Consider the following 87121-nt stretch of genomic DNA (forward strand, 5'->3'; position numbering starts at 1 on the left):
GTCCAGGTCGGCGGCGTCGCGATGCGCGCTCGCCTGCGCCTCGACGCGTTGCTTGTCGGCCTCGATCTCCTCCTTCGCCAGAGCCGCATCGCGGAAGACGACGAGAGCACGCGCCATGCTGCCGATCTCGTCGCCACGCTCCTGATGCGCGATCGGGTTTTGCAGATTGCCGGTCGCAAGTTCGTTCATCGTGTCCGCAAGCGAGGTCAGCATGCTCGACGAGCGGCGGCTCAGGAACACGACCAGACCAAGCATGAGCAGGCCAAGCGGAACCAGGACCTTGGCCACATCGAGCATCATGCCACGGAAGGCCGCGTCGACATCGTCGACATGCAGCCCGGAACCGACGACCCAGTTCCATTTCGGCACGGAGACGACATAGGAAATCTTGAGAGAAGGCTCCTTGTCGCTGGTCCTGAGCCAGAAATAGTCGAGAAATCCGGTGCCCTTTGCCTTGGCGAGTTCGACCATCTCCTTGACGAAGAACTTTCCGGTCGCATCCTTCAACGGCATCATGTCCGTCGTCTCGATCTTCTTATTGGCATGCAGAACGCTGATGCCGTCGAAATTGACGACGAAATAGTAGTTTCCGTTGTCGAAGCGCGCTGCGGAAATGGCATCGAGCGCCATCTTCTTCGCCTCGGCTTCCTTCAGCTCACCCTTATCAGCCCGCGCCAGATAGCTGTTGACCGTCGATGCAGCCGCCTCGACGGCGTTCTTCATCTCGGCGCGCTTGAGGGCGATCATCTCGCTGCGGGCCTGGACGAGCGTGAAGCTCACCCCACCGATGGCGAGGACGGCCGCGAGAATGGCGATGAGACCGAACGAACGGCCGATGGACAAGGCAGCAAGCTTCTTCAGAAACGGCATCGAGTAAGCCTCGCGAGGTGTGATTCTTCACACTCCCCGGGCAACAACTAAGGCCTTGTTAATTCTGCCCCGTTTTCGCCTCATTTTGCTGGCGCGCGGCGATGCTAGATGGCCGGAGCGAAATCCTCGTTATCCTCGCCCCGGCGGCCATCCTCGCCACGCTCCCGGCGGCGAACCCGCGGACGGGCTCCGCAGAAGGCACGGGCGAGTCCGCGCAACGGAGCCGTGAGCCGATGGATATCCTCGGCCCGCGACATCACCCAGCTCGCAGTCTTCAGTTCGCGATCGAGACGCGCCATTGTCCGGGAGAGTTCCGGTTCGTCATCGTCGAGCCAGGCGTCCGCGACACGCGCCATCAGCAACACCGCGCCCTGCACGCGCACGCCTCCCAGCGCGTCCTCCGTCGGGATCCCCGCCGAGGCGAGCATGTAGCGCCAGGAATTGACCGCACCGCGATTGAGAGCCGCGAGTGCCAGGGGATCGCGCCGCAGCGCCGGCATCACGCGCCGCAGGCCGGCCTTGTAAGGGGCAAGAGCATCGAGGCGGCGCATGACCAGGTCGAACATCCGCTCGCGGTAGGATTCGTCTGCGAGGTCATCGGACTGGCCGGCGAGCACCGCATCGTCGACGATACGGGTCAGCCCGCCGAGAATGGCGAGCTTGGACGGAAACAGGTTGCGCAACGTCGCAAGCGAGACGCCGGCCTCAGCGGCGATATCGCCGAGCTCGATCTCGTCCCACGGCCGCGAGGCCGCAAGATTGAAAAGCGCGTCCACCACCGCCTTCCGCGAGTCGGCGGGCGGCGCGCCTGCAGCAGGCTTTTCAGCTTTGGGGGAAGCGGGTTTGCGGGCCATCGGACCTCTCCATTCGCAAAGCGATGACGGAAAGGTAGGTCTGGATCACGGCTGAGGAAAGGCCGTTCAGCCGGAAAGCTCTTCGGCGCGACGTTTGGCGGCAGCCACCGCGCGGCGCATCAGCGGCGCAAGTCCGTTATCGGCCATCAGCACTTCGAGTGCTGCCGCCGTCGTTCCGGCAGGCGAGGTCACGTTCTGGCGCAAGGTCGCCGGCGACAGCGGCGATTGATAGAGCATCTCCCCTGCTCCTTCGATGGTGCCCCGCGCCAGGCGCTCGGCCGTCTCGGCCGGAAGTCCCGCTGCGACGCCAGCTGCCGCCAGGCACTCGACGAGATGGAAGACATAGGCGGGACCGGAGCCCGAAACGGCTGTGACCGCGTCGATCAGATCTTCGGTTGCAAGCCATTCGACCTTTCCGATGCTCCCGAGCAGCGCATCCGCCATCGCCCGTTGATCAGCACTGACGCCCCTGCCGGCGGCAGCCGCAGTGACGCCGCGCTGTACGGAAGCCGGCAGGTTCGGCATCGCGCGAATGATCGCCGTGGCATTGGGCAGGCGCGCCGAGAGATCGCCGAGCGTCTTGCCGGCCAGAATGGAAATCAGCAGGGTCTGCGGCTGGATGAACGCCTGGACCGAGGGCGCTGCCGTATCGAGCATCTGCGGCTTTGTCGCGAGCACGAGAACCTCGGTCGGCGGCACCGAGCGCGGCTCAGGGTTGAGGGCTATGCCCTTCTCGGCCGCCAGCGTCGCGATCTCGTCCGAGGGTTTGGGGTCGATCAGCGTGATCCCGGTCGGATCCATGCCGATGCGCAGCCAGCCCTCGAGCATGGCGCCTCCCATCTTGCCCGCACCAATGAGGACAAGGGTTTGCGGCAGGGAACGGGACATGGAGGCCTCACGAGGAACGATATGTGACGTCATGCGCGGCCCGGAACCGGGCATCGCACGACCAGAAGCGGCAACGGATGCCCGGGTCAAGCCCGGGCATGACGAAACCAGGGTCTCAGGCTTCCCCGACTGTTTCGAGCATCGCCCCCTCGAGCCCCTCGCGCGCGCTCTTGCCGGCCCAGACCACGAAGTGGAAGGCCTGGAAATAGCGCTCGCAGGCGTCGATCGCCGATTTGATCAGGGCGGCGGCCTGCTCGTCGGTCGGCTCCGCACCACCGGAAAGCAGGAGCGCGTGGCGGTACATCACCACGTTCTCCGAGCTCCAGAGGTCGAAATGGCCGAGCCAGAGCTGCTCGTTGACGAGGCTGACAAGTTGCAACACCTCGCCGCGCCGACGCTCCGGCACCTTGAGATCGAAGGCACAGGCGATATGGAGCGCCTCCACCTCGGAGAGCCAGGTGATCGCGACATGATAATCCGACCAGCCTCCGGTGACGGAGACGGAGAGCTCATCATCGCTGTCGCGGTCGAACGTCCAGTTGTTGAGTGCGGCGAGGCGCTCGATCAGGTCGAGAGGATTGGCAGGCCGTTCGGCTTCTGCGTCCAGGTCAAGGTCCATCATGCCCAGGGTCCAACTGCCAGCTCCCCGCGGGAATGCGGGTCCAGCTCGTTCGAGAACGGGAACAYGGCGACGGGGAAGCGCGGGACGCAACAAGACTGCGGAAGCCGCTATATGGCCTCCTGACCGCCAAACGCACCCCAAGCGGATACGACCGGCGAATCACCTCTCCTTCGACGATAGCGCAGGCGCGACGACGCTCCCAACACCTGATGCAGGCTCGGCGGATTCGGGGGTTGGGCTCAATCCCTGCCGGCTGCTGTCCACAGCCGGAACACGGGCCGGCTCAGCCCTTGTCGCGCCCAGCCTCGAGGGCAGCCAGCCGTGCGGCGAGCTTGTCATTCTCTTCACGGGCCAGAACCGCCATCTCGCGCACGGCTTCGAACTCCTCGCGTGTCACGACGTCCATCTCGCGCAGGAGGCGGTCGATCTGCGTGCGGGCGACCGTCTCGACCTCACGGCGCACACCCTGGGCGGCTCCCGCGGCGTCGGTGACCAGACGAGCGAGATCGTCGAGTATGCGGTTCGAGGTCGTGGCCATCATCAATCTCCAGGGCCGAATGCCGGCGCTCCATAGCACGCCTGATATGGGCGACGAAGGCCTCGCCCGCAATCGCAGCGGCACATCGTCCACGTCCTTTGAGCCCGAGCGAGCCCGGCCTAAACATGAGGACCACGTCAGCACAGGGGATTCGCGAGCCATGGCCCTGCACTTCTCACCCGCCGAATTCGCACGCCGGCGTGATGCCCTGCTCTTGGCCATGCAAGGCGATCGGCTCGATGCGCTCTTCCTGTTCCAGCAGGAATCGATGTTCTGGCTGACCGGGTATGACACCTTCGGCTTCTGCTTCTTCCAGTGCCTGGTGGTGAAGGCCGATGGCAGCATGGCATTGCTGACCCGCTCTGCCGATTTGCGCCAGGCCGAGCACACCTCGAATCTGGCCGATATCCGCATCTGGAAGGATGGCCGCGACGCGAATCCTGCGCGTGACCTGCTCATGCTGGCACAGGATCTCGGCCTGGCCGGCAAGCGCATCGGCGTGGAGTTTGAATCCTACGGCCTTGTCGCGGCAAGCGGCCGCAAGTTGGAAGCGGCCTTCACGGATATCAGCGTTCTCGTCGATAGCTCGACGATCGTGACACGGCTGCGCGCCGTGAAATCGGCGGCAGAGATTGCCTGTGTCCGGCGCGCGGCCGCTCTCTCGGACGCCGCCGACAGGGCGGCGCTCGACCTGATCCGGGCCGGCGCCGACGAGGGCGAGATCCTGGCCGCACAGCACAATGCGATCTTCGCGGGTGGCGGCGACTATCCGGCCAACGAGTTCATCATCGGCTCCGGCCACGACGCCCTGCTTTGCCGCTACAAGTCGGGCCGCCGGACGCTCGACGCGCAGGATCAGATCACGCTCGAATTCGCGGGCGTCGACAGACACTACCATGCTGCGATCATGCGAACCGTCGTGGTCGGGGAGCCCCGCCCGCTGCATCTCAGCTATCATGAAGCCGCCAAGGCGGCGCTCCTCGCCTGCGAGGCTGAACTGAAACCGGGGCGGACTGCAGGCGATGTCTTCTCCGCCCATGCCCGGATCTTCGACGAACACGGTCTTTCCAGCCACCGACTCAATGCCTGCGGGTACTCGCTTGGCGCAAAGTTCACGCCGAGCTGGATGGACTGGCCGATGTTCTACGAGAGCAACGACTGGCCGATCGTTCCGGGCATGGTGATGTTCGCCCATATGATCCTGATGGATTCGGCGAGCGAGACCGCGATGTGCCTCGGCCGCACCTATCTCGTCGGCGATAAAGGCGCAGAAAACCTGAACTTGCCCGATCTGGACCTCGCGATCCGTTGACCCTACAAGAGTCACGCAGGGAATCCTCAGCAAACCCGTACGCAAAAAGCGGGAGGCGTCATGTTTAGTCGTTTAAGCGGCCTCGTTCTGGGGCCAGCCCTCGCGCTTGCGCTCGCAGGCTGCCAGGAAACCACCAGCACGGCCGCGCGTCCGCGCGTCGATGCGCCCGGCGTCCCGGTCTCGGTCCAGAGCATCTCCGGTGCGCCCGACCAGGTCACCACGAATTTTGCGAGCCTGCTCGGCGAGGCGGCGGCGGAACGCAAGATGGAGATCGTCGCCGGCAACGCACCCGCGCGCTTCCGGGTTCGCGGCTATTTGACCGCCCAGCCGACAGAGGACGGCCAGACTGCGCTGGCCTTCGTCTGGGACGTCTATGACGAGAGCAAGAAGCGCGCCCAGCGCGTGCAGGGCGAGAGCCTCGGCAGGCGCGGCGGCGGCGGCGATCCCTGGTCGAGCATCGACCAGACCATCGTCGCCAAGGCAGCATCGGATTCGATGGACGCGATCGCGAGTTTCCTGGTGACCGCTCCGGTGCCGGACAAACCTGCCGCGGACAGCGCCAAGGATAAGGACAAGGCGAAAACCAAGACGGCTGCTGCGACCAGCGGCAAGCGCTCCTGAGCGAGGCATCCCGCTGAACGCAGTGGGGTGAGGCGTGATTCGCGCACTGTTTTTGCAGTGCAGCGGTCGACTCATTGTCATGGCGCTGTTATGAGCGCTGCGAATTCAGCCGGTCTCACGACTCCCGCCCCCGCCAGTCCTCACGGTGCGCCACGGCATGCCCTCTTCGTTCAAAGTCGTCGCCGGAAACTCCAACCGGCCGCTCGCCGAAGCGATTTGTGCCTCCCTCGAAATCCCCCTTGCCAAGGCCCAGGTCCGGCGTTTCGCCGACATGGAGGTCTTCGTCGAGATCCAGGAAAATGTTCGCGGGCAGGACGTCTTCGTCATCCAATCGACCTCCTTCCCCACCAATGACCACCTGATGGAGCTGTTGATCATCACGGATGCCCTGCGCCGTTCCTCGGCACGGCGCATCACCGCGGTGATCCCCTATTTCGGTTATGCCCGGCAGGATCGCCGTGCCTCGGGCCGTACGCCGATCTCGGCCAAGCTCGTCGCCAATCTCATCACCCATGCCGGCGTCGACCGCGTTCTGACGCTCGATCTCCATGCCGGACAGATCCAGGGCTTCTTCGACATCCCGACCGACAACCTGTTCGGCGCGCCATTGATGGCCCGCGATATCAAGGAACGGCTCGACTACAAGAACGCCATGGTCGTTTCACCGGACGTCGGTGGCGTGGTCCGTGCCCGTGCACTGGCCAAGCGCATCGACGCTCCGCTCGCCATCGTCGACAAGCGCCGCGACCGGCCGGGCGAATCCGAGGTGATGAACATCATCGGCTCGGTCGAGGGCCGCTCCTGCATCCTGCTTGACGATATCGTCGATTCCGGCGGAACGCTCTGCAACGCCGCCGAAGCGCTGCTCGCGGAAGGCGCCAGGGAAGTCTACGCCTACATCACCCATGGCGTGCTGTCGGGCGGCGCAGTCGCACGCATCGCCAATTCCAAGCTCAAGGAGTTGGTGATCACCGATTCGATCATGCCGACCGAGGCAGTGAAGGTGGCGCGCAACATCCGCGTCATTTCCATTGCCAACCTGATGGGCGAGGCGATCGAGCGCACCGCGAGCGAATCGAGCGTCTCCAGCCTGTTCGACTGAACGGGATGGTATGATGACGGCTGCCACGACCGGCGAAGGCCGCGCACTCGTCCTGTTCTCGGGCGGGCAGGATTCGACCGTCACGCTCGCCTGGGCCCTTGCACGCTTCGGCTCGGTCGAAACCGTCGGCTTCGATTACGGCCAGCGCCACCGCGTCGAGCTGGAATGCCGGCTCGCGATTCGCGATAAGCTGCCCACCCTGTCCTCGGCCTATGCGGAGCGGCTCGGGCCGGACCACATCATCGACCTCGCTGCGCTCGGCACGATTTCCGAGACCGCGCTGACGCGAGAGAGCGAGATCGCCTTCGCCGATACCGGGTTGCCGACGACCTTCGTGCCGGGACGGAACCTGATTTTCCTGACCTTCGCCGCGGCGCTGGCCTATCGCCGGAACTGCAGGCACATCGTGCTTGGCGTCTGCGAGACCGATTATTCCGGCTATCCCGATTGCCGCGATGACACGATCAAGGCGATGCAGGTCGCCCTCAATCTCGGGCTCGACCGGCGATTGGTGCTGCACACGCCGCTGATGTGGCGCGACAAGGCGCAGACCTTCGCGCTGGCCCGCGAGCTTGGCGGCGAGACGTTGCTCGATCTGGTGGTCGAGGACAGCCATAGCTGCTATCTCGGCAACCGGACGACACGCCATTCCTGGGGCTATGGCTGCGGAACCTGCCCCGCCTGCGAGCTGCGGGCGAAGGGCTATGCTGGCTTTCTCTGTTCACCGGACGACACTGGACCATCCTATGACTCCTGATCAGCAGCGCTGGACCGAAGGGCTGGTCGCCCTCGTCCTTTTCACGCTCACCATCCCCGCCGCGAACTGGATGCTCGGCAATGTCGGCACGGTCTGCGTGCCGAACGGTCCTTGCCTCGTGCCGGTCGCGCCGGGCATCAAGGCGCCGAGCGGCGTGCTGATGATCGGCCTCGCGCTCGTGCTGCGCGACATCGTCCAGCGCCGCCTCGGTGCCAAGGTCGGACTGGGCGCGATCTTCGTCGGCGCCGCGATCTCAGGCTTTCTTGCTCCGCCGGCGATCGTCGTCGCCTCGGTCGCGGCCTTCCTTCTCTCGGAGCTCGCGGACTTCGCCGTCTACACGCCGCTGCAGCGGCGCCGCTTCGTCACGGCCGTGATCGCATCGAGCCTTGTCGGCCTCGTCATCGACAGCATCGTCTTCCTCTGGCTCGCCTTCGGCAGCCTCGACTTCCTGTCGGGCCAGATCATCGGCAAGGCCTGGATGGTACTGCTGGCGCTGCCGCTGATGCACCTGCTGCGCCGGCGTGACGAGCGGCTGGGACTGGTCGCCGCCTGAGCGGAAGCGCCCGTCCCCGGGTTGAGCTTTCCCGCTTTTTCGCCTATGAGCCTCCTCGCGCTCGACTGACAMCCTTGGAGGCACGGGCGCGAGACCAAGACGGCCGCCATCGGGCGGCCGTGTCTTTATCAAGAAAACGAGGACCATCATCATGACCGCCGTGAAGCAAATCGAGGCTTCGGCGCGCACCCAGGTCGGCAAGGGGGCCGCCCGGGCAGTTCGTCGTCAAGGCCAGACTCCTGCCGTGATCTATGGTGCGGGCGAAGCCCCGCAGGCGATCGCGCTCAACGCCAACCAGACCCGCCTGATGATCTATGGCGGCCACTTCCTGACCACGATCTTCGAGATCAATGTCGGCGGCAAGAAGACGCGCGTCATTCCGCGCGACTACCAGCTCGACCCGGTCAAGGACTTCCCGATTCACGTCGACTTCCTGCGCGTCGCAGCCGGCCAGACCATCAAGGTCATGGTTCCGGTTCACGTCGTCGATCAGGAGGCCTGCCCGGGCCTGAAGTCCGGCGGCACCCTGCAGATCGTCGAGCACAACGTCGAAATCGACGTCGCGCCTGAGAACATCCCYGAGTCCCTCGACGTCTCCGTCGCTGGCCTGGGCGTTGGCACGTCCATCCATGTCAACGACATCAAGCTGCCGGCAGGCGTCAGCCTGACCACCCGCGAGAACCTGACGCTGGTCACGATCGTGGCGCCGTCGGTGATCGAGGATGCTGCTGCCGAGGGCGCAGCCGAAGGCACCGAGGCCGCCAAGGCCTGAGGATGCCGCGCTTCGGCGCTGCCTTCGCGAGACCACTTGGACGGCCGGGTTTCCCGGCCGTCTTGCTTTAGAGGGAGGCGCAGGACCGCCAGCCCCTCCCGACTGCCGGAGTGACCTGCCATGCTGATCTTTGCCGGTCTCGGCAATCCCGGCGCGCGCTATGCCCGCAACCGGCACAATATCGGCTTCATGGCGGTCGAGACGATTGCCCGCACATACCGGGCCTCCCCCTGGCGCTCACGCTTCCAGGGCGAGGCTTGCGAGGCGACGATCGGTAACGAGAAGGTCATCCTGCTCAAGCCGCAGACCTATATGAACGAATCCGGCCGCGCGGTCGGCGAGGCGGCTCGCTTCTTCAAGATCGCCCCCGCCGACGTGATCGCTTTCCATGACGAACTCGATCTCGCTCCGGCCAAGCTGCGCGTGAAGCTCGGAGGCGGCAATGCCGGCCATAACGGGCTGCGCTCGATGACGGCCGCGATCGGCAACGACTACCGCCGCGTCCGCATGGGCATCGGCCATCCCGGCGACAAGGCCCTCGTCCATGCCTATGTGCTGAACGATTTCGGCAAGGCTGAGCAGCCCTGGGTCGAGGATCTCTGCACGGCCTGCGCCGATTACGCCACTCTGCTCGCCGCGGGCGATGATGCTGGCTTCCAGAACAAGGTGCATCTCTTCATGGACGCGCGCGGCCATGCCGCGGTGAAGCGCCTCGGCGAGAAGGCCGAGGACTAAAAGGCTCGTTCATCGGACCCGATCTCGTATCGGGTCCGATGAACGAGCCTTTCCGTGTTTGCATCGGCTTTCTGGAAAACCGCAATCCACTTTTCGGGCGATGGATCAGAGCGGCAACTGGGCGCCCTGTTTCGCGATCGTGACTCGGCTGGCAAGAAGACCGCCGCCGGGCTGGCGCGTCGCCGTGAACGCGACCTGTGCCCCCGGCGACAGCTCGGACGCTTCGGCGGGTGCGGCCATGATGATATTGGCCTCGGGCGTGATCGTTACCTTTTGCTCCCCACCGGGATAGGTCAGGACGAGATTGGCGCCATCGACGCGCGAAACCGTCTCGGCCACGGTTGCATTGGTCATGGTGCTGTCTGGCAAGACTCCCCAGGCCCTGTGCCCTTCGCCCGTCCCGCGCATCGCCTCGGGAAAGATCAGGACCTGGACGGCGAGAAGCGTGCCGTCAGCCTGCGGCCGCGCACCGACGCCGACGAAGCTGCCCTTCTTGATGTCGTTTGGGCTGGCTTTGACCACCCCGCCAACCGAGTAGCCGGGGGCCAGGGCGACCGCGACGTCCTCGCCGCTCGGCGTCTTCACTGTCAGCGCCGAGCCTTCGAGCTTCTCGACCGTGCCACGCACCCGTGTCGCCGGCGCCTGAGCCTGTACGATACTGCTGGTCAGGACGAGAGCTGCGGCGAAGAGACTGGCAGAGAGCGCGCGCATGGAAGAGCTCCGTCGAATGGACCGGCGCAGACAGATCGCCGTCTCGCGAAGTCCTGCGCTCCTGCGCAGCGCCTCGCCATGCACGTTCGCGTGAGCCGTCCCTGGCCCCTGCCATCTTGTCTTTTGCCGCCCGGACCCCAATAAGGCCCTGGACATTCCAATCATCATCTCGCGACCGCCCCTTTGCGGCGGCGACGCAACGGACCAGCCATCATGGGTTTCAAATGCGGTATCGTCGGCCTGCCGAATGTCGGCAAGTCGACCCTGTTCAACGCACTGACGCAGACGGCTGCGGCACAGGCGGCGAACTATCCCTTCTGCACGATCGAGCCGAATGTCGGCGACGTCGCGGTACCCGATGACCGGCTGGAGAAGCTGGCCGCCATTGCCGGTTCGAAGGAGATCATTCCGACGCGCCTGACCTTCGTCGATATCGCCGGGCTCGTGCGCGGTGCCTCCAAGGGCGAAGGCCTCGGCAACCAGTTCCTCGCCAATATCCGCGAATGCGACGCCATCGCCCATGTGGTGCGCTGCTTCGAGGATGGTGACATCACCCATGTCGAGGGCAAGATCTCTCCGATCGACGATATCGAGACCATCGAGACCGAGTTGATGCTCGCCGATCTCGAGAGCCTCGAGAAGCGCGTGCAGCCGCTGGAGAAGAAGGCGAAGTCGGGCGACAAGGAGGCCAAGGAACTGGCCGACCTGATGAACCGCTGCCTCGTCCTGCTTCGCGACGGCAAGCCGGCACGCCTCGTCCAGGTCGCAGCCGAGGAACGCAAGGCCTTCGAGATGCTCGGCCTGCTTTCGTCCAAGCCGGTGCTCTATGTCTGCAATGTCGAGGAAGCCAGCGCCGACAAGGGCAATGGCTTCTCCGAGAAAGTGAAGGCCCGCGCTGCCGAGGAGGGCGCAGTCGCCGTCGTCGTCTCGGCCAAGATCGAGAGCGAGATCGCCGTCCTGCCGGCCGAAGAGCAGAAGGACTATCTCGACGCGGTCGGCCTCGCCGAGCCGGGTCTCAACCGCGTCATCCGCGCCGGCTATGCGCTCCTGAACCTCGTCACCTATTTCACCGTGGGCCCGAAGGAAGCCCGCGCCTGGACGATCGAGAACGGCACCAAGGGCCCCGCCGCCGCCGGCGTGATCCATACCGATTTCGAGAAGGGCTATATCCGGGCCGAAACCATCGCCTATGACGACTACATCGCCCACAAGGGCGAGAGCGGTGCGCGCGAAGCCGGYAAGTTCCGGCTCGAAGGCAAGGAATATGTCGTCGCCGATGGCGACGTGCTGCATTTCCGCTTCGCCAACTGAGCCGGACCGCGAGCGACCTATGCGCTATTTCGAGGACTTCGTCGTCGGAGAGGTGAAGCAGAGCGGCCGGGTCGCCGTTTCGCAGGACGACATCATCGCCTATGCTTCGCGCTACGATGCGCAGGATTTCCACACCGATCCGGCGGCCGCGAGGCAGAGCTTCGTCGGCCAGCTCATCGCGTCCGGCTGGCATAGCTGCTCGCTACTGATGCGGCTGCTCGCCGAGGACTTCGTCCTGGAGGCCGCCTCGATGGGGRCCCCCGGCATCGAAGAGGTCAAATGGCTCCGGCCCGTGCTGCCGGGGGATGTCCTCAGCGCACGGCGCAGCGTGATTGAAACCAAGGAATCGCGCTCACGCCCCGAGATGGGCCTGGTGAAGTTCCGGTTCGAGCTCCTGAACCTGCGCGACGAGCCGGTCCTCGAGCAGACCAACTGGATCATGTTCGGTCGCAAGGGCTCGGGCTTTGCTCAACCCAGGGGCGACTGGCTGGCCCACCCGCCCCGCTATGTGCAGCCGGCAGCGCTGAGCCTGCTCGAAATTCCCGCTGGCGAGACGCAGCCGGCGCCCTTCTTCGAGGAGATCGAGATCGGCGAGAGCCATGAACTCGGCAGCTTCGTCTTCACACCTGAGGAAATCGTCGCCTTCGCCCGTGCCTTCGATCCGCAGCCCTTCCACATGGACGATGTTGCGGCGCGCAGCAGTTCCTTCGGGCGCCTGGCCGCCTCGGGCTGGCATACGGCCTCGGTCTGGATGGCAACGATGGTCGCTCACCGCAAACGCCAGCTCGCGGCCACGCCCGGACAGGCGCCACGCCTCGGCCCCTCCCCCGGCTTCAAGAATCTGCGCTGGTCCAGACCGGTCTTTGTCGGCGACAGGATCACCTATAGCTCGACCGTCATTCAAACCCGCGCCAGCGCCAGCCGCCCGCAATGGGGCCTGTTCTTCCATCGCAATGCCGGTGTGAACCAGCATGGAGAGGAGGTCTTCAGCTTCGAGGGCTGCGTCTTCATCGAGCGCAGGCCGGCCTGATCCGCGGCGCGATCTGAAGCGTCCCAGGCGATGTGGCCGGGGCCAAGCCCGACCATGCCGGGCCGCGCCCCCAGAACGCCTCTGGTCCTCAGCCGACCTTGCCGTAGCCAGCGAACTTCGCGGAAACGCGCGACATCTCGGCCTCGTCAAGAATGACCGGCTCCAAGCCGGAGGCGAGCAGGTCGAGATATTGCCCGGCGAGATTCTCGACCTCGGCGACGATCGTGTGCGCGCCCGCGAGTGTCTGTCCAAGCGCGATGACGCCGTGATTGGCAAGCAGCACCGCCTTGCGCCCCTCAAGCGCCTTCACCGCGTTCTCGGCAAGCTCGGGTGTGCCGAAGGTCGCGTATTCCGCGCAACGCACATCGGCCCCACCGCATAGCGCAATCATGTAATGGAAGGCCGGAATCCCGCGCCTTGCCGACGACAGCGCGGTGGCACGCGGCGAATGCGTGTGCACGATCGCCTGGGCGTCCGGGCGCGCCTTGTAGATCTCGACATGGAACGGCCATTCGGACGAAGGCTTGCGTGAGCCATTCAGGATGGTGCCGTCCTGCGAGAGATGGATCAGATCCTCCGGCCTTGTCTGCGCATACGGCAGGCCGGACGGGGTGATCAGCAATCCGCCTTCGAAGCGGGCCGAGACATTGCCGGATTTCGATGGGCAGAACCCGGCCTTGTCGATCGCCTGGGCGACCGCGACGATCTCTGCGCGAAGCGCCATTTCACTCATGTCGCAGCTCCGCGCGCCAGATCAGGAAAGAGACCAGCAAGCCCCTCGGAGCTCGCAGGGGCCACACCACGTTCGGTGATGAGGCCGGTGACAAGGCGCGCCGGGGTGACGTCGAAGGCGGGATTGGCGGCGGGGCTGCCAGGCGCCACCACTCGAAACTGGCCGACCTCGCCATCCTCGCCCAGGCCTGCGAGATGGGTGACCTCGCGTGCCGAACGCTCCTCGATCGGGATCTCGCCGAGCCCGTCCGACAGCCGCCAGTCGATCGTCGGGGACGGCAAAGCGACATAGAAAGGCACGCCGTTGTCATGCGCTGCCAGCGCCTTGAGATAGGTGCCGATCTTGTTGGCGACATCTCCGGTCGCGGTCGTCCGGTCGGTACCGACGATGACCATGTCGACCTGCCCGCGCTGCATCAGATGCCCGCCGGCATTGTCGCTGACCACGGTATGCGGCACGCCATGGGCGCCGAGTTCATAGGCCGTCAGCGCCGCGCCCTGGTTGCGCGGCCGCGTCTCGTCGACCCAGACATGGATGGGCAGGCCGGCATCATGCGCCAGATAGATCGGCGCCAGCGCCGTGCCCCAGTCAACCGTGGCAAGCCAGCCGGCATTGCAATGGGTCAGGATATTGAGGCGCTCGCCCGGAGCCTTGCCCGCCGCAAGGCCGCGGATCACGCCAAGTCCGTGCTCACCGATCGCGCGGCAGAGCGCGACATCCTCGTCGCAGATCGCAGCAGCCTCGTCATAGGCCGCTGCCATGCGCGAAGCTGGATCCAGGCCCGCCAGCCTGGCGCTCACCCGCTCCAGTGCCCAGTGCAGGTTCACCGCTGTCGGGCGGGTCGCACCAAGCAGCGCGACAGCCACCTCCAGCGCCTGGTCGGACGGGTCCGCGCGCATGGCCAGGGCGACGCCATAGGCGGCTGTAGCGCCGATCAGCGGTGCTCCGCGCACCACCATGCTGCGGATCGCCTCGGCGGCCTGCTCGGCACTCCCAAGCGCGACGGTCTCGAAACGGAAGGGCAGCTTGGTCTGGTCGATCACGCTGACGCGCCAGCCATCCTGCGCGAGCCAGATCGTCCGGTAGGCCTTGCCGCCGATCTTCATGGGCTTAGTGTCCGCTGAAGGAGACGAGCGTGCGCACGGGAACGCCGAGGCGGCGGACCCGATCCGCCCCCCCGAGATCCGGCAGATCGACGATGAAGCACGCCGCCACGACCTCCGCGCCAAGCGAGGATAGCAGGTTGACCGCCCCTTCCGCAGTGCCCCCGGTCGCGATCAGATCGTCGACGAGCAGGACRCGCTCGCCCCGTGAGACCGCGTCCTTGTGGACCTCGATCTCGCCCGTGCCGTATTCCAGGGAATAGCTGATGCTGACCGTCTCGTGCGGCAGCTTGCCCTTCTTGCGCACCGGGATGAAGCCGGCCGAGAGCTGATGGGCCACCGCCCCGCCGAGGATGAAGCCGCGCGCCTCGATGCCGGCGATCTTGGCGATCTTCAGCCCGGCGAAAGGCTGGACGAGCTCGTCGACCGCACGTCGGAAGGCCCGGGCATCGCCGAGCAGGGTGGTGATGTCCCGGAAGATGATGCCCGGCTTGGGATGATCCGGAATCGAGCGGATCGCGTTCTTCAGGTCGAGGAGGGTATCACGGTCCATGCGGAAACAGCTCGCTGTGGCGACGCGCTCTCTTAGCGCCGCGGCCGCGCGAAGGGAACCGCCAGCCCCAGCCCGGCGCCCCCTCCAATGTCAGGCAGCAGTCAGAGGACCCGGCCCGCAACCGCGTCGAGCCTAGCCACCAGGCTCGAATCTCGAAATTCGCGCGCCGTTATGATGGCGCCGTCCAGCGCGTGATGGGAGCCAGCCGGACAGGGCTCGCGATCGGCAGGGAAATCCGCGGCCAGGCGCGCAACCAGCCGGCGCGCCTTCTCGGCATTGTCCTTCAGCACTGCCACGACTGAGGTGACATCCACCGAGGACTGCTCCGGGTGCCAACAGTCGAAATCCGTCACCATCGCGACGGTCGCGTAGGTGATCTCGGCCTCACGGGCGAGCTTGGCCTCGGGCATCGCGGTCATGCCGATCAGGTCGTAGCCGAGCGCCTTATAGGTCAGCGACTCCGCATAGGTCGAGAATTGCGGGCCTTCCATGGTGACCAGAGTACCGCCGCGCACGAAGGGCAGCTCCTCGGCCGTAGCGGCATCGGCGAGCCTTGCCTGCAGCAGCGGACCGACCGGGCGCGCCATCGGGACATGYGCGACGCAGCCCTTGCCGAAGAAGGAGCTGGCGCGACGCACGGTGCGGTCGATGAACTGGTCGACCAGCACGAACAGGCCGGGATAGAGCTCGGATTTGTAGGACCCGCAGGCTGAGAGCGAGACGAGATCGGTGACCCCCGCGCGCTTCATCACGTCGATATTGGCGCGGTAATTGATCTCGGAGGGCGGCAGGACGTGACCACGACCATGGCGCGGCAGGAAGACGATCTTGGTTTGGCCGATCCGGCCGATGCGCAGGATATCCGAGGGTTCGCCCCAGGGGCTCGTGACACGCTCTTCGCGCAGATCGGTCAGGCCCGGCAGGTCGTAGATGCCCGACCCACCGATGATTCCGAGCACAGCTTCGCTCATGATCGCTTCCTTTCAGTTTGGCCGGACAGGAGCAGGCTTCTGTGACGGCCGTACAAAGGCGCTGCACAGCCGCAGCCGCGCAAGGCCAAACGAAAAAGGCCCCGTTTCCGGGGCCTTTTCCCATTCTCAGAGTTGGTCAGTGCGCGGTTGAGCCATCCGGCATGCGCGACCAGACCTTCTTCTTGGTGTAATAGAGCAGACCGCCGAAGAAGATGAGGAACAGCATGACCTGCATGCCGATGCGCTTGCGCGCCTCGAGATGCGGCTCAGCCATCCAGACCATGAAGGCCGCGACGTCCTTGCCATACTGCGCCACGGTCTCCGGAACCGGCGACTTGCCGTCCGGCCCCTTCGGATACTCGACCTGCCCGTCCTGGAGCGGCTGCGGCATCGCGATGARGTGGCCCGGCATATAGGTGTTGTAGTTTTGGCCCGGCAGCAGCGGCGGGAAGCCCTGCGGCGGTTCCTTGTACCCGGCCAGCAGCGCCGCGATATAGTCCGGCCCCTGCTCCTGATACTGGGAAAAGATGTCGATGATGAACTGCGGGAAACCGCGCTCATAGGTGCGGGCCTTGGCCAGGACCGACAGATCCGGCGGGTAGGCTCCGCCATTGGCGGCCCGCGCCGCCTGCTCGTTCGGGAACGGCGACGGGAAACGGTCCGCCGGACGGCCGGGACGATCGAACATCTCGCCCTGGTCGTTCGGGCCGTCCTTGATCTGATAGGTCGCCGCCAGCGCGGTGACCTGCCCGGGCGTGAACTCCGGGCCACCAGGCTGCGACAGCGTCCGCATCGGGATCAGGCTCATCGCGTGGCAGCTGGCGCAGACCTCCTTGACGACCTTGAAGCCGCGCTGGAGCTGGGCACGGTCGAACTTGCCGACCGGACCCGAGAATGACCACTTCTGCTGCGGCGGGATCACACGGTCGCCGGCGGCCTGGGCCGTCAGCGCGTTGGCAGTGAGGGCAAGGCCGAAGCTTAGCCCCGCCAGGGCAAGGCGAAACGGGGTGGTGCTCATCTTTCGTCAGCCCTTGGCGTTCGGTTCGGAGGCGGTGGCAGCCGCAAGGCTCGCGCCCGAGCCACCCTTGATATTGGCCAGCACGGAGTCCGCGATCGAGTTCGGCAGCTTCGCCGGCTTCTCGAAGATGCCGACCAGCACAAGCGAGATGAAGTAGCCGAAATACAGCGCGGTGAAGATCCGCGAGTAGGTCACGTAGGGCTCCTCGGCAGGCATGGCGCCGAGATAGCCGAGCACGATGCAGACCACGAGGAACGCCCAGAACAGGACCCGGGCGACCGGCCGGTAGCTCATCGACTTCACCTTGGAGGTGTCGAGCCAGGGCAGGAAGGCCAGCACCGCGATCGCCGCGAACATCGCCAGAACGCCGCCGAGCTTGTCGGGAATGGCGCGCAGGATCGCGTAGAACGGCAGGAAGTACCACTCAGGCACGATATGTGTCGGCGTCACCGCCGGGTTGGCCGGAATGTAGTTGTCGGCATGGCCCATGAAGTTCGGCTGATAGAACACGAAATAGGCGAACACGAAGATGAAGCAGACCATCCCGAAGATGTCTTTGATGGTCGCATAGGGCGTGAACGGCACGGTGTCCTTCTGGACGTTCTTCACCTCGACGCCGGTCGGGTTGTTCTGTCCGACGACGTGCAGCGCCCAGATGTGAAGGATCACGACGCCGAAGATCATGAACGGCAGCAGATAGTGCAGCGAGAAGAAGCGGTTCAGCGTCGGGTTGTCGACGGAATAGCCGCCCCACAGGAAGGTCACGATCGTCTCGCCAACCACCGGCAGCGCCGAGAACAGGTTGGTGATGACGGTGGCGCCCCAGAAGGACATCTGCCCCCAGGGCAGCACGTAGCCCATGAAGGCGGTGGCCATCATTAGCAGGAAGATGACGACGCCGAGGATCCAGAGCACCTCGCGCGGAGCCTTGTACGACCCGTAATAGAGGCCGCGGAAGATGTGGACATAGACGGCGACGAAGAACATCGAGGCGCCGTTGGAGTGCAGGTAACGCAGCAGCCAGCCGAAATTCACGTCGCGCATGATGTGCTCGACGGAGTTGAAGGCCATGGTCGCATGCGGCGTGTAGTGCATCGCCAGGATGACGCCCGTCACGATCTGCGCGACGAGCATGAACACCAGGATGCCGCCGAAGGTCCAAAGGTAGTTCAGGTTGCGCGGAACCGGGTAGGACACGGCCGAATCGTGCATGAGGCGAACGATCGGCAGACGGGCATCGAGCCAGCGTTCAAAGCCGGTCTTCGGAACGTAGGTGCTATGACCACTCATGACGAATGCCTCAAGGCTTTCTCGGTATCATTGGAAATCATGGAGAAGCGCATAGCTCAGCCGATTCGGATCTTCGTATCTGCGTTGAACGCATAGGGCGGGATCGGCAGGTTGAGCGGCGCAGGCCCCTTGCGGATGCGGCCCGACGAATCGTAGTGCGAACCGTGGCATGGGCAGAACCAGCCGTCGTAGTCGCCCTTCGGATCGCCGGGGGAATTGCCGAGCGGCACGCAGCCAAGATGGGTGCAATTGCCGTAAACGATGAGGAACTGCTCGTGGCCTTCCTTGACGCGGGCCTGGTCGGTCTGAGGATCGGGCAGCGTCGCGACATTGACCGCACGCGCCTCGTCGATCTCCTTCTTGGTGCGGTGACGCACGAAGATCAGCTTGCCGCGCCAGAACAGCTTGATGGCCTGGCCTTCCGCGATCGGGCCGAGATCGACATCCATCGGCGCACCAGCAGCAATGGTCTGCGCGTCCGGAGCCAACTGGCTCACGAGCGGAACAACAACAGCACCGAGACCGACGGCACCGGCAGCGCCGGTCGCCAGCATCAGAAAGTCGCGGCGGGTGGTTTGGGTCGTCTCGGTCGCGTGAGCCACGATCGATTCCTCTGCTCTTCGCCCAGCCTGGAACGGCTGTAAATTATCGTCTGACGCCCCTCATAGGTGCGCCCCTTCGCAGCCGCAATGCGGCGGCACGTCGCCGCCGCGCTCTTTGGCATGCACTTTGGACGAAGTCTACTGTTCCGGGCGGCGGCAATGTGCATCGCGGCCTGCCCTCAGCGGGACTCAGGCCGTGACCGTCTCCGGGTCGGCAACGGCCAGGAAACCACCCGACTGGCGCGCCCAGAGCCGGGCATAGAGGCCACCACGCGCGACGAGTTCGGCATGGCTGCCCTGATCGACGATGCGCCCCTTGTCGAGCACGATCAGCCGATCCAGCGCCGCAATGGTCGAGAGCCGGTGCGCGATCGCGATCACGGTCTTGCCCTGCATGAGCGCCGTGAGCTGCTCCTGGATCGTCGCCTCGACCTCTGAATCAAGTGCCGAGGTGGCCTCGTCCAGGATCAGAATCGGCGCGTCCTTGAGCAGCACGCGGGCGATGGCGATGCGCTGGCGCTGGCCGCCCGAGAGCTTGACGCCGCGCTCGCCGACACGCGATTCGAACCCCTTGCGCCCATCCTGGTCGCTGAGGGTCGCGACGAACTCATGCGCCGATGCCCTCCTGGCCGCCTCGATGATCTCGTCCTCGGTCGCATCGATCCGGCCATACCCGATATTATCGCCGATCGAGCGGTGCAGCAGCGAGTTATCCTGCGTCACCATGCCGATCTGTGCGCGCAGCGAGTCCTGCGTCACGCGGGCGATATCCTGCCCATCGATCAGGATGCGACCGGCCTCCAGCGGATAGAGTCGCAAGAGCAGGTTGACGAGCGTCGACTTCCCGGCGCCCGATGGGCCGACGAGGCCGATCTTCTCGCCCGGTCGGATATCGAGGTTGAGCCCCTCGAACAGACCGCCGGTGCGGCCATAATTGAAGCGCACCTGCTCGAAGCGGATCGCCCCCTCGCCGACCGACAAGGGCCTGGCATCCGGCACGTCGGTCAGGTCATGCGGCTTGGCGATCGTCTCCATGCTCTCCTGCACGGAGCCGATATTCTCGAACACGCCGCGCACCAGATGGATCAGCCAGCTCGACATCTGCACCAGCCGCAGCACGAGGCCGATCGCGGCCGCGACCGCTCCGGGCGACATGATGCCCTGGCTCCAGAGATGCAGCGAAATCCACGCCGTCGTCACGACCAGCAGGCTGTTCATGGTCTGCAGGATGACGCTGACACCGGTGATCAGCCGCGACAAATGCAGGAAGGAGGCGTTCCAGCGCGACAGCGAGTCGCGGACCGACGAGCGCTCGGCATCGGCGCGGGCGAAGAGCTTGACCGTCAGGATATTGGTATAGGAATCGACGATGCGCCCGGTCGTCGAGGAACGCCCCAGCGAGTTCGCCTCGGAGCGCTTCTTCGCGCGCGGCACGAAATAGATCAGCAGCACGACATAGGCTGCAAACCAGACGATGACCGGAAGTGCCAGCCAGAGGCTGGTCGAGCCGAAGAAGCCGATCGCCACCGATGCGAAGATCAGCGCGTACCAGAGATCGTCGATGACCTCGATCGTCGCGCCACGGATCGATTGCCCCGCCTGGATCACGCGCGCCGAAAGCCGTCCCGCGAAATCGTTCTGGAAATAGGAGAGCGCATGGCCAAGCGTATAGACATGGTTGCGCCAGCGGATCTGATTGGTGATCTGCGGCACCACGACCTGGTCCACGATCGCATGATTGGCGAAATAGATCAGCGGGCGGACCACGACGAGCAGGAAGGCCGCGCCGAGCAGCACCGTGCTGTGATCGCGCCAGATCGTCTCGGGCGACTGGGTCGCCAACAGATCCACGAACCAGCCGACCATCAGGTACATCGCCGCTTCGATACCGCTGAAACCGAGGCCGGTGAGCATGATCAGGGCCATCCAGCCCTTCACGCCCTTGATGTGGTGCCACATGAATGGCCACACGCCCTTGGGCGGCGTCTGGCCCTCGTCAAAGGGCGCGAAGACGTCGATGCGGCTTTCGAGAAAACGGAACAGGGAGGCGAACATGGCGTACCGCCCTCCATGGACCGGCATGACGACGAAATCTTGGCGACATATGGGGCAGCAGTCAGGTCGCGGCCAGAGGCTTGACGCATGTCATGACGTCACCGCATGACAGCAGCGCATGTTGCGCCTCGCCCTCTACCAGCCGGATATCCCGCAGAATTCGGGCACGATGATTCGCATGGCCGTCTGCCTCGGCATCGCGGTCGACATCATCGAACCCGCGGCCTTCGACGTCTCGGACCGCCATTTCCGGCGTTCCGGCATGGACTATCTCGAGCGCGCCGCGATCACCCGGCATGATTCGTTCAAGGCCTTCGATGCATGGCGGCTTGCGGGCGGCCACCGGCTGATCCTGGCGGAGACGGATGGGGCCACCGCCCATACCGATTTTGCCTTCGCTCCCGGCGACATCGTGCTCGTCGGACGCGAATCGGCGGGCGTCCCCGCCGAGCTCTACTCAACCGTCGACGGCAGCGTCCATGTGCCGATGCGCTCGGGTTTGCGTTCGCTCAATGTCGCAATTGCCGCAGCCGTGGTTATGGGAGAGGCCTTGCGGCAGCTGGACGCTTATCCGAGATAGGCGCGAAATTCCTCGTCACCGCGGATGAAGACCCTCGCGGCGAGCGGAACGGAAACGGATCGATGACCACCCGAGCGACTGACCCTGCCTCCACGACATCTCCCCTCGCCCTCGCGGAGGCCATGAAGCCGCGCGCGACAGCCTGGTTCGAGGCCCTGCGCGACCAGATTTGCTCGGCCTTCGAGGCGCTGGAGGATGAAGTCACCGGCCCCTTCCCAGCCGAGGCAAGGACTCCGGGCCGCTTCGAGCGGACGCCCTGGCAACGTCGCAACCACGATGGCGCCGAAGGCGGTGGCGGCGTCATGTCGATGATGCAGGGCCGCGTCTTCGAGAAGGTCGGCGTCCACGTCTCGACCGTCTACGGCACCTTTCAGCCCGAATTTGCAGGTCAGATTCCGGGCGCGGCCGAGGATCCGCGCTTCCATGCCACGGGCATCTCGCTGATCGCCCATCCCTGGAATCCGCATGCTCCGACAGTGCATATGAACACGYGCTTCGTGGTGACGACGAAACCGTGGTTCGGTGGCGGAGCCGATCTGACCCCCGTGCTGGACAATCGGCGCACGCAGGAGGACGCCGACGCCATCGCCTTCCACGCCGCGATGCGCGCGCCCTGCGAAAGCTTCGCCCCAGTCGCCGACTATCCCCGCTTCAAGCAATGGTGCGACGAGTATTTCTTCCTGAAGCACCGCGGTGAGCCACGCGGCATCGGCGGCATCTTCTACGACTATGTCTGGTCCGGCGAGCCTGAGGCCGATCTCGCCTTCACCCAGGCGGTCGGCAAGGCCTTCCTCGACATCTATCCGCGGATCATGCGCGCCAATATCGGCACGCCCTGGACCGAGGCCGAGCGTTACGAACAGCAGGTCAGGCGCGGTCGCTATGTCGAGTTCAACCTGCTCCATGACCGGGGCACGATCTTCGGCCTCAAGACCGGCGGCAATGTCGCCTCGATCCTCTCCTCGCTGCCGCCAACCGTACGCTGGCCCTGAGCGCTCTCAGCGCTCGCGTTGCGCGATTGCGCTTTCGACAAAGGCAAACTGCTGGGTCCGCTCGCCGGGACATCCCGCTTCGATCCAGTCGCGCCTTGCCTGATCGAGCACGCGCCCGACATCCGGACCGGCGGCGACACCGCGTTTGAGCACATCGCGACCACTGAGGAGGAAGGGCGGCGTTTGCCCGAGTTCGGCAATTGCAGCCTGCACCTTGGAGCGCCCCGGAGAACTCTCGTTGGCCGTGAGCAGAACGAGGCTGCCGGCGACCGCATCCGCGCCGACGCGATGCGCCAGGTGCCGCAGCAGGGCGATCGAACAATCCGTCGCACGCCCCGAGAGCCCCTCAAGGGCGAGCGCGATACGCTCGATCCTGTCGAATTGTTCGTTCGACAGCCGCAACCCGTCCCGCAGGCGCAGCGCATCCTCGCGCACGCCAACCGCCAGCGCTGCGAGCCGGAAAGCCGGATAGACTGTTCCCGCGGGCTCGCCTGCCGCAATCGCCGCGAAGCGCGAAAGCCGGGGCACGCCGCCGATCACCGGTACAAGAAGCCCCGCTCCCATCATCGCCGACAATGCGTCGGCCGCGCGCGGCGCAACGAGCAGCTTCAGCAACTCGGCGCGCACCCGCTCACGCGAAAGCCCGTCGAGCCCGGCCCGGCCGGCCGCGCAGGCCGCCAGTCCCGTCGCGTCCAGTGCTCCTTCGCCATAGCGCGCGTGAAACCGGAAGAAGCGCAGGATGCGCAGATAGTCCTCGCGGATGCGCAGGTTCGCATCGCCGATGAAGCGGATACGACGCGCCGCAAGGTCGACAAGTCCGTCGCAATAGTCGTGAACGGTGCCGTCGCGCCCGAGCCCAAGCGCGTTGACCGTAAAATCCCGCCTGATCGCGTCCTCTGCGAAATCGCGCCCAAAGACCACCTTCGCGCGGCGACCATCGGTCTCGACATCGCGACGCAGCGTCGTGGTCTCGAAGGGAACGCCATGGGCGACGATGGTCACCGTGCCATGCTCGATTCCCGTGGGAACCGATTTGAAACCCGCCGCCGCTGCGCGCCGGATCGTCTCCTCCGGTAATGCCGTCGTCGCCAGATCGACATCGCCGACCGGCTCTCCGAGCAGCAGGTCGCGGACAGCCCCGCCAATGACGCGCGTTTCCTCGCCCCCGCCATTGAACGCAGCCAGCACCTCCGTCACCCCCGGCCGCTGAAGAAAGCGCTCGACCCGAACTCGCTGCGCTTCGTTCATCTGAACTGGCCAGGGACGAGCTGCCCGTTCTCCATATGAGGCGGCACATAAGCGCCCTGGCTGCGCGGAGCGATCCAACCGGTATAGGCGACGAAGCCGATCGAGATCACGAGCCCCACGACCGACAGCCAGAACACGTGCCCGTCCCAGTGTTCGACGTCGAAGGGGTTCCGCCGCCTGACGATCAGATAGCTTGCGAAGATACAAAAGGGCAGGACGAAGAGCAGAACCTCTTCGGTCACCGAACGCAGCATGGGCGCGCCATCCAATCAGACTAGCCGGAGAGTCGCTCGTAAAGGTTACGGATCATGCCGGCGGTTGCACCCCAGATATAGTGATCTCCGAAGGGCATCGCATAGTAGGTACGATAGCGCCCCTTCCATTCCCGGCCTTCGCGGCGATGATTGGCGGGATCCATCAGGAAGGCGAGCGGCGTCTCAAAGGCCTCGTCGACCTCGTGCGGATTGATCGTCAGCGCGAATGGCGGCGCGATCAGCCCCACGACAGGCACGACCCTGTAGCCGGTGCCGGTGAGATAGGCGTCGAGAAAGCCGACGACGCGCACATGTTCGCGGGCGAGACCGATCTCCTCCTCCGTCTCGCGCAGCGCCGTGACCACCGGCGAGCCATCGACGGCATCGACGCGTCCGCCGGGGAAGGCGACCTGGGCGGAATGGCTGCGCAACGCCGCTGCGCGCCGGGTCAGCAATACGGTCGGCCCGTCCTCGCGCAGCACGATCGGGATCAGCACCGCGGCCTGGATCGCGGCCGCCTCGTCCGGCGGCTCGATCGCTTCCGGCTGGAGATCATGGTCGCCGCGCGGCCTGCTGATCAGGTCGCCGAGGTCCGGCGGTTCGTGGCGCAGCCGCGCCCCGGCAAGGGCGACGATCTCTGCCGCCGTCAGCTTCAGAGCCTGCATCAGAGTCCTTCGATTTCGCTGGATGGCACGGCCGGATAGAATGCACCGGCGACGGCCAGCCCGAACATGCCGACGCCATCGACCGGCCTGATCTCGCCAAGGGCCAGAAGGTCATAGGTCAGGGCCCGCGTAACCCTCGCCCAGAGATCCCGGCGAATATGGACATAGGGCTTGAGCCCGTCATGCGTGTCCCGGACGAAGCGGATCGCATGCTCCGGGCCCACGCTCACGATATCGTCAACCAGTGTCCGGAACGCGATGGCGCGCTCGTCGCCTGTCCCCTCGACCGTCATCTCGACCGCCTGGAACGGCGCGTCGTCGACCTTGATCCCGACCTTTTCGACCGGTGTCACCAGGAAATAATCGCGGCCGTCGCGACGCAGGACGGAGGAGAAGAGCTTGACCAGCGACGGCCTGCCGATGGGAGTTCCGAGATAAAACCACGTGCCATCCCCCGCAATCCGCATGTCGATATCGCCGCAATAGGGTGGATTCCAGCGTTCGACGGGCGGCAAGGCTCGCGTGCGACTGTCCTTCAGCGCGACCAGCAATCGCTCCATCGCCTGCGTTGAATGGTTCATCGAACTACCTTAAATCGCCGCCCGCGGCATATTGGTTGCATGACCCGTTTCGCCTTGAACTCTACATAATCGTGAAGCCGAGTTCTGTGCACCAGAGCCTGTAGCCCCTTGAGCCGGTTGGATAGCCCGTCCACAGTCATCGGTTCGGGAAGCTTGCGGGGCGTGAAGCAGCGCAAGGCGCGACGACGAGGGCGAAGGAGATCGACATGGTGGCGCAAGTCCGTGCGACGGATGGCAAGAGCGAGGCCGGTCAGCCCGTCAATCTCGATACCGGGATCGTCGAAGCGGCCGAAGCTGCGCTCGGCGCCATCGGCGCCGCCCGCCGCGAGATCGGCCAGGTCATTTTCGGGCAGCAGGAGGTGGTCGACCTTTCGCTGATCACCTTGCTCGCCGGTGGCCACGGTCTGCTCGTCGGCGTGCCCGGCCTTGCCAAGACCAAGCTGGTCGAGGCGATGGGTACGGTCCTCGGCCTGAGCGCGAGACGCGTGCAATTCACGCCGGACCTGATGCCCTCCGACATTCTCGGCTCCGAGGTGCTCGACGAGAGCGTCGACGGCAAGCGCCATTTCCGCTTCATCAAGGGGCCGGTCTTTGCCCAGCTGCTGATGGCCGACGAGATCAACCGCGCCAGCCCGCGTACGCAGTCGGCGCTGCTGCAGGCGATGCAGGAGCATCACGTCACCGTCGCCGGTGAACGCTACGACCTGCCTGCGCCCTTCCACGTGCTGGCAACCCAGAACCCGATCGAGCAGGAAGGCACCTATCCGCTGCCGGAAGCCCAGCTCGACCGCTTCCTGCTCGAGATCGACGTCGGCTACCCCGACCGCGAGGCCGAGCGGCGCATCTTGCTCGAGACCACCGGTGCCACCGAGCACAAGCCGGTCCAGGCAATGACGGCAGAGACGCTGATGTCGACACAGCGCCTCGTACGTCGCCTGCCGGTTGGCGAGAACGTCGTCGATGCGATTCTCGATCTGGTGCGCTCGGCTCGCCCCGGCGATGGCGATCCGGCGCTGACCAGCAAGCTTGCCTGGGGCCCCGGCCCGCGCGCCAGCCAGGCCCTGACGCTTGCCGCCCGCGCCCGCGCGCTCGTCGAAGGCCGGCTCGCACCGTCCGTGGATGACGTCGTCGCGCTCGCCACCCCCGTACTCAAGCACCGTATTGCGCTCACCTTCGCTGCACGCGCCGATGGCGAGACGGTGGAGAGCGTCATCGCGAGGCTCGTGGAACGATTGGGATAGGGACTTCAGTGATGCTGCGCACGCGCGTCCTCGGCCCATCCGAACGCCAGCCGGCCCCGCCGGTCCTGAAGGCTTCCCTCGATCTCGCGGCGCGCCTGCCGCGCCTGATCCTCGAGGCCCGGCGCGTCTCGGCCAGCGTGCATGGCATCCACGGCCGCAGGCGCGCCGGCCCCGGCGAGACATTCTGGCAGTACCGCCCTCTGGTGACCGGTGAGGCCGCGTCACGCATCGACTGGCGCCGCTCGGCGCGCGACGGCCATCTCTTCGTCCGCGAGCGCGAATGGGAGGCCTCGCATGCGATCTGGCTCTGGATCGACCGCTCGGCCTCGATGGGCTTTTCCTCGTCGCTCGCCATGGCCTCCAAGGTCGACCGCGCGCTTGTGGCCGGCTTCGCCCTGGCCGAAACCCTGGTCGAAGGCGGCGAGCGGGTCGGGCATCTCGGCCTGACGCGGGCGCTCGCCTCGCGACGTATCGTCGAGACCTTGGCACAAGCGCTCGTGATCGACCGCAAGGGCGAGACCGCCGATTTGCCGCCGGACGCGCCGCTTCCACGCCGGGCCGACGCCATCATCATCACCGACGGACTTTCGCCGGCGCAGTCCCTGGCCAAGCGCATCGCGACCATGGCGAGCAGCGGCGCGCGCGGCCATATCCTGCTGATCGCCGATCCGATCGAAGAAACGTTCCCCTTCAGCGGCCAGGCCGAGCTCTTCGACCTCGAAGACGGCCTCACTCTGCGCGTCGGCGATGCCGGGGCCTGGGGAGAGGAATATCGCCGGCGCCTCGARGCCCATCGCGAGATCATTCGGGAGGCTTGCCGCAAGGCGGGCTGGACGCTGACCCTGCATCGGACCGACCGGCCCGCCAGCGAAGGCGTACTCCGGATTGCGAGCCTGATCGCCGCGTCGCGCGGCGGCCAGGGCCGCTAGGAGGGCGCCAACGATGCTGACGCAGCTGCCCATCGCCTTCTCCGCCCCGCTCGCGCTGACCGCGCTTGCGCTGCTGCCAGCGCTTTGGCTGATCCTGCGGGTAACGCCGCCACGCCCGCGCCGCATCGATTTCCCACCGCTCAAGATCATGGCCGACCTGATCGCCAAGCGTGAAATGCCGGCGCATACACCTTGGTGGTTGTTGGCATTGCGGATGGCCATTGCGGCACTCGCCATCATCGCCGTTGCCGRCCCGGTCTGGAACCCACCGGTCGCAACGGCGCCCACGCGCGGGCCCGTGCTGCTCCTGATCGACAACGGCTTCGGCGCGGCGACCGACTGGCCCGAGCGTGTGGCGCTGGCGGAGTCGCGGGTCAATGCTGCAGGCCGCGAGGGACGTGCGGTGGCGATCGTCGGGCTCGCGGAAACGCCGGGCGAGGTCACGCTGTCGGAGCCGCGCGCGGCGCTCGACAAGCTGCGTGCGTTGGCCTTGCAGCCGCACGCGCCCGACCGCACCACTCAATTGCCCCGGATCGAGGCCTTTCTCCGCGCCACGCCTGACGCCGAAATCGTCTGGGTCTCCGACGGGCTCGGCCTGACCGACGAAGGCGCCTTCCTGGCGCGCCTGAAGCAGGAAGCCGATGCACGTCGGCTTTCCATCCACGCCATCCCCGCCGACCAGCTCGCGCTGACGGCAGCAGAGAACCTCTCCGGCGCGCTGACGGTCAAGGTGCTTCGGCCAGCCACCAGCGCCCCCGCGAGCGGCCAGGTTCGCGCACTCGATCTGAAGGGCCTGCCACTGGGGGATGCTCCATTCGGCTTTGGCCCAACGGAAACGCAGACGGTGGCCCGGCTCACCCTTCCGATCGAGGTGCGCAATGCCGTTTCGCGGCTTGAGGTCGTGGGCGAACCAAGCGCGGGTGCAGTGGCGCTGCTCGACGACCGCGCCAAACGGCGCCGCGTCGGTATCGTGTCCGGAACGACCACCGATACGGCGCAGCCCTTGCTGTCTCCAACCTATTACGTCTCGCGCGCCCTCTCGCCCTTCGCAGAGATCCGCGAACCGCGCCCCGGCTCGAACGACCCCGTCGGCGAGTTGCTCGCGCAAAACCTCTCGGTCCTCGTTCTCGCGGATATCGGCGCCCTCGACCCGGAGACGGCGACGAAGATCAGCAGTTTCGTCGAGCGAGGCGGTGTTCTCTTGCGCTTTGCCGGCGTGCGCCTCGCCACCGCCTCCGACGAGCTGACACCCGTGCGGCTGCGCCGCGGAGGGCGCACGCTCGGCGGCGGCCTCTCATGGGACACTCCGCGCAAGCTCGCCCCCTTCACCCGCGAGAGTCCGTTCTTCGGCACGCAGATCAGCGACGACGTCCGCGTCAATCGCCAGATTCTGGCCGAGCCCGATGCGGATCTTGCACGCAAGACCTGGGCTGCGCTCGAAGACGGCACGCCTGTGGTCACCGGCGAACGCCGCGGCGATGGCGTGATCGCCATGATGCATGTCACCGCCGACACCACCTGGTCGAACCTGCCGCTGTCGGGCCTCTTCGTCGAGATGCTGCGCAAGGTGGTGGCGCTGGCCGGAACGGGCCCGGCCGAGGCCCAGGCCGAGGATGCCAAGGTCGAGACGCTCTCGCCGACCCGCGTGCTGGACGGCAAGGGCTCCTTCCGCGCACCACCGGCTACGGCTCAACCGGTACCGCGGACCTTCACCGGACGTGCCACCCTGGCCCACCCCCCCGGCATCTACGGCCCGGCCGACGGTTCGCTCGCGGTCAATGCCTTGGCTCCCGCCGACACGCTGCACGCGCTCGATCTCGACACGCTGGCGACGCTCTGGCTCGGCGGTCGACTGCGCGTGACGCGCGCTGGCAAGGCTGCTGCCGCCGCGCTCCTGCTTGGGCTGGCGCTGGCCGCCGCCCTTTCGGCCGCGCCGGCCCTGGCCCAACCTGTCCCGGCGGCACCGGAGGACACCCGCCCGCCGATCCCGCGCGAACTTTTCGCCGCAGGTGCGGTCACCCGCCTCGCCTATGTCCTGACCGGCGACAAGGCGGTCGATGACATGTCGAAGGCGGGGCTTGCAGGCCTCAATATCGTGCTCGGCGCACGCACGGCACTCGAACCCGGCGAAGCGGTCGGCCTCGACCCAGCCCGCGACGAGCTCGCCTTCTTCCCGATCCTCTACTGGCCGGTGGTCGCCGGGCGCCCGATTCCGGCGCCCGAAACCCTGCGCAAGCTCGAAGCCTATATGAAGGGCGGCGGGCTCGTGATCTTCGATACGCGCGATGCCATGAGCGCCCGCCCGGATGGGGGCAGCACGCCCGAGGGCGATCAGCTCAAGCGGATGCTGCAGACGCTGGACATTCCCGAGCTCGAACCGATCCCGCGCGACCACGTGCTGACCAAGACCTTCTACATCCTCGACGGTTTCGTCGGTCGCTATGACACCGGCACGACCTGGGTCGAGATCCTGCCGCCCGCCGGCGAAGACGGGCGTCGGCCGGCGCGGGCCGGCGACAGCGTCTCGCCGATCGTCATCACCTCGAACGATCTTGCCTCAGCCTGGGCCGTAAATCGCCGCGGCGAAGGGCTGGTACCGGTGTCCGGCTCCGATCCCCGCCAGCGCGAAATGGCGCTCCGCGCCGGCGTCAATCTCGTGATGTACGCGCTCACCGGCAACTACAAGGCCGACCAGGTCCATGTGCCGGCCCTGCTCGAGCGTCTGGGGCAATAGACCATGTGGAGCCTCTCCTTCGCCCCGCTCGTGCCTCTGCCACTGCTGATCGGGCTCGCGTTGCTGGCTGCTCTCGCTGCCGGCGCCGCGCTCGTCCTCGCCGGCCGCAGCGCCATCCTGCGCGCGCTCGCGCTGATCGTGCTGACGCTCACGCTGGCCGACCCGTCACTCGTCTTCGAGGACAGAGAACCGGTCAAGGACGTCGTCTCGGTGGTGGTCGATCGCTCCGGCTCGAACCGCCTCGCCGACCGGACCGCGCAGACCGAAGCCACCCTGGCCGATGTCGAACGGCAATTGCGCGGCGTTCCGGGCGTCGAGCCACGCATCGTCGACGTCACCGACATGCAGGGCTCGGGRGACGGGACCCGTCTCTTCGAGGCGTTGGCCGCAAGCATCGCGGATGTCCCATCGGAGCGCGTCGCCGGCGCCATCGTCATCACCGACGGCCTCGCTCATGACGCTCCTCCCAATGCCGAGGCCCTGGGTCTCAAGGCACCGCTGCACATTCTCACGACCGGCCGAAACGCCGAGATCGACCGCCGGATCGTACTTGTCGATGCGCCGCGCTTCGGCATCGTCGGCAAGGATCAGGTCATTCGCCTGCGCGTCGTCGACAAGGGCGGCCCCGGCCGCGCCGGGCTGACGATCCGCCGCGACGGCGAGATCGTCGCTCGCCGCGAGGTCACCTCGGGTCAGATCGTGCAGGTGCCGGTTCGGATCGACCGCGGCGGGCCCAATGTCGTCGAGATCGAGGCGGCGCCGCTCGATAACGAGCTCACGCTTGCCAATAATCGCGCCGTCATCACGATCGAGGGCGTGCGCGACAAGCTGCGCGTGCTGCTGGTCTCCGGAGAGCCGCATCCCGGCGAACGGACCTGGCGCAACCTGCTCAAGGCCGACGCCAATGTCGACCTCGTCCATTTCACGATCCTACGCCCGCCGGAGAAGCAGGACGGCACGCCGATCAACGAGCTTTCGCTGATCGCCTTTCCAACGCGCGAGCTGTTCCAGGTCAAGATCAAGGAATTCGACCTGATCATCTTCGACCGCTACGCCAACCAGTCGATCCTGCCGCTGCTCTACTTCGACAACATCGTCCGCTATGTGCGCGAGGGTGGCGCCCTGCTGGTCGCAGCCGGTCCGGAGTATTCCGGCTCGCAGTCGCTGGCACGGACCCCGCTCGGACAGATCCTGCCCGCCCTGCCCGATGGCACCGTCATCGACGAGGCCTATCGCGCCCGCGTCAGCGAACCCGGCCGCCGCCACCCGGTCACCCGCGACCTCCCCGGTTCGGAGGTCGAGCCGCCGCGCTGGGGCGAGTGGCTGCGCATGGTCGGCGCCCGCGCCCGCACAGGCTCGACCATCATGACCGGGCCGGGTGACAGACCGTTGCTCATGCTCAGCCGTGAGCAGAAGGGGCGCGTTGCGCTTTTCCTCTCCGATCATGCCTGGCTCTGGGCTCGAGGCTTCCGCGATGGCGGCCCGCATCTCGACCTGCTGCGCCGCCTCGGCCACTGGCTGATGAAGGAACCCGAACTCGAGGAAGAGGCGCTCCGCGCAACCGCCCGCGGCCGCACCATCGAGATCGAGCGCCAGACGCTCGGCGACGCCCCCTCCCCGATTGTCGTCACCGACCCCAATGGCACGTCGCGCACGGTTCAGCTGGAAGCCGGACGGCCCGGCATCTTCAGCGCCCGCGTCCCGACCACCGAATTCGGCCTGCACCGCATCTCAGGGGATAATCTGACGGCCTTTGCCAGTGTCGGCCCGGAGAACCCGCGCGAACTCATGGAGGTCGTCAGCGACCCGGCGAAGCTTCAGCAGCTTGCCGAGGCGACGGGCGGCTCCTCCCGCCGGATCGGCCAGGACAGCGGCTCGAGCGTGTCCGTGCCGCGCATCGTTCCGGTCCGTTCGGGCAGTCAGTTCGCTGGTGCGGACTGGATCGGCCTGCGCATCAGCGATTCCGGCATCGTGCGCGGCGTTTCGATTTCGCCTGTGTTCATCGGGCTGATCGGCCTCGCGCTGCTGTTTGGCGCTCTGGTGGCCGGCTGGCTCGGCGAGACCGGCCGGCGCTTCAGGCGGAGCCCGGACGCAACGCCATGACCGCCCCGCTGCGCCTGGCCAGCACGCCCTCGACCAGTTCGAGAGCGAGGAAGCGGGCGGGATTGGCCGGTCCCGGCAAGGTCAGCTGGCCCGGGGGGATCGGCTTGAAACCGAAGCGGGCATAATAGGGTGCATCCCCCACCAGCATGATGAGGTCGTGTCCGGCCGCCCGCGAGGCTTCGATCGAAGCGTTCATCAGGGCAGCGCCGATACCGCGTCCCTCGAAGGCAGGATCCACGGTAAGCGGCCCCAGCATCAGCGCCGGCTGCCCACCCGCCGAGACGCGGGTCACCCGCACCGAACCGACCAGGAAGGTTCCGACATGCGAGGCGAAGGATAGCGCCGGGTCCTGCGGCACGCCCTCGCGCAGGCGAAATGCCGTGCGGGCAAAACGGCCGGGACCGAAGGCGCGCTCGTGCAGGCGCTCGATGGCAGCATGATCGGCGGGGAGTTCGTGGCGAATGGTCAGGGGAAGCGAAGTCATGGCGTCGGCAAACCTGCGAACGGGCAGCGGGGCAAGAAGCTCAGGCGCCGTGAAGCAGCCGAGCGGAAGGGCGCGCTCAGCGCGCCGGTCGTCGCAGGATGGAGAGGTCTTGCCGGTCAGCCATGAATCGCCTGTAGCAGAGGCACGGGCGGGCGTCCATGTTGGAAATGACGAGCTGTTTCGTGTCTCGCTTCGCGAGCGCTGATGGCAGGGCGAAGCGCTGGCGGATGAGAGGATCGGCGACGCCGTGGACTGTTTGCGTTGAGATCATGGTTGGCGAGAGGCGAGCCTAAGCACGCACACTCTCCCGCAGAAACCGATCTCACCAATCGGCAGTAAGCTGACGCCTGCCGAATATCTCGTCGAGCCTGCGGCGGGTTCCCGCTGTGGTGGTGTCCGGCAACGCGTCGAGCGGAAAGAAACGGGCCTCGGCAATTTCGCGATCCGGTTGCCTGATACCGTCCACAACAAACTCCCGTACCACGAAGATCGCGACATGATCGCGGCGCGACACCGTTCGGTTGAAGAAGACGCCATGAAGTTGCGGCGGCCCGGTCAGCCTGACGAGCGTCTCTTCACGCAGTTCCTTGTCGAGCGCGTCTCGCAAAGTCTCGCCGGTCTCCACCCCGCCGCCCGGCAGATGCCACCCCGGCGTGTAGGTATGGCGCACCAGCAGGACCTCGCGCTCATCCCTGAGCACTGCCGCGCGCACGCCCAGCGTCATGCCGCGTGTCAGCCAGAAATACAGATGCAGCAGCCGGCGAACGGGCCTCGAGATGGGGCGCGGCTCGCGGGCATGCCCTGTTCCGCCGCCAGTTTTGGGGTCGGGCCCATGCGACACGCCTCGCGCTCCTCTCATCTGCCGCGTATTTGCCTATGCAAATAACGCATAACAGACCACCGTTTGTACTGCCGTTACGTCACAAACGCGCCGCAAAGCAGGTAGAAACCACCGCCATCACCGCTGGGGTTACCACAATGCTTCTCGCTTTCATCACCGCTCGCCTCCGGGCCAAGCGCGCTTTCGTCTGGAAGCCCGCCCTCACCCTCACCGACCCGCGCATCGTTTCGGAACTCACCGACTCGTTCAACTGAGTCCTTGGGCTCGAACCTGATCGCGTTCGGGAACGGATTGAGGCGAGCCGACGCGCGGATGCGCTTGACGGCTGCCATGCTCTGAGGGCAAGCGCAGGGCGTGTTCAAGATCGCGCACCTGTCCGACCCGCATCTCGGCCCGCTTGCCGAGTTTTCACTGCATCAGCTGCTCGGCAAGCGCGCGACCGGCTATGTCAACTGGCGCCGCAAGCGCCGGCACGCCCATGACATGGAAATCCTGGCGCTGATCGTCGCGGATATCCGCGCGCAGGCGCCGGATCATGTCGCCTGCACCGGCGATGTCGCCCATATCGGCCTTCCCAACGAATTCAAGACCGCGGTCACCTTTCTCGACACGCTGGGTGCGCGCACCGATGTCAGCTTCGTGCCGGGCAATCACGATGCCTATGCCCGTTCCTCGCTAAAGCCACTCGCGACCCTGCTGGGCCCATGGTCCAGCAGCGATGATGGCACGATCGGGTATCCCTGGTATCGCGAGCGCGGGCCGGTCGCGCTCATCGGGTTGAACACCGGCATTCCGACATTGCCTCTGATGGCGACGGGCCGCGTCGGGCGCGAGCAGATCGCCAAGGCGGAGATTCTCCTCGACCGGGCCAAGGCGGCCGGGTTGATCCGCGTCGTGCTCATCCATCATCCGCCCTATCTCGGCGGCGCGCGGCGCACCCGCGAATTGCTCGATGCTGATGCTTTCGAGTCGATGCTGAGACGCAAGGGGGCCGACCTCGTCCTGCACGGCCATAACCACCGCTTCTCACTCGCCTGGCGGCCGGGGCCGGATCACGATATCCCCATCGTCGGCGTGCCCTCGGYCTCGATCGGGCCGCTCGGTCATGGCGAAATGGCGAGCTGGCATCTCATCAAGATCGAGGGCGATGCCAAGGCTCCTTCGATCAGCGTCGAGCAACGTGGCTTCGAGCCCGACGGCACCGTCAGGATGCGTCAGGAAATTGCGCTTCACGCCAAGCCGGTTTGACGCCCCGCTCTCCATGGAGAGAGCCGCGGCGCAATGACAAAGGGCTCCGCATGGCGGCGCCCTTCAGAGGTCTGGCAGAGGAAACCGCTCAAACGCAGCGGCCACCATCCACCGCAAGCACGCTGCCCGTCACCATTTCCGACTCGTCGGAGCATAGGAAGAGCGCCGCGTTGGCAATGTCCTGCGGCGTCGAGAAACGGCCCCAGGGAATCGTGCTGGTGAAAGCCTTGCGCTTCTCGGGAGTGTCCTCCCCCATGAAGGTCGCAAGCAGGGGCGTCTCGCCGGCAACAGGCGCGATCGCATTGACACGGATGCGGTCAGGCGCGAGTTCGACGGCCATCGACTTCGAGAGCAGGTTCGCGGCCCCCTTGGAGCCGTTGTACCAGGTCAGCCCGGGGCGCGGACGCAAGCCCGCAGTCGATCCGATATTGAGGATCACCCCGCCGCCATGCTCGCGGAAATGGGGCACGACCGCCTTGGCCATCAGGTAGATCGACTTCACGTTGACGTCGAAGACGCGGTCGAACTCCGCTTCCGAGACGTCAAGCATTGGCTGGTTACGGTGGCTGATGCCGGCATTGTTGACGACGATATCCAGCCTGCCGAGCCGGGTGATCACCTTCGCGACCGCCGCATCGACGCTCTTTCCCTTGCCGACATCGCACGCGACGGCAAATGCCTTGCGGCCGATCGCCTTTGCCGCCTCCTGCGCCTTCTCGCGATTGATATCGAGTACAGCCACCCGCGCGCCCTCACGCACGAAGGTTTCGGCGATGCCGAAGCCGAACCCTTGCGCAGCGCCGGTAACCAGCGCGGTCTTGCCCTTCAGTCTCATGCTGTTTCCTCGTGATCTTCTTTGAGGTGATGACATTGGGACGATTTGCGGCCGGCCAAAAATGCGTTTTTGCGATTGCCCGGATACCGAAATCCTATGGCCGGCCCGATCGCACGACAGACAGGCCGGAGGACCCTGGGTCTAGCCGATCTCCTCACGCAGCATCTCGAGCTCCAGCCAGCGCTCTTCGGCCTGGTGGATCTCGCGTGTGACCTCGTCCAGCCGGGCCGTTGCCTTGGCAAAGAGCTTGGGATCGCGCGTGTAAAGATCGCCGGAGACAGCCGTGTTGAGCTTGGCGGCCTCCCCCTGAAGGGCCTCGATGCGCTTCGGCAGCGTCTCCAGTGCGTGCTTCTCGTTGAAGGAGAGCTTCCGCTTGCTGGATGCCACCGTCGCGGCAGCAGCCAGTTTGGCGGCTGGAGCAACGGCCTTCTCCGCCACAGCACGCGCCTTCGCGCCGACGCCGCGGCCACGCTGCGCGAGCATGTCGGAATAGCCACCCGCAAACTCGGTCCAGATTCCGTCCCCATCCGAGATCAGCGTCGCGGAAACCACACGGTCGATGAAGTCGCGGTCATGGCTGACCAGCAACACCGTCCCCTGGTAGTCCGCCAGCAACTCCTGAAGCAGGTCCAGCGTTTCGAGATCGAGATCGTTGGTCGGCTCGTCCAGGACCAGCAGGTTCGATGGCTTTGCCAGGGCCCGTGCCAGCATCAGCCGCCCGCGCTCGCCCCCCGAGAGCGCTCCAACCGGCGTGCCGCGCTGGATCGGCTGGAACAGGAAGTCCTTCATGTAGCTGATGACATGGCGCGGCTGCCCGCCGACCATGACCTGGTCGGAGCCGCCGCCAGTCAGAGCATCGCCGAGTGGCGTCGCCGGGTCGAGGCTTTCACGGCGTTGGTCGAGCGTCACCATTTCGAGTGAGACGCCGAGCTTGATCTTGCCGGAATCCGGCTGCAGCGCTCCGGTCAGCAGGTTGATCAACGTGGTCTTGCCAGCGCCATTCGGTCCGACGATGCCGATCCGGTCTCCGCGCGCCACGCGCAGCGAGAGATTCTTGACCACAACATTGTCGTCATAGGCCTTGGCGACGTCGATCGCCTCGATCACCAGCTTGCCCGACATCTGGGCCTCGCTGGCCTCGAGCCGGACCGAACCGACCGCACCGCGCGCCGTGCGGCGCTGGTCGCGCAGCGCATGGAGATCGCCGAGGCGGCGCTGGTTGCGTGTGCGACGTGCGCTGACGCCGTAGCGCAGCCAGTCCTCCTCGCGCGCGATCTTGCGGTCGAGCTTGTGCCGGTCGAGTTCCTCCTGCGCCAGCACCTCGTCACGCCAGGCCTCGAATTCGCCAAAACCACGATCCATGCGCCGCGTCTGGCCGCGATCGAGCCAGATCGTCGCGCGCGAAAGCGAGGTCAGAAAGCGCCGGTCGTGGCTGATCAGGACCATGGCGGAGCGCAGCGACTTCAACTCCTGTTCAAGCCACTCGATCACCGGCAGGTCGAGATGGTTGGTCGGTTCGTCGAGCAACAGGATGTCGGGCTCCGGCGCCAACACACGCGCCAGCGCCGCACGACGAGACTCGCCGCCCGACATGGTGGCCGGGTCCTCATCTCCGGTCAGGCCCAGCTCCTCGACGAGATAACGGGCGCGGTAGGCATCGTCGCCAGGGCCGAGGCCAGCCTCGACATAAGCAAGCGACGTCCTGTAGCCGGTGAAATCCGGCTCCYGCGGCAGGTAGCGGACAGTCGCCCCCGGCTGCAGGAAGCGCTCGGCGCTGTCGGGCTCGACCAGCCCGGCCGCGATCTTGAGCAGCGTCGACTTGCCCGAGCCGTTTCGGCCGACCAGGCAGACCCGCTCGCCCGGCGATACTGCGATCTCCGCGCTTTCGAGCAGGGGCTGGCCGCCAAAGGTCAGGGCGACGTCGCGCAGGTGGAGCAGAGGAGCCATTCGATACCCGTTGATTGTCGAGCGGTCGGGATAGACTGGCACGCCCGGCCTGTCACTCCGCCACGGCGTCACGGCCCCTTGCGCAATGCAATATCCATTATAGGATACAAAACGTATCTCTTAATGGATAGACTGCCGTGACCCGCCCTCCTTCCCGCAGAGCCCGCAATGCCAGGATCGGCGACAATGGCGGCCCGCCGCTCGAAGACACGGCCCAGCGCCAGCCGGAATGGGGCAAGGGCGAGATCGGACGCTATTTCGACTGGCGCTTTGCGTCGCGCAAGGCCTGGAAGAAGCCGCCCGCTATCGCTTTGCGACGTCAGGAGCGGGCCGAGGAGCTCGGCCTGACCTATGAGGAATACACGCTCGAAGTCATGGAGCGGGGCTATTTTCCGCAGCCGAAGGATGTCACGGCGATTGTCGCCAAGCGCGAGGAGAGGCGTAAGGCCGGCGGCATCGTCGGCCAGTCTTTGAAGGGAATGCGCCTGAAACGGCAGCGCGATTAGGCCTCAAGCCGCTTCCTGAGCCAGCGCGTCGCCGGTCGCTCGAACCAGCGATAGATCAGCACCGAAGCGATCACCGAGGCGCTGAGTGCCGTCAGGACATAGAGGCCGGGCCAGCCCGGAGCCACACGTGCAAAGATTTCGCGAAGCGCCCGGATCGCAAATGGGTGAACGAGATAGAGCGCGTAGGAAGCATCGCCGAGACCGGCAAGGCCGCGAACAAGGGCCGATGGCGCCGAATTGCCGCTGCCGGATGACGCCGCCGCGACCAGGAGCATGGCAGCCGAACCCCGCAGCAGGAAGGACATCCAGGGCGTGTCTGCCCCGGGAAGCCAGGCTGCCAGCAGCAGGATCGCGACGCCCAGGGCAGCAACGAGCCAGCGCGGCCCACCCGTGAGCCGAAAGCCCTGCCGCCTCAACAGGGCCAACCCCATCCCGGCGGCGAATTCCAGCACGATCGGCTGCCCCCAGAAGCCGAATGGCAATGGCAGGGGGCCAGACAGAGCCTCGGTCGCAACCAGCACCGCGAGCGCCAGCGTCACCACCAGGACGACTGCGGCCCGCGGCAGGAGGAGCGCTGCGCCGAACAGCACGTAGAACAGCATCTCGTAGTTCAGTGTCCAGCCGAGCGAGTAGACGGGCTGGACGAGACCGGCAGATGAGACGGCCGGCCAGAACAGATAGGATGCCAGAATCTGCCCGAGATCGGGCGCAGCCGAATTGAGCGCACCGGGGAGCAGCAATCCCGCCAGCAGGAACAGCGTCGTCGCCGCCCAGTAGAGCGGCACGATGCGGGCAAGCCGGCGCGTCAGGAACAGGCGAGGCGCATCCTTGCGACCAAAGAGCTCGCCGGACGCATGCACCATGATGAAGCCGGAGACGACGAAGAAGATATCGACGCCAGCCATCCAGGGCACGAGATGGGAGGGCGTGAAACTCGCACCCGAGCGCTGGGCCAAAGCAAGCGCGTCCGGCTGGACGTGATGCACGGCGACCATGAATGCCGCGAAGGCGCGCAGAACCTGGATGCCATAGAGCTGGGACAAGGAGCGGAAAAGCCCTGACGAGAGAATGCGGCGCTCTGCGCTGATCGCGAAGCGTAGCTGCTACCCGCCGTTCACGGAAACCACAATCGGGCTTTGTCGTCGAGACCAAAGCGGGCCGGAGATTCCGCAATGGCTGCAAGCCCCTGCTCGGCAGCGTCCGGTGCCGTGATGACGTGYAGGGCGAAGCGCGCCGCAAGTTCCTCCATCGGCGGCTTGCCATTGAACATGGCATGAAGCGCGGCATTCCCCGCGAGCGGCAGGAGGCGCGGCACGATTCCGCCGGCGATATAGACGCCACCGGTCGCCTTGAAGATAAGGGCGAGATCGCCGGCAACACGCGCCAGCAAGCGCCAGAAGCGGATGACCGCCATCAGCGCGGCAGGGTTGCCGTCGAGCGCCAGTGTCGTCACATCAGCGGCGCTGACCCGCGCCTCCTCCATGCCTGTTTCGCTGGCGATGGCGCGATGCAGGCGCACCAGACCATCACCGCTCAAGAGCGCCTCGACCGTGACGCGCGGCAGACCGGCCGCCAGCGCCGGCCAGATCTTCTCCTCCGCCTGATCCTCGGGCCCGACGCCGATATGCCCGGCCTCGGTCGGAATCAATGCGCCCCTGCCATTCCGGCTGACCAGAGCTGCCGCACCAAAGCCGGTCCCGGGTCCGAGCACGAGACGCACTCCCTCCGCCTCGGGCTGCCCCGGCACCAAGGTGACCATGTCCTGCGGCTTCAAGACAGCGAGCGAGGCGGCGAGCGCCTCGAAATCATTCACCAGCAGCCCCTGCACCAGCCCAAGCTCGGCGGCCATGCCAGGCCCGTCGAAATACCAATTGGCATTGGTCAGCTGGGCAGTACGTCCATCGAGCGGCCCTGCTACCGCAAGAACCGCCGAGCGAGGGCGTGGATCGAGAGATGCCAGAACTGAGGCCAGCGCTGCATCTGGTGTCGGATAACTGCCGGTCTGGATACGCGCCAGCGGCTCAGGCCGTGCACCGGCGTGCTGCACGAGCGAAAGGCGGGAATTGGTCCCACCAATATCAGCAACGAGGACCGGGTAGGCAAAGGGCTCGGCGCGCATCGCTCAGGCCTGCTTTTTCCAGTCGGAGAACCAGCCTAACCCCTCGAGCGTCCCGGCCCTTGGCCGGTACTCGCAGCCGACAAAGCCAGTATAGCCGAGACCGTCGAGTTCAGCGAACAGACGCGGATAATCCGGGCCAAGCGCGTCCGGTTCATGGCGGCCATTGGCGCTGGCGATCTGGACGTGGCCGACCAGCGGATAGAGCGCCTTGAGCTTGCCCGAAACGTCGCCGTGGATCAGCTCGCAGTGATACATATCGAACTGCAGCCTGACATTAGGCCGCCCGGATTCGCGGACATAAGCCGCGGCCACATCGAAATCATTGAGAAAATAGCCCGGCATATCCTTGCCGTTGATCGGCTCGAGCAGGAGATCGATGCCATGCTCGGCGAGCTTGTCAGCGGCATAGGCGAGCGAAGCACGATAGGCCGCCTGGGCGGCCGGATCCACGGGATCGGCATGTCCCGCCATCATGTGCAGGCGCTTGACCCCGGTGGCATGCGCATAGGTCAACGCGGTTTCGACGGAGGCGCGGAACTCCGCCTCCCGGCCCGGAATGGCGGCCATGCCGCGCTCGCCCTTGGCCCAGTCGCCCGGCGGCAGATTGAACAGCGCCTGCTCGAGTTCAGCCCCCGCCAGCGCAAGGCTCACCTGCTCGACAGGGTGTTCATAGGGGAACAGGAACTCCACGGCCTCGAAGCCAGCCTCCGCGGCCGCCTTGAAGCGGTCGAGGAACTCCCACTCGTTGAACATCATCGACAGATTGGCGGCAAAACGCGGCATGGCATCCTCAGGCAAACGAAACGCGTGCCAACCTATCGGGCTGCACGCCCTGCGTCATGTGAGAACGCAACAGAGGAGCTTTGCGTTCCGATGGGAGATCAGCCTCCTCGTCGCGAAGTCATCCCGGATGACCAGCGGGCCCGGGGACATCGCGAGGGAACTCGGGAGCGCTGCTATTTCTTGGCAGGCGCCGCCGGCGGGTTCGGATCCCTGGAGAAATTGCGGAAGACCATGTCCGGCGAAGAGGTATTGTGACGCGAGTGGGTCGTGCGGCCCATCCAGATATCGCTCGCCTTGCCGCCGCTGAAGGGCATCAGCAGTTCCTCGCGCCAGCCCTTGGCTCCGGGCTCGCGTATGGCGATGCGGGCGACGTCGTTGTTGAACTCGGTGACGTACATCGACCGCAGCGCCACAAAGGCCTTGCCGCCGGTAACCGGCTTGTCGAGCACGGCATCCAGCACCATGCGGTTCTCGTCGACACTGTCGAGCTTGAGCGTCGCAGCCGAGCCATCCTTGAAGTTCATCTTGAAGGAGGTCGTCTTCGGGTCGAACTCGATCTCCTTGATGTTCACCACCGGCCGTGCGCCATCCTGTTCGATCGGTCCGAACAGGAAGGATGAGCCGTAGGAGGAGAAGCCGAGATGTTGCGGCGGCATCGGCCGGGCGCGCCAGTAGCCGTCCTGCGGGTAGACCACGAGGACTTCATAGGATTTGTCCTTGCCGAGCTTCCAGAGCTGCACGAGATGCAGGCCCTTCTCGACCCGGTCTCCAACCTTGAAAGTGGTGTCCGACGGCCGCCAGAAGGTCGGGAAGGTGTAACCGACGAGCCAATAATCGATGCTCTCGTAGAAGGTGACCCGGCGCGGCGGTGTCGGCGCGGTGAAGACGGGGTCGCCGGTCATATCGCAGGCGGTCCAGTCTGCGTCCCAGTTATCGCGGACCAGCCCGGCGATATAGGCCGGATGTGCCGCCTCGATCTGGAACCGCCGCACTTCAGGCGAGATCGCCTTGATCGTGACGTTGTCCTTCTCGGCGCAAAGCACCGGCTCCGACTCGTTCTTCACCTCGACAGCGACATCGCCCGCAGCGTGCACCGGCGCGGCGAGAAGCAGGAGAGAGAGCGAGAGAGCGATTGGGCGGGCGAGGCTGAACATGACCATCCTTCGAAAACGGCTTTCGACGCCAGCATGGCGAAGGCCTGATGAATGCAAGCTGGCTGGTTCCCTCTTAGGGCGTGCGGGCAGCCGATGAAAGCATGCGCCTGCAGAGACGGAGGCTCAGCAGGCGGTCGTTTCAACCGATGACAGGCAGTGGTTCACGGCTGACTCGCGCCATCGGGGAACGCGTGCAAATACAACTTCTGCTGGCCGGAGCCCTGATGCTCCTCATCGGGCTGGTCCACTCCGTCCTCGGCGTCCTGGCGGCGACGAAGGGCAGGCATCCGGGCCGGCTCGTCTCCTTGCGGCAGCGGTGCTGGTCCGGCGGGGGGCCGGCAGTTTGAGCAATGCGACGATGCCCGCTGCTCAGCCCTGCAGGATAGCGTAGACATCGCCAGAGTTCGCCGAATGCGGCAAATCACGCAGGTAGCCGCCCATTGCTTCGGCGCTGGCCTCCTCGGAGAGTTCAAGGAACTGGCTTTCACCGAGTGCAACGTTGAAACGGTACGGCCCCATAGTCTCGAGCAGCGCGAGGCAGCCCTCAGCGACATCGCGCTGGATCGTGGTGAACTCGAACGAGATCACCGGCACCCGCCGCGAGAGCCCGGCAAGGACATTGGCCTCGAAACCCTCGACATCGATCTTGATGAAGGCGGGCTCGCCATAGCGCGAGATCAGAGCATCGAGCGTCGTGCAAGGCACCGTGATCTGGCGATCCCAGACCTGGTCTGCCCAGCCCTCGGCGCCGCGGGCGGCACCGACGAACTGCTCGGAGACGGTCGAGACGGTCGGATTCGCACTGTTGATCCTGAGCGTCACAGTACCGGCCCGGTCGCCGCAGGCGGCCTGTACCAGAGTGACATTCGGATCCCGACCGTGAATGAGGCGAATGGCGCGCGCCGGGCCGGGTTGCGGCTCCAGCGCAACAACCCGCGCACCGAGCCGACGGAAGGAGGAAATCCGGTCGCCGACATKGGCTCCGATATCGAAAGCGAGATCGCCGGGCTTCAGGAAACTTGCATAGAGCGCATCCATTGCCGCGTGGCGTTCGCGATCACGRTGATAGACCCTGAGCGAGCGCGCAATCGCCTTGGCCGTACCCTTGGGATAGGTCACCCCCGTCACGCGTGCGTCTCCGCCTGGATGGCGACAAGTTCGGCCGGAGCATCGAAATCCTCAGGGATACCGCAGAGACCGCGGGCGACGAACCATTCGCCCAGCGCCGGTGCGGCGGTCAGCATGGCAAAGGGAATCGCCAGCACATAGCCGGCAGTCAGCGGCAGCGACCAGAGCAGCACCGCTGGCGACAAGATGGCGAGCGTAACGAAGATATAGAGCCCGAAAAGCAGATGCGGCCACAAACCTGCGAATGCCGTCGCAAAGGACAACGCGTGTGCGTCGCGCGACTGGCCGTTCCAGCCGATCTTCGCTCGCCCGAAGGCTAGGCCGATCATGAACAGCGTCGTGCGAAAGGTCGAGACCGCTCCCTGCAGGAAGGCAAAGACGATCTCGATCAGCGACGAGGCGATGAAACGGCCCGTGCCGCCGTAACGCTTCGTGCCTCCTCTGGTCAGCAGGATATCGGCAAAGCCCGCCAGCTTGGGCGAGAGATACATCGTGAAGAACATCACGTAGAGGAAAGCCGCGAGCCCCGCCGGGTATCCGGCGATATTGCCATCCTCGAGCACCTTCCAGGGCAGTAACGCGATCATCAGCGTCCAGGCGGGCAGGCCGAGGAACATCAGGATCGCCCAGACGAGCTGGAAGCGGCTCATCGGCTTCAGGCCCGGCAGATCGAGCAGCTTGAGATATTGCAGGTTGCCCAGGCACCAGCGCAGATCGCGCTTGGCGAATTCGAGCATGGTCGGGGGGTTCTCCTCCCAGCTTCCCATCTCCTCCGGCAGCACGCGCACCTCATAGCCGGCGCGGCGCATCAGGGTCGCCTCGACCTGATCATGGCTCATCACCGCCCCGCCCAGCGGCGGGCCGCCAGGYAGCACGGGCAGATGGCATTCATCGCGGAAGGGCGCGATCCGCACCATGGCGTTGTGCCCCCAGAACGGCCCGCACTCGCCGATCCACCAGGCCGAGCCCATCGTGTAAGGGCGCATGCCGTGACGCATGCCGAATTGGAAGATCCGAGCGAAGGCCGACCTGCTCGGCATGCCGACGACAAGGCTCTGCAGGATGCCGAGCCGCGGATGGGCCTGCATCATGCGGGTCAGCCTGACGATCGCCTCGCCCGACATCACGCTGTCGGCGTCGAGCGGCAGCATCAGCTCGTAGCGATCGCCCCAGCGCTCGCAGAATTCACGGACATTGCCGGCCTTGAAGCCGGCATTGTCGGTCCGGCGGCGATAGGTCACCCGGCCGCTCTCGCCGAGCTCGCTCGCCCACCCCTCGGCGAGCGCCTCCTCCGCAGCGGCGACACGAGGATCATTGCTGTCGGAGAGCACGAAATAGTCGTACCAGCCGCCCTGCCCTGTCGCGTCAAGGCTTTGCTTGACCACGCGCAGGCGACGGAAGGCCCGCGCGGGGTCCTCGTTGCGAAGGGTCATCAAGACTGCAGTGCGAACCGCCAACGGTGTCGCGACATCGCCGTCAGCGGCGAACGGCGCAACCTGCTCGCGCCCGTCCTCGACCCCATGCAGCAGCCAGAGCCCGATTGCAGCATTCCAGAAGCCGAGCACGGTCCAGGGAGCGCCGAACAGGAAGGCGACGAAGATCACCATATCGGCAAGCGTCCAGCCGCCCGCTCCCAGCACCCGCGACACCCCGAAGAGAAGGCCGGCGAGCGTGACGAGATTGAGCACGAGAACCAGCAGTCGGCGGGCCCGCAGCACGCCGATCGTCTGCAGCCCGGCGGGGGTCAGCCCCGGCAGCGCATCGCCTGCCTCTTGCGCCGCCGGCTGGAACGTGGTCGGAGCGGGGCGCTGGTTCATGGCGGTTTCCGTCATGCGATGGTGCAAGGCGAGGGTCTGCTCAACATGGCGCAGGAGCTAAAGCCGGCATTCGCAGCCGGCGCAAGTTCGACGGCGATGGGCCTCTGGTATGTGGCGCCGCGTGAATGCGCCCTGAACACCGTTACGGTGCCCCCGGTGGGACCGGGTGATTGCCTTGTTCGCACGCTCTGGAGCGGCATCAGCCGTGGCACCGAGCGCCTGGTATTCGAGGGGCGCGTGCCGCCGTCCGAGCACGAGCGCATGCGCGCGCCCTTCCAGGAAGGAGCGTTCCCGTTCCCGGTCAGATATGGCTATTGTGCCGTCGGGCTGGTTGAAGACGGGCCGGCCGATATCATTGGCAAGACGGTGTTCTGCCTCCATCCGCATCAGAGCCATTTCGTGGCGCCGCGCGAACGCCTAACGGTTGTGCCCGATGCCGTTCCTGCTCGCCGCGCGGTGCTCGCCGCCAATATGGAAACAGCGCTGAACGCGCATTGGGATGCCGCATCAGGTCCCGGCGACCGCATCGTCGTCGTCGGCGGCGGCGTGCTCGGCCTGCTGGTTGCCTGGATTGCGGCGCGGATGCCCGGTGCCGATGTGACCCTGGTCGATATCGACCCCGGCCGCGCGACGCTGGCGGAACAGCTCGGCTTCGGTTTCGCCCGGCCCGGCGCCGCCCCCGAGAACGCCGATCTCGTCTTCCATGCCAGCGCCTCGGCGCCAGGGCTTGCCACGGCGATAGCAGCGGCCGGTTTCGAGGCCCGCATCGTCGAGCTGAGCTGGTATGGCGAGGGCGTTGTGCCCGCCGCGCTCGGCGGCGCCTTCCATTCCAAGCGATTGCAGATCGTCTCCTCGCAGGTTGGGCAGGTCTCACCTTCGCGCCGTTCCCGATGGGACTACGCCAGGCGCGCCCAGGCCGCGATGGCCCTCCTCGCCGACGAACGTCTGGACGGGCTGATCACGCAGGAAATCCTCTTCGCCGACGCTCCGGCGCAGCTTCCCGGCGTGCTGTCAGCAGATTGGCGCGGGCTTGCGGCAGTGCTGCGCTATTGACCTGACACAGGCGCGTTGGCCAAGACAGGAGCCTGCCGACGCGCCGGCTCAAGGGAGTTGCAAATGTTTTCCGTCGAAGTCCGCGACCGCATCATGATCGGCCACTCGCTGCCCGATCCGTTCTTCGGCCCGGCGCAGAACATGCACGGCGCAACTTTCGTGGTCGATGTCGCCTTCTTCCGCGAGCGGCTTACGCGCCAGAATGTCGTGGTCGATATCGGCGCCGCGCTCGACGTGCTGAACAAGACGCTGAAGCCGTTGAACTATCAGAACCTCGATACGCTGCCGCAGTTTTCCGGCGTGCTCACCACCACCGAATTCCTCTGCAAATACATCTTCGACGCGATCGCTGGAGCCGCGAAGTCGGGGGCCCTCGGCGAGGACGGCGCCGGGCTGTCCCGCATCCGCGTCACCTTACATGAGACCGACCTCGCCCGCGCCAGCTATGAGGGCGCCCTCGCGTGAGCGAGATCGTCTTCGCGATCCCCGGCGAGATCGACCTGCCTACGGGCGGCTACGGCTATGATCGTCGCCTCCTGCGGGAATGGCGCGCGAACGGCGTCGCGGCGCGGCATCTCCCCCTCCCCGGTTCCTTCCCAAACCCGACGCCGCAGGCTCTCGACGAGACCCGGCGGCTGTTTCTGTCACAGCCTTCCGATCACGTCCTGCTGATCGACGGATTGGCCTATGGAGCCTTTCCGGAAAACATCGCAGCCGGCCTGGCCGGTCGCGTGGTCGCGCTGGTGCACCACCCCCTCGGCTTCGAAACCGGACTTGAAACGGAGCAGGCCCGAGCGCTGATTGCGCGCGAAACCGCCGCCCTGCGTCATGCGAGCGCCATCATCGTCACGAGTCCGGCGACCAAGCGCCTTCTGGTCTCCGATTTCGGAGTCCCCGCCGGGCGCATCGCAGTGGCGGAACCCGGCGTCGATCGGGCACCGCGTGCTGCCGGCGGGCGCCCGGACGAGCCGCTGCAACTGCTCGCGGTCGGGTCCCTCGTCCCGCGCAAAGGCTACGACATCCTGGTTGAGGCCTTGCGCCCGCTGCAGGGCCTTGCCTGGCGGCTCACGATCATCGGCGCAGCCGACCGTGCACCCGCGACAACGCTCGCGCTCAAGGCACAGATCGCGTCTTCCGGGCTTCAAGACCGGATCACGCTGGCGGGGGCCGTCGGCGAGGCCGAGCTGGCGCAGGCTTATGACAAGGCCGACACTTTCGTGATGCCCTCCCTCTTCGAGGGATATGGCATGGTGCTGACCGAAGCGATGGCGCGAGGCCTGCCGATCCTGTGCACCACCGGCGGCGCAGCAGCTGAAACAGTGCCGGATGCCGCCGCCATCAAGGTTGCTCCCGGCGATGCCGGCGCATTGACCAGGGCGTTGAGGGAGCTTCTGGCTCAACCGACTGGCAGAAAGCGCCTCGCCGATGCCTCCTGGGCCGCGGCCGAGACATTGCCTCGCTGGCAAGACACCGCGACGATCGTCGCCGAGACCTGCCGAAAGGTGTTTGCATGAGCGGCTTTTCTCCAGACTGGCTGGCCCTGCGCGAGCCGGCCGATCACTCGGCACGCAACCCGCAATTGCTTGCAGCCGTTGGCGCCCATTTCTCCAGCCGTCCATCGCTCACCATCGTCGATCTCGGCTGTGGCGCAGGCTCCAACCTACGCGGTACCTATTCCGCGCTACCCGCCCGGCAGCACTGGACGCTCGTCGATTTCGATGAGCGCCTGCTTGGCGTCGCTCGCGAGCGCCTCGCGGCCTGGGCCGATGACGTCCGCGAGCAGGGCGAGGAGCTCGTTCTGAGCAAGGGCGGCAAGACGATCACCGTCGATACCCGCAAGGCGGACCTGAACAAGGATCTCGAATGGGTCCTGGGCTGGCAGCCCGATCTGGTGACCGCCGCAGCCCTGTTCGACCTCACCTCGAAGCGATGGCTCGAACGCTTCGTCGCCGCACTCGTGAGCCAGAACGTCCCGCTTTACACGGTGCTGACCTATGACGGTCGCGAGCAGTGGCAGCCGAAACATGACGCCGACGCCAGGGTCCTGGCGGCCTTCCACCATCATCAGCACAGCGACAAAGGCTTTGGTCCAGCCGCTGGACCGGATGCTACGGAGGCGATGGCCGAGGCTTTCCGCAAATCCGGCTTCGCGGTTTCCACCGGCGAAAGTCCGTGGTTGATCGACGAGAGCCAGCGCGAATTGGCGGAGGCCCTGACCAAGGGCATCGCCGAGGCGGTCACCGAAACCGGCCATGTCGACCCCGCCACGGTCGCAGACTGGCTGGAGGCCAAGCGCGCGACCGTGTCCGGGCTCGTCGGCCATCAGGACCTCTGGGCCCGGCCCGTCTGAAGCGGGTCGGCTAGCGCGATCCCGGCCACATCCGCCGCAGCACACCGTCTTTACGGATGARACGGTGATAGATCACGGCTGCGATATGCGCTGCGATCAGCAGGGCCATGCCGAGCGCCAGCCACCCGTGGATATTGAGCACCCTCTTCGCCATATCCTCGTTCGGCGCAGCGAGTGCCGGTAGATCGAACAGATCGAAGATCGTCAGCGCTGGAAAGAGCGACACACCGATCCAGCCCAGGATCGGCACGATGAGCAGCAGGCCGTAGAGCAGCCAATGCACCAGATGCGAACCGGCCTTGTGCCACCACAGCAGGGTCGGCTCGTCGGACGGGGCGCCATGCAGCAGGCGATAAGCCAGTCGCCCGGCCATCAGCCAGAGCAGCGTGAAGCCGATCAGCTTATGCGCGCTGTAGAGAGAATTGGTCAGTGCATCCCAGATATCCAGCGTCTTGCCGCGATAGGTCATCGCCAGGCCAAGCGGGATCATCACGAGGACGAGCGCAACGATCAGCCAGTGGAACCCCCGCGCGACCGGGCTGTAGATCTCTCCCATGCCCGATTTGGCGGCCTTGGCGTCGTGACTGATCACCCTGCTCTCCCATGGCTTCCTGTGATTGGGTATGCTGCTACCTTCGCCCATTCATCTCGCGTTCAATCTCACCTTCCTATACAGCTGGCGGCAACAGATTGGATGGCTGCTAAGTTCAGCCGACGTGAGGGTTTTGGCAACGGGAACCGTCTGCCCCCGGGAACGTTTCGAAACCGGGGTCAGTCGCGCATCCCTAGCGATTTCCTGATCGTAGAATAAACATTCCTCCGCCGCTCGCCGGTGCAATCTGACGGACAGTTCGATGCCCAAGTCGCCGATGTCTAGGTCGCGTACGCTCTTCGGCCGCTCGCAAGAAACCAGCCTCGTGACGGTCGATCGTGCGATCGCCGAATTCCGCGCCGCCCGACCGGTGCTCTTGCGCGATGGCGTCAATCTGGCTCTGGCTCTGTCCGCGGAGCTCGCGGACGCTGATCTGGCTCAGCGTCTAGACGAACTTGCCCGCGGCCGAGCGCACCTCATTCTCAGCGCAGCGCGTTTGCGCAGGCTCGGAGCCAAGGGCCGGAGCGAGACCGGCATCCTGGCGATGCCGACGCTCGATCTTGCCCGGATCGAAACCCTTGCCTTGAAGATCGACGCCAAGGTCGATGCGCCCGTTGCGCCAGCCGGCTCGCTCGACGAAGCCGCGATCGAGCTCGCCAGGCTTTCGCTGGTTTTGCCAGCGACGATCCATGTTCCGGTCGCAGCTGACGAGATCGCCGGAGAGCCGCTGGTCGAGGTCACCATTCAAGCGATCAACGCCTACCGGGGCGAACAGGTCGCATCGCTGGCGATCGTTGGGCGGGCGCCGGTGCCGCTGGAAGGTGCGCCGGAGACCGAGTTCGTCGTCTTCCGCGGCGGCGAGGGCCTGCGCGATCAGGTTGCGATCATCGTCGGCAAGCCGAATCTCGACACGGCCGTGCCCGTGCGCCTGCATTCAGCTTGCCTGACGGGTGATCTCTTCGGTTCGCTGAAATGCGACTGCGGCGACCAGCTGCGCGAGACCGTGCAGTGGATGGCAGAGAACGAGGGTGGCATTCTGCTCTATCTGGACCAGGAAGGCCGCGGCAACGGCATCTCCAACAAGATGCGCGCCTACCGCCTGCAGAGTCAGGGCTGGGATACCTATGACGCAGACGAGGTGCTCGGCTTCGACCTCGACCAGCGCCATTTCGATTTTGCCGCCACGATGCTGAAGCAGCTTGGCGTGACGAGCGTCACCGCCTTGACCAACAACCCGCTCAAGATCGGCGCGATCAAGGCTGCAGGCCTCGAGGTCGCCGCAACCCAGCGCGTGCTCGGCCGGCCGAACGTCCACAACGTCCGCTATCTCGCCTCCAAGCGGGACCGTGCCGGTCACTTCATCGACATGGACGCGTTGATGGCTCGCGCCGCCCCGACGGATTGATCGAGGCTGCAGCTTCGGGCAGAGCTCACTGATGTCCGAGCCCGGCACCGCCCCCCCTCCGGTTCCCTCGACACGCTGGCCGCTGGCCAGCGTGTTCTGCATCGTATTCTGCGCCTGGCTGGCTCTGTCCTGGCCCTGGCTTTCGGGAATCGTCACCATTCCCTGGGATGCAAAAGCGCATTTTCACCCACAGCTGCAATTCCTGGCGACGGCGCTGAACCGCGGCCTTTCTCCGTTTTGGACGCCCTATGTCTTTGCCGGATCGCCGCAGGTCGCCGACCCGCAATCCCTGATCTTTTCACCCCCCTTCGCGCTGATCGCGATCTTCAATCCGGCCCCGAGCTTTCGCTGGAGCGACGGCGCAGTGCTCGGCACCTTGCTGGCGGGCGCCCTCGCGGTTGTGCTGCTGTTTCGAGATCGCAACTGGCATCCGGCCGGTGCCGTCGTTGCAGCTCTCGCCTTCGCCTTCGGCGCCTCGGCAGCCTGGCGCATCCAACATATCGGGCAGGTGCTCAGTCTCGGCTACTTCGCCATAACGCTATTGCTGCTGTCGCGTGCGCTTGAACGCAGCTCGCTGATCTACGGCTTGGCAGCGGGCATCGTGGCCGGCTTCATGGTGCTTGGCCGCGATCAGGTCGCATTGCTCGGCGTCTATGTCCTGGCCGGGCTGGTGATCGCCGCCATTGCCATGGCCGACAGACCGCTGCGGGCCTTGCGCGCAAGCATCCTCCCGCTCCTCGCCGGGTCGCTCGGCGCCATCCTCGTCGCGACCGTTCCGATCCTGCTCACCGCCTTCCTGGCCCAGGAATCGAACCGTCCCGCCATCGATCTCATCGGTGCCGGAAAGGGTTCGTTGCACCCTGCATCCCTGCTCACCGGGCTGATCGCCAATCTTTATGGCGCGGCAGGGCCGCTCGAGAACTTCTGGGGGCCGCCGAGTCCTGCCTGGGAACAGCGGTTCGGACCGCTCGATCTCTATCTCGCCCGCAACATGGGCGAGCTCTATCTCGGCTTCCTGCCGATGCTGCTGATCCTGACCGTCGGACTGGTGCGTGGCGCGCTGCTGCGGCGTGAGATCATCGCGCTCGCCATCGCAACGCTGCTGGTGCTGGTCTACGCACTCGGTCGCTACACACCCGGTTTCCGGCTGATCTTCGAGGCGCTGCCCGGCGTGAGCTTCTACCGGCGGCCTGCCGACGCGCTCTTCATCCTGGGGGCGCTGCTTGCGATCCTCGGCGGCTATCTGACCCATCTCGTCATGACCGACACGGCGCCACGGACGCGGCTCTGGCAGGTGCTCGTCGAGGCCGCGCTCCTGGCCGGCGCCCTTGGGCTTGCCCTCTGGCTCGCCTGGACCGTCGGACGTGTCGGTGTCGCGACGATCCCGCTCGTCACGGCGCTGCTCTGCGCCCTCTTGAGCACGGGCGCGTTGGTTGCAGCACGCGGGCTCGCGCTGAGAGGGGCAACGCTGGCGGCCGCTGCCTTGCTGGCGGCGACGCTGACGGTGGATCTCTCCGTCAACAACGGTCCGAGCGAATCCACCGCCCTACCCTCGCAGAATTATGACGTCCTGCGCGCCGACAGCACGAACGAGACGATTGCTCTGCTCAAGCGTGAGACGGCCCGCACCGCCGCGCCGGACCGCCGCGACCGCATCGAGCTCGCGGGCATCGATTTCCACTGGCCCAACGCCAGTCTCGTCCATCAACTCGACAATACGCTCGGCTACAATCCCCTCAGGCTCGGTCTCTACAGCAAGGCCACGGGCGCGGGCGACCATGTCGCCTTGCCGGACCAACGCACGTTCTCGCCGCTGATGCCGGGTTACCGCTCACTGCTCGCCGACATGCTCGGCCTGCGTTTCATCGCGACCGGCGTCCCCGTCGAACAGATCGACAAGACCCTGAAGCCTGGCGACCTCGTTCAGATCGCCAGGACGCGTGATGCCTATGTCTACGAGAACCCGCGCGCCTTGCCGCGCGTGCTGCTTGTCGAGAAGGCCGAGCGGGCCGATTTCGGCGCGATCCTGGCAAGCGGCCAATGGCCGGCAGGTTTCGACCCGAGAACCACGGTCCTGCTGGAGAGGGCCCCGCCGCCCGTGCCCGCCGGGCCGGTTCAGCCCGGCTCGGTCCGCATCGTCGATTACGGCACCACCGAAGTCGCTCTCGAGGCGGATTCACCGCGCGGCGGCTATGTCGTGCTCAATGATGTCTGGCATCACTGGTGGCAGGTCGAAGTCGATGGCAAGCCAGCTCAGTTGCTTCGCGCCAATGTCCTGTTCCGGGCGGTCGCTGTGCCGCCAGGCCGATCGAAGATCCGCTTCGTCTTCCGCCCCTTCGAGGGGCTCTACGCCGATATCGGAGCCTGGCTGAAGGCGCAGCGGGCGCCTCCGGTCTGAAGCGCGCTCAGGCGAGCGCGGCCATGGCCGCGACAGGCATGGCCGGTTGCCCGGCCAGGACGCGGGTGACACCGGCCGGGTCGACCTCTCCATCCAGGATCGTCTCTTCGCGATGGATGCCGCCGGCGACGAAGAGGCTGTCGAAGCCCATCATGCGAGCCCCAGCGAGATCGGTCCGCACCGCATCGCCGATCACCAGAACCTTGTCGGTTTCGATCGCTCGGCCGCCCCGAGCCTCCCGGGCCGCAGCAAGCGCCAGGTCATAGGCCGGACGATGCGGCTTGCCGGCCCAGGCGACCGAACCGCCAAGTTCCTCGTAAATCGTCGCAAGCGCTCCGGCGCAGGGCAGCAGATCCTCGCCGACATGCACGACGAGATCGGGATTGCCGCAAATGAAGGGAAGCTTGCGCGCCGCCAAGCGCGTCAGCAGCGGACGGTAATCCTCTGGTGTCTCGCGCCGATAGTCGTTCAGCTCCGTCGCAACGACGAGCTCCGCCTGCGCTTCGTCGACGAGACTGACATCGAGGCCCGCAAACACGGCCCGGTCCGCCTGCCAGCCGATATGATAGATTTGCCGCGTCGGGCTCGCTGCGATGAGCGCCTTGGTCACATCGCCGGAGGTCACCAGCCGATCCCAGGCCTCGCGCGGAACGCGCTTGTCGTCGAGAACGCCGGCAATCTGCTCCGAGGGACCGGGCGCATTCGAGAGCAGCACGACTGCCCCGCCACGCTGCCGGAACTTGATCAACGCATCGCAAGCGGGTTCGAGGGCCCAGACACCGTCATGCACGACGCCCCAGACATCGCTGATGAGCACGTCATAGCCGGCGAGCAGATCGCCGGCCTGGCTCAGGATCGGAACGTCCATCTCAATCAAGCCCTTGCCTCAACGGCCATCCGCGCCTCGACATCGGCGCGCCTTGGCAGCGGCGCGACTGCGCCATAACCCAGCGTGGAAAGTGCCGCCGCGACATTGGCGTAGGCGGCAGCGACAAAGGGATCGCCCGTGCGCACATATTCTGCGAGGAAGGCCCCGTCATAGCAGTCGCCGGCTCCGGTCGCATCGATGGCGTCGACCTTGATCGGCACGAAGCGCTGACGCCGCTCCGGCGTCGCAACCAGCGAGCCCTCGTGGCCCAGCGTGAGCGCGACAATCCTTGCGCCAAGGCCGAGATAGAAATCCGCGATCGCATCCGGCTCGCTCAGGCCGGTCAACTGGGTCGCGTCGTCAAAGCCTGGCAGCACGATATCGGCCATGGCGCAGGCCGCATGGATGATCGCTCGCGCCCGGGTCAGCGGCCAGAGCTTCAGCCTCAGGTTGGTATCGTAGGCCGTGGTGACGCCGCTCGCACGAGCCGCGGCAAAGGCCTCGAATACCGCATCGCAGGCACTTGCCGAAATCGCCTGGCTGATCCCCGATGCCTGCACCACCTTGGCCGACCGAACCAAGTCGAGCGGCAGGTCGCGCGGTCCGCAGAGGCTCGCGGCCGACCCCGCACGCAGATACGAGAACACGTGCCCGTTCGGTCCGTGATCGACGAAATAGAGCCCGGTCGGCGCGGTCGGATGGGTCGTGACATGGCTGTCATCGACGTTTTCCCTGGCCCAGAGCTCACGGAAGGAGCGGCCTGCGCTGTCATCCCCCAAAGCGCCGGCATAGGCGACGCTGGCACCCTGCCGCGCCGCGGCGATCGCGCAATTCGAGGTGTCCCCGCCATGTCCGAAGCGGAACGAACCGGCCTCGCCGCGGGTCGCATTGAACTCGCCCAGCGGCTCGCCGATGCAGAGAATATCGAGTGTCTTATCCGTCACGGCACCGTCTCAGGCCAGAGCTGTTGGACGCGGCGAAAAGCCTGCGCGCCTTCCTAAAGCATCAAGCGCCCAAGGTGGAAACGGTTTTCCGCGGGATTGCGCGCTATTCCGCCGCTTCCCGGCTCGTCGGCGGCGCCAGGAGCTGATCGGCGATCCGCACGATCTCCTGCCGCAGGGCGGCATTGTCGCTCCGCGCAGCCGGATCATCGACGGGCTTCGCCTCGCGTCGCAACTGGGACAGTTCCTGCTTGGTGCGCGCAAGCTCGGCTCGCACCTGAGCCAGTGCCCCGTGCAGGGTCTGCGCTTCCGCATGCTCGGTTTCAAACCGGGCATCCCGAGCCCGCAACTCGTTCTGGGCCTGCGCGACCTCTTCGGCGGCCCGCTGTTTTCTGGACGCGTTCATGGATTTCTCCTGCGCCAACTCCGCTTCGAGTTCCTGCTTCATCCGCACCTGCTGGTCGCGCTCCTCCTCGACCTTGCGGGCGAGCGCCGCGAGACGACCAGCCTCCGCAGCCACCTCAACTGCTCCGGAATCCGCCGCCGCAAGGCCTGCCTCTGCTTGTACCGCGCGTGCGGCCAGGGCGTCGGCGCGCAGTCTTTCGCTATCCCGATCGGTCGTCATCGCCTTGAGCGCGGCCGTCGCCTGATCGACGGCGCGCCGGCTCGCCGCCAATTGGGCTGCGAGCTCGCCGCGCTCTCCCTCGATCACCATGATGCGCGTGCGGCCTTCGACCTGCGCAACGCGATGAGCATCGCCTTCCTGGCGGGATTGCGCGAGCTCGGCCTCACGCTCCGCAAGCAGTGCCTGGGTCTGCTCGAGCGTCGCGCGCAATTCTGCCAGCTCTCCGGTGCGTGCATCGAGATCGGAGCCAGTGCCACGTAACGCAAGCCTGGCCTCGTTCAGGCTGTGCTCCAATGCACCTAGATCATGGATCCGCTGTTCGATCGTACCACTGGCCAGCGCCGCCGCTGCGATTTCCCTGGCCAGCGCGTCGCGGGTTTCGGAGAGATCGGTGCGCGTGGCCGCCAGATCGCCCTCGAGCCCGCTGATGCGTTCTTCGCGGGCACCGAGCTCCCGTTCGAGCCGCCCGATCGCCATGTCGCGGCGGCCGAGCTCTTCCATCGCCCCAGCCCTTGCAGCGAACCCGCTTTCCGCCCGTTGCTCGAGAGCCCGCGCCTGCATCGCCAGTTCCGCCCGCAGATGGTCTCGATCGRCTGCGATCTCCGCCAGCGAGAGCGGGAACGCCGCCTCTGCCCGCTTGCGAGCCAGGCGGTCGGCCCGTCGGGCAAGCGCCGGCAATGCCGCCAGCGCCAGCAGAATGGCTGTCAGGAAGCCGAGCGTGACGAGCATGACGGCTTCGATCAATTCACCGGGCTCCGATCAGGAACGATTCCAAGAACGAAACCCTGCCATGACAACAGCGCCATGGCCAGCAAAACGAGCCCTCCCGGTCAGAACGGGTTCCAGGTCGCCTGCGGCGTGAACTTGAGATAGCCGAGATTGACGCCGAGCCGCCAGCCGACGCCGGTCCGGATCGGCACCAGCGTCACGCCCTCGGCTGCCATTGCAGTGAAGCCGAAGCCGCCGACAAAGTAGACCGAGCCGTCAATGCCGACGAAACGCTGGTAGAGCGCATCGACGACCGGCAGGTTGTAGACCAGCATCATGGTGCGAGCGCCTTCTCCGCCGAAGTCGAAGCCGACGGACGGGCCCTGCCAGAACACTTTCCGATCGCCGGCATTACGCGTGAACAGCGTGCCTTCGCCGAAGCGGAGGCCACCGACGAAGGCACCGGACGCCTCCTGGCCGAGAACATAGCCGTTGGGTTCGCCCCAGCGCCGGACCGCCTCCTCGATCGTCAGCGCAAGTCCGCGCGAGACATTGCCAAAGAACTGATGACCGGAGCTGACGAGCTCGGTCTGGGAAAAGGACTGCGGATTCTGGCTCTGCGCCAGGACCGGCAGGCTGCTCAGGCCAAGAGTGGCCGAGACAACCGCACCGGCCAGAAGAGAACGGCGAGTGAGATCCATTGAGGAAACTCCGGGCTAGGCGTCGCATCCCGGCCGGGTGGCCGGATGCGCGGCGGGGCACGGCATCACGCGAATGCGCGACAATTCAGTAACCAGTTTGATACGCCCCAAGAGTATCCAACCCGTGAAGATTGCGCGGAGGTGCTTCCCCGTCGTCACCCAGCAAAGGAATCTGTGATGAAGGCCGTAAAATGGCAGCGCTGGATTTCGATCGCAGTCGGCGTCCTCGCCCTTGCCATCGCGGTCCAGCCGGTGCTGGCCCAGCCGGCGGCGCTGCCCCATGGCCTTCCGGAATTGCCTGCAATTGGCGAGGAAATGCAGCGCGACAGCCGTTCCGGGCTGGCATTGGGCGGATACGACCCCGTTGCCTATCAGGCAGAAGGTCGCGCGGTTTCCGGTCGCCCGGACTATGAGCTGATCTATGATGGCGCAGTCTGGCGCTTCAGCACGGCCAGCAACCGCGAAGCCTTTCGTGATTCGCCCGGCGTCTACGAGCCAGCCTTTGCAGGCTTCGACCCGCTCGCGGTAGCCGATGGACGTGTCGTTGAGACCGACCCGCGTCGCTTCGCGATCATTGGTTCGCGGCTCTTCCTCTTTCGAAGCGAAGAGAATAGGCGCCGCTTCACCCAGGAAACCTCCCTGCGCCAACTTGCGGAATCCAACTGGCAGCGCGTCAGCCAGCAGATCGCTCGCTGAAGCGTCGGCCCGAAAAACGAATTGCGGTTTTCGGACAAGCCGATGCGACCATGGAAGGTTAGGAGACCGGATACGATTATCCGGTCCTGTGATCTAACCTACGGTACCCGTCTGGCCGACAAGCGTCAGTTCCTTCGCAAGTGCGATCGCGCGCCCCGCCAATCCCTCATTGCTGGCCGCCACGAAGGACGGGTTGCGATAGTGCCGCTCGGCGCCGCCATAGCGCAGCACATTGCCGTCGAGCTGCCGGACGACACCGCCGGCTGCGGTCAAAATCGCGTCGCCGGCGGCAATATCCCATTCCATCGTTGTTCCTCCGCGGACATGAAGATCGGCCTCGCCACTGGCGATCAGGCCGAATTTCACCGCCGAGGACATCGGCATCTGTTCACTCTTGCACATCGCGCTGAGAACGCTGCTGCTGAGCGCGTCTCCGTGAAAGCGGCTGACCAGCACGACTGGACCGGTCGCCGGAGTGGGGCGGGCGACGATGCGTTGCGCCGCACCGAGCGTTGAGCCATCCGGCGCGATGGCCTGCGCAAAAGCATCTTCCCCCGCAAACCAGAGCCGCCCGATCTCCGGCGCGGCGATCGCCCCCGCGATCGGCCGCGTGCCGCTGATGATGGCGATCGCGACACAGTAGCTGCCACCAGCCGCCAGGAATTCGCGCGTGCCATCCAGCGGGTCGAGCAGGATGAAAACGGGGGCAGGCTGAGCGGATTCGACACTCTCTTCGCTGATCACGGGGATATCCGGCAGCAGCCGCGCGAGGGCCGCCTTCGCGGCGTGATCGGCGGCGAGGTCAGCGGAACAGACGGGCGAACCGTCCGCCTTGCTCCGCACATCCCTTGCAGCGCGCATGACCAAAAGCACGGCGCCGCTGAGGCGCGCCGCCTCGGCCAGCTTCTCAGCCAGCGCATTGCGGTCGGAAAGGCGCGGATCATCGGGCGCTATCATGCGGATTGGGCGCCCATTCGCTGTTCTGCTGGCCAAAACACAGTTAACCACATGCAAACCAAGATCGCCTCATACCTTATCCTATCGGCGCTTCATTTGCCATGAGCGCGCCCCGAAACGCTGTTCCCAGGACATCTGCCATGACCGACATCTCGCTCGAGCCGCTCGATCTGGCTGCGCTTCTTTGCAGCCGGGTCTGCCATGACGTGATCAGCCCGGTCGGCGCCATCGTCAACGCGCTCGAGGTTCTGGAGGAAGACGATCCCTCGATGCGCGATTTCGCACTCGAGCTGATCAAGAAGAGCGCGCGCAGCGCCTCCGCCCGCCTGCAATTCGCCCGACTTGCCTTCGGCGCGGCGGGATCGGCAGGCGCGATGATCGACCTCGGCGATGCCGGCACGGTCGCGAATGGCTTCCTGAACGATGACAAGCTCTCGCTCGACTGGGAAGCCCCGCGCGCGTTGCTGCCGAAGAATCAGGTCAAGCTCGTGCTCAACCTGCTGATCCTCGCGACGCAGGCGGTGCCGCGCGGCGGACGCCTCGTCGCCCGCACCACCCTGGAGGGCGAGCAGGGCAGCTTCCATATCACCGCCACCGGTTCTCATGCCCGCATTCCGGCCCATGTCGAGGAACTGCTCGCCGGCCGCTCCGAGACGGGCACGATCGACGCCCACGCCGTGCAGCCGCTTTACGCCGGCATGGTCGCCCGCGCGGCCAATATGAAGGTCGCTTTCACCATCGACGGCGACACTGTGACGATCACGGCCGACAAGGCGGACTGAGCCATTTCGGCCGAGAGCGCAGGAACATCGCGCTTTCAGTCCTGTCTCAACCGATCATAAACCCTTCCGCTGCATAGATGGGCGCTGCATTGTTGCGTGGGTAATGGTCTTCGGCATGGACGAATTGCTCCAAGAGTTCCTTGGCGAGACTGGCGAGCATCTCGACACGGTCGACAGGGAGCTCGTGCGCTTCGAGCAGGAACCCAATAATCGCGATATCCTGCGCAACATCTTCCGGTTGGTTCATACCGTGAAGGGCACGTGCGGATTCATTGGCCTGCCGCGCCTCGAAGCCCTGACGCATGCGGCAGAATCCGTGATGGGCCAGTTCCGCGACGGCGCAACCGTGAATGCAATCGCGGTGACCGCGATTCTGGAAACCATCGACCGCATCAAGGAGATCATGGCGGAGCTGGCCGACAAGGGCCAGGAGCCAACCGGCAGCGACGAGGTCCTGATCCGCGAATTGCAGGCGCTGGCCGACCAGGCCAAGAAGGAGCTGGCACAGTCCCCTTCGGTCAACCCATCGGATCCGGTCGCCGCCTACCTGGCCCGGCACGCTCTGTCCGCGGCCGATGACGGCCTCGACCTCGTCTTCAAGAGCGCACCCGGACCGCAGCGCGGACCGGACGGGCGCATCGAAAGCGCGGCCCGCCACGATGCTGCCGCCGAAGACGCCTCCCCCCGCGAGAGCCGCTCGGCGGCCCCGGCGAGCCTGCGCGTCAATGTCGACACGATCGAGCATCTGATGACGATGGTCTCGGAGCTCGTGCTGACCCGCAACCAGTTGCTCGAAATCTCGCGTCGCCAGGATGACGCCGCGCTCAAGGCGCCGCTCCAGCGTCTGTCCCTGATCACCGCCGAACTGCAGGACGGGGTGATGAAGACCCGCATGCAGCCGATCGGCAATGCCTGGTCGAAGCTGCCGCGCATCGTGCGCGACCTCAGCGGCGAACTCGGAAAGCGCATCGAGCTCGTCACCGAAGGCGCCGATACCGAGCTCGACCGGCAGATCCTCGACCTGATCAAGGACCCCTTGATCCATATGGTGCGCAACTGCGCCGATCACGCGATCGAGCCACCTGCCGATCGTGTCGCCGCCGGCAAACCGGCCCACGGCACCATTCGCCTCGCCGCCTATCACGAGGGCGGATCGGTCACCATCTCCATCTCGGACGATGGGCGCGGCCTCGACTTCGAGCGCATTCGCCGCAAGGCACTGCAGCAAGGTCTTGCCCATGAGGGCGAGATCGAGCGCATGAGCGAAGCGCAGCTCAGCCGCCTGATATTTCATCCCGGTTTCTCGACCGCGGAGAATGTCACCGCGATCTCCGGGCGCGGCGTTGGCATGGACGTGGTCAAGTCTAATATCGACGCCATTGGTGGGTTGATCGACATCGCCAGCACGGTGGGCGCCGGCACCACATTGACCATCAAGATCCCGCTCACCCTCGCTATCGTCGCAGCCCTCATCGTGGCCTGCGGCGAACAGCGCTTCGCCATCCCCCAGATCGTCGTGCGCGAGCTCGTCCGCGTGAAGGCCGGGGCCGATCACCGCGTCGAGCAGATCAACGGCACACCTGTCCTGCGGCTGCGTGGCCGATTGCTGCCGATCATCGCACTTGCCGGGTTGCTGAACGCCGGTCCCGCGGCAGCCGAAGACGGGTTCATCGTGGTGACACAGATCGGCGAACGTCAGTTCGGCATTCTGGTCGACACCGTGTTCCACACCGAGGAAATCGTCGTCAAACCGATGTCGACGAAGCTGCGTCACATCCCGATCTTCTCCGGCAACACCATCCTAGGCGATGGCGCGGTCGTGTTGATCGTCGACCCCAATGGCGTCGCCAGCCTCGTCGGAGCGACGACCTCTGCCGATGCCCCCGAGCAGAACGCGGCCAGCGGCCACTCCCCTGTCGGTGAGCGAACGACCATGCTGGTGTTTCGCGCCGGTGCCGACAGCCTGAAAGCCGTGCCGCTCTCGCTCGTCACACGCCTGGAAGAGGTCGAGGCAGAGCGGTTCGAGATCAGCGGCGGGCGCGTGCTGTTGAACTATCGCGGCCGTCTGATGCCGATCATCCCCGTCGGCGAGACACAGGTGAAGAGCAAGGGCCTGCAGGCACTCGTCATCATCGCGGAAGGCGAGCTGACCATGGGCCTCGCCGTCGATGCGATCGTCGACATCGTTGACGAGGTTCTCGATGTCGAGTTGCAGGCCATGCTCGACCAGGGTGCCGTCGGGTCGGCGATCATCAGGGGGCGCGCCACCGAGATCCTCGATCTGGCGCACTACCTGCCCAAGGGCGATCCGAACTGGTTGCGGGCCAGCCGCCGCGAAGGCGTGTCCAGCAGCGCGCATGTCCTGATGGTCGAGCCTTCCGAATTCCTGCGCGAAATGCTGGCCCCCGTCCTGAAGGCCGCGGGACTTCGCGTCACACTGGCCGCCGATATCGCCAGCGCCCGCCAGCATGTCGTCGCCGGCGGGCTCAACGGCGTGCTGATCGACCTCGACCGCTACACCGAAGCAGCGCTCGGCTTTGCGGCCGAACTGCGTGACGGCGAAGACGGCGATGCATTCCGGATCCTCGGCATGACGACCTTCGCCACCCCGGAGCTCTATGCACTCGCAACGCAGGCGCGCATGGACGCCATCGTTGCGAAATTCGATCGCCGTGCCTTGCTCGCCGAGCTGGCGGACAACCGCTCCAGACTGAGGCAGGCGGCATGAACTCAAAGCAGAGCAACGCACGTCCCGCCCCTGACGCGACGGGCTTCACGGAATCCCTCGACTACGTCACCGTGACCATTGGCGAGCAGTTGCTCGGGCTCCCGATCGGCCGCGTGCAGGACGTCTTCAATACCAGCCGCATCACGCCGGTGCCGCTGGCCCCGCCCGAAATCATCGGCCTGCTCAACCTGCGCGGGCGCGTGGTGACCGCACTCTGCCTGCGCAAGCGGCTCGGCCGGGAGCCCCTTTTGGGCGCAGCCACGGAGTTGGTTGCGGTGGGGATCGATCATGGTGGAGAGGCCTACGCGCTGATCGTCGACGCGGTCGGCGAGGTGATCCGTCTCGATCACTCCACGCTGGAGCCCGTGCCGGTCCATCTCGACCGCGCCTGGGCCTCCCTGGCAGCCGGCGTTCACCGCCTCGAAGACCGCCTTCTCGTCGTGCTCGACATCGACGCAGTGCTGAAGATCGACCTGCCTTTGGCTGCCTGAGCCGCGGCCCGCCCATTCTGGAGAATGACCATGAAATATTGCCTCGTCGTCGATGACTCAGCGGTGATCCGCAAGGTCGCACGCCGCATTCTCGAGGGTCTCCAGTTCCGAATCGCAGAAGCCGAGGACGGCGCCCGGGCGATCGATGCCTGCAAGGGCGAGATGCCGGACGCTGTGCTGCTGGATTGGAACATGCCGATCATGGACGGCTATGATTTCCTGCGCACCCTGCGGCAGATGCCAGGCGGCAAACGGCCCAAGGTCGTCTTCTGCACGACCGAGAACGACATTGCCCATATCGCGCGCGCCATGCACGCCGGCGCCGACGAATACATCATGAAGCCGTTCGACAAGGAGATCGTCGCCTCCAAATTCCATCAGGTCGGCCTGCTTTGACACGTCGCGCCGCGGCCCGTGCCGTCGCGGCCTATTTCTCGGCGGGTCATTGGTGGCCCACCCAGCCAGCCCTGCACTCGACGCACAGGGGTCGTGCCGAATGATGAGCCCTCGCTCATCCAGCCATGGCAGAACAGCCATACGTCCGAAGACCGTCGTCATCGCCGACGACTCCGTCGTCGTGCGCGGGCTGTTCGCACGCTGGCTCGGCGAGAGCGGCCAGTTTCACGTCGTCGCGGTGGCAGGCGACGGTGAGATGGCCGTGGAGCATGCCACGCGCTACCACCCCGATATCATGGTCCTCGACCTCGACATGCCCGGCCTCGACGGTCTTGCAGCACTGCCCCAGATCGTCAGGGAGAGCCCGAAGACTGCCGTCCTGCTGGCCACGACGCTGACGGAACGCAATGCCCGGCTCGCCCTGCAGGGCATGACCATGGGCGCCATGGACGTGCTGCCCAAGCCCGAAAGTCGCGCCGGCATGACGCTGTCGCTGGATTTCCGGAGCGAATTCCTGCTCAAGCTCAGCAGCATCGCACAATCCTCGCACGAGGCGTTGCTGCCTTTCAGCGAAGTCCCGCCTGAGCCGGGTCTGCCGAGCGGCATCATGGATCTCAGGCCGCTGATCTCGATGATGCCGCGCTACCTCGTCATCGGCGCCTCGACAGGCGGCCCCCGCGCCGTGGCCAAGGTCCTCACCGATATTGGCGATGGCCTCCAGGACCTGACGACGCTCGTCGTCCAGCATATGCCTCCGCTTTTTACGGCGTCCTTCGCGGAACAGCTCTCCGGACAGATCGGTGTCAGGGCACGCGAGCCTTTCGATGGCGAAAGACTGAGCAGGGGCACGGTCTATATCGCGCCGGGAGGACGCCATCTCGGCATCGATCGCAGGCTCGGCCATATCGTCGCGAGCATCGGCGACGGGCCGCCGGTACGCTTCTGCAGACCCGCCGTCGATGTGCTCTTCAGCGAAGCTGCCAATCACCTCGGTCCGGCCGCGCTCGGCCTGGTGATGACCGGGATGGGCAGTGACGGCACGGATGGCGCGGGCGCGTTGCGCCGCGCCGGCGCCGCCGTAATCGCACAGGATGAAACGTCGAGCACGATCTGGGGCATGCCAGGCTCCGTCGTGCGCGCCCGCCATGCCAGCACCGTTGTCGCGCTCGACGGCATCGGCCCCGCCATTCGTGCGCTGGTGCGTGGAGGATCCTCGGCATGACGGAGGCCGATTTCGACTTCCTGCGCACGCTGCTGCACCTGCGCTCGGGTCTCTCTCTCAGCACCGAGAAGCGCTACCTCGTCGAGAGCCGGCTCGGCATCCTCTGCCGAAAGCGAAATATCGCGGGGCTCAGTCCGCTTGTGCAGCGCCTCAGGCTCGAAGGCGACCGCGGCCTGGAGAATGCCGTCGTCGAGGCGATGACCACCAACGAGACCCTGTTCTTCCGCGACCGGACCCCATTCGATCTGTTCCGCAATGTGATCCTCCCCGAGAAACTCGCTGCGAATGCGGCCCACCGCTCCCTGCGGATCTGGTGCGCCGCAGTTTCGACCGGACAGGAAGCCTATTCCCTTGCCATGATCCTGGATGAGATGGCGGCACAGCTGGCGGGCTGGAGGATCGAGATCGTCGGAACCGACATCTCCGCAGAAGTCCTGGAGCGCGCCCGTGGCGGGCTCTACACCCAGTTCGAGATCCAGCGCGGCCTGCCGATCCAACTCCTGCTGAAGCACTTCCGGCAGGAAGGCGACAAGTGGCGCATCTCGGAGCAGATTCGCGCGATGGTCGAGCTGCGGCAGCATAACCTGCTCGATTCGAGCGGCCATTTCGGCCTCTTCGACGTGATCCTCTGCCGCAACGTGCTGATCTATTTTGACGTTCCGACCAAGGCGCGGGTGATGGCCGCACTGGCCCAGCGGCTCGCCCCGGATGGAGCCTTCCTGCTTGGCGCCGCAGAGACGGTGATCGGAATCACCACCAGCATCGTTCCGGACAAGCAGCATCGCGGCCTCTACCGCGACGGCCGCTCCGGCAAGGCTCAGTCGCCCGGTCTCGGCTACCCCTTCGACCGGCCGCGTCCGCTGCCCACGGCCGGCTCCCGCCTCTGATCATCGGACTGGATACCGTATCCGGTCGATGATCGAACCTTCTGTGTTTGCATCGGCTTGCCCGAAAACCGCAATCGACTTTCGGACCGATGCTTTAGGCCGCTGCCGCCATAAACAAAAACCCCGCCTCTCGGCGGGGTCCCGTCAACCTGTCGTGTACATCCGACGATCAGGCTGTATCTCTTGTCGCATCCGATCGTGACGACCGGATGACACCGATCACGCCGGAATGCGTTCCTCGACATCGTTCGGCTCGCGCAGCACGTAGCCGCGGCCCCAAACGGTTTCGATGTAGTTCTTTCCGTCCGACGCATTGGCGAGCTTCTTGCGGAGCTTGCAGATGAAAACGTCGATGATCTTGAGTTCCGGCTCGTCCATGCCGCCATAGAGATGGTTCAGGAACATCTCCTTGGTCAGCGTCGTGCCCTTGCGGAGCGAAAGCAGCTCCAGCATCTGGTATTCCTTGCCCGTCAGGTGCACGCGGGCGGCATCGACCTCGACGGTCTTGGTGTCGAGATTGACGACGAGATCGCCGGTGGTGATGACCGACTGCGCATGGCCCTTCGAGCGGCGCACGATGGCGTGGATGCGCGCGACAAGCTCATCCTTGTGGAAGGGCTTGGTGAGATAGTCGTCGGCGCCGAAGCCGAGGCCCTTCACCTTGTCCTCGATGCCGGCAAGACCGGAGAGGATCAGGATCGGCGTCTTCACCTTCGCGACGCGAAGGGAGCGCAGCACCTCATAGCCCGACATGTCCGGCAGGTTCAGGTCGAGGAGGATGATGTCGTAATCGTAGAGCTTGCCGAGATCGACACCCTCTTCGCCCAGATCGGTCGTATAGACGTTGAAGCTCTCTGATTTGAGCATCAGCTCAATGCTCTGGGCGGTTGCGCTATCGTCCTCGATCAGCAGAACCCGCATGTCACGTCCCCAATTTCGCCCCGAGGCAAGCTCGACCACATTCTCATCCGAACCCTCATGGCTCTGGACGACCAGGCGCTTGCCCGATGAAACGCCACGCGACACGCTACTGGGAAAATGGTTAACAAACCGTGATTCCCGAGCGCAAGCGCTTCCAGGGAGAAAGTGAACGATCCTTGTCGAGGTGAGTCGAAATTGACACGGATCGGGAGACCTTCGCCCGCGAAATCGCCTTTCGCGGAGGACTGTTCCGAGGAACAGGGACAAAAAGCCCCTGCAACACGACACAGCCTCGATGCACAGTGTTAATCACAGAGGTAAATGAAAGATTGACGGGACGGGGAATGAGCGGCGCAAAGCACGGTATAGACAGGTTATCCGACCTCGCCGCCACAATCGGTAACCTCGATGCGGTAACGACATTCGGCCGGGTGACGGGCGTGCGTGGCCTGATGGTCGAGGTCTCCGGACCGATCGGCGCCATGAGCCTTGGCGGACGCATCGAGATCGAGATCGCGCCGGGAACGCGTGTCCCCTGCGAAGTGATYGGCTTTTCCGGCGAAAAGGCGCTGGTGATGCCCTATGGCGGCCTCGACGGAGTCCGCCGCGGCTGCCCCGCCTATGTGGACAAGGCAGCCCCGGGCATCCGGCCGACCAATGCCTGGCTCGGCCGGGTTGTCGATGCGCTCGGAAGACCTGTGGACGGCGGCCCGCCCCTGCCTCAGGGAGAACATCTTTGCGCCTTCCGCGCCGACCCGCCCCCCGCGCATGCACGCCGCCGCGTCGGCTCCCCGCTCGATCTCGGCGTCCGCGCCCTCAACGCCTTCCTGACCTGCTGCCTTGGCCAGCGCATGGGCATCTTCGCCGGCTCGGGCGTCGGCAAATCGGTTCTTCTTTCCATGCTGGCCCGCTACGCACGCGCCGATGTCAACATCATCGGGCTCGTCGGCGAGCGCGGCCGCGAGGTCCAGGAGTTTCTGCAGGACGACCTCGGCCCGGAAGGCCTGGCGCGCTCCGTGGTCGTGGTCGCCACCTCCGACGAGCCGGCGCTGATGCGCAAGCAGGCCGCTCTCACCACCCTCACCTTGGCCGAGTACTTCCGCGACCAGGGCGCGCAGGTGATGTGCCTGATGGACTCGGTCACGCGCTTTGCCATGGCGATGCGCGAGATCGGCCTTGCCGCCGGCGAGCCGCCAACCACCAAGGGCTATACGCCGACCGTCTTCGCCGAGTTGCCGCGCCTGCTCGAACGCGCCGGTCCTGGCATCGGCGAAGGTGCCATCACCGGTCTGTTCACCGTGCTGGTCGATGGTGGAGACCATGACGAACCTGTCGCCGACGCGGTGCGCGGCATTCTCGACGGCCATATCGTCATGGAACGCTCCATTGCCGAGCGTGGGCGCTACCCGGCAATCAACGTGCTGAAATCCGTGTCGCGCACCATGCCGCGCTCCTGCGCCCCCCCCTACTATCCCGTCGTCCAGAAGGCCCGCGCGACACTCGCGACCTATTCCGACATGGAGGAGCTGATCCGGCTTGGCGCCTATCGCCAGGGCGCATCGGCAGAGGTCGACGAGGCCATCCGCCTCAACCCTCAGCTCGAAGCCTTCCTGAAACAGGCCAAGGACGAGGCGACGTCACTGGGGGAAGGCTACGCCCGGCTCGCAGCCATCATGGCGAGCTGACGCGGCGCACCAGGATCAGCATCGCCACCAGCGCGCCGGTCTGGATCACCGCCGAGATCATCAGCGCCGCGCTGCTGCCAAAGCGCTCGATCATCACCGCAAAGAGCAGCGGCGCGGCTGCGAAAGTCAGGTTCTGCGGAACCGTCAGCCGCCCGAGCATGGTCGCAAAGCCACGCCGGCCGAACAGCGAAAGCGGCAAGGTGGCGCGTGCCACGGAAATGACGCCCATGGCAGCATTGAAGGCGGCGACAAAGCCGATGGCGGAAAGCGCGGTCCCTGACGCCAGCGCCATGTAGAGGCAGGAGAGCGGCCCGAGCACAAGGCCGACCAAGGCCACACGCTCGACAGCGAAGCGTTCCCCGGCCAGGACGTCGACCAGACGGGCCACGAGCGTTGCAAGCCCGCCGAGCGAGGCGATCGTAACGGCCGTCGCACTGGTCAGTCCGGAACTCTGCAGTAGGCCGATGAGATGGAGGGGCAGCCCCCAGGAGACCAGCCCGCTTGCCGAAAAGGCAAAGGCCAGCAGCCAGAAGATCGGGCGACGCTCTTGCGGGGTCACCCTGCCCTCATCGGCAGGCAGAGCCGCCGCTGCCGGGCCGGCAGCGGGCGCATGAGGGGGCGTCACTGGGATGGCGAGATGGATCGGAAGCACGATCACGATCTGGATCGCGGCAAAGATCAAGAGGGCCACACGCCAGCCATAGGCAGCGCAGAGGGCTGCGGACAACGGCCAGAACACGCTCGAGGCAAGGCCCGTGGCAAGCATCATCACGCCGATGACGCGTCGTGTTCGCGCGCCCATCAGTTGCGCGACCGTGACATTGCCGACATTGGCGAGCGTCAGCGAGTGACCGATACCGATGACGAACCAGGTCGCGAGATAGCTGATCGGCCCCTGTGCCGCCGCGAGCAAGGCCAAGCCCAGTGCGCAGATGATGGCCCCGACACACATGGCACGCCGCGTTCCGCGACGATCGAGATGTCGCCCGACCATTGGCGCGACCACCGCACCGGTCACGAGCAGGATGGTGATGCCTCCGAAGACGATCTCCCCGCTCATCCCGAGATCTCGATCGAGATAGGCGGCAAGGACCGACGGCGCGTAATAGGTCGATCCCCAGCCGATAATGCGGGTGAGAGCGAGGCCGCAGAGCAGCGGCCAGTGCTCCGGAAGGCGTGATGAGGCGAGCAAGGGAAGGCGATCCGGGAGGGAAAGACGGGCGAACGCCCTGATAACTGCGCAGACTCTATAGGGGACACACAGCGTACGGCAGCAGCAGCGACGCGGGCTCAATATGCGTCGAAAGCGGGCGGCCTCGGTAAGAAACGGTCAACCTCCTTGCGCCATTGTCCTTTTCGTCTCGCGGATCAAGTTCCGGCGGCGAACCGAGGGGTCGGGGAGCCGCCATGCGTAACCAGGAGTTGGACACGACATGAAGTCGCGAGAGACCCTCTTGCGTCTCAAACGCTTCCAGGTGGACGAAAAGCGTCGCCGGGTAAGCCAGATTGAGATGATGATTGCGGATTTCCATCGCATGGCGACCGATCTGGATCGTGAGATCCAGAGCGAGGAGACACGGGCCGGTATCTCCGACCCTGCTCATTTCGCCTACCCGACCTATGCCAAGGCAGCGCTCGGGCGCCGCGACAACCTGCGGCAGTCGGCGGATAATCTGAAGGGCCAGCTCGACGAGGCCAAGGCCGAGCTTCAGGAAGCCTTCGAGGACATGAAGAAGGTCGAGATTCTCGACGATCGCGAGCGTGCTTCCGAGCGGGCCGCCGAAGCAGCGCGCGACCAGTCGATGATGGATTCGATCGGGCTGCGCTCACGCGCCTGACCGTCTGGCTTCAGGGATCTTGCACGAAAAAGGGGCGGGAGGCCGTTAGCCTCCCGCCCCCCTTTTTCATTCGATCACCGGATGATGCCGCACGGAGTCGCGCGGCATATGCCCTGCCAGCCGCGGATCATCGTCGACCTCGACGCTGCGCTTGAAGACCGTGAACCCCGAGCGCTGATAGAATTCCGGGGCGCTCTGATGATCGAGCGTGCAGGTGTGTACCCAGAAGCGCGAAATCGGCTGGGCCCAGGCCCGTTCCAGCGCCCGATTCATCAACCAGCGGCCGGCTCCGCGGCCCAGCACGGTTTCGTCCAGCCCGAAAAAGCTGAGCTCTCCCTCTTCCGCCACGCGGAAATCAAGCTCCAGCAATCCAACGTCGCGGCCATCGGCCCGAACGGCGAAGAACTCGACGGCTGGATCCGCCAGGATCGCCTCGATCTCCGCCACGGGCTTGACCAGCCGGCTGAACCACATCCAGCGCTCACCGAGCACACGGTAGATCGCGAGATAGCGCGTGACATCGTCTCTCCCGATCGGCTCGAGGGAGAAGCCCGAAAGGCCGGGCGGATCGGCCCGCTTGGCCGGCGGCGCAAACATCTCGAGAGATGTGACGATCGCCGCGATCTTGCCGGGCGGAAGGTCGGTGATGCCGGTCAGGCTGATGGGAATGCTGTCGCTCATGATCCTGTCTGCGGTACGTTGGCCGTGAGGCAGACGCTCGAAGCCTGCGCCGTCGAGGCTGCCGGATATCGCCGCGATCATGACATGATCCCGGGTGAAAGATCAGTTCGTACGGTGCATGGCCCATTCCCACCTGGAGAAGCTGTGGCGCGCCGCTTCAAACGAATGAGGATTCTTTTCGATGACCAGACGTGTAAAGCTGAAGCTCGCCGCCGCTCTCTTCGGCATCGCGGCACTGGGCGGTGTCGCCGTTGCGCAGCAGCACCAGGGTCACGGCGCCATRCAGGGCTCGGCGACCGGCGTCGCGGACACGCCGGCGACAGCCGCCTACAAGGCGGTCAATGACAAGATGCACAAGGACATGGCGACCTCCTTCACCGGCGACGCCGATGCCGATTTCGTGCGTGGCATGATTCCGCATCATCAGGGCGCCATCGACATGRCCAAGGTCGTGCTTGCTCATGGCAAGGACCCGGAAATCAAGAAGCTGGMCACTGAGGTCATCTCCGCCCAGGAGAAGGAGATCGCCTTCATGCGGGACTGGCTGAAGAAAAACGGAAAATAGGCCGTCCGTGCGGCCTGGCGCGGGCAACGCCGCTTGCCCTCGCCCTCCCTCGCTGGCACACAGGCGAAGGTTCGCTCCGGCCGGCTTCCCAGGCCTTCCCCTGCGCGCCGCGACACCGCCTTCGACGCCTCCTCGCAGCCTGCCGGTTTCATGAAACGCTATCTCGACTATCTCTGGCCGCTCATCGGTCTCGTCGCGGTCGTCTGGTCGGTCGAGTTGCTCTGGGACAAGCTCAAGGCCGAGGCCGGCACGGATGCCGCCGTCCAGGCATTGCTGGAGCAAGGAACCCTCTGGCAAAACATCAAGATCATTGCGGCCGGCATCGGCCAGAAGATCGCCTTGATCTCCCCGGACGCCTTCCTGCACGCAGCCCTCGCAACGCTCGTCGCTTACGCTGCGCTGGCCTGGTATGACCGCATTGCCTTGATCCATCTCGGCAAGGAGAAGGGCATCTCCTGGCCCTATATCGCGCTTTGTTCCTTCGTGACCTATGCGCTCTCGCACAATATCGGCGCCTCGGTCTTCTCGGGCGGCATGGTCCGGTTCCGCGCCTATACCGCGAAGGGCCTAACAACGGCCGATGTCGCGGTTCTGGTGGCGCTCTGCTCCTTCACCTTCGCCTTCGGAACCATTCTGCTGCTTGGGCTCGTCCTGATCGGGGAGCCTCAGATCCTGCGCCCGCTCGGCCGGCTTTCCCACTGGTTCACCCTCGGCGATGCGACTGCCCGGCTGATCGGCTTCGGGCTGCTCGCCTTCGTCGGGCTCTACACGGTCGGCTCCTGGCTGAAGTTCAGGCCGCTCAAGATCGGCAAGTTCGAGTTGATCTATCCCCGGCTGCCGGTCGTTGCGCGGCAATATCTCGCTGCGCCTCTGGAACTGATGGGTGCCGCCGGCATCATCTATTTCGCGCTGCCCGATCAGGGAAACCCCGGCTTCTTCATCGTGCTCGGCGCCTTCCTCCTTTCCTTCTCGGCCGGGCTGCTCAGCCAGGTACCGGGCGGGGTCGGCGTGATGGAAGCGGTCTTCCTCGCGGTCATGCCGGGCGTGCCGGCACCGGCTGTCTTTGCGGCCCTGCTGATCTGGCGGCTGTTCTACCTGATCCTGCCGCTGGTGATTTCGCTGCCGATCGTGCTGGCCTTCGAGCGCAGCCAGCTCAGGAAGAACACCCGCATCGCACCCCCTCCCTGACAAGCATGATGCCGAACGCGGGAACCGGCTTTCGGGTAGCATCAGGCGCTAGACCATGGCCTCAGCGTCTGAGCGCGATCGCAGCTGCGCCGAACATCAACACCGCGCCGATTGCCTCGGACAGGCCGAATGGCTCGTGCAGCACGACAACTCCGGCTGTGACAGCGATGGCCGGGCTGACGAAGGCATAGAGCCCGGCATGGAAGGCGCCCCAGTCGCGCAGCAGCCGCATGTAGATGGTGAAGCCGATCAGCGAGCCGCCAATCACCAGGACGGCAACGGCGGGCCAGACCGGCCACTCTCCGAGCGCGCGCATATCAGCAAGCGTGACGGGCTCGACAGCGAACGAGACGGCCGCAAGGCCGAGCGCACCAATGACCGTCTGCCAGCCGGCCAATGTCAGCGTCGGCATGGTGCCGGCGATCCGCCGCGTCAACACGGCGCCGAAGCAGTAGAGCAACGTGCCAAAGGCCACGGCCGCCAGCCCCCAGATCTCCATCGGATCGCCATGCGCCGCGCTCCAGCCGCTGGAGGCGCGCGTCGCGAACAGAAAACAAAGCCCGATGAGCCCAAGCACGATGGCCGCGATGCGCTGGCCGGTGATCCGCTGCCCCTCGATCAAGCGGCTCGCGATCAGCGTATAGATCGGGATCGTCGCGAGATTGACGATGGCGGCGAGCCCCGACGGTGCATGCGCGGTCCCCCAGAACAGGAAGGTGTAGTTGCCGGTATTCACCAGGAGTGCGGTGATCAGCAGGCGCCGCCGCGCTGCGGGTGGAACGGCGAGAAGATCGCGCCCGGCCCAGAGCAGCATCAGGACACCAGCGATCGAGAACCGTGCCGCTGCAAGGAAGATCGGCGGAACATGGGCCGAGCCGATCTTGACCGGCAGGAAGGTCAGCCCCCAGACCAGACACATCAGGGCGAAGTAAAAGGCGTTGCGCGACATGCCCCGGTCCTTAGCGATGCGGAAACGGCAGGGCCAATGCCGGATTGGCGACGGCTGCAGGGGCGCGACGCAAGCGGGCGTCCTGCGCTTCCGCGCCGTCTGTCATGGGTTGCACTCTGAACGATCTACTATAGAAGAATCAACGCTATGATAATGGACGATTTGACGTCAAGGCTTGCCGAACGCATGCGCATCGAGCGGGAAAGCCGCGGCTGGAGCCTGAGCGATCTCGCCGACAAATCCGGGGTGTCCCGCGCGATGATCAGCAAGATCGAGCGGGGAGAAGCGAGCCCGACCGCTGTCCTCCTCGGCCGGCTTTCCGGCGCCTTCGGGTTGACCTTGTCGAACCTTCTGGCGCGAGCCGAGACGCCGAGCGAGTTTCTCCGACGCTGCGCGGATCAACCATTCTGGCGCGATCCCGAAACCGGCTTCACTCGGCGCGCCATTTCGCCGGCTGGCGAAGCGGGCATCGAGCTGGTCGATGCCGAGTTGCCGCCCAGTGCACGCATCTCGTATCCCGCAAGCTCCTACGCGTTCATCAGGCAGCAGATCTGGGTGCAGTCCGGCATGCTCGACTTTCGCGAAGGCGAGACGATGAAGCGGCTGCAGGCCGGTGACTGTCTTGAACTCGGCCCGCCCAGAGATTGCAGCTTCTGCAATCCCGGACCGGAACCGGTGCGCTATCTCGTTGTCGTCGTGCGCCGCTGAAGCCGGCTCAGACGCTTCCAACCGTCTTCAGCCGGACGCGGGGATGGATTTCCCCCTGCGACAGCACGGGTGTCTCGCGGCGGAAGCGCTCGATGATCTGGCGCACGAACGGTCGTGCCATGCCGGAGGTGACCAGCGCCGGCATCTCGCCGATACGCGCCGCGTCCTCGAACTTGTCGCGGACCTGATGCACGAATTCCTGCAGGCGCGAGGGCTGCATGGCCAGATGCCGGTCCTCACCCTGGCCGACGATCGACTCGGCAAAGATGCTCTCCCAGGCCGGCGAGAGCGTGATGATCGGCAAATGCCCCTGCTGGTTCGAGAACTGGGCACAGATCTGCCGGGCCAGCCGCACCCGGACATGTTCGGCGATGTCGCGCGGGTTCTTGATACCGCCGGCGACTTCGGCGATGCCTTCGACGACGGTGGCGAGATCGCGGATCGAGATGCGCTCCGCGAGCAGCAGCTGCAGCACGCGCTGGATTCCCGTGGTCGAGATCTGGCTCGGCACGATCTCCTTGACGAGGTCGGCATGGTCCTTGGGCAATTCGCGCAGCAGTTTCTGCACTTCGCCATGCGAGAGCAGCTCCGGCATATGCGACTTCAGCACTTCGGTCAGATGCGTCGAGATCACCGTGGCGGCATCGACCACGGTGAAGCCGCGCAGCTGCGCCTCATCCTGCAGTGACGCGTCGATCCAGGTGGCAGGCAGGCCGAAGGTCGGCTCCAGCACGTTGTGGCCGGGCAGATTCACGCTGCCGCCCATCGGGTCCATGGCCATGAACTGGCCGGCATAGACGATGCCGTGCCCCGCATCGATCTCCTTGATCTTGATGTAGTAGTGGTTCGCTTCGAGCTGGACGTTGTCGACGATGCGCACCGCCGGCATCACGAAACCGAGCTCGGCAGCGAGCTGGCGGCGCAGTGCCCGGACCTGATCGGTCAGCCGATCCTGCCCGCCCGCCGCGTTGACCAGCGGCAGCAGCCCGTAGCCGATCTCGATCTTGAGCTCGTCGAGCTTGAGCAGATCGTTGAGCGTCTCCTCCTTCGGCGTGCCATCGGCGGCAAGCGGCGATGCAGCCTGCGCAGCCTCCGCCACCTGAACTTCCCGTGCCTTGGCGATCTGACCGAAATGGCGCGCGAGCCAGGCCGAACCACCGGCGAGCAGCAGGAAGGGCAGCATCGGGATACCGGGCAGGATTGCGATCAGCAGCATTACCGCCGCCGACATGCCGAGCGCCTTCGGGTACCCTGAGAGCTGCCTGCCGAGCGCCTTGTCGGCGGCGCCGCGCACGCCTGACTTGGAGACCAGAAGGCCGGCCGCCGTCGAGACGATCAGGGCCGGAATCTGGCTGACGAGGCCATCGCCGACGGTCAGCTGCGTATAGGCGCGCGCCGCATCCCCGAAGCCCATGCCCTGCTGCGCGACGCCGATGATGATGCCGCCGAGGACGTTGATGAAGGTGATGAGCAAGCCGGCGATGGCGTCGCCGCGCACGAATTTCGAGGCACCGTCCATCGAACCGAAGAAGTTGGCCTCGTCCTCCAGCGCCTTGCGGCGCTCCTTGGCGACGTCCTGATCGATGAGACCGGCCGAGAGATCGGCGTCGATCGCCATCTGCTTGCCGGGCATGGCATCCAGGGCGAAGCGCGCCGCAACTTCGGCGATGCGGCCCGAACCTTTGGTGATGACCACGAAATTGACGATGATCAGGATGGTGAAGACGATCACCCCGATCACGAAATTGCCGCTCATCACGAAATTGCCGAAGGCTTCGATGACGTGGCCAGCGGCGGCACTGCCTTCGTGGCCGTGAGCGAGGATCAGGCGCGTCGAGGCGAGATTGAGCGCCAGCCGCAGCATCGTGACGATCAGCAGCACTGTCGGAAAAGCCGAGAATTCCAGCGGCTCCTCGATGAAGAGCGCCGTCATCAGCACCAGTACGGACAGGATGATCGACAAGGCCAGGAGCAGGTCGAGCAGCAGTGCCGGCAGCGGGAAGATGAGCACCACGAGGATGCCCATGACGCCGATGGCGAGGAACAGGTCGGGCCGGTTGAGGAAATTCCCCATGGCGCCGCCGCTGGGCATCTTGAAACCGCCACCGGCGCCCGCCGCTACATCCGTCATCGACCAGTCCACTCCCCGTCGCGACGCGGCCGTCAGGCAACCATGCCCCTCCAGCTTCCGCGACGATACCCGGCAATTCTTGCCGGGTTCATGGTGAATGAATGGTTAAGCCGACCAGAAAATCGGGCCGTGGAACCCCTTCCTGAATGGATCGTTATTGAACTGCCGCGTTCTGGCCCCATTCGACCGAACAACTCGCGAGCGGGGTCGACATACTGGCTTTTCCGGCCGACTTGATTGGAGATATTCGTGGATAGACGCTCCTTTGTTTTGAGCCTTTTCGGTGGCCTCGCAGCGGCCGGCCTTGGCGGAACCGCCATTGCCCAGGCAGCGACGGGCAAGACCACCCCGACGCCGGAGATATTGCCTGCCAACGAATTGAATGCCGCAACCAAGGCCGCGCTTGACCGTGCCGATGCCGATTTCAGTCAGGTGGTGGTCCGCGAACGCACCGTCGTTCGGCGGCCTCGTCCGGCTTACCGGCGTCCGGTCGTGGTACGCGAGCGTGTAGTCGTGCGCCGCCCCGCCCCGCGCTATCGCCGCCCCGTGGTGGTGCGCCGGAATGTGCTCGTGCGCTGAGACGCAGGATTTGGGGAAGGCGGTGCCGAAGGGTGCCGCCTTCTTCGTATGAGGCGAAGCCATGAGGCACGCCAGACGATGAGGGAGGATCGCCATGTCGCCGCACGAAGCGGCTCTGCCCGCGGTCATCGCGACTGATATCCCGGCCCGGCTCGATCGCCTGCCATGGTCGCGCTTTCACACGCTGGTCGTGGTGGCTCTCGGGATCACCTGGATCCTGGATGGGCTGGAAGTGACCCTTGCCGGCTCGGTCTCGGGGGCACTGAAAGAAAGTCCGGCGCTCCGCTTCACCAATACGGAAATCGGCCTTGCCGGTGCCGCCTATATCGCCGGCGCCGTATTCGGCGCCCTGTTCTTCGGCTGGTTGACCGACAGGCTCGGCCGCAAGCGCCTCTTCAGCATCACCGTACTCGTCTATCTCGCAGCCACGGCCGCGACGGCGTTCTCATGGAGCGTCACGAGCTTCCTGATCTTCCGCTTCTTCACCGGTATGGGGATCGGCGGTGAATACACCGCGATCAACTCGACCATTCAGGAGCTGGTGCCGGCGCGCGTGCGCGGATGGGTCGATCTCGTCATCAACGGCTCGTTCTGGGTCGGCGCAGCCTTGGGCGCCATCGGAGCGATCGTCCTGCTCGACCCGGCCACTATCAATCCCGAACTCGGCTGGCGGCTCGCCTTCTTCATCGGCGCGGCGCTTGGCCTGATCATTCTCATCCTGCGGCGCTGGATCCCCGAAAGCCCGCGCTGGCTGATCAGCCATGGCCGCGCGGAGGAGGCGGCCGCGATCGTGACCCGCATCGAGACGCAAGCCGGCGTCAGCTACAGCGCCAGTGAAGGCCTGGCGCAGATCCGCCTGCGACCACGACCGGCGACGCCACTTGGCGAGGTCTTTCATTCCCTCTTCGTGACGCATCGCCAGCGAGCGCTCGTCGGGCTGGCGCTGATGGTCGCGCAGGCCTTCTTCTACAATGCGATCTTCTTCACCTACGCGTTGATCCTGACCGATTTCTACCAGGTGCCTTCGCATCTGATCGGTTGGTTCATCCTGCCCTTCGCCGCCGGCAATTTCCTGGGTCCGCTCCTGATCGGGCGTCTCTTCGATACGCTGGGCCGGCGCACCATGATCGCGACGACCTATGCTCTGTCAGCGCTTCTGCTGGCCGGCACCGGCTATCTGTTCGCGCGTAATCTGGTGACGGCCTCCCAGCTCACGCTGTGCTGGAGCGTCGTGTTCTTCTTCGCATCCGCCGCCGCAAGTTCGGCCTATCTGACGGTCAGCGAGACGTTCCCCGTCGAGATGCGCGCGCTTGCCATCGCGGTCTTCTACGCCATCGGCACCGGCGCGGGTGGCATTGCCGGCCCCTGGCTGTTCGGTGCACTGATCGACACCGGATCGCGGGCAAGCGTCTTCGGCGGCTACCTGTTTGGCGCGGCCCTGATGCTGGCTGCTGCCGTCATTGCAGCGCTCTACGCAGTCAGGGCTGAACGCCGACCGCTGGAAAGCGTCGCCCGGCCCTTGAATGCCGCGGATTGAGCCCGCCGGACGACCTGGCCGAGGCGGAAGGGAGCGCGATCGGTTGGAACAATGCGCTGCGACAAGCGTTATCATCTGGCACCATTTCGGGGATGCCGAAAGGGTGGCCGAAACCCTGTCTGGAGGACGCCGTGGATAGACGTTCGTTCATGATGACCCTGTTCGGCGGCATGGCTATGGCCAGCCTTGGCGGGATGGCTGGCGCCGCAGCGGCCGAGCCCAAGCTCATTCCCACCCCTGAACCGGCCGAGGATGAAGGCAAGCTTGCCGCCGAAGCCAGCGAAGCGCTGGACAAGGCGGACGCCGGGTACAGTTATTATTACAGGCGGCGCTATTATGGGTATCGCCGCCCCTATTACCGCCCGAGATACTATTATCGACCGCGGTATTATCGCCCTCGGTATTATTACCGCCCGCGGTATTATCGCCCCTATTACCGCCGTCGGTACTATTACTGACCCTCTCTTCGGGATTGCCCCCCGGGTCAGGCGACGCTGACGCGCGCCTGTCCCGGCTCGGCAACCGCAATACCGGCAGAGGTATATTCGCCGAGCTTGTTGCGGAGCGTGCGGATCGAGATTCCGAGGATCTTGGCCGCATGCGTGCGGTTTCCGAGACAGTGGTCCAGCGTATCCAGGATGAGGTCGCGCTCGACATCAGCAACGGTCCGGCCCACCAGGCCGCGCGTCACGGCCTCGGCGGTCTGAACGACACGGCTCGCAACATCGTGGCCTGACGACGGGCCCAGCGACTCGCCTTCCGGGGTCACCATCGCATCAGGTCCGATCTCCGTGCCCTGGGCCAGCAGGACCGCGCGGTGAACCGTGTTCTCGAGCTCCCGCACATTGCCTCGCCAGCCATTAGCCAACAGTGCCTTGCGGGCATCGGCCGCGATCGGACGCAGGGGCATACCGTTGATCTCGGCATATTTCTTGGCGAAATGATCCGCCAACACAAGGATATCGCCCGGCCGCTCGCGCAAGGCGGGAAGCCGCAGATGCACKACGTTCAGGCGATAGAACAGGTCTTCGCGAAAGGAGCCTTCGCGAACCGCTTCGCCGAGATTCCGGTTCGAGGTCGCGATGATCCGGAGATCGACCTTCACAGGCTGCGAGCCGCCGACGCGGTCGATCATCCGTTCCTGAAGCGCGCGCAGCAGTTTCGCCTGCAGGCGGACATCCATCTCGGAAATCTCGTCGAGCAGGAGTGTGCCGCCATGAGCCTCCTCGAACTTTCCGATGCRCCGCGCGATCGCACCGGTAAAGGCGCCCTTCTCATGGCCGAACAGTTCCGATTCCAGCAGATTGTCGGGAATTGCCGCGCAATTCACGGCAACGAAGGGCTTGTCCTTGCGCAGCGACTTCTGATGCAGGTGGCGTGCAATGACCTCCTTGCCGGTGCCGCTCTCGCCGGTCACCAGAACAGGCGCCTCCGAGCGCGCAATCTGGCCGGCGAGCTGCACCACGCGCTCCATGGCCGGATCACGCCAGATCAGGCTGGACTGGTCGGCAGCGACGGCTTCCAGCACCGCCGCGATCAGCTCCGGATCAGGCGGCAGCGGCACATATTCGCGCGCGCCGGCCTGGATCGCGGCAACTGCCGCACGGGCATCGGTCGAGGTACCGCAGGCAACGATCGGCGTGCGGATGCGCTCGCTCTCCAAAGCCGCGACAAACTGCGCGATCGGCTGGGCGACATCGATCATCAGCAGGTCGGCGCCCTTGGCGCGCAACACCGCCAGGGTCTGATCGAGGCCGTCAGTATGGGTCACGGCGGCGCCATGCGAGATGGCGATCTTGGCCGCAGCGATGATCTGTCCCTTGAGACCGCCGACAATGATGAGGCGCATGGCTCAGGCCTTTCCGGATGAATGCGTAACAGGCCGGGCGAACATCACCGGTCGGCCTTGATGATTTCGGTCATCGTGACGCCCAGGCGATCCTCGACGACGACGACCTCGCCGCGCGCAACCAGGCGCTCATTGACGAAGATATCGATCGCCTCGCCGACGCGCCGGTCGAGCTCAAGCACCGCCCCCGGTCCGATCTGAAGCAGATCGCCGACCGCGATCCGCGAGGAGCCGAGCACGGCAGAGACCGTGACGGGAACGTCGAAGACCTGTTCGAGATCCTCGGCGGTCTTGATCGGAACGGGCCCGGAGCGAGCGACAGAGGCCGCGTTGTGGTCGAATGAGAGATCGGCCGGGCTCAGCGGTGGCAGGTTCAGATCGTTCTCCTGGCTCATAGCGATCCTCCCTGGGTGGCGTTGGACTGGGGCATATGGCCGAAGATGCTGCGCACGGCCTCTTCGACCTTCTGCCCGATCAAGGCGCTGTCGATGGCCATGCCGCCATCGGCCCATTCGATGCGGCCATCACCCGGCCCGATATCGGATTGCCCCAGGACGACGAGGCGGCCGGCAAAGCCGGTTTCGCGGGCGAGCCCCGCGAGCATGCTCTCCATCGTCTCGACCGCGCTCTCGTGGACACGCACCACCAGATGCGGGGCGAGACGGGCGTGGCTCAGGCATTCGCGCACCACAGCTTCGATCCTCGCGAGCGGCCGCTCGGCCAAGGCCGCGCCGGCGAGGGTCTGCGCCGTCACGATGGCGACCTGGGCGGCCTGTTCCTCGATGGCGAAGGCACGCTTGTCCTCCTCGACGAGCAGGCGCTCGACCGATCGCACGAGATGGGCAAGCAGCCCGTTCAGCTGCGCGTCGGCCTCGCGCCGGCCCTGCTCCTGCCCGGCGGCAAACCCTTCCGAGCGCGCCGCCGCCAGATCCGCTTCGCTGACGGCACGCCGATTGCCCTCGCGAAAATCGGTTCCGAACATGAATTTCTTGGCGGAGCTCATCGTCAGTAGACCAACTCGTCTTCGGAATTGCCCTTGGACAGAACGATCTCGCCCTTGTCGGCAAGGTCCTTCGTCAGGGTCACCATCTTGGTTTGGGCCTCATCGRCCTCCTTCAGCCGGAGCGGCCCGAGGCTTTGCATGTCGTCCTGCATGTTCTTGGCGGCGCGCTGCGACATGGCGCCGAAGAAGAAGGCGCGCATGTCCTCGCTGGCGCCCTTCAGGGCCCGGGCCAGCACATCCTTGTCGACCTGCCGCATCAGGGTCTGCAGCCCGGCCTGATCAAGCTTGGCGAGATCCTCGAAGGTGAACATCAGGGCGCGGATACGCGTGGCCGATTCCTGGTTGGATTCGTCAAGCGCCGACATGAAACGGATCTCGGTCTGGCGGTCGAAGCCATTGAAGATCTCGGCCATCATCTCGTGCGGATCACGCCTGCGCGTCTGCGTCAGGGTCGCGACGAATTCTGAGCGCAGCGTGTTCTCGATGTGGTCGAGCGCTTCCTTCTGCACCGACTCCATCCGCAGCATGCGGGCGACCACTTCGATCGAAAGTTCGTTCGGAAGGTTGCGCAGGACATTGGCGGAATGCTCGGGCCGGATGCGCGACAGGATCACGGCGATGGTTTGCGGATACTCGTTCTTCAGGAAGTTCGCGAGCACGACAGCGTCGATATTGCCGAGCTTCTGCCACATGTTTCGCCCGGCCGGACCGCGGATCTCCTCCATGATCAGCGCAACCTGATCGGAGGGCAGGATCTTCTCGAGCAGCGAAATGGTGCGGTCGAAGGAGCCGGTGATCGCGCCCGCGCTTGAGAGCTTGCTGACGAAATCCAGCATCAGCCGCTCGACCATGTCGGAATCGACCGTTCCGAGCTCGGCCATCGCGCGGGTGATGATGCGGATCTCTTCGTCGTCGAACTCCTGCCAGATGGGTCGGCCGTGATCCTCGCCGAGCACCAGCAGAATGACGGCAGCCCGCTGCGGCCCGCTCATACCCGCATAATTCATCGGCACCGGCGCGGGATCGTAGTCGGAGGCATCGCCTCCGTCGCTTCCGGAATTGCGTGTCGCGATGGATCGGGTTGCTGCCATGTCTCAGAGCCCCGTCACGCCGGCGCTTTTTCGTGAATCCAGCCGCGCAGCACCGCGACCGTATCGGCGGGATTCTGCGTGACCATTGCCCCGATCTTCTCGACCGACTGCGCCTTGAGCTGGCCCTTGATCTGCGCGATCGCCAGCATCCGCTCAGACGGCGCCTCGACCTCGACGGCCGTCACTTCTCCATTGGGGCCAATGACCCGCGGGCTCGCAGGGTCGCCTGTCCCATCGTCCTGGATCATTGCCACGCCGTTGCGCATGAAAGTCGGGATCGGGCGCACCGACTTGTCGCTTGCCAGCACCTGCTTCAGCAGCGGACGCACCACCACCATCAGCACGATCAGGGTCAGCAGCGAAATGACGCCCATCTCGAAGAGCCGAATGACGTCCTCCCGGGTGAAGGACATCAGCTGTTGCATCATCGTCTGCTCGGTGAGGTCGGCAACGGCCGGAGGAGCCTCGGCAAAGCGCAGATTGACGACCTCGACCTTGTCGCCGCGGGCCTGGTCGAAGCCGACAGCGGTGCGAACCAGCTGGTTGATGCGCTCGAGCTCTTCCGGGCTGCGCGGCTGATAGCCGAGCTCGCTGCCCTGGCCACGGGTATAGCTGCCATCGACCAGCACCGCGACGGAGAGCTTCTTGACCCTCCCACCCTCGAGGACCTCGGTCCGAGTCGTGCGCGAGATCTCGTAGTTCACCACCTCTTCGTTTTTGGCGGAGACATCGCGCTGGTTCTGGGCGTTCTGCCCCTGCTGCTGCGCGCCGGGCAACTCGTTGCCGACGGTGACGGCGCCGTTCTGCGCCTCGTTGGTGGCGGAATTCTCGGTACGATTCTGGCTGGACCGGATGACCTTGCTCTCGGGATCGAAGGTCTCGGACCGGCTCTCGATGCGATTGCTGTCGAGCGTGGCCGAAACCTGCACGCGCGCCCGCCCCTGGCCGACGATGCTCGCGACGATGTCCTCGATCTGTGTCTTGATCCGCTTCTCGATCGCGGTCTGCCGCTCGTCGAGCCCGAGCCCGGCCAGCCCCTGCTCACCCTGGGCGCCATCGGCCAGCAGCCGGCCACGCTCGTCGACGATCKAGACGCGCTCCGGCTTCAGGCCGTCGACGGCGGAGGCCACGAGGTGACGAACCGCACGAACCTGGGCCGGATCGAGTTCGCCTGCGAGCTTCAGCGCGATCGAGGCGCGCGGGGGTTCGCGATCACGCTCGAACAGGCGCTTCTCCGGGATGACGAGGTGGACGCGCGCCGCCTGCACCCGGCCGATCGAGCGGATGGTCCGCGACAGCTCGCCTTCGAGCGCCCGCAGATGGTTGATGTTCTGGACGAAGCTGGTCGACGAGAAGGCATCGCCCTTGTCGAAGATCTCGTAGCCGACGCCGCCGCCGGAGGGGATGCCCTTGCCGGCAAGGTCCAGTCGCAGGCGCGGCACATCCGTCTTGGCGACCARCACCGTCTGACCGTCGCTGCGCAGTTCGTATTTGATGCCCCGGGTATCGAGATCCTTCAGGATGGCGTTCACATCCTGGGTCGACAGATCCGAAAACAGCACGCTCATGGCGGGCTGAGACATCTTCAGCATGACGAAGCCGAAGAAGCCGACGAGTGCGAGCGTGACGGCCAGCATCGCCGCCAGCCGGGCCGCTCCGAATTTCGTAAACTGCTCGACGATCCCGTTCACGCCGTCATCCGTTTCACAACCCCGTCAGAGCAACGCGCGCAACGCCGCTCACTAGGCAAGTTTTTCCCAGTGCATGGTTAGCAACCCGTTAATTTCCGGGAGCGGGCTGTAAAGAATGCTGTTGATGGGCCTGTGTCTCGGCAGCCGTCGCCCGCCTCGCGGGCCGGCGTTCAGGAGCCCAGACCGGGCAAATCCCGTTTCCTCCGACCCCGATTATCGTCTAGACAGCACGCAACGTCGGAGGAGAACCGAGTGGCAGGCCAAGGCGAGCATCACGAATTCCGCTCCGGACACGGGGCTGTCGAGGGATCGAGCGATCGCTCGTTCGGGTTCGTCTTCACCGGCGTGTTTGCGCTGCTGGCCCTCTATAATGGCTGGCACCACGGCAGAGCGTGGCCATGGCTCGCCGGAATCGCCGCGGTCTTTCTCGGGATCACGCTGGTGCGCGCTTCGCTGCTCGCACCTTTGAACAAGCTGTGGACCCGCTTCGGACTGCTGCTCGCCAGCGTCGTCAACCCGATCGTCCTCGGACTTCTGTTCTTCGTCGTCTTCACGCCGATCGGCCTGCTGGCCCGGCTTCTCGGCAAGGATTTCCTGAGACTTCGGCGCAAGCCTGAAGTCGCGAGCTACTGGGTCCACCGCGATCCGCCGGGACCAGAGCCGCTCTCGATGAAAGATCAATTCTAATGGGACAGCACTGATGTCGTTTCTGAGAGAGTTCTTCCGCTTCATGAAGGCCCGGAAGAAGTTCTGGCTGATCCCGATCCTGCTGATCAGCCTGTTGTTCGGCGGCCTGCTCGTGCTGACGCATGGCAGCGCTGTGGCGCCCTTCGTCTACACCCTGTTCTGATCGGGCCCGCATGCGCGTTCTGGGGATCTCGGGCCTGTATCACGACAGCGCCGCCGCGCTCGTCGTCGATGGCACCATCGCGGCCGCCGCTCAGGAGGAGCGCTTCACCCGCAAGAAGCACGATGCCGATTTTCCGCATCGCGCGGTCGAGTACTGCCTCTCGGTTGCCGGCTGCGGATTGGACGAACTCGACGCGGTCGTCTTCTACGACAAGCCCTTCATCAAGTTCGAGCGACTTCTAGAGACCTATCTCGCTTTCGCCCCGCGCGGCTTCAGCTCGTTCCGCATGGCGATGCCGCTCTGGCTGCGTGAAAAGCTGTTCCAGAAGCACATCATCGGCAAGGAACTGCGCAAGATCGCGCCCGGCTTCGATGCCGAGAAACTGCTCTTCACCGAGCACCATCTCTCGCACGCGGCCTCGGCCTTCTACCCCTCACCTTTCGAGGACGCGGCCGTCCTGACCATGGATGGCGTCGGCGAATGGGCGACGATGACGCTCGCCATCGGCAAGGGCAGCGATCTCAAGATCCATAAGGAGCTGCACTTCCCGCATTCGCTCGGGCTGCTCTATTCGGCCATCACCTATTACATCGGCTTCAAGGTCAATTCCGGCGAGTACAAGGTCATGGGCCTCGCGCCCTATGGCGAGCCGCGCTACGCTGCCCTGATGCTCGAAAAACTGGTGGATCTGAAGCCGGACGGCAGTTTCCAGCTCGATCAGAGCTATTTCAACTACGCCACCGGCCTGACCATGACGAACGAGCGCTTCGCCGCGTTGTTTGGTCAGCCGGTGCGTGCGCCCGAACAGTTGTTGACCCAGTTTCACATGGACATGGCTGCCTCGATCCAGGCGGTGACCGAGGAGATCGTGCTCCGCCTCGCCCGTTCGGTGCGGGCCGAAACCGGCCAGAAGAACCTGTGCCTGGCGGGTGGCGTCGCGCTGAACTGCGTCGCCAATGGCAAGCTCCTGCGTGAGGGTGTCTTCGACGGCCTCTGGATCCAACCGGCGGCCGGCGATGCTGGCGGGGCGCTTGGCGCAGCGCTTGCCGGCTATCACCTTTTCGGTGGCCACCCGCGAAGGCTCAATCCAGGCGGCGGGGATTCAATGCTGGGCAGCTATCTCGGCCCCAGCTTCGCGCAAGCCGAGATCGAGGCCGAATTGACGACTGCCGGCGCGCGCTTCGAGTTTCTTGGTGACGACGCCCTGATCGAGGCCACCGCGCAGGCGCTGGCCGAGGGCAAGGCGGTCGGCTGGATGCAAGGCCGCATGGAATTCGGTCCGCGCGCCCTCGGCGGCCGCTCGATCCTCGGTGATCCACGTTCGCCGGCGATGCAGAAGACGCTGAATCTCAAGGTCAAGTACCGCGAGAGCTTCCGCCCCTTCGCGCCATCGGTGCTGCGCGAGGATGTCGGGACCTGGTTCGAGCTCGATACGGACTCGCCCTATATGCTGCTCGTCGCCGATGTGCGCAAAGAGCGCCGCCGCGACATGACCGAAGCCGAGAAGGCCCTCTTCGGCATCGACAAGCTCAACGTGCCGCGCTCCGACATTCCGGCCGTGACCCATGTCGATTATTCCGCACGCATCCAGACGGTGCATGAGGATACCAACCCGCGCTATCATGCGCTGCTCAGCCGCTTCAAGGATCTGACCGGCTGCCCGGTTCTGGTCAACACGAGCTTCAACGTGCGCGGCGAGCCCATCATCTGCAACGCCACCGACGCCTTCCGCTGCTTCATGGGGTCGGAGATCGAGGTCCTCGTCGCCGGCAACTGCATCCTCCGCAAGGAGGTGCAGGATCCCGGCCTCAAGCTCGATTACAAGGAAGCCTTCGAGCTCGACTGAAACGCAAAAGGCGCGCCTCGCAGCGCGCCCTTTGTGCCCGGACAGGACCGATCTGGCAAAGCGCGAGCGCTCCGCTCCACCGGTTTACTGACGATAATGCTGGATGCGCGTGGTGCGCAGCCCGGCGAGCCCGTGCTGGTCGATCGACATCTGCCAGCTCAGGAACTCGTCGACAGTCAGGGTATAGCGCTGGCAGGCCTCTTCAAGGCTGAGCAGGCCACCGCGCACGGCAGCAACCACCTCAGCCTTACGCCGGATGACCCAGCGGCGCGTATTCATTGGCGGAAGATCGGCAATCGTCAGCGGACTTCCGTCCGGGCCGATCACATACTTCACCCGCGGTCGCAACGGCTCGGTCATGATACACTCACACAACTCAACAGACCTAGTTGTGTTGACCTTAAGACCGCGGCTTTAAGAATTGCCTAAAGCGATAGCGCGGATTTCGGTATCGGCACGAATGCTCACTGCCCCCGCACCACGGTCTTCACCTTGTCGATCGGAACGCTGATGGTGCCGATCTTGAGCATCGGGATCGAGCTGGTGAAGTCGACGCCGTCGACCACACCGCTGATCTGGGTCTTGGCGGTCATCGCCTGCCCGGTGGTGTCCTTGGCATCGATGCTGATGGTGTAATCGCCCTCAGGCGCATTCACGCCGGTCGAGGTCTTGCCGTCCCACTTGTAGGTCTGGTCGCCCGCATCGAGGTTTCTGGTCAAGGTCTGGACGACGCTACCGGTGGAATTCTTGATGGTGATGGTCGCGGAACCGCCCCTCGGGGCGTTGATCTTCCATGAGGCGGCGCCGTCCTTCAGCCGCGCCGTCGTGCCCTCGGCCGTAATAGTCGCGCCGATGAAGCCCACCGCATTGGTCGCCGTACTGGCGGCGCTGAGGCCGAGCAGCGAGCCCAACGTCTCGTTGGTCTTGAGTTGCTGCTCGACGCCGGCGAACTGCACGAGCTGCGCCGTGAACTGGTTGGTGTCGAGCGGGTCGAGCGGACTCTGGTTCTTGAGCTGGGT

At 65.4% G+C, this 87121-nt stretch carries 87 protein-coding genes; 41 read left to right on the top strand and 46 right to left on the bottom strand.

Annotated elements, in window-relative coordinates; all coding sequences use genetic code 11:
- The 5 genes from AC1DRP_RS05825 to AC1DRP_RS05845 all read right to left on the bottom strand — a co-directional run.
- On the bottom strand, positions 1 to 870 hold an 870-nt coding region (locus AC1DRP_RS05825), incomplete at its 3' end, for a cache domain-containing protein (RefSeq protein WP_476768058.1).
- Between the two features lie 104 nt (positions 871 to 974).
- Entirely contained in the window at positions 975 to 1646 is a 672-nt protein-coding gene (locus tag AC1DRP_RS05830; protein WP_476768059.1) for a TetR/AcrR family transcriptional regulator, read from the bottom strand.
- A 144-nt stretch (positions 1647 to 1790) separates the two neighbouring features.
- Complete coding sequence (gene proC, locus AC1DRP_RS05835) at positions 1791 to 2612, bottom strand: pyrroline-5-carboxylate reductase (RefSeq protein ID WP_441489503.1); 822 nt, start codon at positions 2610 to 2612, stop codon at positions 1791 to 1793.
- Positions 2613 to 2727: 115 nt separating this feature from the next.
- Positions 2728 to 3234 (bottom strand): type III secretion system chaperone family protein, encoded by a 507-nt coding sequence (locus tag AC1DRP_RS05840; RefSeq protein WP_043232643.1) that lies wholly within the window; start codon positions 3232 to 3234, stop codon positions 2728 to 2730.
- Positions 3235 to 3517: 283 nt separating this feature from the next.
- A complete protein-coding gene (locus AC1DRP_RS05845; protein WP_441489504.1) occupies positions 3518 to 3772 on the bottom strand; it encodes an accessory factor UbiK family protein in 255 nt (84 codons plus the stop codon).
- A 160-nt stretch (positions 3773 to 3932) separates the two neighbouring features.
- Here AC1DRP_RS05845 and AC1DRP_RS05850 point away from each other — a divergent pair, with 160 nt between their 5' ends.
- From AC1DRP_RS05850 to pth, 7 genes are all read left to right on the top strand, one after another.
- A complete protein-coding gene (locus AC1DRP_RS05850) occupies positions 3933 to 5084 on the top strand; it encodes a M24 family metallopeptidase (protein ID WP_476768060.1) in 1152 nt (383 codons plus the stop codon).
- Positions 5085 to 5144: 60 nt separating this feature from the next.
- On the top strand, positions 5145 to 5705 hold the full coding sequence (locus AC1DRP_RS05855; RefSeq protein ID WP_476768061.1) for a hypothetical protein: 561 nt from the start codon (positions 5145 to 5147) through the stop codon (positions 5703 to 5705).
- Positions 5706 to 5862: 157 nt separating this feature from the next.
- The gene (locus AC1DRP_RS05860; protein WP_069882563.1) at positions 5863 to 6807 is read left to right on the top strand and encodes a ribose-phosphate pyrophosphokinase; all 945 of its coding nucleotides are present in this window, start codon (positions 5863 to 5865) and stop codon (positions 6805 to 6807) included.
- Positions 6808 to 6820: 13 nt separating this feature from the next.
- Positions 6821 to 7564 (top strand): 7-cyano-7-deazaguanine synthase QueC, encoded by a 744-nt coding sequence (queC, locus tag AC1DRP_RS05865; protein WP_476768062.1) that lies wholly within the window; start codon positions 6821 to 6823, stop codon positions 7562 to 7564.
- Positions 7554 to 8117 carry a VUT family protein gene (locus AC1DRP_RS05870; protein WP_441489508.1) on the top strand — a complete coding sequence of 188 codons (564 nt, stop codon included), beginning with the start codon at positions 7554 to 7556 and terminating at the stop codon, positions 8115 to 8117. The genes queC and AC1DRP_RS05870 overlap by 11 nt, the downstream gene beginning before the upstream one ends.
- Before the next feature lie 151 nt (positions 8118 to 8268).
- Entirely contained in the window at positions 8269 to 8889 is a 621-nt protein-coding gene (locus tag AC1DRP_RS05875; protein WP_441489509.1) for a 50S ribosomal protein L25/general stress protein Ctc, read from the top strand.
- Positions 8890 to 9009: 120 nt separating this feature from the next.
- On the top strand, positions 9010 to 9624 hold the full coding sequence (pth, locus tag AC1DRP_RS05880; RefSeq protein WP_441489510.1) for an aminoacyl-tRNA hydrolase: 615 nt from the start codon (positions 9010 to 9012) through the stop codon (positions 9622 to 9624).
- Between the two features lie 105 nt (positions 9625 to 9729).
- Here the strand turns inward: pth and AC1DRP_RS05885 are convergent, their stop codons facing one another.
- Entirely contained in the window at positions 9730 to 10335 is a 606-nt protein-coding gene (locus AC1DRP_RS05885) for a DUF5666 domain-containing protein (protein WP_441505180.1), read from the bottom strand.
- Positions 10336 to 10548: 213 nt separating this feature from the next.
- Between AC1DRP_RS05885 and ychF the strand changes: the two genes are divergently transcribed.
- A complete protein-coding gene (gene ychF / locus AC1DRP_RS05890; protein ID WP_113510844.1) occupies positions 10549 to 11646 on the top strand; it encodes a redox-regulated ATPase YchF in 1098 nt (365 codons plus the stop codon).
- Positions 11647 to 11665: 19 nt separating this feature from the next.
- Positions 11666 to 12676 (top strand): MaoC family dehydratase, encoded by a 1011-nt coding sequence (locus AC1DRP_RS05895; RefSeq protein WP_476768063.1) that lies wholly within the window; start codon positions 11666 to 11668, stop codon positions 12674 to 12676.
- A gap of 88 nt (positions 12677 to 12764) precedes the next feature.
- On the opposite strand, the gene AC1DRP_RS05900 is transcribed toward AC1DRP_RS05895, so the two are convergent.
- The 8 genes from AC1DRP_RS05900 to AC1DRP_RS05935 form a co-directional block, all read right to left on the bottom strand.
- The gene (locus AC1DRP_RS05900; protein WP_441489513.1) at positions 12765 to 13409 is read right to left on the bottom strand and encodes a class II aldolase/adducin family protein; all 645 of its coding nucleotides are present in this window, start codon (positions 13407 to 13409) and stop codon (positions 12765 to 12767) included.
- A complete protein-coding gene (gene mtnA, locus AC1DRP_RS05905) occupies positions 13406 to 14515 on the bottom strand; it encodes an S-methyl-5-thioribose-1-phosphate isomerase (protein ID WP_441505177.1) in 1110 nt (369 codons plus the stop codon). Before mtnA ends, AC1DRP_RS05900 begins: the two co-directional genes overlap by 4 nt.
- Before the next feature lie 4 nt (positions 14516 to 14519).
- The gene (locus AC1DRP_RS05910) at positions 14520 to 15065 is read right to left on the bottom strand and encodes an adenine phosphoribosyltransferase (protein WP_441505176.1); all 546 of its coding nucleotides are present in this window, start codon (positions 15063 to 15065) and stop codon (positions 14520 to 14522) included.
- Positions 15066 to 15166: 101 nt separating this feature from the next.
- Complete coding sequence (locus AC1DRP_RS05915) at positions 15167 to 16036, bottom strand: S-methyl-5'-thioadenosine phosphorylase (RefSeq protein WP_476768064.1); 870 nt, start codon at positions 16034 to 16036, stop codon at positions 15167 to 15169.
- Between the two features lie 136 nt (positions 16037 to 16172).
- Positions 16173 to 17054, bottom strand: coding sequence for a cytochrome c1 (locus tag AC1DRP_RS05920; protein WP_476768065.1), 882 nt, complete (start codon positions 17052 to 17054; stop codon positions 16173 to 16175).
- A gap of 6 nt (positions 17055 to 17060) precedes the next feature.
- Positions 17061 to 18344 (bottom strand): cytochrome b, encoded by a 1284-nt coding sequence (locus AC1DRP_RS05925; protein WP_069879615.1) that lies wholly within the window; start codon positions 18342 to 18344, stop codon positions 17061 to 17063.
- A 56-nt stretch (positions 18345 to 18400) separates the two neighbouring features.
- Positions 18401 to 18946 carry a ubiquinol-cytochrome c reductase iron-sulfur subunit gene (gene petA / locus AC1DRP_RS05930; protein WP_441489518.1) on the bottom strand — a complete coding sequence of 182 codons (546 nt, stop codon included), beginning with the start codon at positions 18944 to 18946 and terminating at the stop codon, positions 18401 to 18403.
- 189 nt (positions 18947 to 19135) lie between these two features.
- On the bottom strand, positions 19136 to 21001 hold the full coding sequence (locus tag AC1DRP_RS05935; protein ID WP_441505173.1) for an ABC transporter ATP-binding protein: 1866 nt from the start codon (positions 20999 to 21001) through the stop codon (positions 19136 to 19138).
- A gap of 118 nt (positions 21002 to 21119) precedes the next feature.
- On the opposite strand from AC1DRP_RS05935, the gene AC1DRP_RS05940 reads away from it, so the two are divergent.
- Both AC1DRP_RS05940 and hemF read left to right on the top strand, forming a co-directional pair.
- A complete protein-coding gene (locus AC1DRP_RS05940) occupies positions 21120 to 21581 on the top strand; it encodes a tRNA (cytidine(34)-2'-O)-methyltransferase (RefSeq protein ID WP_441505172.1) in 462 nt (153 codons plus the stop codon).
- Between the two features lie 62 nt (positions 21582 to 21643).
- A complete protein-coding gene (hemF, locus tag AC1DRP_RS05945; RefSeq protein ID WP_476768066.1) occupies positions 21644 to 22573 on the top strand; it encodes an oxygen-dependent coproporphyrinogen oxidase in 930 nt (309 codons plus the stop codon).
- Between the two features lie 6 nt (positions 22574 to 22579).
- On the opposite strand, the gene AC1DRP_RS05950 is transcribed toward hemF, so the two are convergent.
- From AC1DRP_RS05950 to AC1DRP_RS05965, 4 genes are read right to left on the bottom strand one after another with little or no spacing between them, the layout of a single operon-like run.
- A complete protein-coding gene (locus AC1DRP_RS05950; RefSeq protein ID WP_441505170.1) occupies positions 22580 to 23821 on the bottom strand; it encodes a CCA tRNA nucleotidyltransferase in 1242 nt (413 codons plus the stop codon).
- The gene (locus tag AC1DRP_RS05955) at positions 23818 to 24075 is read right to left on the bottom strand and encodes a DUF6111 family protein (protein ID WP_441489523.1); all 258 of its coding nucleotides are present in this window, start codon (positions 24073 to 24075) and stop codon (positions 23818 to 23820) included. The genes AC1DRP_RS05950 and AC1DRP_RS05955 overlap by 4 nt, the downstream gene beginning before the upstream one ends.
- 20 nt (positions 24076 to 24095) lie before the next feature.
- Positions 24096 to 24740 carry a CoA pyrophosphatase gene (locus AC1DRP_RS05960; protein ID WP_441505169.1) on the bottom strand — a complete coding sequence of 215 codons (645 nt, stop codon included), beginning with the start codon at positions 24738 to 24740 and terminating at the stop codon, positions 24096 to 24098.
- On the bottom strand, positions 24740 to 25321 hold the full coding sequence (locus AC1DRP_RS05965) for a DUF1285 domain-containing protein (RefSeq protein WP_441489525.1): 582 nt from the start codon (positions 25319 to 25321) through the stop codon (positions 24740 to 24742). The genes AC1DRP_RS05960 and AC1DRP_RS05965 overlap by 1 nt, the downstream gene beginning before the upstream one ends.
- Before the next feature lie 206 nt (positions 25322 to 25527).
- Here AC1DRP_RS05965 and AC1DRP_RS05970 point away from each other — a divergent pair, with 206 nt between their 5' ends.
- Genes AC1DRP_RS05970 through AC1DRP_RS05985 form a run of 4 tightly spaced genes read left to right on the top strand, consistent with a single transcriptional unit; the run spans position 25528 to position 32328 of the window.
- Positions 25528 to 26562, top strand: coding sequence for an AAA family ATPase (locus AC1DRP_RS05970; RefSeq protein ID WP_441489526.1), 1035 nt, complete (start codon positions 25528 to 25530; stop codon positions 26560 to 26562).
- Positions 26563 to 26573: 11 nt separating this feature from the next.
- The gene (locus AC1DRP_RS05975) at positions 26574 to 27491 is read left to right on the top strand and encodes a DUF58 domain-containing protein (RefSeq protein WP_476768067.1); all 918 of its coding nucleotides are present in this window, start codon (positions 26574 to 26576) and stop codon (positions 27489 to 27491) included.
- A 13-nt stretch (positions 27492 to 27504) separates the two neighbouring features.
- Positions 27505 to 30225, top strand: a complete 2721-nt coding sequence (locus AC1DRP_RS05980; RefSeq protein WP_476768068.1) for a DUF4159 domain-containing protein — start codon at positions 27505 to 27507, stop codon at positions 30223 to 30225.
- Positions 30226 to 30228: 3 nt separating this feature from the next.
- The gene (locus AC1DRP_RS05985; RefSeq protein ID WP_441505167.1) at positions 30229 to 32328 is read left to right on the top strand and encodes a hypothetical protein; all 2100 of its coding nucleotides are present in this window, start codon (positions 30229 to 30231) and stop codon (positions 32326 to 32328) included.
- Here the strand turns inward: AC1DRP_RS05985 and AC1DRP_RS05990 are convergent.
- Positions 32300 to 32812, bottom strand: coding sequence for a GNAT family N-acetyltransferase (locus tag AC1DRP_RS05990; protein ID WP_441489530.1), 513 nt, complete (start codon positions 32810 to 32812; stop codon positions 32300 to 32302). The two genes, AC1DRP_RS05985 and AC1DRP_RS05990, sit on opposite strands and share 29 nt — an antisense overlap.
- 322 nt (positions 32813 to 33134) lie before the next feature.
- Positions 33135 to 33536, bottom strand: a complete 402-nt coding sequence (locus tag AC1DRP_RS05995) for an NUDIX domain-containing protein (protein WP_441489531.1) — start codon at positions 33534 to 33536, stop codon at positions 33135 to 33137.
- Positions 33537 to 34007: 471 nt separating this feature from the next.
- Here AC1DRP_RS05995 and AC1DRP_RS06000 point away from each other — a divergent pair, with 471 nt between their 5' ends.
- Positions 34008 to 34901, top strand: coding sequence for a metallophosphoesterase family protein (locus tag AC1DRP_RS06000; RefSeq protein WP_476768069.1), 894 nt, complete (start codon positions 34008 to 34010; stop codon positions 34899 to 34901).
- Between the two features lie 88 nt (positions 34902 to 34989).
- Here AC1DRP_RS06000 and AC1DRP_RS06005 read toward each other — a convergent pair whose 3' ends face one another.
- Together AC1DRP_RS06005 and AC1DRP_RS06010 are read right to left on the bottom strand one after the other, a co-directional pair.
- Positions 34990 to 35736 carry a glucose 1-dehydrogenase gene (locus AC1DRP_RS06005; protein ID WP_113510863.1) on the bottom strand — a complete coding sequence of 249 codons (747 nt, stop codon included), beginning with the start codon at positions 35734 to 35736 and terminating at the stop codon, positions 34990 to 34992.
- A gap of 141 nt (positions 35737 to 35877) precedes the next feature.
- Complete coding sequence (locus tag AC1DRP_RS06010; protein ID WP_476768070.1) at positions 35878 to 37683, bottom strand: ABC-F family ATP-binding cassette domain-containing protein; 1806 nt, start codon at positions 37681 to 37683, stop codon at positions 35878 to 35880.
- Positions 37684 to 37820: 137 nt separating this feature from the next.
- Here AC1DRP_RS06010 and AC1DRP_RS06015 point away from each other — a divergent pair, with 137 nt between their 5' ends.
- Positions 37821 to 38189 carry a hypothetical protein gene (locus tag AC1DRP_RS06015; protein WP_476768071.1) on the top strand — a complete coding sequence of 123 codons (369 nt, stop codon included), beginning with the start codon at positions 37821 to 37823 and terminating at the stop codon, positions 38187 to 38189.
- On the opposite strand, the gene AC1DRP_RS06020 is transcribed toward AC1DRP_RS06015, so the two are convergent.
- From AC1DRP_RS06020 to mdoH, 6 genes are all read right to left on the bottom strand, one after another.
- Positions 38186 to 39232 (bottom strand): acyltransferase family protein, encoded by a 1047-nt coding sequence (locus tag AC1DRP_RS06020; RefSeq protein ID WP_441505162.1) that lies wholly within the window; start codon positions 39230 to 39232, stop codon positions 38186 to 38188. The two genes, AC1DRP_RS06015 and AC1DRP_RS06020, sit on opposite strands and share 4 nt — an antisense overlap.
- Positions 39233 to 39303: 71 nt before the next feature.
- Positions 39304 to 40308: a glucokinase gene (locus tag AC1DRP_RS06025; RefSeq protein ID WP_476768072.1), complete on the bottom strand. Its 1005-nt coding sequence runs from the start codon at positions 40306 to 40308 to the stop codon at positions 39304 to 39306.
- Between the two features lie 3 nt (positions 40309 to 40311).
- Positions 40312 to 41091, bottom strand: coding sequence for a 2-oxo-tetronate isomerase (gene otnI / locus AC1DRP_RS06030; protein ID WP_441505161.1), 780 nt, complete (start codon positions 41089 to 41091; stop codon positions 40312 to 40314).
- Positions 41092 to 41264: 173 nt separating this feature from the next.
- Positions 41265 to 42245: a hypothetical protein gene (locus AC1DRP_RS06035; protein ID WP_441505160.1), complete on the bottom strand. Its 981-nt coding sequence runs from the start codon at positions 42243 to 42245 to the stop codon at positions 41265 to 41267.
- Positions 42246 to 42614: 369 nt separating this feature from the next.
- Positions 42615 to 43373 carry an FkbM family methyltransferase gene (locus tag AC1DRP_RS06040; RefSeq protein ID WP_476768073.1) on the bottom strand — a complete coding sequence of 253 codons (759 nt, stop codon included), beginning with the start codon at positions 43371 to 43373 and terminating at the stop codon, positions 42615 to 42617.
- A complete protein-coding gene (gene mdoH, locus AC1DRP_RS06045; RefSeq protein WP_441505158.1) occupies positions 43370 to 45190 on the bottom strand; it encodes a glucans biosynthesis glucosyltransferase MdoH in 1821 nt (606 codons plus the stop codon). Before mdoH ends, AC1DRP_RS06040 begins: the two co-directional genes overlap by 4 nt.
- A 45-nt stretch (positions 45191 to 45235) precedes the next feature.
- On the opposite strand from mdoH, the gene AC1DRP_RS06050 reads away from it, so the two are divergent.
- From AC1DRP_RS06050 to AC1DRP_RS06065, 4 genes are all read left to right on the top strand, one after another.
- Positions 45236 to 46243, top strand: a complete 1008-nt coding sequence (locus tag AC1DRP_RS06050) for a zinc-dependent alcohol dehydrogenase (RefSeq protein ID WP_441505157.1) — start codon at positions 45236 to 45238, stop codon at positions 46241 to 46243.
- 63 nt (positions 46244 to 46306) lie between these two features.
- Positions 46307 to 46708 carry a 6-pyruvoyl trahydropterin synthase family protein gene (locus AC1DRP_RS06055; protein WP_113510869.1) on the top strand — a complete coding sequence of 134 codons (402 nt, stop codon included), beginning with the start codon at positions 46307 to 46309 and terminating at the stop codon, positions 46706 to 46708.
- A complete protein-coding gene (locus AC1DRP_RS06060; protein ID WP_476768074.1) occupies positions 46705 to 47757 on the top strand; it encodes a glycosyltransferase family 4 protein in 1053 nt (350 codons plus the stop codon). The genes AC1DRP_RS06055 and AC1DRP_RS06060 overlap by 4 nt, the downstream gene beginning before the upstream one ends.
- Entirely contained in the window at positions 47754 to 48593 is an 840-nt protein-coding gene (locus tag AC1DRP_RS06065) for an SAM-dependent methyltransferase (protein ID WP_441505155.1), read from the top strand. The genes AC1DRP_RS06060 and AC1DRP_RS06065 overlap by 4 nt, the downstream gene beginning before the upstream one ends.
- Before the next feature lie 10 nt (positions 48594 to 48603).
- Here the strand turns inward: AC1DRP_RS06065 and AC1DRP_RS06070 are convergent, their stop codons facing one another.
- Positions 48604 to 49185 (bottom strand): cytochrome b, encoded by a 582-nt coding sequence (locus tag AC1DRP_RS06070; protein ID WP_476768075.1) that lies wholly within the window; start codon positions 49183 to 49185, stop codon positions 48604 to 48606.
- 277 nt (positions 49186 to 49462) lie between these two features.
- On the opposite strand from AC1DRP_RS06070, the gene ribA reads away from it, so the two are divergent.
- The gene (gene ribA / locus AC1DRP_RS06075) at positions 49463 to 50590 is read left to right on the top strand and encodes a GTP cyclohydrolase II RibA (RefSeq protein WP_476768076.1); all 1128 of its coding nucleotides are present in this window, start codon (positions 49463 to 49465) and stop codon (positions 50588 to 50590) included.
- Between the two features lie 31 nt (positions 50591 to 50621).
- Complete coding sequence (locus AC1DRP_RS06080) at positions 50622 to 52988, top strand: glycosyltransferase family protein (protein ID WP_476768077.1); 2367 nt, start codon at positions 50622 to 50624, stop codon at positions 52986 to 52988.
- Between the two features lie 7 nt (positions 52989 to 52995).
- Here the strand turns inward: AC1DRP_RS06080 and AC1DRP_RS06085 are convergent, their stop codons facing one another.
- The 4 genes from AC1DRP_RS06085 to AC1DRP_RS06100 all read right to left on the bottom strand — a co-directional run bounded on the left by AC1DRP_RS06085 (position 52996) and on the right by AC1DRP_RS06100 (position 56831).
- Positions 52996 to 53856: a TIGR01459 family HAD-type hydrolase gene (locus tag AC1DRP_RS06085; protein ID WP_476768078.1), complete on the bottom strand. Its 861-nt coding sequence runs from the start codon at positions 53854 to 53856 to the stop codon at positions 52996 to 52998.
- 5 nt (positions 53857 to 53861) lie between these two features.
- Positions 53862 to 54800: a sugar kinase gene (locus tag AC1DRP_RS06090; RefSeq protein WP_441505150.1), complete on the bottom strand. Its 939-nt coding sequence runs from the start codon at positions 54798 to 54800 to the stop codon at positions 53862 to 53864.
- A 103-nt stretch (positions 54801 to 54903) separates the two neighbouring features.
- A complete protein-coding gene (locus AC1DRP_RS06095; RefSeq protein ID WP_476768079.1) occupies positions 54904 to 56166 on the bottom strand; it encodes a hypothetical protein in 1263 nt (420 codons plus the stop codon).
- Positions 56167 to 56252: 86 nt separating this feature from the next.
- On the bottom strand, positions 56253 to 56831 hold the full coding sequence (locus tag AC1DRP_RS06100) for a DUF1134 domain-containing protein (protein ID WP_113510877.1): 579 nt from the start codon (positions 56829 to 56831) through the stop codon (positions 56253 to 56255).
- Between the two features lie 45 nt (positions 56832 to 56876).
- Between AC1DRP_RS06100 and AC1DRP_RS06105 the strand changes: the two genes are divergently transcribed.
- On the top strand, positions 56877 to 57527 hold the full coding sequence (locus AC1DRP_RS06105; RefSeq protein ID WP_476768080.1) for a YHS domain-containing (seleno)protein: 651 nt from the start codon (positions 56877 to 56879) through the stop codon (positions 57525 to 57527).
- A 93-nt stretch (positions 57528 to 57620) separates the two neighbouring features.
- Here the strand turns inward: AC1DRP_RS06105 and AC1DRP_RS06110 are convergent, their stop codons facing one another.
- Positions 57621 to 58484, bottom strand: a complete 864-nt coding sequence (locus AC1DRP_RS06110) for a 3'(2'),5'-bisphosphate nucleotidase CysQ family protein (protein ID WP_476768081.1) — start codon at positions 58482 to 58484, stop codon at positions 57621 to 57623.
- A 140-nt stretch (positions 58485 to 58624) separates the two neighbouring features.
- On the opposite strand from AC1DRP_RS06110, the gene chpT reads away from it, so the two are divergent.
- The 6 genes from chpT (at position 58625) to AC1DRP_RS06140 (ending at position 64990) form a co-directional block, all read left to right on the top strand.
- Entirely contained in the window at positions 58625 to 59266 is a 642-nt protein-coding gene (gene chpT, locus AC1DRP_RS06115) for a histidine phosphotransferase ChpT (RefSeq protein ID WP_476768082.1), read from the top strand.
- Between the two features lie 115 nt (positions 59267 to 59381).
- Positions 59382 to 61994, top strand: coding sequence for a hybrid sensor histidine kinase/response regulator (locus tag AC1DRP_RS06120; protein WP_476768083.1), 2613 nt, complete (start codon positions 59382 to 59384; stop codon positions 61992 to 61994).
- On the top strand, positions 61991 to 62485 hold the full coding sequence (locus tag AC1DRP_RS06125; RefSeq protein ID WP_476768084.1) for a chemotaxis protein CheW: 495 nt from the start codon (positions 61991 to 61993) through the stop codon (positions 62483 to 62485). Before AC1DRP_RS06120 ends, AC1DRP_RS06125 begins: the two co-directional genes overlap by 4 nt.
- 30 nt (positions 62486 to 62515) lie before the next feature.
- Positions 62516 to 62881, top strand: a complete 366-nt coding sequence (locus AC1DRP_RS06130) for a response regulator (RefSeq protein WP_043237911.1) — start codon at positions 62516 to 62518, stop codon at positions 62879 to 62881.
- A 103-nt stretch (positions 62882 to 62984) separates the two neighbouring features.
- Positions 62985 to 64103, top strand: a complete 1119-nt coding sequence (cheB, locus tag AC1DRP_RS06135; protein ID WP_476768085.1) for a chemotaxis-specific protein-glutamate methyltransferase CheB — start codon at positions 62985 to 62987, stop codon at positions 64101 to 64103.
- Complete coding sequence (locus AC1DRP_RS06140) at positions 64100 to 64990, top strand: CheR family methyltransferase (RefSeq protein ID WP_476768086.1); 891 nt, start codon at positions 64100 to 64102, stop codon at positions 64988 to 64990. Before cheB ends, AC1DRP_RS06140 begins: the two co-directional genes overlap by 4 nt.
- Before the next feature lie 219 nt (positions 64991 to 65209).
- On the opposite strand, the gene ctrA is transcribed toward AC1DRP_RS06140, so the two are convergent.
- Positions 65210 to 65911 (bottom strand): response regulator transcription factor CtrA, encoded by a 702-nt coding sequence (ctrA, locus tag AC1DRP_RS06145; RefSeq protein ID WP_069882553.1) that lies wholly within the window; start codon positions 65909 to 65911, stop codon positions 65210 to 65212.
- A gap of 344 nt (positions 65912 to 66255) precedes the next feature.
- On the opposite strand from ctrA, the gene fliI reads away from it, so the two are divergent.
- Positions 66256 to 67596 carry a flagellar protein export ATPase FliI gene (gene fliI / locus AC1DRP_RS06150; RefSeq protein ID WP_476768087.1) on the top strand — a complete coding sequence of 447 codons (1341 nt, stop codon included), beginning with the start codon at positions 66256 to 66258 and terminating at the stop codon, positions 67594 to 67596.
- Here fliI and AC1DRP_RS06155 read toward each other — a convergent pair.
- Positions 67583 to 68788 carry an MFS transporter gene (locus AC1DRP_RS06155; RefSeq protein WP_476768088.1) on the bottom strand — a complete coding sequence of 402 codons (1206 nt, stop codon included), beginning with the start codon at positions 68786 to 68788 and terminating at the stop codon, positions 67583 to 67585. The genes fliI and AC1DRP_RS06155 overlap by 14 nt on opposite strands.
- A gap of 241 nt (positions 68789 to 69029) precedes the next feature.
- Between AC1DRP_RS06155 and fliJ the strand changes: the two genes are divergently transcribed.
- Entirely contained in the window at positions 69030 to 69434 is a 405-nt protein-coding gene (gene fliJ, locus AC1DRP_RS06160; RefSeq protein ID WP_043237924.1) for a flagellar export protein FliJ, read from the top strand.
- A 66-nt stretch (positions 69435 to 69500) separates the two neighbouring features.
- Here the strand turns inward: fliJ and AC1DRP_RS06165 are convergent, their stop codons facing one another.
- Positions 69501 to 70196, bottom strand: coding sequence for a GNAT family N-acetyltransferase (locus AC1DRP_RS06165; RefSeq protein WP_476768089.1), 696 nt, complete (start codon positions 70194 to 70196; stop codon positions 69501 to 69503).
- Positions 70197 to 70296: 100 nt separating this feature from the next.
- Between AC1DRP_RS06165 and copM the strand changes: the two genes are divergently transcribed.
- Both copM and AC1DRP_RS06175 read left to right on the top strand, forming a co-directional pair.
- Complete coding sequence (gene copM / locus AC1DRP_RS06170; protein WP_476768090.1) at positions 70297 to 70680, top strand: CopM family metallochaperone; 384 nt, start codon at positions 70297 to 70299, stop codon at positions 70678 to 70680.
- Between the two features lie 150 nt (positions 70681 to 70830).
- The gene (locus tag AC1DRP_RS06175) at positions 70831 to 71868 is read left to right on the top strand and encodes a lysylphosphatidylglycerol synthase transmembrane domain-containing protein (protein WP_441489561.1); all 1038 of its coding nucleotides are present in this window, start codon (positions 70831 to 70833) and stop codon (positions 71866 to 71868) included.
- A gap of 61 nt (positions 71869 to 71929) precedes the next feature.
- Here the strand turns inward: AC1DRP_RS06175 and AC1DRP_RS06180 are convergent, their stop codons facing one another.
- On the bottom strand, positions 71930 to 72817 hold the full coding sequence (locus AC1DRP_RS06180; protein ID WP_476768091.1) for a DMT family transporter: 888 nt from the start codon (positions 72815 to 72817) through the stop codon (positions 71930 to 71932).
- 153 nt (positions 72818 to 72970) lie between these two features.
- Here AC1DRP_RS06180 and AC1DRP_RS06185 point away from each other — a divergent pair, with 153 nt between their 5' ends.
- The gene (locus AC1DRP_RS06185) at positions 72971 to 73525 is read left to right on the top strand and encodes a helix-turn-helix domain-containing protein (RefSeq protein WP_476768092.1); all 555 of its coding nucleotides are present in this window, start codon (positions 72971 to 72973) and stop codon (positions 73523 to 73525) included.
- Between the two features lie 7 nt (positions 73526 to 73532).
- Here AC1DRP_RS06185 and flhA read toward each other — a convergent pair whose 3' ends face one another.
- Complete coding sequence (gene flhA, locus AC1DRP_RS06190) at positions 73533 to 75617, bottom strand: flagellar biosynthesis protein FlhA (RefSeq protein ID WP_476768100.1); 2085 nt, start codon at positions 75615 to 75617, stop codon at positions 73533 to 73535.
- A 288-nt stretch (positions 75618 to 75905) separates the two neighbouring features.
- On the opposite strand from flhA, the gene AC1DRP_RS06195 reads away from it, so the two are divergent.
- The 3 genes from AC1DRP_RS06195 (at position 75906) to AC1DRP_RS06205 (ending at position 78230) form a co-directional block, all read left to right on the top strand.
- Positions 75906 to 76235 (top strand): hypothetical protein, encoded by a 330-nt coding sequence (locus tag AC1DRP_RS06195; protein WP_476768093.1) that lies wholly within the window; start codon positions 75906 to 75908, stop codon positions 76233 to 76235.
- Between the two features lie 94 nt (positions 76236 to 76329).
- On the top strand, positions 76330 to 77772 hold the full coding sequence (locus tag AC1DRP_RS06200; RefSeq protein ID WP_441489565.1) for an MFS transporter: 1443 nt from the start codon (positions 76330 to 76332) through the stop codon (positions 77770 to 77772).
- A gap of 131 nt (positions 77773 to 77903) precedes the next feature.
- The gene (locus AC1DRP_RS06205; protein WP_476768094.1) at positions 77904 to 78230 is read left to right on the top strand and encodes a hypothetical protein; all 327 of its coding nucleotides are present in this window, start codon (positions 77904 to 77906) and stop codon (positions 78228 to 78230) included.
- A gap of 26 nt (positions 78231 to 78256) precedes the next feature.
- On the opposite strand, the gene flbD is transcribed toward AC1DRP_RS06205, so the two are convergent.
- The 5 genes from flbD to fliF all read right to left on the bottom strand — a co-directional run bounded on the left by flbD (position 78257) and on the right by fliF (position 83406).
- The gene (gene flbD / locus AC1DRP_RS06210) at positions 78257 to 79621 is read right to left on the bottom strand and encodes a sigma-54-dependent transcriptional regulator FlbD (protein WP_476768095.1); all 1365 of its coding nucleotides are present in this window, start codon (positions 79619 to 79621) and stop codon (positions 78257 to 78259) included.
- Positions 79622 to 79665: 44 nt separating this feature from the next.
- Positions 79666 to 80016, bottom strand: a complete 351-nt coding sequence (gene fliN, locus AC1DRP_RS06215; protein WP_113510893.1) for a flagellar motor switch protein FliN — start codon at positions 80014 to 80016, stop codon at positions 79666 to 79668.
- Positions 80013 to 80624, bottom strand: coding sequence for a FliH/SctL family protein (locus tag AC1DRP_RS06220; protein WP_476768096.1), 612 nt, complete (start codon positions 80622 to 80624; stop codon positions 80013 to 80015). The genes fliN and AC1DRP_RS06220 overlap by 4 nt, the downstream gene beginning before the upstream one ends.
- Positions 80625 to 80626: 2 nt before the next feature.
- Positions 80627 to 81631, bottom strand: coding sequence for a flagellar motor switch protein FliG (gene fliG / locus AC1DRP_RS06225; RefSeq protein ID WP_476768101.1), 1005 nt, complete (start codon positions 81629 to 81631; stop codon positions 80627 to 80629).
- A gap of 98 nt (positions 81632 to 81729) precedes the next feature.
- Positions 81730 to 83406 carry a flagellar basal-body MS-ring/collar protein FliF gene (fliF, locus tag AC1DRP_RS06230; protein ID WP_476768097.1) on the bottom strand — a complete coding sequence of 559 codons (1677 nt, stop codon included), beginning with the start codon at positions 83404 to 83406 and terminating at the stop codon, positions 81730 to 81732.
- A 252-nt stretch (positions 83407 to 83658) separates the two neighbouring features.
- Between fliF and AC1DRP_RS06235 the strand changes: the two genes are divergently transcribed.
- From AC1DRP_RS06235 to AC1DRP_RS06245, 3 genes are read left to right on the top strand one after another with little or no spacing between them, the layout of a single operon-like run.
- Positions 83659 to 84093 carry an SxtJ family membrane protein gene (locus tag AC1DRP_RS06235; RefSeq protein WP_441489570.1) on the top strand — a complete coding sequence of 145 codons (435 nt, stop codon included), beginning with the start codon at positions 83659 to 83661 and terminating at the stop codon, positions 84091 to 84093.
- Between the two features lie 13 nt (positions 84094 to 84106).
- Complete coding sequence (locus AC1DRP_RS06240; protein ID WP_162835449.1) at positions 84107 to 84256, top strand: DUF5989 family protein; 150 nt, start codon at positions 84107 to 84109, stop codon at positions 84254 to 84256.
- A 10-nt stretch (positions 84257 to 84266) separates the two neighbouring features.
- Positions 84267 to 86102: a carbamoyltransferase family protein gene (locus AC1DRP_RS06245; RefSeq protein ID WP_476768098.1), complete on the top strand. Its 1836-nt coding sequence runs from the start codon at positions 84267 to 84269 to the stop codon at positions 86100 to 86102.
- Between the two features lie 84 nt (positions 86103 to 86186).
- On the opposite strand, the gene sciP is transcribed toward AC1DRP_RS06245, so the two are convergent.
- Positions 86187 to 86462 carry a CtrA inhibitor SciP gene (sciP, locus tag AC1DRP_RS06250; RefSeq protein ID WP_038359348.1) on the bottom strand — a complete coding sequence of 92 codons (276 nt, stop codon included), beginning with the start codon at positions 86460 to 86462 and terminating at the stop codon, positions 86187 to 86189.
- Positions 86463 to 86566: 104 nt separating this feature from the next.
- On the bottom strand, positions 86567 to 87121 hold a 555-nt coding region (locus tag AC1DRP_RS06255; protein ID WP_476768099.1), incomplete at its 5' end, for a flagellar hook assembly protein FlgD.

This window comes from Allobosea sp. 01N443 (genome assembly GCF_056399325.1).

Bases quoted from the DNA above. Each gene is read 5' to 3' on its own strand.
- proC (WP_441489503.1), bottom strand. From the start codon at position 2,612: ATGTCCCGTTCCCTGCCGCAAACCCTTGTCCTCATTGGTGCGGGCAAG.
- AC1DRP_RS05840 (WP_043232643.1), bottom strand. From the start codon at position 3,234: ATGATGGACCTTGACCTGGACGCAGAAGCCGAACGGCCTGCCAATCCT.
- AC1DRP_RS05845 (WP_441489504.1), bottom strand. From the start codon at position 3,772: ATGGCCACGACCTCGAACCGCATACTCGACGATCTCGCTCGTCTGGTC.
- AC1DRP_RS05850 (WP_476768060.1), top strand. From the start codon at position 3,933: ATGGCCCTGCACTTCTCACCCGCCGAATTCGCACGCCGGCGTGATGCC.
- AC1DRP_RS05855 (WP_476768061.1), top strand. From the start codon at position 5,145: ATGTTTAGTCGTTTAAGCGGCCTCGTTCTGGGGCCAGCCCTCGCGCTT.
- AC1DRP_RS05860 (WP_069882563.1), top strand. From the start codon at position 5,863: ATGCCCTCTTCGTTCAAAGTCGTCGCCGGAAACTCCAACCGGCCGCTC.
- queC (WP_476768062.1), top strand. From the start codon at position 6,821: ATGACGGCTGCCACGACCGGCGAAGGCCGCGCACTCGTCCTGTTCTCG.
- AC1DRP_RS05870 (WP_441489508.1), top strand. From the start codon at position 7,554: ATGACTCCTGATCAGCAGCGCTGGACCGAAGGGCTGGTCGCCCTCGTC.
- pth (WP_441489510.1), top strand. From the start codon at position 9,010: ATGCTGATCTTTGCCGGTCTCGGCAATCCCGGCGCGCGCTATGCCCGC.
- AC1DRP_RS05885 (WP_441505180.1), bottom strand. From the start codon at position 10,335: ATGCGCGCGCTCTCTGCCAGTCTCTTCGCCGCAGCTCTCGTCCTGACC.
- AC1DRP_RS05900 (WP_441489513.1), bottom strand. From the start codon at position 13,409: ATGAGTGAAATGGCGCTTCGCGCAGAGATCGTCGCGGTCGCCCAGGCG.
- mtnA (WP_441505177.1), bottom strand. From the start codon at position 14,515: ATGAAGATCGGCGGCAAGGCCTACCGGACGATCTGGCTCGCGCAGGAT.
- AC1DRP_RS05925 (WP_069879615.1), bottom strand. From the start codon at position 18,344: ATGAGTGGTCATAGCACCTACGTTCCGAAGACCGGCTTTGAACGCTGG.
- AC1DRP_RS05935 (WP_441505173.1), bottom strand. From the start codon at position 21,001: ATGTTCGCCTCCCTGTTCCGTTTTCTCGAAAGCCGCATCGACGTCTTC.
- AC1DRP_RS05940 (WP_441505172.1), top strand. From the start codon at position 21,120: ATGTTGCGCCTCGCCCTCTACCAGCCGGATATCCCGCAGAATTCGGGC.
- AC1DRP_RS05950 (WP_441505170.1), bottom strand. From the start codon at position 23,821: ATGAACGAAGCGCAGCGAGTTCGGGTCGAGCGCTTTCTTCAGCGGCCG.
- AC1DRP_RS05955 (WP_441489523.1), bottom strand. From the start codon at position 24,075: ATGCTGCGTTCGGTGACCGAAGAGGTTCTGCTCTTCGTCCTGCCCTTT.
- AC1DRP_RS05960 (WP_441505169.1), bottom strand. From the start codon at position 24,740: ATGCAGGCTCTGAAGCTGACGGCGGCAGAGATCGTCGCCCTTGCCGGG.
- AC1DRP_RS05965 (WP_441489525.1), bottom strand. From the start codon at position 25,321: ATGAACCATTCAACGCAGGCGATGGAGCGATTGCTGGTCGCGCTGAAG.
- AC1DRP_RS05970 (WP_441489526.1), top strand. From the start codon at position 25,528: ATGGTGGCGCAAGTCCGTGCGACGGATGGCAAGAGCGAGGCCGGTCAG.
- AC1DRP_RS05990 (WP_441489530.1), bottom strand. From the start codon at position 32,812: ATGACTTCGCTTCCCCTGACCATTCGCCACGAACTCCCCGCCGATCAT.
- AC1DRP_RS05995 (WP_441489531.1), bottom strand. From the start codon at position 33,536: ATGACGCTGGGCGTGCGCGCGGCAGTGCTCAGGGATGAGCGCGAGGTC.
- AC1DRP_RS06005 (WP_113510863.1), bottom strand. From the start codon at position 35,736: ATGAGACTGAAGGGCAAGACCGCGCTGGTTACCGGCGCTGCGCAAGGG.
- otnI (WP_441505161.1), bottom strand. From the start codon at position 41,091: ATGCCGCGTTTTGCCGCCAATCTGTCGATGATGTTCAACGAGTGGGAG.
- AC1DRP_RS06035 (WP_441505160.1), bottom strand. From the start codon at position 42,245: ATGTTCAGCCTCGCCCGCCCAATCGCTCTCTCGCTCTCTCTCCTGCTT.
- AC1DRP_RS06050 (WP_441505157.1), top strand. From the start codon at position 45,236: ATGGCGCAGGAGCTAAAGCCGGCATTCGCAGCCGGCGCAAGTTCGACG.
- AC1DRP_RS06055 (WP_113510869.1), top strand. From the start codon at position 46,307: ATGTTTTCCGTCGAAGTCCGCGACCGCATCATGATCGGCCACTCGCTG.
- AC1DRP_RS06065 (WP_441505155.1), top strand. From the start codon at position 47,754: ATGAGCGGCTTTTCTCCAGACTGGCTGGCCCTGCGCGAGCCGGCCGAT.
- ribA (WP_476768076.1), top strand. From the start codon at position 49,463: ATGTCTAGGTCGCGTACGCTCTTCGGCCGCTCGCAAGAAACCAGCCTC.
- AC1DRP_RS06080 (WP_476768077.1), top strand. From the start codon at position 50,622: ATGTCCGAGCCCGGCACCGCCCCCCCTCCGGTTCCCTCGACACGCTGG.
- AC1DRP_RS06085 (WP_476768078.1), bottom strand. From the start codon at position 53,856: ATGGACGTTCCGATCCTGAGCCAGGCCGGCGATCTGCTCGCCGGCTAT.
- AC1DRP_RS06100 (WP_113510877.1), bottom strand. From the start codon at position 56,831: ATGGATCTCACTCGCCGTTCTCTTCTGGCCGGTGCGGTTGTCTCGGCC.
- AC1DRP_RS06105 (WP_476768080.1), top strand. From the start codon at position 56,877: ATGCGCGGCGGGGCACGGCATCACGCGAATGCGCGACAATTCAGTAAC.
- AC1DRP_RS06110 (WP_476768081.1), bottom strand. From the start codon at position 58,484: ATGATAGCGCCCGATGATCCGCGCCTTTCCGACCGCAATGCGCTGGCT.
- chpT (WP_476768082.1), top strand. From the start codon at position 58,625: ATGACCGACATCTCGCTCGAGCCGCTCGATCTGGCTGCGCTTCTTTGC.
- AC1DRP_RS06120 (WP_476768083.1), top strand. From the start codon at position 59,382: ATGGACGAATTGCTCCAAGAGTTCCTTGGCGAGACTGGCGAGCATCTC.
- AC1DRP_RS06125 (WP_476768084.1), top strand. From the start codon at position 61,991: ATGAACTCAAAGCAGAGCAACGCACGTCCCGCCCCTGACGCGACGGGC.
- AC1DRP_RS06130 (WP_043237911.1), top strand. From the start codon at position 62,516: ATGAAATATTGCCTCGTCGTCGATGACTCAGCGGTGATCCGCAAGGTC.
- cheB (WP_476768085.1), top strand. From the start codon at position 62,985: ATGAGCCCTCGCTCATCCAGCCATGGCAGAACAGCCATACGTCCGAAG.
- AC1DRP_RS06140 (WP_476768086.1), top strand. From the start codon at position 64,100: ATGACGGAGGCCGATTTCGACTTCCTGCGCACGCTGCTGCACCTGCGC.
- ctrA (WP_069882553.1), bottom strand. From the start codon at position 65,911: ATGCGGGTTCTGCTGATCGAGGACGATAGCGCAACCGCCCAGAGCATT.
- fliJ (WP_043237924.1), top strand. From the start codon at position 69,030: ATGAAGTCGCGAGAGACCCTCTTGCGTCTCAAACGCTTCCAGGTGGAC.
- AC1DRP_RS06165 (WP_476768089.1), bottom strand. From the start codon at position 70,196: ATGATCGCGGCGATATCCGGCAGCCTCGACGGCGCAGGCTTCGAGCGT.
- AC1DRP_RS06175 (WP_441489561.1), top strand. From the start codon at position 70,831: ATGAAACGCTATCTCGACTATCTCTGGCCGCTCATCGGTCTCGTCGCG.
- AC1DRP_RS06180 (WP_476768091.1), bottom strand. From the start codon at position 72,817: ATGTCGCGCAACGCCTTTTACTTCGCCCTGATGTGTCTGGTCTGGGGG.
- AC1DRP_RS06185 (WP_476768092.1), top strand. From the start codon at position 72,971: ATGGACGATTTGACGTCAAGGCTTGCCGAACGCATGCGCATCGAGCGG.
- flhA (WP_476768100.1), bottom strand. From the start codon at position 75,617: ATGCCCAGCGGCGGCGCCATGGGGAATTTCCTCAACCGGCCCGACCTG.
- AC1DRP_RS06200 (WP_441489565.1), top strand. From the start codon at position 76,330: ATGTCGCCGCACGAAGCGGCTCTGCCCGCGGTCATCGCGACTGATATC.
- fliN (WP_113510893.1), bottom strand. From the start codon at position 80,016: ATGAGCCAGGAGAACGATCTGAACCTGCCACCGCTGAGCCCGGCCGAT.
- AC1DRP_RS06220 (WP_476768096.1), bottom strand. From the start codon at position 80,624: ATGAGCTCCGCCAAGAAATTCATGTTCGGAACCGATTTTCGCGAGGGC.
- AC1DRP_RS06240 (WP_162835449.1), top strand. From the start codon at position 84,107: ATGTCGTTTCTGAGAGAGTTCTTCCGCTTCATGAAGGCCCGGAAGAAG.
- AC1DRP_RS06245 (WP_476768098.1), top strand. From the start codon at position 84,267: ATGCGCGTTCTGGGGATCTCGGGCCTGTATCACGACAGCGCCGCCGCG.
- sciP (WP_038359348.1), bottom strand. From the start codon at position 86,462: ATGACCGAGCCGTTGCGACCGCGGGTGAAGTATGTGATCGGCCCGGAC.